At 75.4% G+C, this 102,241-nt stretch carries 89 protein-coding genes (1 of these 89 running past the window's edge); 59 read left to right on the top strand and 30 right to left on the bottom strand.

The features are described 5' to 3' along the window. Nucleotides 1–91: 91 nt before the first annotated feature. Nucleotides 92–991, bottom strand: coding sequence for a universal stress protein (locus ABIE39_RS08015; protein WP_186810484.1), 900 nt, complete (start codon nt 989–991; stop codon nt 92–94). Between the two features lie 212 nt (nt 992–1,203). On the opposite strand from ABIE39_RS08015, the gene ABIE39_RS08010 reads away from it, so the two are divergent. Continuing rightward, nucleotides 1,204–1,932, top strand: coding sequence for a response regulator (locus ABIE39_RS08010; protein WP_354051229.1), 729 nt, complete (start codon nt 1,204–1,206; stop codon nt 1,930–1,932). Between the two features lie 142 nt (nt 1,933–2,074). Beyond that, entirely contained in the window at nt 2,075–2,548 is a 474-nt protein-coding gene (locus ABIE39_RS08005; RefSeq protein ID WP_083384665.1) for a pyridoxamine 5'-phosphate oxidase family protein, read from the top strand. 3 nt (nt 2,549–2,551) lie between these two features. Here ABIE39_RS08005 and ABIE39_RS08000 read toward each other — a convergent pair whose 3' ends face one another. Then, a complete protein-coding gene (locus tag ABIE39_RS08000; RefSeq protein WP_255437349.1) occupies nt 2,552–3,727 on the bottom strand; it encodes a GAF domain-containing sensor histidine kinase in 1,176 nt (391 codons plus the stop codon). A 199-nt stretch (nt 3,728–3,926) separates the two neighbouring features. Here ABIE39_RS08000 and ABIE39_RS07995 point away from each other — a divergent pair, with 199 nt between their 5' ends. Then, entirely contained in the window at nt 3,927–4,730 is an 804-nt protein-coding gene (locus ABIE39_RS07995) for a tetratricopeptide repeat protein (RefSeq protein WP_354051227.1), read from the top strand. A 216-nt stretch (nt 4,731–4,946) separates the two neighbouring features. Here the strand turns inward: ABIE39_RS07995 and ABIE39_RS07990 are convergent, their stop codons facing one another. Together ABIE39_RS07990 and ABIE39_RS07985 are read right to left on the bottom strand one after the other, a co-directional pair. Next, on the bottom strand, nt 4,947–5,519 hold the full coding sequence (locus ABIE39_RS07990; protein WP_085387096.1) for a hypothetical protein: 573 nt from the start codon (nt 5,517–5,519) through the stop codon (nt 4,947–4,949). Between the two features lie 175 nt (nt 5,520–5,694). Beyond that, nucleotides 5,695–6,213 carry a hypothetical protein gene (locus ABIE39_RS07985; RefSeq protein WP_167405748.1) on the bottom strand — a complete coding sequence of 173 codons (519 nt, stop codon included), beginning with the start codon at nt 6,211–6,213 and terminating at the stop codon, nt 5,695–5,697. A gap of 197 nt (nt 6,214–6,410) precedes the next feature. Between ABIE39_RS07985 and ABIE39_RS07980 the strand changes: the two genes are divergently transcribed. The 7 genes from ABIE39_RS07980 to ABIE39_RS07950 all read left to right on the top strand — a co-directional run bounded on the left by ABIE39_RS07980 (nt 6,411) and on the right by ABIE39_RS07950 (nt 17,020). Beyond that, on the top strand, nt 6,411–8,501 hold the full coding sequence (locus ABIE39_RS07980; RefSeq protein WP_354051225.1) for a D-alanyl-D-alanine carboxypeptidase family protein: 2,091 nt from the start codon (nt 6,411–6,413) through the stop codon (nt 8,499–8,501). 241 nt (nt 8,502–8,742) lie between these two features. After that, nucleotides 8,743–10,476, top strand: coding sequence for an ABC-F family ATP-binding cassette domain-containing protein (locus ABIE39_RS07975; RefSeq protein WP_354051223.1), 1,734 nt, complete (start codon nt 8,743–8,745; stop codon nt 10,474–10,476). A 108-nt stretch (nt 10,477–10,584) separates the two neighbouring features. Next, nucleotides 10,585–11,118, top strand: coding sequence for a DUF2087 domain-containing protein (locus ABIE39_RS07970; protein WP_255437348.1), 534 nt, complete (start codon nt 10,585–10,587; stop codon nt 11,116–11,118). 72 nt (nt 11,119–11,190) lie between these two features. Beyond that, nucleotides 11,191–11,724 (top strand): aminoacyl-tRNA deacylase, encoded by a 534-nt coding sequence (locus tag ABIE39_RS07965; protein WP_354051221.1) that lies wholly within the window; start codon nt 11,191–11,193, stop codon nt 11,722–11,724. A gap of 335 nt (nt 11,725–12,059) precedes the next feature. Next, nucleotides 12,060–12,434 carry an STAS domain-containing protein gene (locus ABIE39_RS07960; protein WP_255437347.1) on the top strand — a complete coding sequence of 125 codons (375 nt, stop codon included), beginning with the start codon at nt 12,060–12,062 and terminating at the stop codon, nt 12,432–12,434. Between the two features lie 66 nt (nt 12,435–12,500). After that, nucleotides 12,501–13,775, top strand: a complete 1,275-nt coding sequence (locus ABIE39_RS07955) for an exonuclease SbcCD subunit D (RefSeq protein WP_354051219.1) — start codon at nt 12,501–12,503, stop codon at nt 13,773–13,775. Next, nucleotides 13,775–17,020 carry an AAA family ATPase gene (locus ABIE39_RS07950; protein ID WP_175009734.1) on the top strand — a complete coding sequence of 1,082 codons (3,246 nt, stop codon included), beginning with the start codon at nt 13,775–13,777 and terminating at the stop codon, nt 17,018–17,020. Before ABIE39_RS07955 ends, ABIE39_RS07950 begins: the two co-directional genes overlap by 1 nt. 17 nt (nt 17,021–17,037) lie before the next feature. Here ABIE39_RS07950 and ABIE39_RS07945 read toward each other — a convergent pair whose 3' ends face one another. Further along, entirely contained in the window at nt 17,038–17,745 is a 708-nt protein-coding gene (locus ABIE39_RS07945; protein WP_354051217.1) for a helix-turn-helix domain-containing protein, read from the bottom strand. Nucleotides 17,746–17,829: 84 nt separating this feature from the next. Between ABIE39_RS07945 and ABIE39_RS07940 the strand changes: the two genes are divergently transcribed. Beyond that, nucleotides 17,830–18,258 (top strand): VOC family protein, encoded by a 429-nt coding sequence (locus tag ABIE39_RS07940; protein ID WP_354051215.1) that lies wholly within the window; start codon nt 17,830–17,832, stop codon nt 18,256–18,258. A 251-nt stretch (nt 18,259–18,509) separates the two neighbouring features. After that, on the top strand, nt 18,510–18,674 hold the full coding sequence (locus ABIE39_RS07935) for a hypothetical protein (RefSeq protein WP_157446563.1): 165 nt from the start codon (nt 18,510–18,512) through the stop codon (nt 18,672–18,674). A 72-nt stretch (nt 18,675–18,746) separates the two neighbouring features. Here the strand turns inward: ABIE39_RS07935 and ABIE39_RS07930 are convergent, their stop codons facing one another. The 3 genes from ABIE39_RS07930 to ABIE39_RS07920 form a co-directional block, all read right to left on the bottom strand. Beyond that, nucleotides 18,747–19,562 (bottom strand): uracil-DNA glycosylase, encoded by an 816-nt coding sequence (locus ABIE39_RS07930; RefSeq protein WP_209829018.1) that lies wholly within the window; start codon nt 19,560–19,562, stop codon nt 18,747–18,749. A gap of 128 nt (nt 19,563–19,690) precedes the next feature. Beyond that, complete coding sequence (locus ABIE39_RS07925; RefSeq protein ID WP_354051213.1) at nt 19,691–21,139, bottom strand: multidrug effflux MFS transporter; 1,449 nt, start codon at nt 21,137–21,139, stop codon at nt 19,691–19,693. Between the two features lie 78 nt (nt 21,140–21,217). Further along, complete coding sequence (locus tag ABIE39_RS07920; protein WP_354051211.1) at nt 21,218–23,893, bottom strand: tetratricopeptide repeat protein; 2,676 nt, start codon at nt 23,891–23,893, stop codon at nt 21,218–21,220. 233 nt (nt 23,894–24,126) lie between these two features. On the opposite strand from ABIE39_RS07920, the gene ABIE39_RS07915 reads away from it, so the two are divergent. Both ABIE39_RS07915 and ABIE39_RS07910 read left to right on the top strand, forming a co-directional pair. Continuing rightward, nucleotides 24,127–24,900 carry a DUF1266 domain-containing protein gene (locus tag ABIE39_RS07915; protein ID WP_354051209.1) on the top strand — a complete coding sequence of 258 codons (774 nt, stop codon included), beginning with the start codon at nt 24,127–24,129 and terminating at the stop codon, nt 24,898–24,900. Between the two features lie 33 nt (nt 24,901–24,933). Continuing rightward, nucleotides 24,934–25,074 (top strand): hypothetical protein, encoded by a 141-nt coding sequence (locus tag ABIE39_RS07910; RefSeq protein ID WP_186810483.1) that lies wholly within the window; start codon nt 24,934–24,936, stop codon nt 25,072–25,074. 118 nt (nt 25,075–25,192) lie between these two features. On the opposite strand, the gene ABIE39_RS07905 is transcribed toward ABIE39_RS07910, so the two are convergent. Then, nucleotides 25,193–25,978: an LLM class F420-dependent oxidoreductase gene (locus tag ABIE39_RS07905; RefSeq protein ID WP_354051207.1), complete on the bottom strand. Its 786-nt coding sequence runs from the start codon at nt 25,976–25,978 to the stop codon at nt 25,193–25,195. 117 nt (nt 25,979–26,095) lie between these two features. Between ABIE39_RS07905 and ABIE39_RS07900 the strand changes: the two genes are divergently transcribed. Further along, nucleotides 26,096–26,785, top strand: coding sequence for an LmeA family phospholipid-binding protein (locus tag ABIE39_RS07900; protein WP_209829012.1), 690 nt, complete (start codon nt 26,096–26,098; stop codon nt 26,783–26,785). 42 nt (nt 26,786–26,827) lie between these two features. Then, entirely contained in the window at nt 26,828–28,015 is a 1,188-nt protein-coding gene (locus tag ABIE39_RS07895; RefSeq protein ID WP_209829010.1) for a DNA glycosylase AlkZ-like family protein, read from the top strand. Here the strand turns inward: ABIE39_RS07895 and ABIE39_RS07890 are convergent. After that, nucleotides 27,987–28,859, bottom strand: a complete 873-nt coding sequence (locus ABIE39_RS07890) for a CPBP family glutamic-type intramembrane protease (protein WP_175009724.1) — start codon at nt 28,857–28,859, stop codon at nt 27,987–27,989. The two genes, ABIE39_RS07895 and ABIE39_RS07890, sit on opposite strands and share 29 nt — an antisense overlap. 201 nt (nt 28,860–29,060) lie before the next feature. On the opposite strand from ABIE39_RS07890, the gene ABIE39_RS07885 reads away from it, so the two are divergent. The 6 genes from ABIE39_RS07885 to ABIE39_RS07860 all read left to right on the top strand — a co-directional run bounded on the left by ABIE39_RS07885 (nt 29,061) and on the right by ABIE39_RS07860 (nt 35,506). After that, nucleotides 29,061–30,353, top strand: a complete 1,293-nt coding sequence (locus ABIE39_RS07885; protein WP_175009723.1) for an FAD-binding protein — start codon at nt 29,061–29,063, stop codon at nt 30,351–30,353. A 129-nt stretch (nt 30,354–30,482) separates the two neighbouring features. Next, on the top strand, nt 30,483–32,159 hold the full coding sequence (locus ABIE39_RS07880; protein ID WP_354051204.1) for a sodium-dependent transporter: 1,677 nt from the start codon (nt 30,483–30,485) through the stop codon (nt 32,157–32,159). Continuing rightward, on the top strand, nt 32,156–32,323 hold the full coding sequence (locus tag ABIE39_RS07875) for a methionine/alanine import family NSS transporter small subunit (protein WP_081600093.1): 168 nt from the start codon (nt 32,156–32,158) through the stop codon (nt 32,321–32,323). The genes ABIE39_RS07880 and ABIE39_RS07875 overlap by 4 nt, the downstream gene beginning before the upstream one ends. 265 nt (nt 32,324–32,588) lie before the next feature. Continuing rightward, nucleotides 32,589–33,539, top strand: a complete 951-nt coding sequence (locus tag ABIE39_RS07870; RefSeq protein WP_175009721.1) for a transporter substrate-binding domain-containing protein — start codon at nt 32,589–32,591, stop codon at nt 33,537–33,539. Between the two features lie 144 nt (nt 33,540–33,683). After that, entirely contained in the window at nt 33,684–34,691 is a 1,008-nt protein-coding gene (locus ABIE39_RS07865; protein WP_175009720.1) for an ABC transporter permease subunit, read from the top strand. A 50-nt stretch (nt 34,692–34,741) separates the two neighbouring features. Beyond that, complete coding sequence (locus ABIE39_RS07860) at nt 34,742–35,506, top strand: amino acid ABC transporter ATP-binding protein (RefSeq protein ID WP_354051249.1); 765 nt, start codon at nt 34,742–34,744, stop codon at nt 35,504–35,506. Nucleotides 35,507–35,600: 94 nt separating this feature from the next. Here ABIE39_RS07860 and ABIE39_RS07855 read toward each other — a convergent pair whose 3' ends face one another. Beyond that, complete coding sequence (locus tag ABIE39_RS07855; RefSeq protein ID WP_128082896.1) at nt 35,601–35,813, bottom strand: hypothetical protein; 213 nt, start codon at nt 35,811–35,813, stop codon at nt 35,601–35,603. 82 nt (nt 35,814–35,895) lie between these two features. Next, nucleotides 35,896–36,930 (bottom strand): OmpH family outer membrane protein, encoded by a 1,035-nt coding sequence (locus ABIE39_RS07850; protein ID WP_175009719.1) that lies wholly within the window; start codon nt 36,928–36,930, stop codon nt 35,896–35,898. Nucleotides 36,931–37,216: 286 nt separating this feature from the next. On the opposite strand from ABIE39_RS07850, the gene ABIE39_RS07845 reads away from it, so the two are divergent. Together ABIE39_RS07845 and ABIE39_RS07840 are read left to right on the top strand one after the other, a co-directional pair. After that, nucleotides 37,217–40,963, top strand: coding sequence for a TM0106 family RecB-like putative nuclease (locus ABIE39_RS07845; RefSeq protein WP_354051200.1), 3,747 nt, complete (start codon nt 37,217–37,219; stop codon nt 40,961–40,963). Between the two features lie 194 nt (nt 40,964–41,157). Continuing rightward, on the top strand, nt 41,158–41,910 hold the full coding sequence (locus tag ABIE39_RS07840) for a hypothetical protein (protein WP_354051198.1): 753 nt from the start codon (nt 41,158–41,160) through the stop codon (nt 41,908–41,910). 144 nt (nt 41,911–42,054) lie between these two features. On the opposite strand, the gene cspE is transcribed toward ABIE39_RS07840, so the two are convergent. Then, entirely contained in the window at nt 42,055–42,258 is a 204-nt protein-coding gene (gene cspE / locus ABIE39_RS07835; RefSeq protein WP_009861351.1) for a transcription antiterminator/RNA stability regulator CspE, read from the bottom strand. Between the two features lie 652 nt (nt 42,259–42,910). Here cspE and ABIE39_RS07830 point away from each other — a divergent pair. The 9 genes from ABIE39_RS07830 to ABIE39_RS07790 all read left to right on the top strand — a co-directional run bounded on the left by ABIE39_RS07830 (nt 42,911) and on the right by ABIE39_RS07790 (nt 55,580). Next, nucleotides 42,911–44,164: a branched-chain amino acid ABC transporter substrate-binding protein gene (locus ABIE39_RS07830; RefSeq protein WP_108051345.1), complete on the top strand. Its 1,254-nt coding sequence runs from the start codon at nt 42,911–42,913 to the stop codon at nt 44,162–44,164. Nucleotides 44,165–44,278: 114 nt separating this feature from the next. After that, nucleotides 44,279–45,337 carry a branched-chain amino acid ABC transporter permease gene (locus ABIE39_RS07825; RefSeq protein WP_043657230.1) on the top strand — a complete coding sequence of 353 codons (1,059 nt, stop codon included), beginning with the start codon at nt 44,279–44,281 and terminating at the stop codon, nt 45,335–45,337. Continuing rightward, nucleotides 45,334–46,725 carry a branched-chain amino acid ABC transporter permease gene (locus ABIE39_RS07820; protein WP_209829002.1) on the top strand — a complete coding sequence of 464 codons (1,392 nt, stop codon included), beginning with the start codon at nt 45,334–45,336 and terminating at the stop codon, nt 46,723–46,725. The genes ABIE39_RS07825 and ABIE39_RS07820 overlap by 4 nt, the downstream gene beginning before the upstream one ends. Continuing rightward, complete coding sequence (locus tag ABIE39_RS07815) at nt 46,722–47,786, top strand: ABC transporter ATP-binding protein (protein ID WP_021483128.1); 1,065 nt, start codon at nt 46,722–46,724, stop codon at nt 47,784–47,786. The genes ABIE39_RS07820 and ABIE39_RS07815 overlap by 4 nt, the downstream gene beginning before the upstream one ends. After that, nucleotides 47,773–48,492: an ABC transporter ATP-binding protein gene (locus tag ABIE39_RS07810; protein ID WP_074803624.1), complete on the top strand. Its 720-nt coding sequence runs from the start codon at nt 47,773–47,775 to the stop codon at nt 48,490–48,492. The genes ABIE39_RS07815 and ABIE39_RS07810 overlap by 14 nt, the downstream gene beginning before the upstream one ends. A gap of 61 nt (nt 48,493–48,553) precedes the next feature. Further along, on the top strand, nt 48,554–50,419 hold the full coding sequence (locus tag ABIE39_RS07805; RefSeq protein WP_209829000.1) for an outer membrane protein assembly factor BamB family protein: 1,866 nt from the start codon (nt 48,554–48,556) through the stop codon (nt 50,417–50,419). Nucleotides 50,420–50,440: 21 nt separating this feature from the next. Further along, nucleotides 50,441–52,180 (top strand): outer membrane protein assembly factor BamB family protein, encoded by a 1,740-nt coding sequence (locus ABIE39_RS07800; protein WP_209828998.1) that lies wholly within the window; start codon nt 50,441–50,443, stop codon nt 52,178–52,180. 82 nt (nt 52,181–52,262) lie between these two features. After that, a complete protein-coding gene (locus ABIE39_RS07795) occupies nt 52,263–54,578 on the top strand; it encodes a S9 family peptidase (RefSeq protein WP_354051247.1) in 2,316 nt (771 codons plus the stop codon). Between the two features lie 39 nt (nt 54,579–54,617). Then, nucleotides 54,618–55,580, top strand: coding sequence for a hypothetical protein (locus ABIE39_RS07790; protein WP_354051194.1), 963 nt, complete (start codon nt 54,618–54,620; stop codon nt 55,578–55,580). An 82-nt stretch (nt 55,581–55,662) separates the two neighbouring features. Here ABIE39_RS07790 and ABIE39_RS07785 read toward each other — a convergent pair whose 3' ends face one another. The 3 genes from ABIE39_RS07785 to ABIE39_RS07775 form a co-directional block, all read right to left on the bottom strand. Further along, complete coding sequence (locus ABIE39_RS07785; protein WP_354051193.1) at nt 55,663–56,307, bottom strand: zinc ribbon domain-containing protein; 645 nt, start codon at nt 56,305–56,307, stop codon at nt 55,663–55,665. Nucleotides 56,308–56,448: 141 nt separating this feature from the next. After that, nucleotides 56,449–57,372: a diacylglycerol kinase catalytic domain-containing protein gene (locus tag ABIE39_RS07780; protein WP_354051191.1), complete on the bottom strand. Its 924-nt coding sequence runs from the start codon at nt 57,370–57,372 to the stop codon at nt 56,449–56,451. 2 nt (nt 57,373–57,374) lie between these two features. Next, nucleotides 57,375–58,418: an SPFH domain-containing protein gene (locus ABIE39_RS07775; RefSeq protein WP_354051189.1), complete on the bottom strand. Its 1,044-nt coding sequence runs from the start codon at nt 58,416–58,418 to the stop codon at nt 57,375–57,377. A gap of 96 nt (nt 58,419–58,514) precedes the next feature. Here ABIE39_RS07775 and ABIE39_RS07770 point away from each other — a divergent pair, with 96 nt between their 5' ends. The 4 genes from ABIE39_RS07770 (at nt 58,515) to ABIE39_RS07755 (ending at nt 62,907) form a co-directional block, all read left to right on the top strand. Further along, nucleotides 58,515–59,318, top strand: coding sequence for an NUDIX hydrolase (locus ABIE39_RS07770; RefSeq protein WP_354051187.1), 804 nt, complete (start codon nt 58,515–58,517; stop codon nt 59,316–59,318). 113 nt (nt 59,319–59,431) lie between these two features. Further along, entirely contained in the window at nt 59,432–61,126 is a 1,695-nt protein-coding gene (locus ABIE39_RS07765; RefSeq protein WP_354051185.1) for a hypothetical protein, read from the top strand. Between the two features lie 201 nt (nt 61,127–61,327). Further along, the gene (locus ABIE39_RS07760; RefSeq protein ID WP_209828989.1) at nt 61,328–62,605 is read left to right on the top strand and encodes an inorganic phosphate transporter; all 1,278 of its coding nucleotides are present in this window, start codon (nt 61,328–61,330) and stop codon (nt 62,603–62,605) included. 23 nt (nt 62,606–62,628) lie between these two features. Next, nucleotides 62,629–62,907 (top strand): hypothetical protein, encoded by a 279-nt coding sequence (locus ABIE39_RS07755; protein ID WP_209828987.1) that lies wholly within the window; start codon nt 62,629–62,631, stop codon nt 62,905–62,907. 88 nt (nt 62,908–62,995) lie between these two features. Here the strand turns inward: ABIE39_RS07755 and ABIE39_RS07750 are convergent, their stop codons facing one another. The 3 genes from ABIE39_RS07750 to ABIE39_RS07740 all read right to left on the bottom strand — a co-directional run bounded on the left by ABIE39_RS07750 (nt 62,996) and on the right by ABIE39_RS07740 (nt 65,969). Then, nucleotides 62,996–64,048, bottom strand: a complete 1,053-nt coding sequence (locus ABIE39_RS07750) for a substrate-binding domain-containing protein (protein WP_175009709.1) — start codon at nt 64,046–64,048, stop codon at nt 62,996–62,998. A 17-nt stretch (nt 64,049–64,065) separates the two neighbouring features. After that, nucleotides 64,066–65,280, bottom strand: a complete 1,215-nt coding sequence (locus ABIE39_RS07745) for a glycoside hydrolase family 3 N-terminal domain-containing protein (RefSeq protein ID WP_354051182.1) — start codon at nt 65,278–65,280, stop codon at nt 64,066–64,068. A gap of 260 nt (nt 65,281–65,540) precedes the next feature. Then, a complete protein-coding gene (locus tag ABIE39_RS07740) occupies nt 65,541–65,969 on the bottom strand; it encodes an SRPBCC family protein (protein ID WP_232322684.1) in 429 nt (142 codons plus the stop codon). Nucleotides 65,970–66,052: 83 nt separating this feature from the next. Between ABIE39_RS07740 and ABIE39_RS07735 the strand changes: the two genes are divergently transcribed. Then, nucleotides 66,053–67,003, top strand: coding sequence for a hypothetical protein (locus tag ABIE39_RS07735; protein ID WP_354051180.1), 951 nt, complete (start codon nt 66,053–66,055; stop codon nt 67,001–67,003). A gap of 67 nt (nt 67,004–67,070) precedes the next feature. Here the strand turns inward: ABIE39_RS07735 and ABIE39_RS07730 are convergent, their stop codons facing one another. Further along, complete coding sequence (locus tag ABIE39_RS07730; protein ID WP_108047213.1) at nt 67,071–67,571, bottom strand: nucleoside deaminase; 501 nt, start codon at nt 67,569–67,571, stop codon at nt 67,071–67,073. An 18-nt stretch (nt 67,572–67,589) separates the two neighbouring features. Further along, nucleotides 67,590–68,726, bottom strand: a complete 1,137-nt coding sequence (locus ABIE39_RS07725; protein ID WP_354051178.1) for a threonine aldolase family protein — start codon at nt 68,724–68,726, stop codon at nt 67,590–67,592. Between the two features lie 128 nt (nt 68,727–68,854). On the opposite strand from ABIE39_RS07725, the gene ABIE39_RS07720 reads away from it, so the two are divergent. Next, complete coding sequence (locus ABIE39_RS07720; protein ID WP_354051176.1) at nt 68,855–69,082, top strand: hypothetical protein; 228 nt, start codon at nt 68,855–68,857, stop codon at nt 69,080–69,082. A gap of 65 nt (nt 69,083–69,147) precedes the next feature. Here the strand turns inward: ABIE39_RS07720 and ABIE39_RS07715 are convergent, their stop codons facing one another. Continuing rightward, complete coding sequence (locus ABIE39_RS07715; RefSeq protein WP_175009705.1) at nt 69,148–70,851, bottom strand: alpha-amylase family glycosyl hydrolase; 1,704 nt, start codon at nt 70,849–70,851, stop codon at nt 69,148–69,150. Then, complete coding sequence (locus tag ABIE39_RS07710) at nt 70,848–71,843, bottom strand: TIGR03885 family FMN-dependent LLM class oxidoreductase (RefSeq protein ID WP_354051175.1); 996 nt, start codon at nt 71,841–71,843, stop codon at nt 70,848–70,850. Before ABIE39_RS07710 ends, ABIE39_RS07715 begins: the two co-directional genes overlap by 4 nt. Nucleotides 71,844–71,962: 119 nt before the next feature. On the opposite strand from ABIE39_RS07710, the gene ABIE39_RS07705 reads away from it, so the two are divergent. Further along, nucleotides 71,963–72,430 (top strand): VanZ family protein, encoded by a 468-nt coding sequence (locus ABIE39_RS07705; RefSeq protein WP_354051173.1) that lies wholly within the window; start codon nt 71,963–71,965, stop codon nt 72,428–72,430. 120 nt (nt 72,431–72,550) lie between these two features. Here ABIE39_RS07705 and ABIE39_RS07700 read toward each other — a convergent pair whose 3' ends face one another. Continuing rightward, nucleotides 72,551–74,200 carry a fucose isomerase gene (locus ABIE39_RS07700; protein ID WP_076404331.1) on the bottom strand — a complete coding sequence of 550 codons (1,650 nt, stop codon included), beginning with the start codon at nt 74,198–74,200 and terminating at the stop codon, nt 72,551–72,553. Then, nucleotides 74,197–75,759: an FGGY-family carbohydrate kinase gene (locus ABIE39_RS07695; RefSeq protein ID WP_354051171.1), complete on the bottom strand. Its 1,563-nt coding sequence runs from the start codon at nt 75,757–75,759 to the stop codon at nt 74,197–74,199. Before ABIE39_RS07695 ends, ABIE39_RS07700 begins: the two co-directional genes overlap by 4 nt. A gap of 459 nt (nt 75,760–76,218) precedes the next feature. Between ABIE39_RS07695 and ABIE39_RS07690 the strand changes: the two genes are divergently transcribed. From ABIE39_RS07690 to ABIE39_RS07670, 5 genes are read left to right on the top strand one after another with little or no spacing between them, the layout of a single operon-like run. After that, complete coding sequence (locus ABIE39_RS07690) at nt 76,219–77,556, top strand: ABC transporter substrate-binding protein (RefSeq protein ID WP_354051169.1); 1,338 nt, start codon at nt 76,219–76,221, stop codon at nt 77,554–77,556. 2 nt (nt 77,557–77,558) lie between these two features. After that, entirely contained in the window at nt 77,559–78,527 is a 969-nt protein-coding gene (locus ABIE39_RS07685; RefSeq protein ID WP_175009699.1) for an ABC transporter permease subunit, read from the top strand. Then, nucleotides 78,524–79,450 (top strand): ABC transporter permease subunit, encoded by a 927-nt coding sequence (locus ABIE39_RS07680; protein ID WP_175009698.1) that lies wholly within the window; start codon nt 78,524–78,526, stop codon nt 79,448–79,450. Before ABIE39_RS07685 ends, ABIE39_RS07680 begins: the two co-directional genes overlap by 4 nt. Beyond that, the gene (locus ABIE39_RS07675; RefSeq protein ID WP_354051166.1) at nt 79,447–80,946 is read left to right on the top strand and encodes an FGGY-family carbohydrate kinase; all 1,500 of its coding nucleotides are present in this window, start codon (nt 79,447–79,449) and stop codon (nt 80,944–80,946) included. The genes ABIE39_RS07680 and ABIE39_RS07675 overlap by 4 nt, the downstream gene beginning before the upstream one ends. After that, nucleotides 80,943–81,587 carry a class II aldolase/adducin family protein gene (locus ABIE39_RS07670; RefSeq protein WP_021483183.1) on the top strand — a complete coding sequence of 215 codons (645 nt, stop codon included), beginning with the start codon at nt 80,943–80,945 and terminating at the stop codon, nt 81,585–81,587. The genes ABIE39_RS07675 and ABIE39_RS07670 overlap by 4 nt, the downstream gene beginning before the upstream one ends. 56 nt (nt 81,588–81,643) lie before the next feature. On the opposite strand, the gene ABIE39_RS07665 is transcribed toward ABIE39_RS07670, so the two are convergent. Then, nucleotides 81,644–82,702: a LacI family DNA-binding transcriptional regulator gene (locus ABIE39_RS07665; protein WP_076404334.1), complete on the bottom strand. Its 1,059-nt coding sequence runs from the start codon at nt 82,700–82,702 to the stop codon at nt 81,644–81,646. Between the two features lie 83 nt (nt 82,703–82,785). Here ABIE39_RS07665 and ABIE39_RS07660 point away from each other — a divergent pair, with 83 nt between their 5' ends. Continuing rightward, nucleotides 82,786–83,778, top strand: coding sequence for a ketose-bisphosphate aldolase (locus tag ABIE39_RS07660; RefSeq protein WP_354051164.1), 993 nt, complete (start codon nt 82,786–82,788; stop codon nt 83,776–83,778). Nucleotides 83,779–83,785: 7 nt separating this feature from the next. On the opposite strand, the gene ABIE39_RS07655 is transcribed toward ABIE39_RS07660, so the two are convergent. Next, the gene (locus ABIE39_RS07655) at nt 83,786–84,793 is read right to left on the bottom strand and encodes a LacI family DNA-binding transcriptional regulator (RefSeq protein ID WP_209828968.1); all 1,008 of its coding nucleotides are present in this window, start codon (nt 84,791–84,793) and stop codon (nt 83,786–83,788) included. Between the two features lie 110 nt (nt 84,794–84,903). On the opposite strand from ABIE39_RS07655, the gene ABIE39_RS07650 reads away from it, so the two are divergent. From ABIE39_RS07650 to ABIE39_RS07630, 5 genes are all read left to right on the top strand, one after another. Continuing rightward, nucleotides 84,904–85,566, top strand: coding sequence for a GntR family transcriptional regulator (locus ABIE39_RS07650; RefSeq protein ID WP_255437344.1), 663 nt, complete (start codon nt 84,904–84,906; stop codon nt 85,564–85,566). Between the two features lie 164 nt (nt 85,567–85,730). Continuing rightward, nucleotides 85,731–86,606 (top strand): dihydrodipicolinate synthase family protein, encoded by an 876-nt coding sequence (locus ABIE39_RS07645; RefSeq protein ID WP_209828966.1) that lies wholly within the window; start codon nt 85,731–85,733, stop codon nt 86,604–86,606. Nucleotides 86,607–86,732: 126 nt separating this feature from the next. Beyond that, complete coding sequence (locus ABIE39_RS07640; RefSeq protein ID WP_209828964.1) at nt 86,733–88,172, top strand: MFS transporter; 1,440 nt, start codon at nt 86,733–86,735, stop codon at nt 88,170–88,172. After that, nucleotides 88,169–89,293 carry a sialidase family protein gene (locus tag ABIE39_RS07635; protein WP_354051162.1) on the top strand — a complete coding sequence of 375 codons (1,125 nt, stop codon included), beginning with the start codon at nt 88,169–88,171 and terminating at the stop codon, nt 89,291–89,293. Before ABIE39_RS07640 ends, ABIE39_RS07635 begins: the two co-directional genes overlap by 4 nt. Further along, nucleotides 89,290–90,066: a fumarylacetoacetate hydrolase family protein gene (locus tag ABIE39_RS07630; RefSeq protein WP_354051160.1), complete on the top strand. Its 777-nt coding sequence runs from the start codon at nt 89,290–89,292 to the stop codon at nt 90,064–90,066. Before ABIE39_RS07635 ends, ABIE39_RS07630 begins: the two co-directional genes overlap by 4 nt. Nucleotides 90,067–90,106: 40 nt before the next feature. Here ABIE39_RS07630 and ABIE39_RS07625 read toward each other — a convergent pair whose 3' ends face one another. Further along, nucleotides 90,107–90,547 (bottom strand): YchJ family protein, encoded by a 441-nt coding sequence (locus ABIE39_RS07625; protein WP_209828955.1) that lies wholly within the window; start codon nt 90,545–90,547, stop codon nt 90,107–90,109. Between the two features lie 90 nt (nt 90,548–90,637). Continuing rightward, nucleotides 90,638–92,446, bottom strand: coding sequence for a carbohydrate-binding protein (locus tag ABIE39_RS07620; protein ID WP_354051158.1), 1,809 nt, complete (start codon nt 92,444–92,446; stop codon nt 90,638–90,640). A 111-nt stretch (nt 92,447–92,557) separates the two neighbouring features. Here ABIE39_RS07620 and ABIE39_RS07615 point away from each other — a divergent pair, with 111 nt between their 5' ends. Continuing rightward, the gene (locus ABIE39_RS07615; RefSeq protein WP_209828954.1) at nt 92,558–93,292 is read left to right on the top strand and encodes a DUF305 domain-containing protein; all 735 of its coding nucleotides are present in this window, start codon (nt 92,558–92,560) and stop codon (nt 93,290–93,292) included. 84 nt (nt 93,293–93,376) lie between these two features. Here ABIE39_RS07615 and ABIE39_RS07610 read toward each other — a convergent pair whose 3' ends face one another. After that, nucleotides 93,377–94,357: a glycoside hydrolase family 19 protein gene (locus ABIE39_RS07610; protein WP_175009686.1), complete on the bottom strand. Its 981-nt coding sequence runs from the start codon at nt 94,355–94,357 to the stop codon at nt 93,377–93,379. A 366-nt stretch (nt 94,358–94,723) separates the two neighbouring features. On the opposite strand from ABIE39_RS07610, the gene ABIE39_RS07605 reads away from it, so the two are divergent. The 7 genes from ABIE39_RS07605 to ABIE39_RS07575 all read left to right on the top strand — a co-directional run. Further along, nucleotides 94,724–95,755, top strand: a complete 1,032-nt coding sequence (locus ABIE39_RS07605; RefSeq protein ID WP_167405665.1) for a LacI family DNA-binding transcriptional regulator — start codon at nt 94,724–94,726, stop codon at nt 95,753–95,755. Continuing rightward, nucleotides 95,752–96,711: a carbohydrate ABC transporter permease gene (locus tag ABIE39_RS07600; RefSeq protein WP_206158315.1), complete on the top strand. Its 960-nt coding sequence runs from the start codon at nt 95,752–95,754 to the stop codon at nt 96,709–96,711. Before ABIE39_RS07605 ends, ABIE39_RS07600 begins: the two co-directional genes overlap by 4 nt. Before the next feature lie 3 nt (nt 96,712–96,714). Further along, nucleotides 96,715–97,542 carry a carbohydrate ABC transporter permease gene (locus ABIE39_RS07595; RefSeq protein WP_021481799.1) on the top strand — a complete coding sequence of 276 codons (828 nt, stop codon included), beginning with the start codon at nt 96,715–96,717 and terminating at the stop codon, nt 97,540–97,542. Nucleotides 97,543–97,610: 68 nt separating this feature from the next. After that, nucleotides 97,611–98,900, top strand: coding sequence for an extracellular solute-binding protein (locus tag ABIE39_RS07590; protein ID WP_175009685.1), 1,290 nt, complete (start codon nt 97,611–97,613; stop codon nt 98,898–98,900). A gap of 159 nt (nt 98,901–99,059) precedes the next feature. Next, nucleotides 99,060–100,265 carry an ADP-ribosylglycohydrolase family protein gene (locus ABIE39_RS07585; RefSeq protein ID WP_354051155.1) on the top strand — a complete coding sequence of 402 codons (1,206 nt, stop codon included), beginning with the start codon at nt 99,060–99,062 and terminating at the stop codon, nt 100,263–100,265. Further along, on the top strand, nt 100,262–101,758 hold the full coding sequence (locus tag ABIE39_RS07580; protein WP_175009683.1) for an ADP-ribosylglycohydrolase family protein: 1,497 nt from the start codon (nt 100,262–100,264) through the stop codon (nt 101,756–101,758). The genes ABIE39_RS07585 and ABIE39_RS07580 overlap by 4 nt, the downstream gene beginning before the upstream one ends. Further along, nucleotides 101,755–102,241, top strand: partial view of a PfkB family carbohydrate kinase gene (locus ABIE39_RS07575; protein WP_354051153.1) — the 5' portion only. The gene runs 494 nt beyond the window's last position; 487 of the gene's 981 nt are visible here — the first part of the coding sequence; its start codon is at nt 101,755–101,757; its stop codon lies off the right edge, out of view. The genes ABIE39_RS07580 and ABIE39_RS07575 overlap by 4 nt, the downstream gene beginning before the upstream one ends.

The following is a 102,241-nucleotide window of genomic DNA, read 5'->3' as shown; positions in this document are numbered from 1 at the left end:
TCCGCTCCCACTGTTCGTCCGACAAGACCTGGAACCGACTCACGCCCGTGAGTCTGGCCGCCCGCCTCCACTCAGAGTTGGGAGACACGCCCTAGTCCCGCGCCGCGTGGACGACGGCGACGGGGTGCGTCGCGTGGTGCAGCACCTCCTGGCTCACGGAGCCGAGGAGCATGCCGCGCAGGTCGCCGCGGCCGCGCGACCCGACGACGGTCAGCGCGGCCCCCGCCGCGGCCTCCCGGAGGGCGACGGACGGCTCGCGGTCGACGACGAACGTCTCGACGAGGACGTCGTCGTGCTCCGCGGTGCGCACGCGCCCGAGGGCGGCCTCGACGGTGCGCGACGCCTCGGCGCGCGCGTCGCGCTCGGCGGCGGTGTAGAACGCGGGGTTCTCCTCCCACAGCGGTCCGGTGGGCATCCGCCAGGCGCACACCGCGACGACGCGGGAGCGGGTGCGCGCGGCCTCGTCGAGGGCGAACCGGAGCGCGGCGTCGCCGTGCACGGACCCGTCGACGCCGACCACGACGTCGGTGGTGCGCTCGACGTGCTCGACGGACGGCGGCACGACCACGACCGGCACGGGCGCACGGGCGGCGAGCCGGGTCCCGACGGACCCGAAGAACATCGACCCGACGGACCCGAGCCCGCGCGACCCCACGACGACGAGGTCGGCGTCCTTGGCCTCGTCGAGCAGGGCCTCCGAGGGCGGGCCGGAGCGCAGCAGCGTCCGCACGGGCACCGACGCGTCCACGCGCGCGGCGCGCTCCGCGGCGGCCGAGAGGATGGGGCCGGCGATCTCGCCGAGCTCCTCGACGCTCGGGTAGTACGCGCCGCCGACGAACGGCGTCGCGACGACCGGCACGTACGCGACGTGCAGCACGCGCAGCTCGGCGCCCCGACAGGCCGCCTCGTGCACCGCCCAGTCCAGGGCCTTGCCGCTCGTCGTGCTGCCGTCCACACCGACCAGCACGACCTGCTGCGTCGATCCGCTCACCATGACCACCTCGGTCCTCGATCCCCTTCGTGGCGGTCGTCCCGCCACCTGCCACACCTCCTGGATACCTCCTACGGGCGGTCGGCCGCACCCGGCGACCGCCCCGGACGCGCGGGTCGCACGGCACGACGCACCGGGACGAAGGTCCCGCACCTGCGGCACGACGGGCTCGCGCGCGCGAGAATCGCCTTCCGACCGGCTACGTTGAGGGCATGGGCTCTCCCCACCCGATCCGCGTGTTCCTGCTCGACGACCACGAGGTGGTCCGCCGCGGCGTCGCCGCTCTCCTCGAGGCCGCCGGTGACATCACCGTCGTCGGCGAGGCCGGCACCGCCGCCTCCGCGCTCGCCCGCATCAAGGCGACGCGCCCCGACGTCGCGATCCTCGACGTGCGCCTGCCCGACGGCTCGGGCGTCGAGGTGTGCCGCGAGGTGCGCTCCGAGCTGCCCGAGGTCGGCTGCCTCATGCTCACGTCCTTCGCCGACGACGAGGCGCTGTTCCAGGCCGTCCTCGCCGGGGCGTCGGGGTACGTGCTCAAGCAGATCCACGGGTCCGACCTCGTCGGCGCGGTCCGCACGGTCGCGGCGGGCGGGTCGCTCCTCGACCCGGCCAGCACCGCGCGCGTCCTGGAGCGCCTGCGCCACGCCGCGGAAGAGACGCCGGACCGCCTCGAGGGCCTGTCGCAGCAGGAGCGCCAGATCGTCGCGCTCATCGGCGAGGGTCTGACGAACCGCGAGATCGGCAAGCGCCTCTACCTCGCGGAGAAGACGGTCAAGAACTACGTCTCGCACGTCCTCGCGACGCTCGGCCTGCAGCGCCGCACGCAGGTCGCGGTCCTCGCGACCGAGATGCGCCAGGAGGAGTCGTCCCGCCAGGGCGCCCCGGGAGCGGGCGGCGCGGCCGGGGACCGGCAGCACGGTGGCCCGGCGCAGCGTCCCTGACGGGCCCGGCCCGCAGGACGGGGCGGGGCCCGAGGGCTCGCCCGCGCACGGACCGGGGACCGAAGCCCGCGGACCGGGCGACCGCGCGGCGTCGGGACCTTCGGCACTCCCGGATCTGACACCGCGGCGCGACGATGTGGAGATGGACACAGTCGAGCGGACCGGGACAGGGGCACCGGTGGGGAGCGGGGGGCTCGCGACGGCCGAGCGCCCGCGCGCCTCGGCAGGGCTCGCGGAGCTCACGCCGGAGGAGAGCTACGCGCTCCTCGCGACCGTCCCCGTGGGCAGGATCGTCTACACCGACCACGCGCTGCCGGCGATCCAGCCGGTGAACTTCGTGCTCGACGGCCCGGACGTCGTGTTCCGGACCGCGGAGGGCTCGAAGCTCGCGGTGGCCGCCAGCCGCGCCGTCGTCGCGTTCGAGGTCGACTCGTTCGACGCCGACGCCCGCTCCGGGTGGTCCGTCGTGCTCGTCGGCCGCACGTTCGAGGTGACGGAGCCGGTGGAGCGCGCGCGGCTGCTCGCGCTCCCGCTCGTGACGTTCGTGCCCGGCACGCGCGACCGCGTCATCAAGGTCGTGCCGCGCATCGTCACGGGGCGGCGGATACTGCGCTGACGCTCAACCGAGCGGCACCCACCACTCGAGGCGGGTGCCGCCGTCGGGCAGGGCGGTCGCGGTGCTCGACCCGCCGAGCGCTGCGGCGCGCGCCTGCATGTTCCGCAGGCCGGAGCGCCGGCCGCCGGGCTGGATGCCCACGCCGTCGTCGGTGACCGTGAGGCGCGCCTCGTGCGCGGTCACGGCCAGGTGCACGACGACGCGGCTCGCCCGCGCGTGCCGGGCGACGTTGGTCAGGGCCTCGCCGAGCACGACGACGAGCTGGTCGGCGACCTCGGCCGGCAGGCTCGGGCCGCCGTCGGTCACGCCCGCGCCGGACCCCTCGGACGCCACCTCGACGTCGACCTCGGGCGCGAACCCGAGGACGGTCGTCGCCGCCTCGGCCTGCGCCCGGAACCGGTCCTCGATCGAGGGCGCGTCCGGGTCCGTGGCCGTGTGCAGCGCGAAGATGGTGGAGCGGATCTGCCGGATCGTCTCGTCGAGGTCGGAGACGGTCTCCTCGATGCGCGTGCGCGCGTCCGGATCGCTGACGAGCGGCTGCACGCTCATGAGCGTCATCGCCGACGCGAAGAGGCGCTGGATGACGACGTCGTGCAGGTCGCGCGCGATGCGGTCGCGGTCCTCCAGGACGCCCACCTGCTTCGCGCGGCCGTAGAGCCGCGCGTTCTCGATCGCGACGCCCGCGGCGGCGGCGAGCGCGATCACGGCCGCCTCGTCCTCCGGGGAGAACTCCTCGCACCCGCCCCCGGGGACCTGCTTGTCGGTGAGGTAGAGGTTGCCGAACACCGTGTCGCGCACCCGGACCGGGACGCCGAGGAACGTGTGCATGGGCGGGTGGCCCTCGGGGAACCCCGCCGAGCGGACGTCCTCGGCGATCTCCGGGACGCGGATGGGCGCCGGGTGGTCGATGAGCTCGCCCAGCAGCCCCTCGCCGTGCGGCCAGTGGTCGATCGCGGCGACCTCGTCGTCCGAGAGGCCGAGGGGGATGAACTGCGCGAGACGCTCGCGCCCCGACGCGTCGAGCACCCCGAGCGCGCCGTACCGCGCTCCCGTGAGCTCCATCGCCGCGTCGACGATCCGCCGCAGCACCTGCGGCAGGTCGAGGTCGCTCGTCACCGCCACGACGGCGTCCAGCACACGTTGCCCGGCGCTGCCCGGCAGGTCGGTCGTTCCGCTCACCCGATGCAGTCTCCCAGACGCCGGCGGTCAGGGGGCACCCGGTCCACCCCGGGGGTGTGACGTGGGCGACACCGCCGCGCTACGGTGCGTCCACATCTCGGGACGTCCGACGCCGTCCTGCCGCCGGCCGCACGTCGCCGTCGCGCAGGTCCGGACCACCGAGCCGTCGACGCAGGGGGCCGAAGGGACGCGGTGCCGCATGCCGACCACCGACCAGGGCGCGGACGTCGCCCCGCGCTCCGGAGCGCCCGCCGAGGCCGCGGCGCTCGCCGACCTGCGGTCCGCCGTCGGGCACCTGCACCCCGACGACCCGGCGGAGCTCGTCGCGATCGCGGACGACCTGCGCGCGCTCGGCAGCCCGGCTGCCGCGGTTCCGTTCTACGAGGCGGCCGTCGAGCAGGGCGTGCCCGGGGCGGTGTACCGGCTGGGCGTCGCGCACCACGAGGCGGGCGACGCCGCGGAGGCGTTCCGCTGCTTCGAGCTCGCCGGTCTCGCGGGCGACGCGCTGGGGGCGTTCATGGCGGCGCAGGTCGCGTCGGAGCGCGGGGACCTGCATGCGGCCCGCCGCTGGTACGAGCTGGCGCAGGGCGTCGAGGGCGCGGCCGTGCGGCTCGCCCAGGTGCTCGCCGAGCTGGGGGAGCGCGACGCCGCCGACGGCCTCCTCGCGGCGACGTCGGGCGAGAGCTGGGAGGCGGCGGTCGAGCTCGTGCGCAGCGGCGCCCTGAGCCCGGACGACGCCGTCGCGCTGCTCGAGGGGTGGGCCGGGACGGGCGAGGCGCGCGTCGCCGCGACGCTCGCGGACCTCTACGTGCGTGCGGGGCGCGGGCCCGACGCCGAGGACCTGCTCGAGCAGGCGGCGCTCGCCGGCGAGCCGACCGCGCGCACGAGCCTCGGGGTGCTCCGCCTCCGCGCGGGCCGTGTGGCCGAGGCGATGGCTCTGTGGCGCGAGGCCGCCGCCCAGGGAGACGCCCAGGCGGCGGAGCTGCTGGCCCGCTTCGGCTGACGCCGGGCCGCACGCAGAAAGGCGCCCGGCGGGCGACCGGCTCCGTCGAGCTGTCGGTCGCCCTGCCGGGCGCAGAGGGCGGGACGTGCGGGTGGTCTCCCCACCGCCCGCACGCCCCTCTTCCCCCGGGGAGCGACTCCCTGCAGCGACGGCCTCAGATCGTCGCGCGGTATCGGTCGCCCCGTGGCCCGCCGCACACGGCGGGCGGTCGAACCGTCAGACCAGCCAGGCGTTGCGCTGGACGAACGGGATCTTCTTCCACGTCTTGCCGAGCCCGAGCACGCTGCCCGCCCCGAGGAGGGTGAGAGCGATGATCGTGAGCGACATGGTGATGTGGTCGTCGATGATCGGGTTGGTCACGAGCGGGAGCTCGGCCAGGTACATGAGCAGGAGCAGGAGCGTGCCGCTCACCGCGGCGATCCGCATCCCGATGCCCAGGATCAGGGCGAGCCCGATGCCGAGCAGGCCGACCATGAAGAGCACGTCGATGAACGCGTTCCCTGCGAGGCCGCTGAAGAAGCCCGAGAACGTGCCCTCGAGGTTCGACAGGAAGCCGGTGGTCGGGCTGTTCCCGTTGAGCCACGACCGCTCGGCGGGGGTGGCGAACCCGAGCCCGAACGTCTTGTCGAGGAAGGCCCAGAGGAAGTAGAACCCGATCGTGATCCGCAGGACGCCGAGGACCACCTGGGTGGGCCGCGTGGCGCGCTCCGCGAGGCTGAGGGTCTCCGGCTCGGTGCCTTCGACCGTAGGGAGCGGCGCGTTGGCGTTCCGCTCGATCGTCCCCTTCATCACTGTCCCCTCTCATCGACCCGTCCGGTGCGGTCGGGCTCCTGAGACCAAGCAAACCCCTGTGAAGGAAGGGTGGACGTCAGGCAAAGGTCGCCGGGCCCGGGGACCTAGGTCCCCGGTGCGGACGAGGGCCCGGGGATACCGGGCGCGGTCAGCCCGCGCGCGGCCCGCCCGGTCAGGAGCCCGAGGCGTCCTCGAGGTCGGTGCGGAGCTCGTCGACCCGGGTGCGCAGGCTCTCGATCCCGTCTCGCACCGCGGCGTCGGCGCCGGAGAGCGAGTCGGCGACGTCGCCCAGCTCGGTGGACGCGTCGTCGAGCGCGGCCTCGGCGTCGGCCAGGCGCTGCTCGGCCTGGGCGCGCGTCTCGTCCGTGGCGGACGCCGCCTCGTCCGCCGCGGCGCGGGCCTCGTCGGCGGCCTCCTGCGCGGACGCGACGGCCTCCTCGGCGCGGGCGCGCGTGTCGTCCGGGAGGGTGCCCAGGTCGTCGGTGAGCGACCGGACGTCCTCGCCGATCGTCTCGACCTGGGAGCGCGCGTCGTCGAGGAACTGCTGGACCCCGTCGCCCGTCAGGGTGAATTCCGGCACGCTCACCGAGCCGTCCTCGGCGCACCCGCCCAGCGCGACGGTCGCGGCGACGGCCGCCCCGAGCGCGAGCGCGCGAGACGTTGACCTGCGGTGACGTGTCGGTGAGCTCATGGGGCGATTGTCCACCGCGAACATGAGACGGGGGTGAGAGCCTCGTGGAGGCGGTGTACGGTAGGCGGACGAGGGCACTGTGGCGTGCAGCACACCGATCGTGGGCGCGCGCAGCCGTGACGTCGGGCGCGACGACGCGCACATCCGGCGTGCGGGACCGCAGGTCCGTGGCAGGGCACGAAGCACGGGAGTGAGCGGTGAGCACCACGGCGGAGCACGAGGGCGCGGACGACGCGCCCGTGACGCCCGAGCCCGCGCCCGCCGCCGGTGCGGTGGGCCCGGAGCCGTTCGGACGGCACGCACGCGCCGTCTCGCACGTCCTCATCTCCTCGGCGCTCGCCATCACGCTCGCCGCGGCCCTCTCCGGCAGCGTCCAGCCGCGCCCGGGCGCGTCGTTCTTCCCGCAGGAGGGGGCCACGGCGACCCAGGTCGCGGCGCTCTCGAGCACCCTCGGGGCTGGCCTCGACGAGGACCAGCAGCTCGACGGCGCGATCGAGGTCCTCGCGACGGCCAACGCGCTCGACGACGGCCACGTCTCCCCGCCCGTCGAGCAGGCCCGCGCCGAGCTCGGCATGCTCCTCGCCACCTATCTCGCGCAGCAGGACGCGGCCCGCCGCGTCCCGGCTCCGCTCGTGCCCGACGGCGACCTCGACCTGGACGAGTCGCTCGACGACGCGCAGGTCCCCGAGCTCCCGGAGCCGCTCGGCCCGGGCGCCGGTACAGGCCCGGGCGCCGGCACGGGCACGGGCACAGGCGCCGACGACACCACGACGCGCCCGGACGGCGAGGCCCAGGACCCCCCGACCGACGGTCCGGCGCAGCAGCCCGCGACGGTCGACGCCTCCGGGGACGTCACGGCGGACGCCGTGCGCACCGCGGCGGAGCGGACCGCGCCCTCGCCGAGCCCGACGAGCAGCCCGTCCCCGAGCGCGTCCACCAGCCCTTCGCCGGACGAGACCCCGAGCCCCGGCGGCACGCCGAGCCCGGCACCCGGCGCGAGCACGCCCGTGGACCCGTCCGCCCCCGGCGGCGCAGGGTCCCCGGGCGACGCGGGAGCACCCGGCGACCGGACGCTGCCGGAGGACGAGGTGCCCGCGCCCGACGGGGTCGCCCCCGGCGATCTGGACGGGTCTCAGGACCCGGCCGACGGCTCGGCTGACAGCGGTGACGGCGACCACGCCGAGGACGACGACCACGCGCACGGTGACGTGACGCTCGAGGACGTCCTCGCCTCCGCGACGACGCTCGCCGAGCTGCTCGGCACCGACCTCGTGCCGGTCGGCGTCGTCCCGGCCGCCGGGGCGACGGCGCTCGCGGGCACGACCCTCGCGGAGCGGCTCGCCGAGGTCGTCGAACGGTACGCCGGCTCGACGGCGCAGTACCAGAACGGCCGCATCCCGCCGGAGGCGCTGTGCGCGCTCGACTTCGCGCCGGGCAAGACCCTGCGCTGCGACGCCGCGGAGCAGCTCGAGGCCCTCGCCGCGGAGTTCGAGAAGGAGTTCGGGTACGCGCTGAAGATCACCGACGCGTACCGCCCGTACGACGAGCAGGTGCGCCTCAAGGCGGTGAAGCCGTACCTCGCGGCCGTGCCCGGCACGTCGCAGCACGGGTGGGGCCTCGCGATCGACGTCGGCGGGAACGTGCCGTCGGGGACGTCGCTCGAGTACGTCTGGCTCCGCACGCACGGCCCGGACTACGGCTGGGACAACCCCGCGTGGGCGCGGCCCAACGGGTCCAAGCCGGAGCCGTGGCACTTCGAGTTCTTCGCGGCGGGCAAGATGCCGACGCGGTACACGCCTGCCGAGGGCAGCGCGCCGTCCACGCCGCAGAAGCCGACGGGACCGAGCGCGCCCGCACCGAAGCCGACGACCCCGCCCGCGCCGCGGCCACCGGCACCGGCGCCCACGCCCACGCCCACGGAACCCCCGCCGACGAAGCCCACGGACCCGCCGCCGCCCACGACCGTCGCCGTCCCGGCGAACCTCGTCGGCAAGCAGCAGGCCGCGGTCGAGGCAGCGCTCAAGGGTGCCGGGCTCAAGGTCAGCGTCACGACGAAGACCGACCCCGCCGCAGCCGGGACGGTGCTCTCCGTCGCGCCGGGCTCCGGCACCCAGGTCGCTCCGGGGAGCACGGTCGCGATCGTCGTCTCGTCCGGCCCGGCGCCGGACCCGGAGCCGGAGCCGACCGAGCCCGAGCCGTCGCCCGAGCCGACGGACCCGGCGCCCGAGCCCACGACCGCGCCGACCCAGGCCCCGGCGGCCCCCGGTACGGAGCCGACCGCTCCCTGAGGCGAGGGACGCCGTCGGGCCTGGGGCGGAGCCGCGGTGGTGCTCGGCTCGGCGCCGCCACGGGACCGGTCCCGTGACGGCGCCGAAAAAGCCGTGCGTCTCCAGTCCCGGCGGCGTAGCGTCGGGCGCGATGTGATCCTCACCTGCCCCGGCCGCTCCGTCCCGTCGAGCCCGTCGCCGTGGCCCCCGCCGCCGTCCGCGGCGAGCGCGCGCCACCCGGGCACCTGGTAGGTGATCACCCATGGCACGTCCCACCCCTGTCCTGCGCGCGTCCGACGTCCGCGTGTCCTTCGCGGGCAGCGCTGTCCTGCGCGGCGTCGACCTCGCCGTCGACCCCGGCCACCGCACGGGCCTCGTCGGCGAGAACGGCGTCGGCAAGTCCACGCTCCTGCGGGTGCTCGCGGGCGCGCTCGCGCCCGACGACGGCACGGTCAGCCGGCCCGCGGACCTCGGGTTCCTGCACCAGGAGTTCCCGTACCCGCCGACGACGACGGTCCGCGCGGTCGTCGACGACGCGCTCGTGCGCGTGCGCGGGATCGAGCGCGAGCTCGAGGAGGCGGCGCTCGCCCTCACCGGCGACCCGGGAGGCGAACCCGTCCCCGGTGCCGAGGAGGCGTACGCGCGTGCGCTCGCGCGGGCCGATCTCGCCGACGTCTGGGACGCCGACGCGCGGGCGGCGCGCACGCTCGCGGGTCTCGGGCTCGACGTCGACGGGGTCGCCGGGCGCGAGGTCGGGTCCCTGTCCGGCGGCCAGCGCACCCGGCTCGGCCTCGCCGCCCTCCTCGTGCGCCAGCCCGGCGCGATGCTGCTCGACGAGCCGACGAACCACCTCGACGTCGCCGCGGCGGAGTTCCTCGCCGCGGCGCTGCGGGCCCTCCCGGGCGCCGTCGTGCTCGCGAGCCACGACCGCGTGTTCCTCGACGAGGTGTGCACCGAGATCCTCGACCTCGACCCGGTCGCGGAGCCGCTCCGAGGCGCGGGCGACGCGGCGCGCACCGGGGGAGCGGGGACCCTCTACGGCGGCACGTACGGCGACTACCTCGAGGCCAAGCGCGTCGAGCGCGAGCGCTGGGAGCAGCGCTTCGAGGCGGAGCAGGCCGAGCTCGCGGAGCTGCGGCGCGGCGTCGCGGTGACGGCGCGGGACGTCGCGAAGAACCGTGAGCGGGGCAACCAGGCGAAGATCCTCTACGACTTCAAGGGCGAGCGGGTGCAGGGCCAGGTCGCGCGACGCGTGCGCAACGCGCAGCAGCGGCTCGACGCGCTCGAGCGCGACCAGGTGCGCAAGCCGCCCCCGCCCCTGCGCTTCGCGCCGCCGAGCGGGGGGACCGGCGTCGCCCCGGGCGGCGGCGACGTGGTCGCCTGGGCGCGGGGCGTCGTCGTGCACCGGCCCGGGCGCGGCGGGCCCGGGGCCGCCCCGGGCGAGCGGCCGGACCGGCTCGACATGGCGGCGTCGGGCGTCCCGTCGGTCGAGGTCGCCCGGGGGAGCCGGCTCCTCGTCACCGGGGCCAACGGCGCCGGGAAGTCCACGCTGCTGCACGTGCTCGCGGGCGACCTCGTGCCCGACGCCGGCACCGTGGGCCGGGCGCGCGGGGTCCGGGTGGGGCTGCTCGAGCAGGACGTGCACCTGCACGACGACGACCGCACCCCGCGCGAGCTGCTCGCCCTCGCGCAGGGCGTGGACCCGGCGGACGCGCGCGACGCGGCCGTGGACGCGCACGGCCTCCTCGCGCCGCGCGACCTGGGGCGGCGGCTCGCGGAGCTCTCCGTGGGGCAGCGCCGGCGCGTGGTGCTCGCGATGCTCGTCACGCAGGCGCCCGACGTGCTGCTCCTCGACGAGCCGACGAACCACGTCTCGCTCACGCTCGCGGGCGAGCTCATGGAGGCCGTGGCGGAGTGGCCGGGCGCCGTGGTCGTGGCGTCGCACGACCGGTGGCTGCGGCGTCGCTGGCAGGGCGACGCCGTGCACCTCGACTGACGTCCCCGTCACGCCCGCGGGGTCCCGGCGCGAGGCGGGGCACCGGGGACGCGAGGGGTCCCGGGAACGCGGTGGCCGCGCGCGGCGCGGCGTGCGTAGGGTCGGGCGGTGGACGAAGACCGGACGGGTGCCCCGGTGCCCGACAACGCGTGGAAGCAGGTGGTCGCGTCGCTCGCCGACGCGGGGCGCCTCGAGGTGCTCGCGCGCGTCGTGCGCGAGGGCCCCGCGGAGGCCGTGCTGTCGGCCGACGAGCGCCGTCGGCTCGCGCCGCTCCTGGCCGCGGGCGTCGTCGTGCGGGAGGAGACGGGGTTCCTGCGGGCGGCGCCCGAGCGGTTCGCGGAGCTGCTCACGACCGTCCCCACGCCGCGCCCCACGGGGCCCGACCGCTTCCTCACGGACGGACGCCTGCTGCGCATGCCGAAGCGGCTGCGCGACCGCGAGCTCGTCGTGCGGTACCTCGCGGCGCAGGTGCTCCCGCTGGAGGACCCCGTCACCGAGCTCACCCTGACCAGGCGGCTCGCGGCGCGCGCGGCGGACCCCGTGTCGCTGCGGCGCGCGATGGTCGACGCGGGCCTCGTGCACCGCACGCGCGACGGCGCGGAGTACTGGCGCACCGTCGTGACGGAGTTCGACGACGTCTGAGACGACGTCCGACGGGCGGCGGTCCCGCTACGGCAGCCCGTGCGTCGGGGGCGAGGGCTAGGGTCGGTTCTCATGAGCAGCGAGCGCGCCGTGGCGGCGCTGGAGGCGTCGGGCATCGACTTCACCCTCACCCGGCACGGCCGGGTGGGGTCGCTGGAGGAGGCGGCCGCCGCGCGCGGCGTGGACCCGGCGCGCGTCCTCAAGACGATCGTGGTGCGGCGCGCGGAGGACGACTACCTGTTCGTGCTCGTCCCGGGCGACCGGCAGATCTCGTGGCCCAAGCTGCGCGCGCTGCTCGGGGTGTCGCGCCTCTCCATGCCGGACAAGGAGGTCGCGCGCGACGTCACGGGGTACGAGCGCGGCACGATCACGCCGCTCGGCGCCACGCACGCGTGGCCCGTCGTGGCGGACGTGCGCGTGGTCGCCGTGCGCGGCGAGGACGAGGTGGACGTCGCGGGCGACCTGGCCGCCCCGGAGGCCCCGGGCGGCGGGGACCACCTCGTCTCGATCGGGGCGGGCGAGCACGGCGTGGCCGCGACGGTCGACGGGCAGGCCCTCGTGGCGGCCCTCGGGGCCCAGGTCGCCGACGTCACGGACCCGCTGTAGCCGGTCCCGCGGCGAGCCCCGCGACGGCGTCCGGGGCGCGTGCGCTCGCGGTGCGCGCGGGCACGCGGAGGTGCGCGCGGCCGCCCGCGCCGTCCGGGTTGTGTGGGTTCGGAGGAAGGTCGCGGACGACCGCCGCGCGGGCTGGTGTGCGCCCCGCGCCGGGTGCAGACTCTGGGGTGCTCCGGTCACGGTCGCCGGTCCGAGCAGCCGCCCGACGGCGACGGCGAGCGGCCGGACGGAGCCGATGAGGTGCGCAGGGAACAGGTCACCTCCCCCGGACGTTGTCCGGAGGGGCGGCCGACAGCAGGCAGGACGACTCGAGAGAAGCGGGAACCGTGGACACAGGCAGCGCGATCGACCGGACGAGCGGGATCGTCTACGCCCCGGCGGACGGCGGCGTGGTCGTGACGATGTGGGGAGAGGTCGACGCGGCGCTGCGCGACCGTGCGAGCGAGGCCATGTCGTACGTGCTCGACACCCGCGGACGCGTCGTCGTGGACGTCGCCGACGTCACCTTCATCGACTCCTCGGGCATCGCGTTCATCATCCAGCTCTACATGCTGGGCGAGGAGGACGGCCGCGAGGTCGTGCTGCGGGACCCGTCCCCGAGCATCGTCGAGCTGCTCGACATGATCGGCATGGGCGGGCGCATCCCCGTCGAGCGCAGCGGCGCGTCGACCGGCCCGATCCAGGTCGTCAGCGCCGTCTGACACCCGCGCGCCCGCCCGCCGCCCCGGGTCCCCGGGGGTGTGGGAACCGGCCGGTACGGTGCGGGCATGCGCATCCTGCACACCTCCGACTGGCACCTCGGGCGCACGCTGCACGGGGTCGACCTGCTGGAGCACCAGGCCGCGCACCTCGACCACCTCGTCGAGCTGACCCGCTCCGAGGCGGTCGACGCGGTCGTCGTCGCGGGCGACGTCTACGACCGCGCGATCCCGCCGGTGGACGCCGTCTCCCTCCTCTCGGAGGCGGTGACGCGGCTCGCCGAGCACGCGCACGTGGTCGTCACGCCGGGCAACCACGACTCCGCAGTCCGGCTGGGGTTCGGCGACCGTCTCCTGCGCCCGGGCGTCCACGTGCGGGCGCGCCTGGCCGACGTCGGCGCTCCCGTCGTCCTGGGGCCGCGCCCGGGTGCGGCGGGCGGCGACGGCTCCCCGCTGCTCGTCTACGCGCTCCCGTACCTCGACCCGGACACGGCCCGGCACGTCCTGGCGGACGCCGGGGACACGCCGGACGCTCCGGGCACCGAGGGGGTGGGCGGCGCCCCGACGGGTGGCCCGGGTCCGCTCGCACGGTCCCACGAGGCCGTCATGGGGGCGGCCCTGCGCCGGGTGGCCGCCGACCTCGCGCGGCGCCGCGCCGCGGACCCGGAGGTGCGGGCGGTCGTCGTCGGGCACGCGTTCGTCGTGGGTGGGCTCGCGTCGGACTCCGAGCGCGACATCCGTGTGGGCGGCGTGGACGCCGTCCCGGCCGCCGCGTTCGCGGGCCGCGGGGCGGACTACGTGGCGCTCGGCCACCTGCACGGGCCGCAGCGCGTCACCGTCCCGGACGTCGGCGGCGTGTCGACCGTCGCCCGCTACTCGGGCTCGCCCCTCGCGTTCTCCTTCTCGGAGCTGCACCAGCGCAAGTCCACCGCGCTCGTCGACGTCGGTCGGCTCCGCACGGACGCGGACGCGGCGGTCGAGCTGGTCCCCGCCCCTGTGCCCCGCCGCCTCGCCGAGGTGACCGGATCGCTCGACGAGCTGCTCGGGGAGGCGGGCGAGCCGCACGTCGACGACTGGCTGCGCGTCGTGGTGACGGACGCGGTCCGGCCCGCCGAGCTCTACGCCCGCGTCCGGTCCCGGTTCCCGCACGCGCTCCAGGTGACGCACCGCCCCCCGCGCGTCGCGGAGCGCGAGGTCGTGGCCGCCGTCGGGCCGGGGCACGACCCGCTGGACGTCGCCCGCGACTTCGTCGAGCACGTCTCCGGGCACGCGCCCAGCGAGGCCGAGGTCGTCGTGCTGCGCGAGGCGTTCGAGCTCGCCCTCGCCGAGGAGCGCAGCGCCTGATGCACCTGCACTCCCTCACCTTCCAGGCGATCGGGCCGTTCGCGGGCCGTCACCACGTCGACCTCGCGGCGCTCGGCGCGTCCGGGATCTACCTCCTCGAGGGGCCGACGGGCGCCGGCAAGTCCACGATCATCGACGCGATCGTGTTCGCGCTCTACGGGAAGGTCGCCTCGGACGCCGCGAGCGACGACCGCCTCCGCTCCGCGTTCGCGGGACCGGACGTCGAGTCGTACGTCGACCTCGTGCTCGAGGTCCCGGCAGGGGTGTTCCGGGTCCGGCGCACGCCCGAGTACCGCCGGCCCAAGAAGCGCGGCACCGGCACCACGACCCAGCAGGCCTCCGTCCGGCTCTGGCGGCTCGCGGAGGTGCCACCCACCGACGCACCGGGCGCGGTCGAGGACGCCGCGGGGGAGCTCCTCTCCGCGCGGCTCGACGAGGCGGGGGACGAGATCCGCCGGCTCGTCGGGCTCGACCGGCGCCAGCTCGTCCAGACGGTCGTGCTGCCGCAGGGCGAGTTCGCGACGTTCCTGCGCGCGAAGCCCGAGGACCGTGCCGTGCTGCTGCAGAAGGTGTTCGGCACGGAGCTCTACCAGCGCGCGGCGGCGCGCCTGGCCGAGCTCGCGCGCGCGGCGCGCTCGCGCACGGACGTCGCGCGGCAGGGCGTCGTGGGGGCGGTGGAGCGGTTCGCGGGAGCCGCCGGGCTCGCGTCCGACGACGCACGACGGCTGCGCGAGGCCGCGGACGACGACGACCGGCTGCGGCGGGCCGACGAGGACGACGTCGCCCGGGCGCTCGCCGGGGCGTCGGTCGCGCTCGAGGTGGACGAGCCGTCGGTCTCGTTCGCGGTCCCGGCCGCGGAGGCGGCGGTCCTGCCGGAGGTGGACGAGCCGCCGGCCCCGACCGGCTCGGAGGCGGTGCCGGGCGTGCACGCGCTCGCCGTCGCGCACGTCGCGCGCCTCGACGCCGAGGCCACGGCGCTGGCGGAGCGCGCGGCGGGTGCCGACGCGACGCTCGCCGCCGCGCGCGAGCAGTTCGAGGGTGAGCGCGCGCGCCACGACGCGCTCGAGCGGCGTGCCCGGCTGCGGCTCGAGGCGGCCCGGCTCGACGAGGCGGAGCCCGCGGTGGCCGAGGACCGCCGTCGGGCGGACGCGGCGGCGCGCGCCGCGGTCGTCGCCCCGGCGGCCCAGGGCCTCGCGCGGGCCGAGCAGACCCTGCGCGCCGCGCTCGACCGGCTCGCGCTCGCGCGCACCGGGGCGCCCGCCGTCCTCGCGGACGCCGACCCGTCGACGCTCGAGGCGCTGCGTGCCGACGTCGCGACGGCGGCCGTGCGCGTCACGCGGCTCGTCCCGGTGGGCGAGTCGCTGCCCGGGCGCGAGCGCGAGCTCGCCGACGGCCGCAAGGAGATCGCGCGGGCGACGGAGGAGCGCGGTCGCGTGCTGGCCGAGCTCGACGGGCGCCCAACGCGCCGGGACGCGGTGCGAGCGCGCCTCGCGTCCCTCGCGGAGGCCGCGGGCGCGCTCGGGGTGCTGCGCGAGCGCGCGGACCGCGCCCGTGCGGTCGAGGAGGCGGCACGCCAGGCGGCGGCGCTCGAGACCGAGGTGGCCGACGCGCACGCCGAGCGGTCACGGGTCGCGGCTCGCGCGCACGAGGCGCTGGAGCGTGAGACCCGGCTCCGGTCCGCGCGCATCGCGGGTCTCGCCGGAGAGCTGGCCGCGGGGCTCGCGGCAGGGGAGCCGTGCCCCGTGTGCGGTGGGGCCGAGCACCCGCACCCGGCGCCGCTCGCCGAGGACCACCCGACGGCCGAGGACGTCGAGCGCGCCGAGCGGGAGTGCGCGGACGCCGAGCGCCTGCTGCGCGACGTCGCGGCCCGTGCCGAGGTGCTCGCCGAGCGCTGCGCGGCCCGCCGTCGGGACGCCGACGGCCTGACCCCGCAGTCGGCCGCCGAGCAGGTCGCGCAGGCGGAGGAGCTCGTGGCCGCCGCGCGCGGCGCGGAGCACGAGCGGGCCGAGGCCGAGCGGGAGCTCGAGGAGCTCGACGCGCAGACGCGCGCGCTGCAGGCCCGGGCGGCGGAGCTCGCCGAGGCGGTCGCGGGCACGACCGCGCGGCTCGAGGAGGTCGAGGCGGCGCTCGCGCGCGACCGCGCCGAGATCCGCACGGAGCTCGACGCGGCCGGTCCGCTCGTGGAGCTCGTGGACCTTCCCGACCCGCTCGCCGACGAGGGCGGCGCGCGCAACCCCGTCGCCGTCCTCGCGGCCGCGCTGGAGGACCGGGTGCGCACGATCGACGCCCTCGCGGACGCCGGCAGCGCGGTTGCCGCGGCACAGCGGTCGGCCGAGGAACGCGCGGCCGAGGTCGCCGCGCTCGTCGCCCGGTCGGGGTTCGCGGACGCGGCCGAGGCGCTCGCCGCCGTGCTCGACGACGCCGAGCGGCACGCGCTCGCCCGGCGCGTCGCGGAGCACGACGCCGCGCGCACCGCGACGGCGACCGGCCTCGCGGACCCGGCGCTCGCCGACCTGCCCGAGGCCGCGCGGGCCGACGTCGCGGCCGCGCGCGCCGCCGTCGCCGAGGCAGAGGCCGTGGCCGGTGCCGCGGCGCGGCAGCACGAGCTCGTCGCCCGGCGGGCCGAGGCGGCCAGGACGGCGGCCGAGGCCGTCGGGGCGGCGGTCGACGGCTGGACCGTGGCACGGGACGCGGCGGGGCCGGTCGCGCGCATGGCGGCGCTCGCGTCGGGCACGGGGGACAACGCGCACGCGCTCTCGCTCGCGACGTTCGTGCTCGTGCAACGGTTCGAGGACGTGGTCGCGGCGGCGAACGAGCGCCTCGCCGAGATGTCGTCGGGCCGGTACGAGCTGGTGCGCAGCGCGACGCGCGAGGACGTGCGGGCGCACAAGCGAGGCCTCGCGATGAAGGTCCTCGACCACGTGACCGAGCGCGAGCGTGATCCCCGCACGCTCTCCGGCGGGGAGACGTTCTACGTGTCGCTGTGCCTCGCCCTCGGGCTCGCGGACGTCGTCACGGCCGAGGCGGGCGGCATCGAGCTCGGGACGCTGTTCGTCGACGAGGGCTTCGGAAGCCTGGACCCCGAGACGCTGGAGGCCGTCCTCGCGGCGCTCGGCCGGCTCCGGGCGGGCGGGCGCGTCGTGGGCGTCGTCTCCCACGTCGAGGCGCTCAAGCAGTCCGTCGCCGAGCGCGTCGAGGTCCGTCGCCTCCCCGGAGGCGGCAGCACGCTCACCGTGCGCGCCTGACGGGGCCGTGCCGTCCGTCAGGACCGAGGGCGAGGCTCCGGGGACGGTGCGCACACACGGTCGACGAGCTCGGTCACGGCCGCGCGCACGGGCCCGGGCGCCGCGCCCGCGTCGAGCGCGAGGGCGGCGCGGTCGAACGCCGCGGACAGCAGCAGCGTCAGCGCGTCGAGACGCTGCTCGTCCGGGCTGTGGCTCGCGCTGCCCCCGCTGGGGTGGGCGCCGAGCGCCGCGCCGAGCCCTTCGCGCAGCGTGCGGCGCGCGTGTCGGGCGTCGAGCGCGTCGGCCTCCGCGGGGCCGAGCACGGCGGGCGCGTCGACGAGGAGGAGCCGCGTCCGGCCGGGTTCACCCATCGCGTCGAGGTAGGCGCGCGCGCCCTCGACGAGCATCGCGCGGGCGTCCGGGGCGTCCGGGGCGTCCGGGGCGTCCGGGGCGTCCGGGGCGTCCGATCGCTCCGGGGCTGCCTTGCCAGGGTCCGGCGCGGCGGTGCACGCCTCGATCTCCCGTGCGACCGCCTCCGCCTCGGCCTCGGCGACGGCGCGGAAGAGGTCCTGCTTGTCGGCGTAGTGGTGGTACAGCGCGCCGCGGGTGACGTTGGCGGCGGCGGCGATCTGCGGCGTCGAGGTCGCGGCGTAGCCGGCGCGCACGAAGAGGTCGCGCGCGGACGCGACGAGGGCGGCACGGGTCGCGTGGGTGCGTTCGGCGTTGGTCCGGCGTCGCTCTTGCATACCGACAGACTGTAGGCCATTCTCAATACATACAGCCTGTTTGTTTCTGCGACCGTCCCGGTCGCCGTCCGCGAGGAGAAGACCGTGCACATCACGAGCTGGTACCCGGTGCTCATGACCGACGACGTCGCCGGGACCGTCGCGTTCTACCGCGACCACCTGGACTTCCGGCCGCTCTTCACGAGCGACTGGTACGTCCACCTCCAGTCCGCGCACGACCCGTCGGTGAACCTCGCCGTGCTCGACGGCGACCACGAGACGATCCCGGAGAGCGGCCGAGGTCGTGCGGGCGGGCTCCTGCTCAATCTCGAGGTCGAGGACGTCGACACCGTGCACGCCCGTCTCGTCGCCGCCGGCCTGCCGATCCTGCGCTCGTTGCGCGACGAGGCGTTCGGGCAGCGGCACTTCATCACGGCCGACCCGAACGGGGTGCTCGTGGACGTCATCACCCCGATCCCGCCGACGGGGGAGTTCGTCGAGCAGTACGAGGAGTCCGCCCGCCCGACGGCGTAGCGGGCGCGCTCCCGCGAGGCTTGCCCACGGCCCACGGCCCACGGCCCACGGCCCACGGCCCACGGCCCACGGCCCACGGCCCACGGCTCGCGCCTCGGCGCTCGGGGTCCGGACCGGCCGGGGCCGGATGTCACGAACTCGCCCCGCATCCTTCTCTCCTCGGGGAGCAGAGCGACGTCCGCGGGCGTCGCGCCGTCCCGGAACGGCCGCGACCGGCGGTGTCGACCGGGAGCCGTCGAAGGAGAGCAGCAATGTCAGCAGCATCGTCCCCGCTCGAGCGCGAGCTGCGGCGCATGGAGGTCATCGCGCGCCGGGAGCAGCTCCGGCTCGTCGGCCGCGTCGCCCCGCGCGTGGCGGAGCGCCGCCGCTGGGCCGACGCACCGCGCCGCCAGTCCCCGGCCACCGCCGCCCGCTAGCCTACGGCGGTCGGGGCGCGCGACCCGTAGCGTCCGGCGGCTCGCCACCGTGCGCGGTGGGGCCCGCGCACGTCAGGCCGGCGCGCCGAGGCCCGCGAGCTCGCGCGCTCGCAGCAGCACGTCGTCGAGCATCTGCGGCGTGAGCCGGCCGGTGAACGTGTTCTGCTGGCTCACGTGGAAGCACCCGAGCAGGGTGAGGGTCTGCTCCGGGTGCGGGGGGCCGCCGTCGGGCACGAGGCCGGGGAGCGACGCCTCCGGGCTGGGGCGAGGGACGGCCCGGCGCAGCGTCACCTTCGCGCCGTGCGCGAACCGGGGCCGCGGACGCGGGACGGCCCAGCCCTGCTCGGCGAGCGTCGAGAGCAGCGCCTGCCACCCGAACCCGCCCAGCACGACGGCGACGCGCACCGAGGAACCCAGCAGCTCGACCTCACGCGCGAGGTACGGGCCGCAGCGGCGCCGTTCCTCCGGGGTCGGTTTGTTGTCCGGCGGCGCGCACCGCACCGGTGCGGTGACGCGGATCCCGGTGAGGCGGAGGCCGTCGTCGGCGGAGACCGACGTCGCCTGGTTGGCGAGGCCCGTGCGGTGCATGGCGGCGAAGAGGAAGTCGCCGCTGCGGTCGCCCGTGAACATGCGGCCGGTGCGGTTGGCCCCGTGCGCGGCGGGCGCGAGCCCGACGACGACGATCCCCGCGCGCTCGTCACCGAACCCGGGGACGGGGCGGGCCCAGTAGTCGTCGTCGCGGAACGACGCCCGCTTGACGTCGGCGACGTGCTCGCGCCACGCCACGAGTCGCGGGCACGCCCGGCACTCGACGAGGTGGGCGTCCAGCGCCGCGAGCGTCGGCGCCGTCCGGGCCGCGAGCGGGTAGTCGGGGTCGTCGGGCGTCACCCGCCCATCCTGCCCGTGCCCCCCACCTCTCCGCGCCCCCGCCCGCCGAGCACGGGGTCCGCGACCGGAATCGGAGCGATCCGGTCGCCGACCCCGTGCTCGGCGGGCGGCAGGGGCGGGGTCGGCCGTCAGGCCCGGCGGTTCGTCGGCGCCGTCGCGCCGGCGAGCGCCGTGGCGTCGTGGGGCTCGACGGCGGCCGGGACGGTGGCCTCGGCGGGCGCGTCCGGGAGTTCCGTGGCCGGGGAGGGGACAGCGACGGCGGGGTCGGGAGCGCCGAGGGAGCCCGCGGCGTCGGCCGGGAGCGGCGCGCCGAACGTGTGCCGCAGGCCGAGCAGCACCGCGCCCGCGACCACGACGACGCCGAACATCACCGCGGCCATCGTCACCGGCGGAGACCCGCCGAGCAGGCCCGTCACGGGCGCGACGACCGCCCCGACGCCGAACTGGAACGCGCCGATGAGCGCCGCGGCGCTGCCGGCGCGGTGCGCGTTGCGCTCGAGCGCGATGGCCGGCACGGACGGCATGACGAAGCCCGCGGTGCCGAGCGTGAGCACGATGAGCGGGACGAGCCACGCGAGCCCGCCACCGGCGAGCGCGGCGACGAGCAGCCCGCCCGAGAGGACGAACCCGGCCGCGACCGCACCCTGGAGGATGCGCTCGGGCGTGACGCGCCCGACGAGCGCGCCGTTGATCTGGCTGCCCGCCGTCACGGAGACCGCGCCCACGCCGAAGACGATCGCGTACTGCTGCGCGGACATCCCGTAGAAGTCCTGGAACACGAACGTCGACGCGGAGATGTACGTGAACATCGCGGCCATGTAGAAGCCGGCGATGAGCGCGAGGCCGATGAACGACCAGTCCCCGAGGAGCGAGCCGTACGAGCGCAGCGCGGCGACGGTCCCGCCGCTGCGGCGACGTTCGACGGGCAGCGTCTCGCGCAGCCGCAGGAGCACGAGCACGAAGAGCACGGCGCCCACGGCGGCGAGCGCGACGAACATGCCGCGCCACGACCCGAGCCGCAGGAACTGCGCGCCGATGGTCGGCGCGAGGATGGGCGCGACGCCCACGACCAGCATGAGCCGCGCGATGACCTTGCCGATCTGGTAGCCCTCGAACGAGTCGCGCACGATCGCCATGGACAGCACCATCCCGGCGGCTGCGGAGAGGCCCTGCACGAACCGGAGCCCCGTGAGCGCGGCGACCGAACCGGCGAAGACGATCCCGGCCGACGCCGCGACGTACACCGCGAGCGACACCAGGAGGGGAGCGCGGCGCCCGACCGCGTCGGAGACCGACCCGATGAGGAGCTGCCCGAGGGCGAGGCCGGCGAGCGTCGCGGTGAGCGTGAGCTGGACGCGGGACTCGGTCGTGCCGAGCTCGTCGACGATGCGCGGGAACGCGGAGAGGTAGAGGTCGATCGTCAGCGGCCCGATCGCGGTGAGCGCGGAGAGCAGCAGGACGAGCCCCGCGCTGACGCGCCCGGGTCGGGAGGGAGCGGCGAAGCTCGTGGAGCCGGTGCCCGACGGGGCGGCGACGGGCGCGGTCGGCACCGAGGTCGCGGGGGGAGTGGAGGCCATGACAGCGGCAACCCCGCAGGGGGTCCCGCATGTTCCCGGACGCCGTACGCGATCGGATGCTGAGACGACGGAGCGGTCTCAGCCGGTGCCGCGCGCCTCGCCGTCATGCTCGCGGTCGCGGTCGCGGTCGCGGTCGCGGTCACGGTCACGGTCACGGTCACGGTCGCCGTCGCCGTCGCCGCCGCCGAGCCCGTGCCTCGCGGCTGCGAGACCGCGCCGCGCACGGGCTTCCTCGGCGACGTCGTCGAGCTCGACGGCGAGCACCTGGGCCGCATGGTGCAGGCTCGCCGCGCGGGCGGCGTCGCCCGCGGCGAGCACGGCCTCCCCGAGCGCGTTCAGCGCCTCCGTCTCGACGAGACGTGCGCGCACGCGGCGCGCCAGGTCGACGGCGGCCTCGCCCACGGACACCGCCTCGGCGACGGAGCCCGCGGCGAGCAGCGCGGTCGCGAGGGCGCTGCGGGCCTCCGCCTCCGCGTCGGGGTCGCCGAGCCCGACGGCCGCGTCGACCGCGGCACGCAGCTCCAGGACCCCGGCCCCCGCCGCGTCGCAGCGTGCGAGGAGCCGACCCACGTGCACCCGTGCCCGTGTCGCCAGCCCCGCGTCCCCCAGGGAGACCGCGCTCGCGAGCGCGTCGCGGTGGAGCGCGAGCGCGCGGTCGAGCGCGCCCTCCGCCTCCGAGAGGATCGCCGCGTTGCTCGACACGATCGCGACGTTCAGGGCGTCGCCGACCCGCCGCGACAGCGTGAGCGCCCGGTCGTAGCCGGCGCGCGCGTCGTCGTGCCGGCCGAGGATGCGGTGCACGTCCGCGAGGTTCCCGACGGCGCGGCCCTCGCTCACCGGGTCGCCCGCGGTCCGCGCCCCGGCGGCGGCGTCGCGGTACGCGGTCTCGGCCTCGTCGAACCGCCCGAGGCGCTTGTACACGTTGCCGACGCGGTTGAGCGTCTGGCCGGGGCGGGGGTCGTCGCCGCGCTCGAGCGAGCGGACGAGCTGGGCGAGCGCCTCGTCGTACCGGCCGAGCCTCTCGAGCGCGCGCCCGAGGTCGCGCCCGGCCTGGGACCGCCCGGAGGGCCGCCCGTGCTCGACCGCCGCCGTGTGCACCGCGACCGCGTCGTTCCAGCGCCCCGCCGAGTCGAGGTACGGCGCGAGCAGGGCGGAGAGGTCGGTCACCGGGTCGGCGAGCTCGTGCTCCGCGGCGAGCGCCGACGTCGCGACGAGCAGGGCGCGGTGCGCGTCGAGCCACGCGACGGCGGCGTCCGCCGTGCGGCCGGGATGCGCGTCGCCCGCCCCTCCGCCCGCCGCTGTGCCCGCCGCTGTGCCGGTCTCTGTGCTCGTCCCGACGCCCGGCCCGGCCGCGTCGTGGTGGGGCGACGTCGCGTGCACGGCCGGCCGGGCGTCGTCGAGCAGGCGCGCGGCGAGCCGCCCGACGGCGGACGCCCGCGCCGAGAACGGGTCGTCCGTCCGGGCGAGGTCGGCGGCGAGGGTGCGCACGGCGTCGGGCACGACGACCTCCCCGCGCGACCCGGCCGCGACGAGGTGCCAGCGGCCCAGGGCGGCGAGCGCGTCGCGGCTCTCGCTCGTCGAGACGCCGAGGAGCACGGGGACCTCGTCCGCGTCGAGCGGTACCGGGACGAGGGCGAGCAGGCGCAGGGCGCGGGCGTGGTCGGCGGGCAGACGGCGGTGCACGGCGGCGAGCGCGGGGTGGAGGGCCGGCCCCGGGAGGTCCTCGACCCGGCGGACGTGGTCGGCGAGCGACCAGCCGGGTCGCGCGCGGACGTCGTCGGCGATCTGCGCCAGCGCCGCAGGGAGCCCTCCGGACGCGCGCACGAGGCGGGCGGTGGCCTCGGGCTCCGCGGCGGTGCGGTCCTGGCCGACGCGCGCCGCGAGCAGCGCGCGGGCGTCGTCCGCGCCGAGGGGCGCGAGGGTCGTGGCGGCCTCCCCGGGCAGCCCGACGACGCGGTGCGCCGCCACCACCACGCGCGCGGTAGCGGGCAGGTGCCCGACGACGTCGGCGGCCTGGGCGGGATCGGTCACGTCGTCGAGGACGATCGTCGCGCGGCGCCCGTCGAGCGCGGTCGCGAGCGCGGCGGCGAGCGCAGGGAGGTCGCGCGCCTGCGCGTCGGGCGGGGGTGCGCCGAGCGCCTGGAGCAGCGCGTCGAGCACGACGGCGGCCGGGCGCGGGCCGTCCGCCTCCCCGTGCAGGTCGACGAGCGCGACGACGTCGGCCGGGACCTCGCGGGCCGCGGCGAGCGCGACGCTCGTCGTGCCCGACCCGGGCAGGCCCGTGACCGTCACGACGCGCGGTCGCTCCCGCGAGGACTCCTGGGGCGGGGCGGTGAGCGCCGCCGCGAGCCGCGCGACCTCGTCGGCCCGACCGACGAGCGGCCCGTCGGGCACGATCGGTCCCAGCCGGACGCTCGGCGGGAGAGCGGGCTCCGGAGCGGCCGCGGGGACGGTCGCCGTCCGGTACGCGGCACGCCACGCCGCGGGCCGGCGGTCGCCGAGGACGTGCGCGACGTCCGCGAGCAGGTCGACGTCGAGCCGCGAGCGGCCCTCCCGGAAGACGTCGTAGACGGTGACGCGCCCCGGGCGCGCCTCCGCGACGGGGACGCCCCGGGCGGTGCGGAGCGCGCCGACGCGCCGCGCGATCTCGGTGTACGAGGGATCGCCGGCCCACGCCCGCAGCGCGCGCAACCGCGCGGCGAGCTCGTCCACCGACCCTGCGCCCACGGGGGACGGCGGCGGGTCGGGGGGCACGGCGCCAGGCTAGCGACGGCCGCCCGCCGCTGCGCGGCGTGCTCGCCCGGCGACGTGACCGTGGCGTGCGGGGCCGCCGGGCGACGAGCCCGGGCGGGTCAGACGAGCGTCCGGCCGTTCGGGATCGTTCGGGATGCGTGCCGCGGGCGCGCGGCGTCGCCAGGCTCTCCGCAGGCCGCGACGTCCGCGGCGCGAGGGTCCGCGCGGGGCGCGGCGGGACGAAGGAGCGACCGGTGGGGCTGTTCGACAAGCTCAAGGAGATGTTCTCGACGACGGCGGACCTCTACGCGAAGGAGGACGCCCCGCCGCTCACGCCGGCGCAGCAGCGCGGGCTCGCGCTCGGTGCGGTCTACGCCGTCGAGGGCGTGCTGCCGATCAACGCGCTGACCGTGGAGGCCGACGCGCGCACGGCCGCGAAGCCGCTCGCGGCCGGGTGGGACGTGCGGGGCGCGGACGACGTCGAGCGCACGTACGAGTTCCTCCTCACCCAGGGGCACCGGGGCTACTACGCGATCGCGATGCCGAAGGTCGAGGAGCTGTACTCGGGCCGTCTGAGCCGTCGCGACGCGAAGGGCGCGGCGGACCAGCACGTCGCCCAGGCACGGCAGGAGGCGACGGCGCGGGGCCTCGACCCCGAGCGCGCGGTGACGTTCTACCAGGGGTGGAGCGCGTCGGCGCAGACGGGCGGGCACGGCGAGCTGGCCGACCCGCTGCCGCCGTCGATCGCGGCGTGGGACGCGGCGCGGGTCGTGCACGTCAGCCGCCTCGCGGTCGACGCCGGGTTCGTCACCCCGGAGCGGGCGTGGGCCGCGATCGAGGAGGCCGTCGCGATGTCGCGCCCCGCGTACGCGTCGTGGGAGCAGTTCGGCGACGGGTTCCTCGCGGGGCGCGCGTTCTGGTCCGCGGGCAACCGCACCCCGGTCGACCAGGACCTGCCCGACTTCAAGCGCGCCGTCCGACGGCTGCTCGACACCGAGTCGTCGCCCTGGCGCACGCTGTCGTACTGACCGCGGGGGACGAGAACGACGGGAGGGCGGACGGTGCACCGGTCGCCGTGGTGGTGGCGCGCAGGGCTCCTGATCGTCGTGGTCGGCGTCGGCGTGGCGGTCGTCGCGGCCGACGACGGCCTGCGCTCGGAGGTCCACGCGGCCCTGTCGAACCTGGCGCGAGCCCTGTTCTGACCGCACCGCCCCGCCGAGCACGGGGTTGCTGTCGTCCTGGGCGTCAGAACGACGGCAACCCCGTGCTCGGCACCGTGGTCGGCGTCGGCGTCGGCGCCTGGGGCAGCGCCCGCCGGGGTCAGTCCCGGGCGTCGCGCCAGGCGACCCACTCGCGCACGAGCGACAGGTCGTAGTCCGGCCCGCTCGTGCCGACGGTGAACAGGGTCGCGCCCGCGGCGACGAGCGCGTCCGCGGACTCCGCCGGCGGCCGGGACACGGCGACCGACCGCTCGACGAGCGCGGCGGTGTCGCGTCCCACGGCCTCGCCGTGCTCGTCGAGGATCCCGCTCTTGCGCGCGAGCGTCTCCGCGTCGCCGAACGAGTGCCAGACGTCCGCGTGCTCCGCGACGACGCGCAGCGTCTTGCGCTCCCCGCCTCCGCCGACGAGCACCGGGATGTCCCGGGTCGGCGCGGGGTTCGACGCCGCCCAGCGGGCCTTGATGCGCGGGAGCGCGTCGGCGAGGTCGGCGATGCGCCCGCCCGCGGTGCCGAACTCGTACCCGAACCGGTCGTAGTCCTTCTCGAACCAGCCCGCGCCGATCCCGAGGATCAGACGACCGCCGCTGATGTGGTCGACCGTCCGCGCCATGTCGGCGAGGAGGTCCGGGTTGCGGTAGCTGTTGCACGTGACGAGGGCGCCGATCTCGACGCGCTCGGTCTGCTCGGCCCACGCCCCGAGCATGGTCCAGCACTCGAAGTGCTTGCCGTCGGGGTCGCCCGTGAGCGGGAAGAAGTGGTCCCAGTTGAAGATGACGTCGACGCCCAGGTCCTCCGCGCGCAGCACGGCGTCGCGGATCTGGGCGTAGTCGGCGTGCTGCGGCTGGAGCTGGACGCCGATGCGGAAGGGGTGCCGAGGAGAGGTCATGCTCGGAATCTACGTCCGGGCCGAGCACGACGACACCCCGCGTTGAGCACGATCTTGCCGGCGCCACGAGCGTCAGTACGACGGCAAGGTCGTGGTCGGCGGACCTAGGGTGGGCGCATGAAGCGACTGGTGGGCCTGCTCGTGACGCTCGTGGTGCTGGTGGCGGTCGCCGTCGTGGCGGACCGGGTGGCGGTGGGGGCCGCCGAGCGCGGTGCGGTCACGGCGTTCGAGCAGCAGGCCGACGACGTGTCCGGCGCCCAGATCGACATCACCGGCTTCCCGTTCCTCACGCAGCTCGTGCGCGGGTCGCTGACGCACGTCACGGGCTCCGCGGACTCCGCGTCGTTCGGCGGCTACGCGATCTCCGACCTCCAGGTCGAGGCCGACGGTGTGAGCACGTCGGAGCCGTACCGGATCGCGTCCGGGACGGCGTCGGGCGTCATCGCGGCGGAGTCGTTGCAGCAGGTCGTCGCCGAGCAGAGCGGTCTCGACGTCGACGTCGCGGCGACCAGCGGCGTGCTGTCCCTGGGCTTCGAGGTCCTGGGCACCACGATCACGGTCGACGTGACGCCGCGCGTGTCCGGCCCGGCCGAGCTCGCGGTCGACGTCGTCGCGGTCCGCACCGGCCTCGGCACGGTCTCGGTCGACGACCTGCCGTCCGGGCTCTCGGGCGCGCTGTCCGACCTGCGCGTCCCGCTCGACCTGCCCGACGGCGTCGCGCTCGACTCGGTGTCCGCGGTCGAGGGGGGCGTGCGCGTGGCCGTGACGGGGACCGACGTCGCCGCCGCGGACCTGGTGGCCTCGTGACCCGGGCCGGGTGACCGGCGTGACCGGAGCGGGGTGGGTGCCATGAGCGCCGAGGCCGTCGACGGACGTCGCGTCCTCGCGGCGCGCCTCGCCGCGCACCGGCTCCGCGCGCCCGACCTGCCCGACGTGCCGACCGCCGTCGGACATCTCGTCGCGGTGCAGGGCCAGGAGTTCCACCCCGCGCTGTGGGGCCTCACGCGGCGGCTGCGGCCGGACGCGCGGCCGGGCGCGGCGGGGGCGGTCGCCGCGTGCGACCGCGGTGAGGTGCTGCGCACGCACGTGCTGCGGCCCACGTGGCACCTCGTCCGGCCCGACGACGCGCGCTGGCTCCTCGAGCTCAGCGCGCCCCGCGTGCACCAGGCGAATGGGACGCTGTACCGGCAGGTGGGGACCGCGGGGCACGGGCCGGAGACCGACCTCGTCGTCGCGGCCGTGCAGGAGCGCCCCCGCACGCGCCGCGAGCTGGCCGCGCTGCTCGCCGCCCACGGCCGCCCGCTGGAGGGCATCGCGCTCGGCTACGTGCTCATGCGCGCCGAGCTCGACCGGCTGCTGGTCAGCGGACCCCTCGACGGCAAGCAGCAGACGTACGCCGCGTTCGACGACCGCGTCCCGCCCGGCTACGGGCCGCTCGGCGAGCGGTTCGACCGGGACGCCGCGCTCGTCGAGCTGCTGCGCCGCTACCTCGCGAGCCGCGCGTACGCGACGGTCAAGGACGTCGCGCAGTGGTCGGGCTTCACGCTCACCGACGTGCGGCGCGCGCTCGACCTCCTCGACGGCGAGGTCGTGGCGGTGCCCGGGGCGGGGGCTCTCGAAGGGCTGACGCTCTGGCGGCTCGCCGACCCCGGGGAGCGCGTGCTCGACCCCGCGCCGTTCGTCGGTGCGCTCGCGCCCGACGGCGACCCGTCCCGACCGGTCGTCGACCTGCTGCAGAGCTACGACGAGCTGTTCGTGTCCTCCGGCGAGACGCGCGGGGTCGTCGTGGCCGACGGCGTCGACCTCGGCGACCGGCTCGGGTCCTTCATCCACGCCGTCGCGGTCGACGGCGTCGTCGTCGGGCGGTGGCGCTGGGTCGTCGGGACGCGCGACGTCGTCGTCGAGCCGCAGTGGCGCCGCGCGCCGTCGTCCGCGGAGGAGGCGGCGCTCGCCTTCCAGGCGGACGCGGTCCGCGTGCACTGGGGGCGAGGTGCTGCGGCGCCCAGGATCAGTGCCGGGGCACGCCCGGGCGCGTGACGAGGTGCACGAGCACGGCCGTCAGCACGATCACCCCGACGTAGACCGCCATCGCGACCGGTGACGTGACGGCGAGGAAGGTCAGGGCGGTGTTGCCGACGAGGTGCAGCACGACGGCCGCCGGGACCCCGCCGCGCAAGCGCTCGCTGACCAGCCAGTACGCGCTCGAGAGCGGGATCATCGCGAGCAGGAACAGCGCTGCCTCGACGCTCGCGAGCCCGAGCGACGACTGCCAGGTGCCCGTGAGCGCGAAGAGCGGCAGGTGCCACACCGCCCACACGGCGCCGAGCACGGCGGAGGTCGCGAGCGGCGAGAGCTGACGGCGCAGGCGCGGTTGCGCGTAGCCGCGCCACCCGAGCTCCTCCGACAGCGGCCCCGCGCACAGCGAGACGAGGCTGAACAGGAGCGGGCCGCCGGCCGCGACGACGGCCGCCGCACCGGCCGACAGGTCCGCCGTCGGGCCGCCGAGGGACGGGACGACGAGCGCGGCGACGACCGCGGGCGCGGCACCGAGCCCGACGGCGGCCGGGAACCAGCGCCCGGCGGCGCCCCAGCGTGCGGCGCGCGGGCTGCGGCGACCGGTCCCGGCGAGGACGATCGCCGCGAGCGTCGGCCCGAAGCCACCGAACGCGTAGAGCGCGAAGACGAGCGTTTCGGTCACGTCGCCACCGAGCAGCCACGCGGCGCCCCACGGGGCCCAGGACAGCCCGAACGTGAGCGCCCAGAACGCCGTGAGCCCGCCGCGCACGGGCTGCGCCGCGTCGTCGGGGGCGTCCCGGACCAGGACGGGGGACAGGTGCCGGGACCGCGCCGTCGCGGGCCGAGGTCGTGCGCTCGTCGTCATGCCTCGATCCCACCGTTCCGCCGGGCTCCGCGGACCCCGGCCCACCCCCGTCCCCGAAGGGGGACACCCCCCGGGTCACCCCCGGTCCTGGCCCTGCCGGGCACGGGATCGGCGACCGGACCGGCAGGGCCACCCCGTGCTCGACGGGGTGGGTGGGGGTGGAGCCGGGGTGGTCGGGCGAAGGGGTGGCAGGGTGGGGGCGTGACGAACACCGACGCTCCGCGTCTCGCCAACTGGGCCGGGAACCTCACCTACGCGTCCGCCGGGGTCGCGCACCCCGCGCACCCGGAGGAGCTCGCCGACGTCGTGCGGCGGTCGGCGCGGGTCAAGGCCCTGGGGTCGCGGCACTCGTTCGGGGACGTCGCGGACACGACGGGCACGCACGTCGTCCTCGACCGGTACGACGACGGCCGCGCCCCCGTGGAGATCGACCCGGCATCGGGCGTGGTGTCGGTCGCGGCGGGACTGCGGTACGGCGACGTGACGCGGCACGTCCAGGCGGCGGGCCGGGCGCTCGCGAACCTCGCGTCGCTCCCGCACATCTCGGTCGCGGGGTCGGTCGCGACGGCGACCCACGGCTCGGGCGACGCGGTCGGCTCGCTGGCGAGCGCCGTCGTCGGGCTGGAGCTCGTCACGGGCGACGGCGAGCGCCGGACGCTGCGGCGCGGTGACGCGGACCTTCCCGGCGCGGTCGTCGCGCTGGGGGCGCTGGGCGTCGTGACGCGCGTCGAGCTGGAGACGGTCCCGACGTTCGACGTCCGTCAGGACGTGCACGTCGGGCTGCCGTGGGACGCGGTGACGGCGCACTACGACGAGATCACCGCGTCGGCGTACTCGGTGAGCCTCTTCACGGACTGGGGGCCCGACGGCGTCCAGCAGGTCTGGCGCAAGTCCCGCCTCGCGCCGGGGGAGCGAGGCGTGACGCGGACGGACTTCTTCGGGGCGACGCCCGCGACGACGATGCTGCACCCCCTGCCCGGCATCGACCCCGTGCACTGCACGCCCCAGCTCGGGGAGCCCGGCCCCTGGAACGAGCGGCTGCCGCACTTCCGGCTCGACTTCACGCCGAGCAACGGCGCCGAGCTGCAGTCGGAGTACCTCGTGCCGCGCGGCCGGGCCCAGGAGGCGTTCGCCGCGATGCGCGACCTCGGCCCGCGCGTCACCCCGCTGCTCCAGGTGGGGGAGATCCGCACGGTCGCGCCCGACCCCGAGCCGCTGTGGCTCAGCCCGTTCGACGGCCCGGCCGTCGGCGTGCACCTCACGTGGAAGCCCCTGCCCGACGACGTCGCGCGCGTCCTGCCCGACGTCGAGGCCGCGCTCCTCCCGCTCGGCGCGCGCCCGCACTGGGGCAAGCTCTCGCACGCGCTCGTCCACGACCCGGGCTCGGTCGCGGTGCTCTACCCGCGCGCCGACGACTTCGGCGCGCTCGCGCAGCGGTACGACCCGGAGGGCCGCTTCCTCGGCGGGTACGTCGAGCGTCTGCTCGCGGGCTGAGCGCCGCGCCCCGGCTCGCACGGTGCCCGACCGCTCGTTACGGTCGTCCGAGCACCGAGAGGCTCGCCGCCGCGCCGACCCGCGCGGCGCCCGCGCGGGCACGGCACGACAGAGGTACCGAGGAGAACTGTGGCAGCGACCGGCACGGCGGGCGGGGAGCCCGCGACGCAGAAGCCGCGCGAGGAGTGGACCGGGCAGGTCGGCTTCATCATCGCGGCCATCGGCTCGGCGGTCGGGCTGGGGAACATCTGGCGGTTCCCCGGCGTGGCGTACGAGAACGGGGGCGGGGCGTTCCTCGTGCCGTACCTCGTCGCCCTGCTCACCGCGGGCATCCCCATCCTGTTCCTCGACTACGCGGTCGGGCACCGCTTCCGCGGCTCCGCCCCGACGGCGTTCCGGCGGATCGCGCGGTGGCTCGAGGGCCTGGGCTGGTTCCAGGTGATGATCTGCTTCGTCATCGCGCTCTACTACACCGCGGTCATCGCGTGGGCCGTGAGCTTCTTCGTGTTCTCGTTCGACCTGCGGTGGGGCGACGACCCGGCCGCGTTCTTCACGGGCGACTACCTGCGGCTCGCCGACCCGGGGGTCAGCCTCGAGTTCGTGCCGGCGGTGCTCGTGCCGCTGGTCGCGGTCTGGGTCGTGACGATCGTCGTCCTCGCGCTCGGCGTCGCGAAGGGCGTGCAGCGCGCGAACACGGTGTTCCTGCCGCTGCTCGTCGTGGCGTTCGCGGTGCTCGTGGTGCGCTCGCTGTTCCTCGAGGGCGCGGCGGACGGGCTGAACGCGCTGTTCACCCCGGACTGGGCGGCGCTCGGCGACCCCAACGTGTGGATCGCCGCGTACAGCCAGATCTTCTTCTCGCTGTCGATCGCGTTCGGGATCATGGTCACGTACGCGTCCTACCGTCGACGCCGGTCCAACCTCACGACCCCGGGGCTCGTCGTCGCGTTCTCCAACTCCTCGTTCGAGATCCTCGCCGGCATCGGCGTCTTCGCGACGCTCGGGTTCCTCGCGCACGAGCAGGGGGTCGGCGTGGGGGAGCTCGAGGGCATCAGCGGGCCGATCCTCTCGTTCGTCACGTTCCCCGCGATCGTGTCGCAGATGCCGGGCGGGCCGATCTTCGGCGCGCTGTTCTTCGGGTCCCTCGCCATGGCGGGGTTCACGTCGCTCCTGTCGATCCTCCAGGTCGTGTCCGCGGGGTTCCAGGAGAAGTTCGGCTGGACGCCGCGCCAGGCGTCCGTGCGCCTCGGCGTCGTGAGCGCGATCATCTCCGTGCTGCTCTTCTCGACCACGACCGGGCTCGTCGCCCTCGACACCGCCGACCAGTGGGCCAACAACGTCGGCATCGTGGGGTCGGCCGTGCTCATGTCCGTGCTCCTGCTGTGGGTGCTGCGGCGCGGGCCCGAGCTGCGCTACCACCTCAACGCCGTCTCGACGTTCCGCCTCGGTTCCTGGTGGCAGGTGCTCGTCGCGGTCCTGGCCCCGCTCGTACTGGGCTACATGCTCGTGTCGCGGATCGTCACGCTCGTCGTCGACGGCTACGAGGGGTACCCCGCCTGGTACCTCGCGCTCGTCGGGTGGGGCGCGATCGCGTTCATGGTGCTCGCCGCGCTGGTGCTCACCGCGCTGCGCTGGCGCCGCAGCCCCGACGACTTCGTCCCCTGGCCGCCGTACCCGCCGGGTGACGCCGTGGCGGGCCCGGGACGTGCGCCGTCGGGCCGCGGGACGACGGGCCGTGCGACGGCAGGCAGCAACCGCGCCGGCCGTACGACGACCACGACCGGTCCCGACGGGGAGGAGACCCGATGACCACCTCGGCCGTGATCCTGCTCGTGCTCGCCATCGTCGTCGTGTGGGGCGGGCTGCTCGTCGCGATCCTGCGGCTGCGCGCCCAGCCCGAGCGTGCGGACTATCCGCCGGGGGACGAGGACGACCACCGCGAGGACGAGGCGCCCGTCGAGCGCGACACATAGCCGACGCCGGCCCGCGCCGTCGCGCGACCGCGCGCCGGGCGACGCGGCGGGCGGGTGCGGTTCGTCACGGTTCGGCGTCGATGTCCCCGCCGGTTTGGTGAGCGGGGCCGAACGGCCCCACACTCGTGCGCAGGTGCCGCGCACCGCCGGGTCCTCTGTTCCCCGTACGTTCCTCTGCCCTCACGGGCCGGGTGCTGACGTAACACGACGGAGACGATCGGTGTCTACGCTGCCCCTGCCCGGCCCCACACCGATCGGAGACACCATGCGTACGACCTCGCGGAAGCTCCCCCTCACCGGTCTCGTCGCGCTCGCCGCGACGAGCACCCTCCTGCTCGCCGCGTGCACCGACGCGTCCCAGACCGGGACGGACGGCAGCGCCTCGGGTTCCGGTGACGAGACGTCGGCGGCGCCGTCGTTCGACCCGTCGACGATCGAGGTCGACGACGCGGCCGCCGCGCTCCTGCCCGAGGACGTCGCCTCCGCGGGGACGCTCGTCGTCGGCTCGAACACCGAGTACGCGCCCGCCGAGTTCATCGACGCCGACGGCAAGACCCCGATCGGGTTCGACATCGACGTCATCAAGGCGGTCGGCGCGACGCTCGGGCTCGACGTCGAGGTCCAGTCGGCCGACTTCCCCGCGATCATCCCCGCGCTCGGCACCAAGTACGACGCGGGCATCTCCTCGTTCACCATCACCGAGGAGCGCATGCAGGAGGCGAACATGATCGCCTTCCTCAACGCGGGCTCCGCCTACGCGGTCGCGTCGGGCAACCCGGACGACATCGACCCCGAGAGCCTGTGCGGGGTGACCGTCGCCGTGCAGACGGGCACGGTCCAGGACGAGGACATCGCCGTCCAGAGCCAGGCGTGCACCGACGCCGGCGAGGAGAAGATCGACATCCTCCAGTACGACTCGCAGTCCGACGCCACGACGAACGTCGCGGGCGGCAAGGCGCAGGTCCTGTACGCCGACTCGCCGGTCATCGGCTACGCCGTCGAGCAGACGGGCGGCCAGCTCGAGCAGCTCGGCGACGTGTTCGACAGCGCGCCGCAGGGCGTCGTCGTCGCGAAGGACGACACCGAGCTCGCCGCCGCGATCCAGGCGGCGCTGCAGTCCCTCATGGACAGCGGCCAGCTCGAGGAGATCCTCGGGGCGTGGGGCAGCGGCGACGCGGCCCTGGAGACCGCCGAGCTCAACCCGTCCGTCGGCTGACGACCCTCTCGCCAGCCCCGTCCGTCCCGCCGTCCCGCGGGCGCCCACCCGGCGCCCGCGGCCGGCGGGCGGGAACGACCGCGCGGACGACGACGACCGTGCGGCCCGGCTCGCCCCCCGAGCCCCGACCCCCCGAGGTGCACCATGACGACCGGTAGCTCCCCCCGCGGCGCCGCCGCCGGACCGGGCGACGACCCGGTCCCCGACCGCATCCACGCCGTCCCCGTCCCCCGGCCCGGCCGATGGGTCTCCGCCGCCCTGCTGCTCGTGCTCGCCGCGATGGCGGCCAACGCCCTGCTGACGAACGAGAAGTTCCGGTGGGACGTCGTCTGGCTGTACTTCCGCGACGTGACGGTCGTGCGCGGCGTCGGCTGGACGCTCGTGCTGACCTTCGGCTCGATGCTCATCGCGATCGTCCTCGCCGTGCTCCTCGCGATCATGCGGCGCTCGGACAACCCCGTCATGCGGTCGGTGAGCTGGGGCTACATCTGGTTCTTCCGCGGCACCCCGATCTACACGCAGCTCGTGTTCTGGGGCCTCATCTCGGTGCTCTACCCGCGCCTGAGCCTCGGCATCCCGTTCGGGCCGGAGTTCTTCGAGTTCCGCACGGCGGACCTGTTCACCGCGTTCGTGTGCGCGCTCATCGGGCTCTCGCTCAACGAGGCGGCGTACCTCGCGGAGATCGTGCGCGCTGGCCTGGGGTCGGTCGACCCGGGCCAGACCGAGGCCGCGAAGGCGCTCGGCATGAAGGACGGCAAGATCCTCACGCGCATCGTGCTGCCGCAGGCCATGCGCGTCATCGTGCCGCCCACGGGGAACGAGACGATCTCCATGCTCAAGACGACGTCGCTCGTCCTCGCGGTGCCGTTCACGCTCGACCTGCAGTACTCGACGAACGCGATCGGCAACCGCCTGTTCCTGCCGATCCCGCTGCTCATGGTCGCCGCCATCTGGTACCTGCTCATCACGAGCGTCCTCATGGTCGGCCAGCACTACGTCGAGCGGTACTACGGCCGCGGGTTCGGCACCCAGACCCCGACCCGGCGCCGCGGGCGCGGCCCGGGCGGCCGCGGGCGGAAGCCGAGCCGGCAGGACCTCATCGCCGCGTCCGGCACGACCAAGGACGACCCCTTCCTGGAGGTGACCCCGTGAGCGGGACGCACGGCACGCCGTCGGGCACGACGACCACGGACGCCACGCCGATGGTGCAGGTCGAGGGCCTGCACAAGATGTTCGGCGACCTGCACGTCCTCAAGGGCGTGGACCTCGAGGTCCCGCGGGGCTCGGTGTGCGTCGTGCTCGGGCCGTCGGGCTCGGGCAAGTCGACGCTGCTGCGCTGCGTCAACGAGCTCGAGGAGATCACGGGCGGCCGCGTCCGGGTCGACGGCGAGCTCATGGGCTACCGCGAGGTCACCAAGGACGGCCGCGCGCGCCTGCACCGCCTGCACCCGAAGGTCGTGGCGCGGCAGCGTTCGCGCATCGGCATGGTGTTCCAGCGGTTCAACCTGTTCCCGCACATGACGGCGCTCGAGAACGTCGCTGAGGCGCCCGTCCAGGTGCGCGGGCTGAGCAAGGCGCAGGCGCGTGCGCGCGCGTCGGAGCTCCTGGACCGCGTGGGGCTCGCGGACCGCGCCGACCACTACCCGGCGCAGCTCTCCGGCGGCCAGCAGCAGCGCGTGGCCATCGCGCGGGCGCTCGCCATGGATCCCGAGCTCATGCTGTTCGACGAGCCGACGTCGGCCCTCGACCCCGAGCTCGTCGGCGAGGTGCTGGCCGTCATGCGCGACCTCGCGCGGTCCGGCATGACGATGATGGTCGTGACGCACGAGATCGGGTTCGCGCGCGAGGTCGCCGACACCGTCGTCTTCATGGACGAGGGCGTCATCGTCGAGCAGGGGACCCCGGAGCAGGTGCTCGGGGACCCGCAGCACGAGCGCACGCGGTCGTTCCTCGCCCACGTGCTGTAGGCGGCGTCGTCCCGGCGCGGGACGCGAGATCGGCCCGGGCGTCCGAGGTCGGCCCTCCGTGGGTCGACCGGGGGCGGTCGGGTCGATCCGGCGCTCAGCCGGCGCGGCGGCGGCGCGGGAGCGCGGGAGCGCCGTGCGCCGGCGCGAGACGGGGCGAGAGCCCCGTGGGCCGGGCGACCGTGACCATCTCCCCGCTGAGCGCCCGGCCGAGGTGCACGAGCGGCAGCATGTTCTCGTGCTCGACCACGAGGGCGTCGTAGATCGGGGTCTCGCTGTCGGGGGTGGGGGAGGAAGATCGCGTCAGCACGCCTCCCACTGTCGGTGAGGGACGTGTGTTCCGCGACCGGAAGCGGTGACGTGTCCGTGAGGCGTTCGTGGAGACCGCCGGGTCACCAGCCCCAGCCGCCCCAGTCCCAGCCGCCCCCGCCGCCGTCCCCGTCGCCGCCGTCGTTCCCGTTCCCGCCGCCGTTCCCGGGACCGTTCCCGGGACCGTTTCCCGGACGGTCCTCCTGCTCGCGCTCGTCCTGCTCCTTCTGACGGTCGTCGAGCTCCTGCGAGCGCTTCGACGCGTCCTCCTCGGCCTTCGCCACGGCCTCCTCGCGCTCCGTGAGCTGGGCCGTCGCGGCGTCGAGCTCGGCGCGCTGCGACTCGAGGTCGGCCCGCTCGGACTCGAGCTGCTCGCGCTCCGCCGCGACCTCGCTCTGCACGCGCTGCGCCTCGGCCTGCTCGCGCTGCGCCTCGCCCTGCGCCGAGAGCGTGAGGCCGATGCCCACGAGCAGCCCGACCGCGACGCCCGCGAGACCGACCGCCGTCGGGACGACCCACCGCCGCCCCCGGTCCGGCGCGTGGTCGCCGTCGTCGTCGGCCGCGGGCAGGGCGAGCGGCCCCACGGGGACGACGCCGGAGCGCCCGGCCCGGGCGGCGACCGCCGGAGCCGCGGCTGCCGTGGCGACGGGCGTCGCGCGGCCGACCGGGACAGGCGTCGGGCGCGCGGCCGGGACGGGGCCGGACGACGTCGGACGCGCGGCCGGGCCGTCGAGCATCCCGCCGAGCGCGGGGAGGATCATCGTCGAGCTCGCCACGGGGTGGTCGTCCACGGCGCCCGGGACCGGCGGGCGTGCCGGGACGGCGGCCGCGACGCGCGTCGCGTCGGCGTCGGGGCCGACCACCGGGGTGGCGCCCGACGAGCGGGCGCGCAGCGACCGGCGGGTCGGCGTGCCGGCCCCGGCGGGCAGCGGCTCGGTGGTGCGCAGGACGGGCGCCTCCGGGGGCGGCACGGGCCCGGGGGCCGGGGCGGCGTCGTCCGCCCAGAACACCCACCCGGGCGGGGGCGGCGGCCAGGACGGGTCCGGGTGCCACTCGGTCGTCGGGGTGAAGCCCTCGGGCACGGGCCACCCCGGCGGCGGCACGAAGCGTACGGCCATGGGTCCTCCTTCGGTGGCGCCCGCCGCGCGGGGGCGGGACGCCGGGAGCCGCGGGGCTCCCGGTCCGGCGTGGACGTGCCGCGGCGACGTCCGACGACGACGTCCGGGCGGGACGTCCGACGGGAACAGTAGGGGAGCCCTGCCCGTCGGCACGAATCGCCCCATCCCGGGCACGGGCAGGCCCAGGGGCGGCGCGGACGCGTGGGTGGCCGCTGGTAGAACGGACGCAGACCGACGGACGGTCGGCGGCGACGGCCGTCGGCGGCCGTCCGAACCGGAGGTGTGCGTGTTCCTCGTCGACGAGCCGGTGCTGCGGGCCGCGACCGTGGCCGACCGGCCCGGTGCCCGCGTGGCCCCACCCCGCGAGCAGGCGCTCGTGCTGTCGGCGAGCGACCTCGTCGTGGCCGCCGACTGCGAGTACCGGCTCCTGGTCCGGCTCGACGAGCAGCTCGGGCGCGCACCCCGCCGCGACGCGGGCGAGGACGTGATGCTCGCCCGCACCGCCGAGCTCGGCGCCCGGCACGAGCGCGAGGTGCTCGCGGGCTACGAGGCCGAGCACGGCCCGTTCGACCCGACGACGGGCCGCGGCGTCGTGCACGTCGAGCCGCCGCGCGGCACGTCGTGGGACGAGCTCGTCGCCGCCCAGGCGCGCACGCTCGCCGCGGTCGAGGCGGGGGCGGACGTCGTGCACCAGGCCGCCTTCTTCGACGGCGCGTTCCACGGGCGGGCCGACTTCCTCGTGCGCACGGGCACGGACGACGCGGGCGCTGCGCGCTACGCCGTCGTGGACGCCAAGCTCGCGCGCCGCGCGAAGGTCCCCGCGCTGCTCCAGCTCGCCGCGTACGCCGACCAGCTCGTCGGCGCGGGCGTCCCGGTGGACCCGGAGGTCTCGCTCGTGCTCGGCACGCGCGAGCGCACGTCGCACCGCCTGGCCGACCTGCTGCCCGTCTACCGGGACCGGCGCGAGCGGCTCGTGCGGCTCACGGCCGAGCACGTCGCGCGCGAGGGCCGCGCCCCGTGGGACGACCCGGCGGTCCGCGCGTGCGGGCGCTGCGCCGACTGCCGTGCCCAGGTGGAGGCGCGCCGGGACGTGCTCCTCGTGGGCGGCGTGTACGAGTCGCAGCGCGCGGCCCTGCACGCGGCGGGGATCCTCACGATCGACGAGCTCGCCGCCGCGACCGACGAGACGCCGGTCCCGGCGGGGATGAGCCGGTCGAGCTTCGCGCGCGTGCGGCGGCAGGCCGCGCTCCAGCTCGGCACCGGCCCGTCCGACGGCACGGTCGTGTGGGCCGACGCGTCCGGGCCGCACGAGCTGTCGTGGCGCATCGACGACCCGGCGCCGGTGCTCGCCCTGCCGGAGCCGAGCCCCGGCGACCTCTTCTTCGACTTCGAGGGGGACCCGCTGTGGACGGACGCGGGCGGCACGAGCTGGGGGATCGACTACCTGTTCGGGTGGGTCGAGCGCCCGGCGACGCCCGAGGACCGGCCGCCGTTCCACGCCCTGTGGGCGCACGACCTCGCGGCGGAGCGTGACGCGCTCGTCGCGTTCGTCGACCACGTCAACGCGCGCCGCCGCGTCCACCCCGACCTGCACGTCTACCACTACGCCGACTACGAGCGCGCGCACCTGCTCGCGATCGCCGCGCGGCACGGCGTCTACGAGGAGGAGGTCGACGACCTCCTGCGCGACGGCGTCCTCGTCGACCTGTACGCCGTCGTGCGGCAGGCGCTGCACGTGTCCGACCGCTCGCGGTCCATCAAGAAGCTCGAGCCGCTCTACATGGGCGACGAGCTGCGCACCGGCGACGTGACCACGGGCGCCGCGTCCGTCGTCGCGTACGCCGAGTACACCGCCCTGCGCGACGCAGGCCGCAGCGAGGAGGCGGCCGAGCTCCTCCAGGGGATCGCGGACTACAACCGGTACGACTGCGTGTCGACGCTGCGCCTCGCCGCGTGGCTGCGCGAGGCGGCCGCGGCGGTGGCCGGGGCAGCGGAGCGAGACACCGGCTCCGCGGCCGCGACGACCGATACGGCGGCCGCGAGCGTCGCGGCTGCCACCACCGGCGCGGCTGCCGCGCCCGGCGCGGGCGAGCGGGAGCGGTCGTCCGCGGTGCTGCTGGAGGAGGAGATCCGGCAGGCCGTCGGCGAGGACCGCGCGCGGCGCACGGCGGACGAGCAGGCGCTCGCGATGTACGGGGCGGCGGCCGGCTACCACCGGCGCGAGGCCAAGCCGTTCTGGCACGAGCACTACTCTCGGCTCGCGCTCCCGCCGGACGAGTGGCTGGGGCGGCGGAACGCGTTCCTCGTCGAGCAGGCGGAGGTCGTCTCGGGGTGGGAGGTCGAGCCGGGCCGGCGCACGTGGTCCCGGCGCCTCGAGCTCGTCGGGCGGCTGCCCGAGGGCAGCGACCTGCGCGTGGGCGTCGCCCCGTTCGTGCTCTACGACCCTCCCTTGCCGCCGTGCGCCCGGACGGCGGTCGACGGCGTGCGGGGCTGGCTCGGCGGCGGGGCGATCCTCGACGTCGGGCGCCGCGCGACGCCGGCGGGCGAGCGCGACGTGCTCGTCGTGCGCGAGCAGCTCCCGACGAGCGCGGAGCCGTTCGACGCGACCCCGGTCGCGCTCACCCCGTCGCCCGGGCCCGGCACGAAGCCGCTCGAGGCCGCGACCGAGGAGGCCGCGCGCCGCGCCCTCGCCACGTGGCGGGCCACGGGCTCGCTCCCGCAGGACGCCGCGACCGACGTGCTCCTGCGGCGCCCGCCCCGCCTCGTGCCGCCCGCCGCAGCCCGCGCAGCCGACGGCGTCGACGCCGACAGAGCGGCGGTCGGTGCGCTGCCTCCGGCCGAGGAGGACGTCGTCGACGCGGTGACGGCCGCCGTCGAGCGCCTCGACGGCTCGTACCTCGCGGTGCAGGGACCGCCCGGGACGGGCAAGACGTACGTCGGGGCGCGGGTCGTGGCACGGCTCGTCGCGCAGGGGTGGCGCGTCGGGGTCGTGGCGCAGTCCCACGCCGTGGTCGAGAACCTGCTGCGCGCGGTCGTGCTCGGCGCAGGCGTGCCGCGCGAGCTCGTCGCGAAGAAGCTCGCGGCGGACGGTCCGTCGTCGCGCGCCGTGTACGCCGAGCTCGACGGCGCCCACCTCGCCGCGTTCGCGACCGAGCCGGGTCCGCGCGTCGTCGGGGGCACCGCGTGGGACTTCTCCGCCGAACGGCTGCCCGCGGGCACGCTCGACCTGCTCGTCGTCGACGAGGCGGGCCAGTTCTCGCTCGCGAGCACGGTCGCGGTCGCGCGGTCGGCCCGCCGGCTGCTGCTGCTCGGCGACCCGCAGCAGCTCCCGCAGGTCAGCCAGGGCCGCCACCCCGAGCCGGTCGACCGCTCGGCCCTCGCCTGGCTCGCCGACGGCCACGGGGTCCTGCCGCCCGAGCGCGGCTACTTCCTCGCCACCACGTGGCGCATGCACCCGGACCTCGCCGCCGCGGTCTCGACGCTCTCCTACGAGGACCGGCTGCGGGCGCACCCGAGCGCCGCGGCCCGCCGCCTCGACGGCGTCGCCCCCGGCGTGCGGCAGGTGCTCGTGGAGCACGCGGGCAGCACCGTGCGCTCCACGGAAGAGGCCGCCGAGGTCGTGCGCCAGGTCGCGGACGTCCTCGGCCGGTCCTGGACCACGACGGTCGACGGCGTCGCGCACGAGCGTCCGCTGGGGCAGGGCGACGTGCTCGTCGTCGCCCCGTACAACGCGCAGGTGTGGGCGGTGCGCGACGCCCTCCGCGACGCGGGCTACCCGGACGTCGAGGTCGGGACGGTCGACCGGTTCCAGGGCAAGGAGGCGCCGGTCGTCATCCTCACGCTCGCGGCGTCGTCCGGGCACGAGGCGTCGCGCGGGCTCGGGTTCCTGCTCTCGCGGAACCGCCTCAACGTCGCGGTGTCGCGTGCGCAGTGGAGCGCGGTCGTCGTGCGCTCGCCCGGTCTCACCGAGGCGCTGCCCCGGTCGGCGCGCGGTCTGGAGGAGCTCGGCGCGTTCCTGGCCCTCACGTCCTGACAGGCGACGCCCCGGTGTCGGGGCCGCCGGGACCGCCCACCGGAACGACCGCCGGGACGACCGCCGGGACGACCGCCGGGACGGTCGCCGGAACCGCGGGCCGGTGCGCGTCGTTGGTCGGGGAGTGAGCCGTACCCGGCCACGACCCCGGCGCGAGCGCACGGCGCAGCGCCCCCACTCCCGGAGGACGACCCATGGGATTCCTGGACCGGCTCCTCGGCCGCGAGCCGCGAGACCACGGCGGCGCGCCGCAGCACACGGGCCCCTACGGCGCCCAACCCCCGACGCAGCCCGCGAACCCCTACCCGACCCAGTACCCGGCCCAGCAGCCCGCGTACGGCAGCGCCCCGCAGGACGCCCGGCCGGCGGCCGGGCAGCGCACGCCGGACCAGGTCGCGATCGACCGGTACCGCTACCTGCTCCGCACCGCGCCGCCGGACGCCGTCGAGCAGGCGCACGCCGAGGCCTTCGCCCGGCTCACGCCCGAGCAGCGCCGACAGGTGCTCGCCGAGCTCGGCGAGCAGGTCCCGGCGGGAGAGCGGGCGACGTCGGACGCCCCGCAGGACCTCGCGCGCATGGCGACGCGGGCGGAGATGCGGCAGCCCGGGACGCTGGAGCGCACCTTCGCGGGCCGGGGCCAGGCGGGCCCCGGCTTCGGCGCGATGGTCGGCTCCAGCCTGCTCGGCACGATCGCGGGCGTCGTCATCGGGTCCGCCGTCGCGAACGCCCTCTTCGGGCCCGCGTTCGCGGACCCGAGCCAGCCCGTGGCCGAGGACACGGCAGCGGGCGCCGGCGAGGACCCGGGCGCCGCCGAGGGCGGCGCGGACGGCGGTGCCGTCGAGGCGTCGGGCGGGGACCCCGCGGGCGGTGCCGACGGCGGCGGGTTCGACGGCGGGGGCTTCGACGGCGGCGGGTTCGACGACTTCGGCGGCTTCGGCGAGTTCTGAGAGCGGCTCCGCGCCCGGTGGCATCTGGCGCAGCGACCGACGCCGCCGCGGCTCCCCGAAACGCACGAGTGCCCCCGACCGGACGGTCGGGGGCACTCGGTGAACGATCGATCGGTGCGGCGAGCCGCTACCGAGGAGATCGGGTCAGACCGGGCGGATGTTCTCCGCCTGCGGGCCCTTCGGGCCCTGCGTCACGTCGAACTCGACGCGCTGGTTCTCCTCCAGCGTGCGGAAGCCCTGCGACTGGATCGCGGAGTAGTGCGCGAACACGTCGGCGGAGCCGTCCTCGGGGGCGATGAAGCCGTAGCCCTTCTCGCTGTTGAACCACTTCACGGTTCCGGTAGCCATTGTTACTCCTTCAAGAGTGTGGAAACACCCCCCGCGGGCGCAGGGGAGTACATCACGGTGTTCGTCGTCAACTCTTGGGTAACAAGGTCCGCCGGGCACCCGCCGGGTGGCGGTCACGTCGACGCGAGGACAAGCGAGGCACTGCAATCTCGGAGACAACCGTACATGGTAGGCCCCCTCTTGGCCATGGGTTGCCGAGAGCTGTCGTGCAGACGCTCGCGGCGGCCACGACGGCGGGCGCAGGGAGCGCGCCCGGAGGCGCCCGGACGTTCCCCGGGAGGCCCCCGCGAGGTGCGAGGAGAGCGCCGCCGAGGAGGGCGTCGAGGGCTCGGAACGGGACGTTCGTACCGTTCACGGAACGAAACGAGACCCTTGCGTTACGAGTCGGTAACAACTCCCTGCGTCTCACGAAACCCGATCCGCCTACGTTCACGTCACCCAGGAACGCGGAGGCGCCCCCTCCCGCGGATCCGTGGGTCCGGAGCCCTCCGAGATGCCGCGGAGGGCTCCGGACGGCGCGGCCGCGGGGAGGTTTCGTCCCCGGGTGACCTGTGTCACTATTCAGCACGCAATTCAGTGTTGAATTCAGCGATCGACCGCGGAGAGAGGCGGCTTGGCTGCCTCCGCGGGGATCAGGACCACGGAGGTTGGCATGCATCGCACAGCACGACGGGCGAGCGGGGGTGCCGCCCTGCTCCTCGCGGCCACCCTCGTCCTCACCGCCTGCGGTCCCCAGTCCCAGGGCGGCGGCGACGAGACGACCGGGACGTCGACCGAGACTGACGACGGCGGCGGCTCGGCCGACCTGAGCATCGTCCCGTCGGTCCAGATCGACATCGACGGTGCCGAGGTCGAGGCGACCGCGGCCGGCAACCCGGTGGACCCCGCCGGTGACGGCAGCGCCGAGTGCGCCGACGGCACCTCGATCGCGGTGGCCGGAGCCCTCACGGGCCCGAACGCCGCGCTCGGCCTCAACATCCAGTACGGCGCCCAGGTCGCGGTGGACGCGTTCAACGAGGCGAACCCGGGCTGCCAGGTCACGCTGAAGCCGTTCGACACCGAGGGCGACCCGCAGAAGGCGACCCAGGTCGCCCCGCAGATCGTCGGCGACGCGAGCGTGCTCGGCCTGCTCGGCCCGGCGTTCTCGGGCGAGACGGCCGCCACGGGCGACGTGTTCAACCAGGCCGGCCTGCTGTCGCTCACGGCGTCGGCGACCAACCCCGACCTCACGAAGAACGGCTGGACGAACTTCTTCCGCGGTCTCGCCAACGACGCCGTCCAGGGCCCGTCGGTCGCGAAGTACCTCGTCAACACGAAGGACTTCGGCAGCGTCTGCGTCGTCTCCGACAACTCGGACTACGGCATCGGCCTCGCCCAGCAGATCACCGAGGGCCTGGGCGACGCGGCGAACGAGGACTGCGCCGCCGAGGTCAAGACCGGCGACAAGGACTTCTCGGCCGCCGTGCAGATCATCTCCGGCGCCGACGCGGACGCCGTCTTCTACGCCGGCTACTACGCGGAGGCCGCGCCGTTCGTGCAGGGCCTGCGCGACGGCGGCGTCGACATCCCGTTCGTCTCGGCGGACGGCACGAACGACCCGCAGTTCGTCTCGCAGGCGGGCGCCGCGTCGAAGGGCGCGATCCTCTCCTGCCCGTGCGGCCCGGCCCCGGACGACTTCGCGGCCACCTACGAGGAGACGAACGGCCAGGCGCCGGGCGTGTACTCGGTCGAGGGCTACGACCTCGCGACGATCATGCTCACGGGCATCGCCTCCGGCGTGACCGACCGTGCGGGCCTGATCGACTACGTGGCGAACTACTCCGGTGAGGGCCTGGCCCGCGCCTACGAGTGGGACGACACGGGCGAGCTCGCCTCGGCGCTCATCTGGATCTACGAGGTCCAGTAGTCCGACGACGACGGGCGCCCCGCCCCGACGTCCCCGCCCCGCGCGGGGACCGGTCGGCGGGGCGCCCGTCGTGGACCACGACCTCGTACCCCAGAGAACGAACCAGGGAGCGTCATGCCCGCTCTTGCTGACGCGCTGATGCACAGCGCGACCGCCGGCCCCCTCGTCCACCAGTCCCTCATCGACTTCAACATCGCGGGCCTCGCCCGGAACTTCTGGGGCCTCACCATCGAGGGCCTCACCTACGGCGCGATCTACGCGCTCGTCGCCGTCGGCTACACGCTCGTCTACGGCGTGCTGCGGCTCATCAACTTCGCCCACTCCGAGGTCTTCATGCTCGGCATGTTCGGGCAGTACGCGACGCTCATGCTCCTCGGCTTCTACCCGAGCGGGAACGCGTACGACAAGGGCATCGCCCTGACGGTGCTCTACCTCGGCATCGCGATGCTCGGCGGGATGCTCGTCGCGGGCGGTGCCGCCGTCGGGCTGGAACGCGTGGCGTACCGGCCGCTGCGACGGCGCGGCGCACCGGCGCTCGTCTTCCTCATCACCGCGATCGGGATGTCGTTCATCATCCAGGAGTTCGTGCACTTCGTGCTGCCGAAGCTCACGGGCGGCACGCTCGGCGGCGTCAACGCGCAGCAGCCGATCCGGCTCGTCCAGCCCGAGGTGCAGTTCACGATCGGCGGCGCGCCGGTCACGAACATCACGCTCGTCATCATCCTGTCCGCGCTCGTCCTCGCGCTCGCGACCGACATGTTCATCAACCGGACCAAGTTCGGCCGCGGCATCCGCGCCGTCGCGCAGGACCCGGTGACCGCGACCCTCATGGGCGTCTCGCGCGAGCGCGTCATCATGCTGACGTTCCTCATCGGCGGCATCCTCGCCGGCGCGGCCGCGCTGCTCTACACGCTGCGCGTGCCGAACGGGATCATCTACTCCGGCGGCTTCATCCTTGGCATCAAGGCGTTCTGCGCCGCGGTGCTGGGTGGCATCGGCAACCTGCGCGGCGCGCTGCTCGGAGGTCTGCTGCTCGGCGTCATGGAGAACTACGGCCAGGTCGTGTTCGGCACGGAGTGGCGCGACGTGGTCGCGTTCGCGCTCCTCATCATCGTCCTGATGTTCCGCCCGACGGGCATCCTCGGGGAGTCGCTGGGGAGGGCCCGCGCATGAGCACCTCGACACCCGCACCTTCACCCGGCCCCGCGCCCGACGGCGGTCGCCCCACCGCGATGCCGCCCGCCGGCCGCGTCGCGACGAAGGACCGGCCGCACAGCGGCGTCGGCGACCGGCTGCGCCTGTGGTGGGACGCCCAGGCCCGGCCCACCCAGTGGGCGATCGGCGTGCCGTTCCTGCTCTTCCTGGCGCTCGTGCCGATCCTCAACATCCCGGTGCTCACCACGGTGGGCACCAACTTCGGCGGCGTCATGGCGCAGTTCGGCATGATCGCTCTCATCGCCATCGGCCTCAACGTGGTCGTCGGCCAGGCGGGCCTCCTCGACCTGGGCTACGTCGGCTTCTACGCCATCGGCGCGTACACGGTCGCGATCCTCACGAGCCCCGACAGCCCGTGGAACCAGACCGACGAGTGGCTGTCGAAGGACTGGGCGTGGCTCGCGGCGCTGCCGATCGCGGTCGCGATCACATCGTTGTCCGGGCTGATCCTCGGCTCGCCGACGCTGCGCCTGCGCGGCGACTACCTCGCCATCGTCACGCTCGGCTTCGGCGAGATCGTCCGCCTCCTCGCGGACAACCTCGACGAGCTGACGGGCGGCGGCCAGGGTCTGCGCGGCGTCGCCTACCCCCGGGTGGGCGTCACGGAGGAGCTGCCCAACGGCGTCTTCTCCGCGGGCAACGCCGCGGGCACGCTCAACTCGGGCGTGTGGTGGTACTGGCTGAGCCTCGTGTTCATCGTCATCTCGCTGCTGCTCGTGGGGAACCTGGAGCGCTCGCGCGTCGGGCGCGCCTGGGTCGCGATCCGCGAGGACGAGGACGCGGCCGAGATCATGGGCGTCCCGACGTTCCGCTTCAAGCTGTGGGCGTTCGTCATCGGGGCGTCGATCGGCGGCGTCGCGGGCGCGCTCTACGCGGGGCAGGTCCAGTTCGTCATCCCGACGAACTTCAACGTCATCAACTCCGTGCTCTTCCTGTGCGCCGTCGTGCTCGGCGGCCAGGGGAACAAGCTCGGGGTGATCCTCGGCGCGTTCATCATCGTGTACCTGCCGAACTTCTTCCTCGGCCGCACGGAGCTGTTCGGCATCCCGATCAACGGCAACGAGATCGCGAGCTACCGGTACCTGTTCTTCGGGATCGCGCTGGTCGTGCTCATGATCTTCCGCCCGCAGGGGCTCCTCCCCGTCCGGCAGAAGCTCCTCGCCTACGGGCGCGAGCTCTACGTCGCCGCGCGCCGCGCGGCGCAGGCCGTCACGCGCGGCGGGTCCGACGACGGCGCCCGGCCGGGCTCCCCGGCCGTCGCGACGGCGTCGGGCGGCTCCCGCGCGACGGGCACGACGACCGGGACCGGCGCAGACGGCACGACGACCGGGGAGGAGACCCGATGAGCACCCACGACCCCGGCGGCATCGGCGCGGGCGGCGAGCACGGCGACGAGCACCTCGCGTCGTCGGGCCGCGCCGACTCGTCGCGTGCCGACCTGTACATGCCCGGAGCCGTCCTCGAGGAGCCGGCGGTCGTCGACGTCGCGGACGTGCGCCCCGAGCTCGCGAACCCCGAGCTCGTCGACGCGATGGTCGCGCCGGACCGCACGGTCCACGCGCGCGTCGGCGAGCCGCTGCTCCAGATGCAGAACGTCACGGTCCAGTTCGGCGGCCTCGTGGCGCTCGACGACGTGACGTTCGACATCCGGCGCGGCGAGATCCTCGGGCTCATCGGCCCGAACGGCGCGGGCAAGACGACCGCGTTCAACGCGATGACGGGCGTCTACCGGCCCACCCAGGGGCAGGTCGTCTTCGACGGCTCCCCGGTGGGCAAGCTCAAGCGCTACCGGATCACGCAGCGCGGCATCGCCCGCACGTTCCAGAACATCCGCCTGTTCAACGAGATGACCGCGCTGGAGAACGTCGTCGTCGGGTCGGACGCGCGGCACCGCACGTCGGTCCCCGGGGCGCTGCTGCGCACACCGCGGCACCGGCGCGAGGAGCGGGACGCGATCGACCGTGCGCTCGCGCTGCTCGAGTTCGTCGGCGTCGGCGGGCGCGCGACGGAGAAGGCGCGCAACCTCTCGTACGGCGACCAGCGCCGGCTCGAGATCGCGCGGGCGCTGGCGACCGAGCCGAAGCTGCTGTGCCTCGACGAGCCGGCGGCGGGCTTCAACCCGGCGGAGAAGGAGTCCCTCATGGACCTCATCCGCCACATCCGCGACGACGGGTACACCGTCCTGCTCATCGAGCACGACATGCGCCTCGTGCGCGGGGTGACCGACCGGATCGTCGTGCTCGAGTTCGGGCGCGTCATCGCGGACGGCACGCCGGACGAGGTCACGAACGACCCCAAGGTCGTCGCGGCGTACCTCGGCGTCCCGGACGAGGAGCTGGCCGGCCCGGACGGCGTCGGGCCCGCGGCCCCCACCACCGAAGGAGGCAGCGGCCATGCCCCTGCTTGAGCTGCAGGACATGACGGTCGCCTACGGGCGGATCGAGGCCGTGCGCGGCATCTCGATCACCGTCGACGAGGGTGAGCTCGTCACCCTCATCGGGGCCAACGGCGCCGGGAAGACCACGACGATGCGCGCCATCTCGGGCATCCGCCCGGTGGCGCGCGGCAAGGTGCTCTTCGACGGCAAGGACATCACGAAGATGAAGGCGCACCTGCGCGTGCTCGAGGGCATCGTGCAGGCGCCCGAGGGTCGCGGCATCTTCCCGGGCATGACGGTCGTCGAGAACCTGGAGATGGGTGCGTACGCGCGCACGTTCGCGTCGAAGGCCGAGCACGACGAGACGGTCGAGCGCGTCTTCGACCTCTTCCCGCGGCTCGCGGAGCGCAAGGAGCAGGTGGGCGGCACCATGTCGGGCGGCGAGCAGCAGATGCTCGCGATCGGGCGCGCGCTCATGGCCCGGCCGCGCCTCCTGCTCCTCGACGAGCCGTCGATGGGCCTCGCGCCCATGGTCATCCAGCAGATCTTCCGCATCGTGTCGGAGATCAACGCGCAGGGGACGACGGTGCTGCTCGTCGAGCAGAACGCCCAGCAGGCGCTGTCCCGCTCGCACCGCGCGTACGTGCTCGAGACGGGCGAGGTCGTGCGCAGCGGCGGCGGCCGGGAGCTGCTCGCGGACTCGAGCATCAAGGAGGCGTACCTCGGGGTCGCGTGACGGGCGGACCCGCCCGTGCCAGGCGGGTCCGCCGCCCGACGGGCTGCCCTAGGCTGGCCGCGTGCCGCTCCGACGACGTGACGCCCGGGACCGACTGACCTTCGAGCTGGTCGAGTCCGAGGACGTCGACGGGGACGACGAGCTCGGCGCGGACGGCCCGGGCGCGGACCCGTCGGGCGCGTCGGGCGGTGCTCGGTGGATGCCGTCCGGTGCGCCGCGGGGCCCGATGTCGGGCACGACGCCGGTCGTCCGAGCGTCGTTCGAGGCCCCGGACGACCCGGCAGGGCCAGGCGGACCGCACGGGAGCGAGCCGGCCGGGAGCAGCCCGGCCGAGGAAGGCTCGCCCGAGGACGGATCGCCCGAGGTCCGGCCCGCCGAGGGCGGGCCGACCGAGCGTGGGGCGGCCCGCCGCGGCCGACGCGCGATCGTCGTCGCCGCGGCCGGTGTCGCCCTCGTGCTCGGCGGGATGCTCGCGGTCGACGCGTGGCAGGGGCGGGCCGACGTGGAGCGGCTGCGGGCCGCGCCCGGCGGCCTGGAGCCGCTGCCGGACGCGCCCGTCGAGCGCTGGTCGGCCGACGTCGAGGTCACCGGCGGGCTCGCGTTCCTGCCCGGGGTGGTCGTCACGGTCGAGGACGGGACCGCCGTGGGGCGGTCGCTCGACGAGGGGGTGGAGCGCTGGCGCGCCGACGTCGGCGCCCACGCGTCGTGCGGCGGCCAGCTGCTGTGGTCGCTGCCCTTCGGTGAGCCCGCCTCGACGCTCGTGTGCGTGGCGCCGGTGCCGGACGCCGTCGGCCCCGGCGGCGTGACCGACCTGCCGCTCGACCCCGCGACCGGCCGCGTCCTCGCGTCGGGCTGGGCGGTCACGGTGCTCGCCGCCGACGGCGAGGTGCTCGGGCGTCGCGACACGACGTCCGCCGGCGGCGCGCCGATCCCCGGGACGGGCGGCGTGCTCCTCCGGGCCCAGCGCGTCGGCGAGGTCCCCGCGGGCGACGGCGCCGTCGTCGAGCAGGACGTGGCCACCGGGGAGGTCGCCGACCTCCCCCTGGGGCGCCCCGCCGTCGTCCGCGTCGAGGACGCGCTCACGGGGGACGCGCGGTGGGAGGCCGACGTGCCGTTCGTCGCGGGGGCCGGGCAGTGCATCGGCTGGACCGAGGTGGACGGGACGGAGACGATCCGGGCGGAGCTCGAGAACCTGTGGACCGCGATCGAGCCGCGCCTCGTGCGCGTCGAGGGCTGCGGCGTCACGGGATGGTTCACGCCGGACGGCGAGCGCCTCGACGACCCCGACAACCCCCTGGACTCGGTGGTGGCGCTCCCGGACGGGACGTACTACCGCGACCCGACGGGGTACGGCTCCGCCTGGGGCTCGTCGTCGGCCGCTCGGAACGACGCGGCGCCCGCCGTCCTCGGGGCCGACGGCGCCGTGCGCTGGGAGCCGCCCGGCCCGGTCCTCGTGCCCCGCTCGACCGACGGCTCGGACGCGCCGCTCCTCGCCCGGTACGAGGGGGAGCTCGTCGCGCTCGACGGGGACGGCCGCGAGCGGTGGCGCTCGTCCGAGGTGGTGGCGCCCGAGACGGTGCTCGTCGCCACGCACGACACGGTGGTCGTGTCCGGGGGGTCCAGCACGGGCTGGATGACCGGGCTCGACGCGACGACGGGGCGGGTGCGCTGGTCCCTCGACCGCGAGACGGTCGAGGCCGCGGCCGGCGGGAGCGTCGGCTGGACGGAGACCGCCTACACGGACGGGCGGCGAGCGATCCTGCTCGCCTACCAGGACGACGGCAGGACGGACCTTCTCGCTCTCGACCTCGCCGACGGGCACGTCGCGTGGTCTGCCGAGGGCGGGTCGGACGACGGTTCCTGGCCCGTCCCTCTCCAGGGCCGGCTCCTGCGGGTCGGGCCGTCGGAGGTCGTCCGGCTCGGTTGACGACCGGCCTACGCTGAGGGAGTGCCGCTCCGACGGGGAGACGGCGGTGACGACCGCCGGACGTTCGAGCTCGTCGACACGGTCGGGGCCGACGACGACCTCGACCTCCTCGACGCGCCGCACCCGGTGCTGCTCGCCGGCCCGCACGCCGTGCCGCGCGGCACGACCCTCCCACCGCCCCCCGGAGCGCCGCCCCCCGGAGCGCCGCCGCCCGAGGCGTCGGGTCCGGGGGCGCTCCCGGCCGGGGCTCCGCCCGGACGCTCAGGGGCGCCGCCGCGCGCGCCCGGCCGCCGCCGTCGGGTCGTGGCCGCCGCGGTCGCGACGGGCGTGGTCGTGCTCGTCGTCGGCGGGATGCTCGTCGTCGACGCCGTGACCGGCCGGGACGCGCAGGAGCGGCTGGAGACGGCGCGCGGCGCGGTCCGCGTGCTCGACGCGGCCCCGACCGAGCGCTGGCGCGCTCCCGCCGCCGCGGACCGCGGGACGGCCTTCCTCCCCGGCCTCCTCGTCACGGTGGACGGCGACGAGGCGGTCGCGCTCGACCTCGACAGCGGCGCCGAGGCGTGGCGCGTGCCGGTCGGCGGCGACGAGGCCGTGTGCGGGTCGTGGAGCCCGTGGGAGCGGTCGGGGGTGCCGTCACGCACGGTGGTGTGCGTCGCCGGGTCGGGGGTCACGCCGTCCTGGGACGACGTCAGCCCCCCGCCCCGGCCGGGTGCGGGCACCGCGACCGTCACGGTGATCGACGGCCGCGGGCGGGTCGTGGGGCAGCGGCAGACGGAGATCGCGGGGGCGCTGCTCGTCCCCGGCCCGGACGGCGGCCTCGTGCGCGCCGAGCGCGTGGGCGAGCCGGGCGAGCCGCGCGGCGCGCCGGTCGCCGTCGACCCCGGCGCGGGCGAGTCCGTCGACGGCGTCGCCGGACGGGACGTCGTCGTGACGGTCGAGGACGCCGCGACGGGGACGGTGCGCTGGCGGCACGAGCTGCCGTTCCAGGACGTCCCGTGGTCGTGCACGTCGTGGGACGCCGAGACCGGGGGCGAGGAGGTCGACCCGGAGCGGCTGCTGCTCGTCGCGACGGAGACCCTGGTCGACGTGGGCGGCTGCGGCGTCGCAGCGTCGTTCCTGCCGGACGGCGAGCGCCTCGACGACCCGGACGTCCCGACCGACGGCGTCGTCCCGCTCGCGGGCGGGCGGTTCCTCCTGGACGCGGACCGGCAGGGGTCGGACGGCGCCCTGCGCGCCGACCGCGTGCTCGACCCGGACGGGACGCCGCTCCTCGACGTGCCCGGCGAGGTGCTCGACCCCCAGGCGACCGACGACCCCGCTCCGGGCGTGCTCCTCGTGCGCGACGGCATCGCCCTGCGCGCCTACGACGAGCACGGCGCGCGCCTGTGGACGTTCGACGGCGCGCGCGTGCCGGAGGCCGTGTACGTCGTCGCGGAGGGCACGGCCGTCGTCGGGACGGCCAGCACGGTCCTGGGGCTGGACGCGCTGTCGGGCGAGCAGACGTGGTCGCGGTTCGTGGACGATCTCGCGGGCGAGCGCGGCCACGGCGTCGTGGTGACGCAGGCGTTCACCGACGGGCGGTGCGCCTTCCTCGTGCTGGTCGACCCCGCGACGGGGGCGAGCTCGCGCGTCGTGGCGCTCGAGCTGTCGTCGGGCGCGGTCCTGTGGTCCGAGGACCTCGACGGCGGCTGGGGCGGGCTCCTCCCGGCGCAGGGCCGGCTCCTGCGCTGGGACGGGCGGTCGGTCGCCCTCCTCGGCTGACGCTCCCGGACGCCGGTGCGCTGGTGCCGCCGGGCCGCGGCACTACCCTGGCGAGATGCCCGACGACCGCACGCAGCCCGCCATGCCGTCCGCTCCCGAGCCCGAGGCGGCCGAGGCGCCGCAGGCGCCCGTCGCGCCCCGCCGCCCGTCGCCGCGGACGCACCACGGCGAGACGGTCGACGACGACTACGAGTGGCTGCGGGACAAGGAGTCGCCCGAGGTCGTCGCGCACCTCGAGGCCGAGAACGCGTACACCGAGGCGCGCCTCGCGCACCTCGAGCCGCTGCGCGAGCGCATCTTCGAGGAGATCCGGGCGCGCACGCTCGAGACGGACCTGTCCGTCCCGGTGCGCCAGGGCGCGTACTGGTACTACGCGCGCACGGTCGAGGGGTCGCAGTACCCGATCCGGGCCCGCGCGCCGATCGACGCGAGCCTCGGCAGCGACGCGCCGTCGGCCTGGGTGCCGCCCGTGCTGGAGCCGGGCGTGCCGGTGCCGGGCGAGCAGGTGCTCCTCGACGACAACGTCGAGGCCGAGGGCCACGAGTTCTTCTCGCTCGGTTCGTTCGACGTCTCGGTCGACGGGGCGCGGCTCGCGTACGCGGTCGACGTCGTCGGCGACGAGCGGTTCACGCTGCGGATCCGCGACCTGGAGTCCGGCACCGACCTCGTGGACGAGGTCCCGGGCACGTTCCCGGGCGCCGTCTTCTCCCCGGACGGCCGGTACGTGTTCTACCCGACGGTCGACGACGCGTGGCGGCCCTGGCGCGTGTGGCGCCACGAGGTGGGCACGCCCGCGACGCAGGACGTCGTCGTCTTCGAGGAGCCGGACGAGCGGTTCTGGGTCGGGGTCGGCGTCTCGCGCTCGCAGCGGTTCGTGCAGATCGACGTGGGCTCGAAGATCACGTCCGAGACGTGGCTGATCGACGCCGACGACCCGACGGGCGAGGCGCGCGTGGTCTGGCCGCGCCGCGAGGGCGTCGAGTACACGGTCGAGCACGCCGTCCTCCCGAGCACGTGGTTCCCGACCGCCGACCCCGTGCTCGGCGGGGCGGGGGAGGGGCGGGACGTCCTGCTCGTCCTGCACAACGACGGTGCGGAGAACTTCGAGCTCGTCGTCACCGGCCTCCCCGGCGTCGCCGGCGTCGGTGTCTCGGCCGGGCCGGGCGACGCGACCGTCGTCGTGCCGCACGACCCTGCGACACGGCTCGAGGGCGTGGACGCGTTCGCCGGGCACCTCGTCGTCTCCTACCGGCGCGACGCGCTGTCGCGGGTCGGCGTGATCGACCTCGCGAGCCCCGAGCCGCCGCGGCCCGCGGGCCTGCCCACCCCGATCCGCACGGGCGACACCCCGGCGCCCACCGCCGACCTCTGGCACGTGCACGAGGTCGAGTTCGACGAGCCGCTGTACACCGCGGCGCTGGGCGCCAACCCGGAGTGGGACCAGCCGAACGTCCGGCTGGGGTACACGAGCTTCGTCACGCCGTCGACCGTGTACGACCTGCGGGTCGAGACCGACGAGCTCACGCTGCTCAAGCAGCAGCCCGTGCTCGGCGGGTACGACGCCGCGGACTACGTGCAGCGCCGCGAGTGGGCCACGGCCGAGGACGGCACCCAGGTGCCGGTGTCGCTCGTGTGGCGGCGGGACGCCGTCGGGCTCGACGCGACGGGCACGGGCGCCGAGCCGGCGCCGCTCCTGCTGTACGGCTACGGGTCGTACGAGATCAGCATCGACCCGGGGTTCTCGATCTCCCGCCTGTCGCTGCTCGACCGGGGGGTCGTGTTCGCCGTCGCGCACGTCCGCGGCGGCGGCGAGATGGGGCGCCGCTGGTACGACGAGGGCAAGACGCTCGCCAAGCGCACCACGTTCACGGACTTCGTCGCGGTCGCGCGGCACCTCGTCGACGCGGGCTGGACGAGCCCGGAGCGGCTCGTCGCGCAGGGCGGCTCGGCGGGCGGCCTGCTCATGGGCGCGGTGACGAACCTCGCGCCCGAGCTCTTCGCGGGCGTGCTCGCGCAGGTGCCGTTCGTCGACGCGCTCACCTCGATCCTCGACCCGTCGCTCCCGCTCACGGTCGTCGAGTGGGACGAGTGGGGCGACCCGCTGCACGACCCCGACGTCTACCGGTACATGCGCACGTACACGCCGTACGAGAACGTGCCCGACGACGCGTCGCACTACCCGCGGATCCTCGCCGTGACGTCGTTCCACGACACGCGCGTGCTCTACGTCGAGCCCGCGAAGTGGGTCGCGCGGCTGCGCGCCGCGGGGGCGCCCGCGCTGCTGAAGATCGAGATGCACGCCGGGCACGGCGGGGTCTCGGGCCGCTACGAGGGCTGGCGCGAGGTCGCGTACGAGGACGCGTGGGTGCTCGACGTGCTCGGGCTGGCCGACCGGTGACGTGCGCGCAGGCGTGAGGCCGCGGGCGGAGGGGGAGCGATGACCGACGAGACCGTGCCGCCCGACCCGCGGACGGCGCGCGACGCGACGCCGCCCGGGAGGGCCGCGCTGCTGCTGCGCCCGGTCGGGTACCTCGCCGTCGGGCTCGCGGGGACGGCGGTCGCGCTCGCCCTCCTCGGCCTGTACCTCGCGCCCGCGGCGTACGGCCTGCTCGCGCCGCCGCAGGACCAGGAGCCCTGGGCCGAGCTCGTCGCGTCGCCGGGTGCCGTGCTCGGGCGGCTCGCGGTCCTCGCGCCGGTCGCCGTGGCGCTCGCCGGCCCGGTCGCGTGGTACCTGTCGTGCGCCGTCTGGCCGCTCGCCGCGCTGTCGTTCGTGCACGCCGGGCGGGCGCTGCGACCGTCGTCCCGGGGCGACCGGCTGTCGTTCACGAGCCGGGTCGCGCCGGGCACGACCCTCGGGCCGCCCGTGCCCGGGCCGCTCCCCGTGCCCCTCCAGCCGCAGCGGCGCTCGCGGCTCACGGACCCGCTCGTGCGCCTCGCCGTCTGCGGCTGGCACCCCGACCGCCGCGAGGCCGGGGCCGCGGTCCCGGCCGGTGTCGCGTGGGTGCTCGCGAGCGCGGGGGCGTCGACGGCGCTGCCGCCCGGCTGGCGGGTCGCGCTGCTGGTGGCCGCGGTGCCGTTCGCCGCGTGGTCCGTGGTGGCCCTGCGGCGCCGGTGGGACTGGCGGTTCCACCGCGAGCGCGCGCGCGCGGCGCGGCGCGAGCGGTGGCTCGAGCGCCACGCCGACGGGTACGTGATGCGCGACGGCCCGCGCGTCGTCCGGTCTCGCCCGCAGTCGGCCGAGCACCGGGCGCGCGTCGAGGCGGAGAGCGCCGAGGCGCGCGCCGCGCAGGACCGCCTCACGAGCCTGACGAGCGACGCGATCGGCGAGCGCCGCGAGGCGGTGCTCCGCGCCCGCCGCCGGCGCGAGCAAGACCAGAACGACCCCCGACACGGAGACTGACCCCGTACCAGGCCGCGAGCATGGGGTGACTGCCCGTCCGAGGTCCCGGACGGGCGGTGGCCGCATGCTCGGCGGCTGGGGGTCAGACGGTCTGGGGGCTGCCGCACTCCGCGCAGAAGCGCGCGCCCGCGGCGTTCGAGGTGCCGCACTCGCGGCACGCGGCGACCTGCGCCAGGCGCTCGCCGCACTCGGGGCAGAACTTGCCGCCGTCGACCTTCGCGGCGCACGACGGGCACCGCGTCACGGCGGCCGTCCGGAGGTCCGCGCCGCCGACGAGGTCGGTCGTGCGGAGCTGCTCCTGGACCTGGTACCGGCGGGCCTCGGCCTGGAGCTGGGCGAGCTCCTCCACCTGCTTGGGCGAGCAGCGCACGCACTGCCCGACGACGTCGTTCCAGCAGACCTCGTGGCACATCCAGTCGCCGCACCCGTGGCACTGGCGGAACGCGTCGCGCACCTCGCCGACGGCGGCGTCGAGCGCCTTGTCCTTCGCCTGCGAGTTGGTCTGGCGGTCCGCGGCCCACGACCCCGCCGCGTAGGAGAGGTCGGCGACCTTGCCCCCGAAGAACCGGCCCGCCGCCTGGACGAGGCTGCTGCCCTTCGCGACGACGTCCGTCCGGTAGGCGGAGCGGTAGCCGTTGCCGCAGCGCTCGCACCGGAACTCGAACTGGTAGCCCCCGGCGTTCGACAGGTCGCGGACGTTGTCGGTGAAGGCGATGGGCGTGCTCATGGCGGGGACCTCGGTGGGCTCGTGGGGTCGGCGTCCCCGCAGGCCAGGCCCGCGGGAGGGGGGAGTCATGGGGATCCCGTGACCGCTGCGATGCTACCCATCGACCCTCGTGGTCCCGACGGATCACCCGGGTGAAATCGGTCAGGGGCGCACGAGGCGGAGCGGGGCGTCGGCGGTGCGGACGGTGACCGTCTGGCCCCACGAGGCGACGAGGCGGTCGTCCTCCACGCCGTCGCCGAACACGACGAGCCGGTCCGAGGCGACGGTGAGCGCGACGTCGGCCCCCTCCTCGACGACGCCCTCGGTGAGCGAGACACCCGTCGCGGGTGACGGCCACGCCTCGCGGACGAACCAGCCGAGCCGGTGCTCGGTGCGCCCCGGGGCACGCCGCCCGCCGCGGTCGTGCGCGAGCGACGCCCACCAGCCCGTCGCGCCCGTGCCCGTCGCGACGAGCACGCCCGACGACGACTGGCGCTCCTCGCCCGCCCCGCAGCGCAGCGTGTAGCGCGCGCTCTGGTGGCTGGGGTGCCCGACGAACACCTCGTTGAGCGCGGTGAGGTGCTGGCCGTCGTCGAGGTCGGCGCGGACCATGGTCAGGGCGTCGACGGGCAGCACCGCCACCCGGTCGGGCGCGCCGCCCGGCGCCTCGGCGTCGCTCCCGAGCCCGCGCAGGAGGGTCGTCGCCGCCGCGACCTGGTGCCGCACGAGCACGCCCACGTTCACGCCGGGCTCCGGGTCGACGCCGAGGACCGGCTGGCCGTGCAGGTACTTCGCGACGTTCGCGACGAGGCCGTCCTGCCCCACGACCACCACCACGTCCTCGGGCGCGACGAGGAACCGCGACAGGTCCGCGCGCTCGACGTCGACGCGCGCCCAGCCCGCGGGCAGCGCGGCCACGACGGCGTCGCGCGCGGCGGTGAGGGCGTCGTGCCGCGCCTGCACCTCGGCCAGCGACCGGCCGCGCGACCGGAGGAAGAACTCCGCCTGGCCGCGCGTCCCGTGCCGGTCCAGCAGGTCGTCGAGCTCGGTGCGCCGGTGCACGACGACGGCACGTCGCCGGAGCATCGTCAGGCCGCCTTCCCGGGCGCCGCGGCGGGCGACCCGCCGTCGGGGCCGAGCCCGCGGGCCAGGGTCGACAGCACCCCGGTGAGCAGGTCGGGCGTGATGGTGAGGTTCTGCACGTCGGGCAACGACCCGGCCGCCTCGCGCAGCGCGAGCGCGAGGAGCGTGCCCTGCCCGGCGCTCGCGTACACGTCCATGCGAGCCTGCTCGGCGGCGGCCTCGGCCGCGCCGACGACGCGCACCTGCTCCGCCTTGGCGTCGGTCGCGAGCTGGGCGCGCTCGGCGGTCGCCCGGGCGTCGACGAGGGCCGCAGCCGCCTTCTCCTCGGCCTCGCGCCGCGCGTTCGCGCCCTCCTGGGCGACGAGGCGCTCGCGCCGGGTCGCGAGCTCGATCTTGCTCGCGAGCTCGTTCTCCGCGATCGCCCGCTCGCGCTCGACGGCGAGGGCCCGGCGCTCGTAGGTCGCGCGGTCGGCCTCGGCCTGCACGTGCTCGCGCGCGGGCGTCTGGAGCGCGCGCTCGACGTCCTTCTCCGGCCGCACGGCGAGCACCTGGACGCCGATGACGACGATGCCCGTCGTGGTGAGGCGCGGGTCGGTGGTCAGCGCCTCGGCGAGGACGTCGCGCACGCGCGGCACGCCGCTCGTCAGGGCGTCGGCGAGGGGCATCGCGGCGAGCGCGTCGGTGGCCCGGCTCTGCGCGAGGCGCCCGACGATGCTCGTCACCTGGTCGCGCCCGGCGGTGCTCGTCTCGCCGCTGCCCGGGTCGACCGCGAAGTCGAGGCGCTGCGAGACGGTCACCGGGTCGGCGAACCGGTACGTCACGCCGGCCTGCACGGTGACGTCCTGGTGGTCGGCGGTCACGGCGTGGAAGAAGACGGGGAGCTCCTGGTCGTCGACGGGGACCTCGGAGAGGACCGACGTCGTGGGCCGGAACCAGAACGCCTGGCCGACGCCCTCGTGGGCGACGCGCCCACGGTGCAGGTGCACGACGTGCCCGGTGGGGCTCCCGAGGAAGTGCCGCGTCCACGGGTAGGTGCGGATGGTGGCCATGGTCGTCTCCGATCTGTTTTCGTCAACCTGACGATAACGAGCGTAGGTCGCGGACGGGTTCTCGTCAACCTGACGCGAATGTGCGACGATGGGCCCATGAGCGCACCCGCCGCACCGGCCCCCGACGTCCCGCCCGGCGCGGCCCTGCTGCCCGTCACGGTCGACGTCGTCGCGCTCACGGTGCGCGATGACGCGCTGCACGTGCTCCTCGTCGAGCGCGGTGTCGAGCCCTTCCGCGGCGCGCTCGCGCTCCCGGGCGGGTTCGTGCTGCCGGGCGAGCGGCTCTCCCGGGCGGCTCGCCGCGAGCTCGCGGAGGAGACGGGCGTCCGTCCGCCCGGGCACCTGGAGCAGCTCCGCACGTACGGCCCGCTCGACCGCGACCCGCGCGGCCCGGTCCTCTCGGTCGCGTACCTCCTGCTCGCGCCCGAGTTCGGCGTCGTGCACGCCGGGTCCGACGCCGGGGGAGCCGCCTGGCACCCCGTCGAGCCCCTGCTCGAGGACGGGCCGGGGCCCGGCCTCGCGTTCGACCACGCGCGGATCCTCGCCGACGGCGTCGAGCGGGCTCGCGCCAAGCTCGAGTACTCCGCGCTCGCGACGGCGTTCTGCCCGCCCGAGTTCACCGTCGCCGACCTGCGGCGCGTCTACGAGGCCGTCTGGGGCGTGCGGCTCGACCCCCGGAACTTCTCCCGCAAGGCCACGACGACCGCGGGGTTCCTCGAGGACACGGGCCGCACGACGTCGGGCGGGACCGGGCGACCCGCGGCGCTCTACCGGGCGGCGCGCCCGGCGCCGGGCCCGCTCCCGGGCACCGCGCCCGACCTGGGCGCGCCCGACCCGGACGACGCCCCCGCGAGCGTGCCCGCGGTGCTCGACCCGCCCCTCATGCGCCCGCGTCGCTGACGGCGCGGCTGCGCCCCGCGCCATCGGCCCACCCCGGTGCCCCGCACCGACGGGCCCACGCCGGGGGAGTTCTCCCCCTCGACAGCGCCGACCCGCTGAGTACGCTCGCGCGCATGTCGACGTACAGCTCCTGGCGCAGCGACCAGGGCAACATGCGAGCCCTGTCCGACGAGCTTGCCGCCCAGGCCGCGATGGCGCGGTCCCGCGAGGCGTCGCTCCACCGGCGCCTGCGGTCGCTCGAGGGCGACCTGTCGAGCCGCGTCGAGGTGCTGACGCGCCTCGTCAACGCGCTCATCGAGCTCGGCGAGGTCCGCGAGGAGCTCGCGCTCTTCACGCCCGCGCGCCGCGCCCGCGACGCGGCGCGCGCCCTGACGAGCGCCGTCGTCACGGGGGAGGGCGACGTGTCGCACCTGCGGCGCTCCCCGGACCTCGTCGACGTGCCCGGCTACTGGCTCGTGCCCGCCGCGCTCGCGGTCGCCGAGCTCCCCGCCGGGCGGCTCGACCGCGAGGCGGCCGAGGAGGCCCTGCTGCGCGACCGCCGTCGTGCCGCGACGTACCTCGTCGCGGTGTGCGCGCTCGTCGGGCAGCCGGGGCTCGCGCGCGAGTGGACGGCGTGGGTGCTCGACGCGCCCGCCCTGCCGGCCGCGGGCTGGGGCAGCGCCGACGGCGCCCCCGAGCCGTCGCCCGGCGCGGGCGAGGCGCCGGACGAGGTGGGCGTCACCGGGGCCGAGCGTGCGCTGTGGGTCGCGGCCGCGGCCGGCCACCTCGGCGGCGACGGGGTGGAGGTCGTGCGCCGCGCCCTCGCGGAGCGGGTCGCGCTGCTCGACGACGACGCGCGCGGCCGCTGGCGCGCCCGGCTCCTGGAGGAGGCGCCGTCCCTGCCCGCGCGGCCCTCCGAGGGCGAGGCCTGGGGCAGTCCCGAGGCCGCGGGCGGGACGGCCGGCACACGCCGTCGGGCCGCCGCTCCTGACGCGCTCCCGCTCCTGCGGTCGTGGACGGCGTGGTCGCGCGCGCTCGTGGCGGGGGAGGTCGCGGTGCCCGCGCCGACCCCCGGGCCCCTCCCGCCCGGGACCCCCGAGGCGCCCGGCGCGGCGCTGCTCCGCGTCGTCGCGTCGCTCGTGGACGAGGGAGCGCCCGTGGAGCGCGGGCTCCTGGACCGGGCGGCGCTGCTCGACGAGCGCGTCGGCCGCGCGCCCCGCGAGGACGGGCCGGGGTGGGACGCCCCGGCGGGGACGCTCGTCGACCTGCTCGTCGACGACGCCCGCGGGACCGACCCCGGGCGCGCGGCGCTCGCGGGCCCTCTCGTCGCCGAGGAGCTGCGGGCCGCGACCCACGCGCGGGCCGCGGAGCTCGCGGCGGCTCCCGTGCCGTCGCGCGAGCTGCGCCTCGGGGGCCGCACCGTGACGGTCACGCCGACCGAGGACGGCGCGGCACCCGCCGCGACGGCCCGTGCCGAGCTCCTCGCGCGACCCGTGGACGGGGTCTCCTGGGGCGTCGTCGGCGGGACGGGCGCGGTCGCCCTGCTCGGGGTCGTGCTCGGGATCGCCGCCTCGCCGGCGTGGTTCACGGTGGCCGTCGTCGCGGCCGGTCTTGCCGCCTGGCAGTGGTTCGCCGGGGAGCGCCGCGCGCGCGACCAGCGTGCCGACGCGCAGTCCCGCGCGCAGCGGTTCGACGCCGACCTCGCCGAGGCGCGCACCGCCGTGGCCGCGTCCGCGGAGCGCGCGCGGACGCAGCGCGAGGCCGTCGCGACCGTCGTCGAGGACCTCGACGACACCCTCGCCGAGCTCGCCGCCCGCACCCCCGTCTGACGCGGTCGGACGGCCGCGCCGCACCCGTCCGCCGTGACCGCGCCAGGGTCCGTCCGCCCCTCGCTCCCGGGCCGTCCGCCCCGGGTGCCGGCGGGCCTCTCCGGCGTTCGAACGGGGGCTTCGAACGCCGGATGAACTGTCGGTGAACAGTGGCGGAAGAATCCACAGGATGGTCGAGCGCGCGGCGGTCGTGACCGCACCATGGACGACGTGACCGAGACGCTCCTGCTGGTGCTCGTCGTCGTGACCGCACTGGCCTTCGACTTCACCAACGGCTTCCACGACACGGGCAACGCGATGGCCACGTCCATCGCCACCAAGGCCCTCAAGCCCAAGACCGCCGTCGCCCTCTCCGCCGTCCTCAACATGGTCGGGGCGTTCCTCTCCCTGGCCGTCGCGGCGACCATCGCGAAGGGTCTGGTCGACGCGAACGTCATCACCCTCGAGGTCGTCCTCGCAGGGCTGGTGGGCGGCATCACCTGGAACCTCCTGACCTGGTTGCTCGGCATCCCGTCGAGCTCGTCGCACGCCCTCATCGGCGGCGTCGTGGGCTCCGTGCTCGCGGCCGTCGGCACGCAGGGCGTCATCTGGAGCGGCGTCGCCGCGAAGGTGCTCATCCCCGCGCTGCTCGCCCCGCTCATCGCGGTCGGCGTCGCGAGCGTCGGCACGTGGGCGGTGGCCCGCCTCACGCGGGACGTCCCCGAGGACGTCTCCACGCGGGCGTTCCGCTGGGGCCAGGTCGGCTCCGCGTCGCTCGTCTCGCTCGCGCACGGCACCAACGACGCGCAGAAGTCGATGGGCATCATCCTGCTCGCGCTCATCGCGGCGGGCGCCGTCCCGGCCGACTCGAGCGTGCCGTTCTGGGTCATCCTGTCGTGCGCGTTCTTCATGGCCCTCGGCACCTACCTGGGCGGCTGGCGGATCATCCGCACGCTCGGCAAGGGCCTCGTCGAGATCGACACCCGCCAGGGCATGGCGGCCGAGACGTCGTCCGCCGCGGTCATCCTCATGTCGGGCCTCTTCGGCTACTCGCTCTCGACGACGCACGTCGCCACCGGCTCGATCCTGGGCTCCGGCGTCGGGATGCCCGGCGCGAAGGTCCGCTGGGGCGTGGCGGGACGCATGCTCGCCGCGTGGGGCCTCACGCTCCCGGCCGCCGGCCTCGTCGGCGCGGCCTGCTACGGCATCCAGCACGGCATCGGGGGCGCCGCCGGGACGGTCGTCGTGTTCGCGATCCTCGTCGGCTCGTCGCTGGCCATCTGGATCGCGTCGCGCCGCAAGCCCGTCGACCACACGAACGTCAACGACGCCTGGGAGGAGGGCGCGGTGGACGCCGGCCTCGAGTCCGAGGTCGTCGAGGCGCGCGAGGCCGCGCTCGAGCGCCGCCTCGACGTCGCCGACCCGTTCACCGACGCCGCGCCCGCCCCGGCGCCCGCCACCCCGACCACGCCCGCCTCGCGCCAGCGCGCGGGCGTCTGACCGGCAGCCCGGAGGAGAGAACCGTGTTCGTCGAGATCGACTCGCTGCTCAAGGTCGTCGTCGCCGGCCTCGTCGTCGGCGCGGGCCTGCCCGCCCTGTTCGCCCTGGGGGTCCGGCTCGCCGCCGGGCGCGCCGTGCCCGTCGAGGTCGGCACCCCGGACGGCCGCTTCACGTCCGACGGCCGGACCGTGCGCGTCGAGCGCGCGACCCGTCCCCGCCAGGTCGGCGCGATCGTGTGCTTCGCCGTCGTGGTCGCCGCGATCGCCGTCGGGATCGCGTTCGTCGCGGGCGGGGGCCACTGACCCGGGACGCCGCCCCCAGCTGAGTGCGTGAGAGAGTCGCGGTCGGGACGTCCGGCCGCGACTCTTTCCTGCACTCAGCGGGAGGGGGTCAGGCGGAGTCGCGGACCACGAGGTGCGGCTCGAACAGGACCGAGCGCGCCTCGGCCTCCGGGTCGTCGATCGCGGCGAGCAGGAGACGCGCCATCTCCGCCGCCATCTCCTCGACCGGCTGCCGGACCGTCGTGAGCGGCGGGTGCGCCTGGCGCGCGACCGTCGAGTCGTCGAACCCGACCACGGCCACGTCCTGCGGGACGCGGCGGCCCGCCTCCTGCAGGACGAGCGACGCGCCGTCGGCCATGAGGTCGCTCGCGCCGAACACGCCGTCGACGTCCGGGCGCGCAGCGAGCAGCGCGCGCGCCGCGGCCTCCCCGCCCGCGCGGGTGAAGTCGCCCTCCACGACGACGGGCTCCGCGAGCCCGGCGGCCCGCACGGCCGCGAGGAACCCGTCGCGGCGTCCTCGCGCGAACGGCACGTCCGACGGCCCGGCGACGGTCGCGAGGCGCGTGCGGCCGTCCGCGATCAGACGCTCGGCGGCGATCCGGCCGCCGGCGGCCTGGTCGAGGTCGACCCAGCTCACGCCGGCCGCCTCGTCGACCCCGTCGAGGTGCGTCGACAGCACGACCGGGACCGTGAGCGCCGCGAACCGGGCCGGCAGAGGGTCGCTCGCGCTCGACGTGATGAGCAGGACGCCGTCCACGTGCCCCTGCCGCACGTAGCGCACGACCTGGTCGTGCGCGGGCGGGTCCGCGGGCAGGATCGCGAGGTGGATGTCGCGCGGGCGCAGCACCTGCTGCGCCCCCGCCGTCACGCGCCCGATGTACGGGTCGGTGAAGAGCCGCTCGAGGAACGGGCTGGGGGAGCGCTGCTCCGACGGCTCGGACACGACGAGCGCGACCGACCCCGTGCGGCGCGTGACGAGCGTCCGGGCGGCGAGGTTGGGGACGTAGCCCGTCTCGTCGATCGCCTTCTCGACGACCGCCACGATCGCCGGGTCCACCGTCGGCACGCCGTTGATCACGCGCGACACCGTGGCGCGGGAGACGCCCGCGACGGCCGCGACGGCCTCGAGCGTCGGGCGGGGAGCGGGGCGACGGGCAGCCATGCGGTCAGTTATACCGCTCAGCGCAGCCGCTCCTTCGCCGCGAGCACGCGCAGCACGGCCGCGTCGACCTGGGCGGCGAACGCGTCGTCGCTCGACGCCCGCTCGACGACGGCCGCCACCATCGGCTCGACGACGCTCGGGTCCGCGGACGCGAGCACCATGTCGCCGCCCGCGGCGATCGTCAGGACGGCACGGTCGGCGGGGGACCAGGCCTGCACCTGCTGTGCCGCGGACACGTCGTCGGTGACGACGACGCCCTCGAACCCGAGGTCGCCCCGCAGCATCCCGTCCACGACGACGGGCGAGAAGGCCGCGGGGAGCGTCCCGTCGATCTGCGGGTAGACGGCCGTCGAGGTCATGACGAACGCCGCGCCCGCACCGATGCCCGACGCGAAGACGGCGACCGACGCGTCGTCGCGCGTCGTCACGTCGTCGGTGACCCCGGCGTCGGTGTCGGTGTTCTCGGTGACGCGGCCGAGCCCGGGGAAGTGCTTGATCGCCACGTCCACGCCGGACGCCTCCATCCCGGCGCTGAACGCGTTCGCGTGGGAGGTCACCGTCTCGGGCGTCGAGCCGTAGTTGCGCTGGAACGACCCGATCGGCGGGTTCTGCGCGGCCGTCCCCTCGGGCACGAGGTCCATCACGGGCGCCAGGTTGAGGTTCACACCCGCCGCGGCGAGCTCGGCGCCCCACGTGGTCGCGTCCGCCTGGAGCGTCGCCGGGTCGAGGCGGGCCTGGTCGGTCGCCGCCGGGACCTGCGAGAACCCGGGCCCGCGCAGCACCTGGACCTTCCCGCCCTCCTGGTCGGTCGCGACGAACAGCGGGGTGCCGTTCGTCGTCTCCGGGGAGACGAGCGCCGTGAAGCCCGCGACGAGGTCCGCCGTCGGGCCGGTGCCCGCCTGCGAGCGGCCCGCGAGGAACACGTTGCCCACGTGCAGGCGCGAGACCGCGTCGTAGCTCACCTGCTGCGGGTCCCTCACGTCGACCCCGACCATGAAGAGCTGCCCCACCTTCTGCTCGAGCGTCCACCCGGCGAGGGGGTCCGCGGGCGGGGTGGACGGCGTCGGCGACGTGCCCGACGGCGACGGGTCGGCCGGGGTGGACGGCGAGCCCGTCGGCGAGGTCTGCGGCGCAGGGGCAGGCCGCGTGAGGTACCACGCGACGGCCGCCACGGCGGCGAGCGCGGTCACGACGGCCACGACGATCCAGGTGGTCCGGGCACGAGCGGTCACAGGTGACACCTCCGACGCCACGGTAGCCCGGCGGCGGTGGAGGGGGCGTCGTCCCGGGCGCCCCGGCGGCCCCCGGAGGGGTATGACCGGCTGACGAACACCGCGTCGTCGGCCGGCGGCCTCGCGATCACGGGCGGGGACGTCGTCGCCGTCGCACCGCCTGACGCGCGGGGCGTCGTCGGGCCGGTGCCGGACGGCCGACGGGCCGGTCACCTCCTCGCGGGGGGTGACCGGCCCGTCGTCGTGCGGGGCGGGACGCGTCAGTCGTGGCCCGCGAGCGTCGCGAGCGCCTTCGTCCACAGGGCGTGCGCGCGCTCCGCGCGCTCGGCCGTCTCGATGTTGCGCTCGACGACGCGCACGAGCGTCCCGGAGTCGTCGGGCTCGAGCGTGATCGCGATGTCGTGGTAGCTCTGCGGCACGTCGGGCAGGCCCATGGTGGGCGAGAAGTGCGTGAAGTGCAGCAGGCGCGGGCGCTCGACGGCCACGACGGTGCCCCAGTCGGCGAACTCACGGCCCATGTAGTGGCCCTCGAACGTCACGGGGCTCCCGGGCCGGAAGTCGGTCTCGATGTTCATGCCGAGCATCCAGCGGGCGCTCGGGTGCATGAGCTCGGCCCAGACGACCTGCGGGGGGCGGGCGACGTGGGTCTCGACGGTCGTGCTGTGCTCGGTCAGGGTGTGGTCGTTCACGGGGGTCTCCGGGGGCTGGGGGCTGGCTCCTGGGCCCGACCGTAGACCCTCCGAGGGGCACCGGCAGCCGGTAGGTTCGGCGCGTGACCCGACTCGTGCTCGTCCACGGCCGCGACAACCAGGGGCTCGACGCCGAGCAGCTCGACCGCACGTGGACCGAGGTCCTGGACGCGGGTCTCGCGGCGGCGGGCTCGGGCGTCGTCGTGCGCGACGCGGACACGGCGTTCGTCTACTACGGCGACACGCTCGCCGCGCTCGTCGGCGGTGCCGCGACGCCGCCGCCGGTCACCGTGCACGCGGTCGGTGAGCCGCGCGGCGGGGACGCCCTTCTGTCCGCGGCCGAGGCCGCGGAGGAGGCCGCGTTCGTGGCGGCCGTCGCCGAGGAGGTGCTGCGCGCCGCGGGCGCGACGGTGCCGGCGCGCCCGGAGGGCGCCGGGCCGGGCGCCTTCGGGGGAGACGTCGGCGCGTGGCTGAACCTGCTGCTGTCCGCGCTCGACCGGTCCGTGCCGGGCCTGAGCGGCGCCGTCGTCGTGCTGCTCGCGCGCGACGTCTGGGCGTACCTGCACGACGACGCCGTCCGCACGACGATCGACGACGCGCTCGCCGCCGCGATCCCCACGGACGGGCCCGCCGTCGTCGTCGCGCACTCGCTCGGGTCGGTCCTCGCCTACGCCGTGCTGCGCGAGCATCCCGACGCCGAGCGCTGGGACGTGCCGCTCCTGCTCACGCTCGGGTCGCCGCTCGCCGTCCGCGCGATCCGGGACGTCCTGGCCGCGCGCGCCCCGCTGCGCGTGCCGGCCCCGGTGCGGCGGTGGGTCGCGGTGCGCGACCCCCGGGACGCGCTCGCGCTGCACGGCCTCGGGCCCGCGGCGTTCCCGCTCGACCCGGTGTCGCCGGGGATCGAGGAGCTCGTCGTCGCGAACGCCGCGCCGGGTCACCACGCGGCGGCCGTCCTGCTCGACGGCGGCCGGCCCGCCGGGTACCTAGCCGTCCCGGAGGTCGCGCGCACCGTCGCGGACGCGCTCGACGCCTGAAGGCGTCGTCCCCGCGGGCGGGGGCCCGGGTGCCCGACGCCGGGCAGGTCCCGTCAGGCGACGCCGGTCAGGAGACGCCGTGCAGGCGCGCGTGCAGCGCGCGGACCTCCACCTCGAGCTCGTACGCGGGACCGCGCACCGCGATCCCCGGCGCCACGTCGCCGATCGCGAGCGGACGCACCGGTCCCGGTGCGACGCCCCACTCCTCCAGCCACCCCACGAGCTGCGTCGTGCTCGCGGCGTAGACGACCGGGCCGAGGCCGACCCACGCGTGCGCCGCGCTGCACATCGCGCAGTGCTCGCCGGACGTGTAGACGACCGCGTCGCGCCGCTCCTCGGGGGTGAGGTGCGCGGCGGCCCAGCGGGCGATCTCGAGCTCGGGGTGCCGGGTGGCGTCGCCGTCCTTGACGCGGTTGCGGTCCTCGAACCGCACGACCCCGTCGCGGTCGACGAGGAGGGAGCCGAACGGCTCGTCGCCGTCGTCCAGCGCCTCACGGGCCAGCTCGACGCACCGGCGCAGGTGCACGAGGTCGTCGGCTGTCGGCTGGGGCAGGCTCTGGTCGCTCATGGCGTCATCCTCGCCCGGTCACGACGCGACCGCGAGGGCGGCCCGCACGTCCGCGACGAACCCGTCCACGTCGCCCGGGGTCGTGTCCCACGCGCACATCCACCGCACCTCGACGCGGTCGGGCGTCTCGCCCGACCCCCAGTCGTAGAACCGGTGCCGCTCGCGCAGGCGCGCGACCGCCGTGCGCGGGAGCGTCGCGAACACCGCGTTGACGAGCGTGGGCTGGGTGAAGGCGAGGCCCGACGCCGGGCCCGGGGCGGCGCCGTCGGGCCCGACGGCGACCGGCACGACGGCGTCCGCGAGCCCCGCGCGCAGCCGCGCGGCCATCGCGTTCGCGTGCCGGGCGTTGCGCAGCCACAGCTCGTCGGCGTCGGCGACCTCGTCGACCTCGGCGACGACGTCGCCGACGGGCTCGAAGAGCGCGAGGAGCTGCGCGGAGACGTAGCGCATCTTCGACGCGAGCTGCATCGTCGACTTGCGCACGAACTCGACGCCGTCGACCGCGGACGGGTCGAGCACGACGACCGCCTCGCCGAGCGCGAGCCCGTTCTTGGTGCCGCCGAACGACAGCACGTCCACGCCCGCGTCGGTCGTCAGGGCGCGCAGCGGGACGCCGAGCGCCGCGGCGGCGTTCGCGAGGCGCGACCCGTCGAGGTGCACCCGCATGCCGCGCGCGTGCGCGGCGTCGGCCACGGCGCGGATCTCGTCCGCCGTGTAGAGCGTGCCGAGCTCGGTGGACTGCGTGAGCGACACGACGAGCGGCTGCGCGCGGTGCGGGTCGCCGAGGTCGCCCGCGAACCGCTCGACGGCGGCGGGCGTGAGCTTCCCGTCGGGCGCCGGCACCGTGAGCACCTTGACCCCGCCCACCCGCTCGGGAGCGCCGTTCTCGTCGGTGTTGAGGTGCGCGTGCTCCGACGCCACGACGGCGCCCCAGCGGGGGAGCGTCGCCATGAGCGCGACGACGTTCGCGCCCGTCCCCGTGAGCACGGGGTACGCGGTGGCGTCGGGCCCGAACCGCGCGCGCACCGCGTCCTGGAGGCGCGCGGTCCACGGGTCCTCGCCGTACGAGATCTCGTGCCCGGCGCTCGCGGCGGCGAGCGCGGCGAGGACGTCGGGGTGGGCGGGGGAGTAGTTGTCCGAGGCGAACGAGGTCACGTGCCCAGCGTAGGTCGGCGGGGCGGCCCGGCCGCGAGCGAGCGGGCCGGGGCGCGCCTAGCGTCGAGGAGGGACGCGGTGCGCGTCCTCAGGACCGCGCGCAGCGCGTGAAGCACGGAGGTGCAGCGATGACCACGAACCCCGACCAGCCCGGCACGGGTCCGGGCTCCCCGGCGGAGCCGACGGTGGAGCCGCCCAAGTCGCCCGGGCCGCCCCCGGACCCCTCGGCGCCGCCGCACGACCCGAGCCACGCCGACCCGGTCCCCGGCGGGCCGGCCGACCCGTCGCCCGACGTCCCCGTCCGGCCGTCGTCCCCGGGTCGGCCCGTCGGTCCCGACGAGCCGACCCACGGCTGACGACCTGGGCCGACACCGGCCGGCAGCCGACCGACCGCCCCCGCGCACGCCCCGGCCGCGCCGGCTCAGAGGAGCCGGCGCGACCCGGGCGGCGTGACGCGCAGCCAGCGGAACCCGTAGCCGTCGAGGCGCACCTCGGCGCTGCCGTCGGGTGCGGGCTCGACGTCGTCCGCGTCGAGGACGTCGACGAGCCGCGCCTCGTCGGGAAGGCCCCCCAGCGGCACCCGTACGACGACCGGGTCCGGCGACAGGTTGTGCAGCGTCACCATGGAGGCGTCCTGCCAGGTGGTGCGCAGCGCCAGCACGGACGGCTCGGGCGAGTCGAGCACCTCCGTGTCGCCCCAGCCCAGCTCGGGGCACTCGCGGTAGCGGTGCGCGAGCATCCGCACGAACGTGAGCAGCGACTCCGGGTCCCGGCGCTGGTCGGCGACGTTGACGTGCTCGGGCGCGTAGCCGTCGCCCGGCAGCGGTGCCGCGAGCCGGCGCGCGGGGGCGCGGGAGAACCCGCCGTTCGGCCCGGAGGTCCACTGCATGGGCGTCCGCACGGCGAGGCGCCCCGGCACGTCGAGGTTCTCGCCCATGCCGATCTCCTCGCCGTAGAACAGCACCGGCGTGCCCGGCAGCGAGAAGAGCAGCGAGTACACCATCCGCAGCCGGCGCGGGTCGCCACCCAGCATCGGGGGCAGCCGCCGTCGCAGGCCGCGCCCGTAGAGCTGCATGTCCTCCTCGGGCCCGAACGCCGCGAACACCTCGGCGCGCTCGTCGTCCGTGAGCTTGTCGAGCGTGAGCTCGTCGTGGTTGCGCACGAACGTGGCCCACTGGGTGTCGCGGGGGATGGGCGGGCGCGCGGCGAGCGACCCGGCGAGCGGGGTCGCGTCGTGGCGGGCGAGCGACAGGTACAGCGCCTGCATCGCGTTGAAGTCGAACTGCAGCGTCAGCTCGTTGCTCGTCACCCCGCCGGGGTCGCCGTCGGTCGGGTCGCCGTCCCCGAAGTACCTCGCCTGCTCCTCGTAGGGCAGGTTGACCTCGCCCATGAGGATCGCGTCGCCCGACCGCCGCCCGACGAACGCGCGCAGCACGCGCAGCAGGTCGTGGGGGTCGTCGATCTCGTCGCCCGGGGTCGCGGCCGCGTCGGTCAGCGCGTACGGGACGGCGTCGACGCGGAAGCCCGAGATGCCGAGCTCCAGCCAGAACCCGATCGTCTTGGCGATCGCGTCCCGCACGTGCGGGTTCGCGGTGTTGAGGTCGGGCTGGTGCCGGTAGAAGCGGTGCCGGTACCACTCGCCCGAGGCCTCGTCGAGCGTCCAGATGCCGTCCTCCTGGTCGGGGAACACGACCTGGTCCTTGGTCGACGGCGGCTCGTCGGACCGCCACACGTAGTAGTCCCGGAACGGGGACGACGTCGACCGCCGCGCCGAGCGGAACCACGGGTGGCGGTCGGACGTGTGGTTGACGACGAGGTCCACGATCACGCGGATGCCCCGGTCGCGCGCGGTCCGCACGAGCTCGACGACGTCGCCCAGGTCGCCCAGGCGCGGGTCGACGCCGAGGAAGTCGGTGATGTCGTAGCCGTCGTCGCGGTCGGCCGTCGGGTAGAACGGCATGAGCCACAGGCACGTCACCCCGAGGTCGGCGAGGTGGTCGATCCGCTGGACCAGGCCGGGGAAGTCGCCGATCCCGTCGTCGTCCCAGTCCATGAAGGTCTCGACGTCGAGGCAGTAGACGACCGCGTTCTTCCACCACAGGTCGCCGGTGTCGCGGATCCTCATGCCGCACCGCCGTCCGTCGTGGCGGCGGCGCACGCCTCGCGCAGCCGGGGCAGGAGGGTCTCGCCCGCGGCGTCGAGGAACGCGTCCTGCTGCTGTCCCACGTGGTGCAGGTACACCTCGTCGAACCCGCACGCGACCATCTCGGCGACGCGGTCCGCGAGCCGCTGGGGGTCGTGCTCGACGAGCACCGTGCCGCGCACCTCCTCCGGGCGCACGAGCTCCGCGACCGCGTCGTACTGCTCGGGAGTCTCGAGGTGCCAGCTGACGCTGGGCGGCAGGAGGTTCGAGCGCCACTGGTCGTGCGCGACGGCGAACGCCGCCTCGTCGTCGGTGCCCCACGCGACGTGCACCTGCAGCGCGAGCGGCCCGCGGCCTCCCGCGTCGCGGTACTCGCCGACGACCTGGCGCAGCGACTCGACGGGCTGGTTCACGGTGACGAGGCCGTCGGCCCAGTCGGCGTGGCGGCGCGCCGTGGCGGGGGTGACGGCCGGACCGACGAGCCGCGGCGCGACGTCGGGCAGCGACCACACGCGTGCCCGGTCCACCGTGACGTGCCCGTGGTGCGTGACCTCCTCGCCCGCGAGGAGGGCCCGGATGACGTCGACGCACTCGCGCAGCCGGGCGTCGCGCTCGGCCTTCGTGGGCCAGCGGTCGCCCGTGACGTGCTCGTTCATCGCCTCGCCCGAGCCGAGCGCGGCCCAGAACCGGCCCGGGAACATCGCGCCGAGCGTCGCGATCGCCTGCGCCACGATCGCCGGGTGGTAGCGCTGGCCGGGGGCGGTGACGACGCCGAACGGCAGGGAGGTCGTCGCGAGCGCTGCGCCGAGCCACGACCACGCGAACCCGGACTCGCCCTGGCGCTCGCTCCAGGGGGCCAGGTGGTCGGAGCACATGGCGGCGTCGAAGCCGACCTGCTCGGCGCGGCGGGCCGCGGCGAGGAGGGGGCCGGGCGGGATCTGCTCGTGGGAGGCGTGGAAGCCGACGGTGACCATGGCGCCCAGTGAACCGACCCTCGCCGTCCCACGCTCGGCGAGGAGGGGGAACGGTGGAGGCTCCGTGGCCGCGCCGCGGGGCCCGGCGCGTCCGGGACCCGCGCCCGTACGCTGACGGGATGCGCCTGCTGACCTGGACGTTCGCCGCCTATCTCGCCGCCGTCCTGGTCGTGACGCTCTGGCCGTCGCCGCAGTCGACCGACGCGCCCGGCTGGGCGACGTCCACCCTCGGCTTCCTCCAGGGTCTCGGGATCCCGATCACGCTGCCGGTGCTCGAGGCGCTCGCCAACGTCGTGATGTTCGGGCCGTTCGGCGTGCTCGGCGTGCCCCTCCTGCGGGGCGCGGCAGCCCGCCGGGGCCGCGCCGTCCCGGGCGTGTGGCGCGCCGTCGGGCTCGTGACGCTCGCGGGCTGCGCCCTCTCGGTCGCGATCGAGCTCACCCAGAACCTCCTGCCCGGCCGTGTCCCGACGGTCCAGGACGTCGTCCTGAACACGGCCGGCGCGCTCCTGGGTGCCGTGCTCGTGGCCGCGGTGGTGCGCGGGATGGCGCGCCGGCGGCCCGCCCGTGCCCCGAGGCCGGCCCGCTGACGGCGCGGGGCCGGGCACGAGACCAGGCAAGAGACCGGGCAAGAGACCGGACGGGCCGCCCCGCCGCGGCCGGGGGACGAGCGCGGCGGAGCGACCCGCCCGGGGTCGCGGGAGCGGGGGTCAGCGCGTGAGCGCCGTGTCCCCGCACAGGTGGACGGGCATGCCGAGCGCGGCGAAGAACGCGGCCTTCGCCTCGAGCGCGCGGTCGGCCGTCGCGGCGTCGGGCGCGTACGCGACGTTGAGGTGGTTCGCCTTGTGGCGGGCCATGAACTGGTCACGGCTCACGCCGTGCAGCACGGCGTGCATGATCGGCCACTCGGGGTTCGTCGCCTCCTTGCGCCGGCGGGTCTCCTCCGCGGGCAGGGAGACGGCCGAGGCCCGACCGAGGTCGACCTGCAGCACGCCGTCGGCGATGTAGACGCGCGACCAGACGATCTCGCCCGCCTTGGACACGCCGTTGATCGTCGACCCGCCGGCCGGGAAGAACACCGGGTCCTGGCGCCAGCCCTCGGCACCCGCGTACCCGCCCTCGAGGTGCGAGGCGGGCACGGAGCCCGAGATCTCGAAGACCCACACGAAGCGGCCGTCGTGCTCCTCGCCCCAGCGCACGTCGTGCAGGGTCGTCGCCGGGTCGAGGCCCATCGCGGTCCACACCCGGTTCGTCACGAGCGCGTCGACGGCGACGCCCTCGTCCGCCTCGTTGAAGTGCGGGAACGCCTGGCCGTCCCACAGCACCCGACGGCCGTCGCGCGAGCGGACCGGCGGCCGCTGGACGTTGTTGAGGAGGCCCTCCGCGAGGTCCGACGCCGGGCAGATGTCCTTGAGCCCCTGCTGGTACTGGATGCCGACGGCGTCGAGCCCGAAGTCGTCGGCGATCCGCAGCGCGGCGATGTACATCTTGTGCTGCCAGCGCAGCTGGGCGGGGGTGAGCTCCGTCGCCTCGTCGGTGCCGAGCCGGAACGTCATGCCCGCGTCCTCGAGCCAGCGCTGGACCGCGTCCGCCTCGTCGTCGCCGACCCGCTGCATCTCGGCCCAGAGCGCCGACTGCGACAGCCGCTCCTTGTAGATGCCCAGGCCGTTGAGCAGCTCGTCGTCGAAGATCGCGTTGTACATGCCCATGCAGCCCTCGTCGAAGACGCCGATGATCGCCTTCTCGCGCAGGAGCTGGGCGGCGAGCGCCTCGCCGAGCTGCTTCTCGGCGCTGTCCGGGAGCTCCGGGAGCGCGTGGACGTGCGAGTCGTCGTGCTCGATCGTGCCCGTCGTGACCCACGACCGGATCGCGTCCTGGAACCAGGCGTCGCTCCCGTCGACCGTCCACACGGTCGAGTAGGGGCGGCCCATCTTCGTCAGGCCCGCGTTGAGGCCGAGCAGCCCGACGAGCCCCGGCCAGTCGCCCGCGAAGTTGGCGGCCGTGAGCACGGGGCCGCGGTGCGTGCGCAGCCCGGCCAGCACGTGGTGGCTGTACTGCCACACGGCCTCCGCGACGACGAGCGGCGCGTCGGGCGGGATCGTCGCGAACACCTCGAGCCCCATGCGCTGGGAGCTGATGAACCCGTGCCCGGTCTCGGGGTCCACGTCGTTGGCGCGCACGACCTTCCAGCCGTTCGCGGCGAACGCGTCGGTGAGGACGCGCTCGAGCTCCACCTGCGTGGGCCAGCCCGCGACGTTCGCGGACTCGCGCAGGTCGCCCGACGCGACGAGGTAGACCGTGCGCTCGGGGGCCTGGGGCTCCGGCGCGAGCGTGGGGACGGCGTAGGTGCTGCTGGTCATGCGGGTGCTCCTTCGAGGGCAGTGCGGTCGGGGGCGGTCGGCGCGGTCCGGCGGGCGAGCGCGTGCACGACGTCGCGCGTCGCCGGGTAGAGGTCGCGGTACAGGCCGTAGAGCTCGTCGTAGACGCCGCGCACCGCGGGGTCCGGCCGCACGACCCGCGCGGGCGGGTTCCACGCCGCGACGTCCAGGAGGTGCCCCTGCTCGTGCACCAGCCCGGCGGCGAGCATCGCGGCGCCGTAGCTCGCGCCGATGGTGCTCGTGGGGACGACCTGGGGCAGCCCGGTCACGTCGGAGACGACCTGCGTCCAGAGGTCGCTCTGGGTGCCGCCGCCGACGGCGACCACGCGGGAGACGTCGGCGCCCGCCGCGCGCAGGGTCTCGACGTTGTGCCGCACGCCGAACGCGGTGGCTTCGAGCGCCGCGCGGTAGAGGTCGCCGCGCGTGTGCGAGAGCGTGAGGCCGGCGAGGACGCCGCGCGCGTCGGGGTCCTGGAGGGGGGTGCGCTCGCCGGCGAGGTAGGGGAGCAGGAGGAGCCCGTGGGCGCCGGGCCCGCTGGCCGCGGCCTCGGCGAGCAGCTCGGGGTAGTCCGCGCCGGTCAGGTCCCGCAGCCACGACGTGACGGCGCCCGACGTCGCCATGCCGCCGGCGAGGTTGTGGGTGCCGGGGTAGGCGCCGACGGTGCCCCACATCGTCTCGCTGCGCAGCGGCTCGGCGACCGTGGCGACGAGGAACATCGTCGTGCCGTACATGAGCATGAGGTCGCCGACGTGCGTCGCGTCGACGCTCACGGCCTCCGACCAGGCGTCGATGGTGCCGGTGACGACGGGCGTGCCGGCGGCCACCCCGGCGAGGCGCTCGCGGGTGACCCCCGCCGCCTCGCCGGGCCACCGCAGCGCGGGCAGCTCGAGGCCGGGTGCGACGAGCGCGGCCCACTCGCCGATCCAGTCGTGGTCGCGCGGGTCGTACAGGGGCGTCGACTGCGACGCCGAGTGGTGGTCGAGCACGTACGCGCCGGTGAGGCGGAACGCGAGGTACGACGCCGGCATGAACAGGCGACGGGCGTGCGCCCAGGCCTCGGGCTCGTGCGCGCGCACCCAGGCGATCTTGGGTCCGGCGGCCTGCGACGACAGCGCCGAGCCGCACCGGTCGAGGACGGTCGTGCGCCCGAGGGCGTCGTCGAGCTCGGCGATCTGCTGCGTCGCCCGGGTGTCGACGCCGTAGAGGATCGCCGGGCGGACCGGGGTCCCTCGCTCGTCGGTCAGCAGCACGCACGGGCCCATGCCGGAGAGCCCGACGGCGGCGACCTCGAGGTCGGCCGGGACGTCGGGGCCGCGGACGGCACCGGGGGCGAGGTCGGCCGTGAGCTCGGTGACGACGTCGACGAGCTCGTCCCACCAGACCCGGGCGTCCATCTCGACGTGGCCGGGCCGCGGCCGGTCGACGGCGTGCGTGCGCGTGGTCGAGCGCAGGATCGCGCCGTCCGGACCGACGAGCACGCCCTTGGTGCTCGACGTCCCGACGTCGACGCCGACGAGGCCGGGGGTGGTGGGAGAGGGCATGCCGACCAGCATGACAGAAATCGATTACAGACACAACGGCCGCCACGACCTGCGGCGTTACCGCGGTCCGTCTCAACAGGCGAGACGATTCGGAGCGTCACGGAACTGTGACCTCCGGCCCGACGGGGCGGCGCGGAGCGGCCCGACGGCACGCCCGGGTCCCGGACAGCCGAGCCGGGACGCGTTGTCAGGGCAGGTCGGTCGGCTCGCCCCACGGGCCGCTGCCGCGAGACCGCGCGGCGGGGCCCGGACCGCGTGTCGGACAACGGACATCCCGCTGTCGGCTCGGTGCCGTGGCGCGCTGTCGGCGTCCGCCGGACCGGGTCGCGGCGACGGGACAGGACACGGACGACACGGGGCGCCGTCGACCCCCGCACCCCGGCGCGACCCGTTGACGGTCCCCGCGGGGAGACCTTCGATGAGGCCCTCGCATCCAACGACGGAGAGAGGACGGACGCGATGAAGCTTCCCCGAACTGCGCGGCGCGGCATCCAGGCCGGCGTCGCGCTCACGATCGTCACGTCGCTCGCGGCGTGCGCCGGCAGCGCCGACCCCGAGCAGTCGGGCCAGGGGGGCGAGGGCGGGACGACGGTGACGTTCCGCTCCTGGAGCCCGATCGAGCAGACCACGCGCCAGATGATCGACGCCTTCACCACCGCGAACCCCGACGTCACGATCGACTCGACGATCTTCAACTACCCCGAGTACGTCGTGGACCTGCAGACCCGCGCGAGCTCGGGCACCATGCCCGACATCGTCGGCCTGCAGCCCGGCGCGCTGACCCAGCAGTACCGGGAGAACCTCATGCCGCTCGAGGAGTGCGCGGCCGACACGTGGGGTGACGACTGGGAGTCGAAGTTCTTCCCGATCGGCCTCGAGCAGGCGCGGATGGGCAACCCCGAGGGGGACGACAGCTACTACGCGCTGCCGCTCCTCGTGCAGACCGTGAACCTCTGGGCCAACTCCGAGCTCCTCGACGAGGCGGGCGTCGAGCCCCCGGCCACGTGGGCAGACCTCGAGAGCGCCGTCGACGCGCTCGACGGCGGCTCGGCCGCGCCCTTCCTGCTGCCCGCGAAGGACTCGTGGCTGCGCAACGTCGTCTTCCTCCAGATCGCCAACAACGTCGAGCCGGGTCTCGTCTACCAGGCGGAGTCGGGCGAGGCGTCGTGGACCGACCCGGGGATCGTCGAGGCGTTCACGTACTGGCAGAAGCTGTTCACCGACGGGATCGCCCAGCAGGGCGCCCTCGCGCTCGACGCCTACCCGAACGGCGTCAACCAGTTCGAGGCGGGCAACGCCGCGATGATCCCCCTCGGGGCGTGGTGGATCCAGCAGTCCGACCCCTCGCGCGCCGACATCCCGCCCCTCTCGCAGGGCATGGAGGGCTACGAGCCGTTCCTGTTCCCGACGATCCCCGGCGGGGCGCCCGAGCCGCAGCTCGTCGGCGGCATCGACGTCGCGCTCGGCATCTCGAAGGACGCGAAGAACCCCGATCTCGCGTGCCAGGTCCTCACCGACTGGATCGCCGGGGACGGCGCCCAGGTGCTCATCAACACGTTCAACGACCTGCCCGCCGTGCAGGGCCTCGACCCCGAGGAGTTCACGAGCGACAAGCAGCAGGAGATGTGGACGACGTTCACCGAGGACTGGATGCCCGAGGTGCAGTACTCGCGCTACTTCGAGTCGCCGGACATCGACACGGCCGTCGCGGACGCGCTGTCCGCGGTGGCCGCCGGACAGTCGACCCCCGAGGAGGCCGCGGCGAAGGTCCAGGCGGTCCAGGACGGGCTGGGCTGACGATGGCAGCCCTCGTCTCCGGGCGACCCGCGGCGGCGACGCCGCGGGTCGCCGGGCCGCGCACGACGACGTCGACGGGACGCAGCACGCGTCGCCGCCAGCAGCTCGTCGCGCTCGGCTTCATCGCGCCCGCGCTCCTGCTCTTCGCGGTGTTCGTCGTCTACCCGATCGTGTTCAACGTCCAGGCGAGCACGCTCGACTGGGACGGCGTCAACGCCGGGACGCCGGTCGGCGTCCAGAACTACGCGGCCCTCGCCCAGGACCCGGTCTTCCACATCACGCTGCGCAACTCGCTGCTGTGGATCCTCCTGACGATCGTGCCGCAGGCGGTCATCGGCTTCACGCTCGCCTGGCTGCTCAACACCCGGCTGCGGGGACGCACGGTGTACCGCGCGATCTTCTTCCTGCCCGCCGTCCTGTCGCCCGTCGTCGTGGGCATCGTCTGGCAGCGCCTGCTCGACCCGTTCAACGGCGTGCTCGCCCAGCTCGGCCGGGCGACCGGCCTCGAGGTCCTCACGCGCCCCTACCTGTCCGACCCGTCGACGGCGATCGTCACGGTGATCGTCGTCAACGTGTGGATGTGGTCGGGCTTCTCGATGCTGTTCTACCTCGCCGGCCTCCAGCTCCTCGACCACTCGGTCCTCGAGGCGGCTCGCATCGACGGGGCGAGCGGCTGGGCGCTCGTGCGGCGCATCGTGCTGCCGCTCCTCAAGCCGACCCACCTCTCGCTCGTCCTGCTCGGGATCATCGGCTCGCTCAAGACCTTCGAGCTCGTGTGGGTGCTCACCGAGGGCGGCCCCAACCACGCGTCGGAGCTCATGCCCACGTACATGTTCAAGGAAGCGTTCCAGCTCCAGTCGTTCGGCTACGGCGCGACGATCTCGGTCGTCCTGCTCGTCCTCGCGATCGGCTCGTCCGTCGCGATGCTGCGCACGTTCGGGGCGGGGTTCATCACGGGGGAGAAGTCATGACGGCGCTCAGCTCCGGCACCGACCGCGCGCGGCGTGCGGTCGACGGCACCACGACGCCGCCCGCCGCTCCCGTCCGCCGTCGGCGCGGACACGGCCGCAGCAAGGACGTCGAAGCGCCGCCACGGTGGTCGCACTGGGTGCTCGGCCCCCTCGCGGCGCTGTGGATGGTCCCCGTGGTGATGGTGGTCGGCATCTCGCTGCTGCCCACGTCGAACCCGTCGACGACGGCGCTCGGCCTGCTCCCCGAGGAGCCGACGCTGCGCAACTACGTGACGATCTTCGAGACCAACCCGATCCTCCAGCACCTGCTCAACAGCCTGCTCGTGTCGGTCCCGTCGATCCTCCTCGTCGTCCTCCTCGGCTCGATGACGGCGTTCGCCCTCGCCCGCCTGCGCGTGCCGTTCCGAGGCGTCGTGTTCGTCGGGCTGCTGCTCGCGCTCGTGCTGCCCATGGCGAGCATCGTCGTGGCGGTCTTCAAGATCCTCCAGGCGATCGGCCTCTACGACTCGCTGCTCGGGCTCGTCCTCGCCTACACGGCGCTCGGCCTGCCGTTCGCCGTGATCATGATCCGCACCACCTACCTCGCGATCCCCGACGAGACGTACGAGGCCGCGCTCGTCGACGGCGCGTCCGCGTGGACGATCTTCTGGCGCATCTACTTCCCGCTCGGCAAGGCGGCCGCCGCGGTCGTCGTCATCTGGCAGCTGATGATGACGTGGAACGACTTCCTCCTGCCGCTCGTCGCGATCAGCGACAACGACCTCAAGCCCCTGACGCTCGTCCCCCTCGCGTACCGCGGGATCTACCTGAGCCAGCCCGGCGCGCTGTTCGCCGTGCTCGTGCTCATCTCCGTGCCCATCGTCGTCGTCTACCTGTTCATCCAGCGGTACCTGGTGAACGGTCTCGCGGGGTCGGTCAAGTGAGCTACCTCGGCATCGACCTCGGGACCACGGGGACGCGCGTCGGCGTGTACGACGAGGGAGGCAACGAGCTCGTCGCGCGCTCGCGCCGCACGACGGTGGTGCGCCCCGCGCCGGGCCGCGCGCACGTCGACGCGGAGGCCGTGCTCGACGGCGTCGAGGCGCTCGTGCGCGACGTCGTCGCCGAGCCCGCGGTGGCCGCGGACCCGGTGGAGGCCGTGTCCTTCTCGACGCTCGGGGAGGCCGTCGTGCCCGTGGACCGCGCGGGCCGCGCGCTCGGTCCCGCACCCCTGAGCATGGACGGTCGCGGCGCGGGGTCGGCGGACCGGCTCCGCGAGCTGCTCGGCGGCGAGGCCGTCCAGGAGATCACGGGCCAGCCGCTGCACCCGATGTTCTCCGTCCACAAGGTGCGCGGGCTCCTGCCCGACGGCGGGCTGCCCGCCGCGGTGCGCACCATGGACGACTTCGTCGCGACGCGGCTCGGCGCGGCGCCGGCCGTGGACCTGACGATGGCGTCCCGCACGGGGGCGTTCGACGTCCGGACCCGCACCTGGTCCGACGAGGTGCTCGGCGCGCTCGACGTGCCCGCCGCGCTCCTGTCCCCGGTGGTCGCCGCGGGCGACGTGATCGGCGCGGTCTCCGCGGACGCCGCCGCCCGGACAGGGCTGCGCGCCGGGACGCCCGTCGTCGCGGGCGTGCACGACCAGGCCGCGGCCTTCCTCGGCGGGGGCGGACGGCCCGGCCAGCGGGCCGTGTTCTCGTTCGGGTCGAGCGACTGCCTCACCGTGGGCACGCGCGCCCGGCCGGAGCGGCTCGGCGGGACCGGGCTCGCGACCTACCCCGTGGGGGCGGACCTGTGGGTCACGCTCGCGGGCACGGCGGCGGGCGGCTTCGCGCTCGACTGGTTCTCGTCGATCGTCCACCACGACCGGATCGACCCGTGGGCGTCGCTCTACGAGGTCGGTGCCGTCGACCCGCCCCCGCTCCTGGTCGCGCCCTACCTCGCCGGGTCGGGCACGCTCGACAACGACCCCGCCGCGCGGGGCGCGCTCCTCGGCCTGACCCTCGAGACGACGACGGCACAGATCGCGCGCGCGCTCGTCGAGGCGTGCGGGTTCGAGCTCGCGAAGATCCGGGCGGCGCTCGCGGAGCGCGGGGTGGAGCCGGTGGACGTGCACGCCGTCGGCGGCGGGTCGGCCAACCTCGGTGCCCTCCAGGCCCGGTCCGACGCGGCCGGGGTCCCGCTGCGCGCCGTCGTGCGCGAGGCGGCGGGACGAGGTGCCGCGCTCCTCGCCGCGCTCGGTGCCGGCACCTTCGCGAGCGTGCTCGACCTGCCCGCCCCCGCCGTCGTGCACGAGGCGAGCCCCGACCCGCGGCACGCCGCGTGGTACGCGCGGCAGCGCGCGACGTTCGACTCGCTGCACCAGCTCCTCACCCCCGTCAGCACGTCCCTCGCCGTCGAGACCGTCGACGGCACCGCACTCAAGGAGATCGCATGACCACGCTGGACACGTTCGACCTGCAGGCCGCGCGCGAGGACGTCCTCGCGTACTGCCTGGAGTCCGTGAAGCTCGGGCTCAACTTCAACACGCAGGGCAACATCAGCCTGCGCATCCCGGGCACGTCGACGTTCCTCATCACCCCGACCGACCTCGAGTACGACCGCATGACGCCGGACGACCTCGTGGTCGTGGACGAGGACGCGAACGTCGTCGAGGGGCGGCTCCAGCCGTCGTCGGAGGTGACGGTGCACCTTGCCGTCTACGCCGCGCGCCCCGACGTCCAGGCGATCGTCCACACCGAGCCCACGTACGCGAACGTGTTCGGCGTGCTGGGCGAGCCGATCCGCGGCGCGCTCGTCAACATGGTCATCTACACCAAGGGCGACGTGCCCGTCATGCCGTTCGCGCTGAGCAACTCGACCGAGTTCGGCCGGGACATGGCGCGCTACCTCGAGGACCGCAACGCCGTCGTCTGGGCCAACCACGGCCTGCTCACGGTCGGCCCGAACCTGCGCGACGCGTTCAAGACGAGCGTCGCGGTGGAGAGCGCGGCGAAGGTGCTCTCCGCGGCGCGCGCCGTGACGGACGACCCGATCGTCCTCGACTACGCCTCGCTGGGCATCACGCACACGCTGTGACCGCACCTGGCGCGCAGCGACCCGGTCCGGTCGGGCGCACCGCCCGGCCGGGCCGCCTAGCCGAGGACGTTGCGCGCCGGGTCGATCGGCACGCACCCGCAGGTCGTGCCGTAGGCGATGTCGTAGTCCATGTCGAGCAGGCGCGGCGGCAGCGACGGGTTGTTCATGCGCTCCGTGAGGAGCTGGACCGTCCGGGCGGCGAGCGTCGCCGCGGGGGCGACGGCGTTCGTGGGCACGAGGCCCGTCGTCCCGACGCCGGGCACGTTGTCGAACGTCGTCAGCACGACGTCGGACGGCACCTTGAGGCCGAGGCGCTGCGCCGCGGTGAGCACGCCCCAGAACATGAGGCTGTTGGTCGCCAGCACGCCGAACGGCGGCTCGAGCGTCCGGAAGAGCGAGTACGCGGCGGTCGCCGCCTCCTCCGACGTCGTGAGGCCCGCAAGGACGTGGTTCTCCGTCCCCGTCCGGCTGACGACGCGCTGGAACGCGGTGTGCCGGTTGCGCAGCGTCGAGACCGCGAGGTCGCCCGCGACCAGGCACACGCGCTGCACGCGGTGCTGCTCGATCATGTGCAGCGTGAGCTGCTCGGCCGCGTGCCGCGCGTCCGGCAGCACGTGGTCGACGAGGCCGCGCACGGACGGCACCGTGCGGTCGACGACGACGGTCGGCACCGACTGCGCGAACTCCACGAGGCCCGGGGCGCCGGTCGGGAAGATCACCATGCCGTCGACGTCGAGCCGACGGAACGCGGTGAGGATCGCCTCCTCCGTGTGCAGGTCGTCGTCCGAGTCCGCCGACAGCAGCGTGGGGCTCACGTTGGCGAGCCGCTCCTGGAGCGCGCGGCTGACGGCTGCGAAGTAGTCGTTGCGCACGTCCGGGAAGACCAGCCCCACCACGCCCGTGCGCCGCTTGCGGCCGCGCGGGCGGGACTCGCCCTCCAGCCCGAGCTCGGCGATCGCGTCCTCCACGAGGCGCCGCGTAGCAGCCGCGACGTGCGGCTCGTCGTTGACGACGCGCGACACCGTCTTGATGGACACCCCCGCGCGCGCAGCGATGTCGGCGAGCCGCACGGACCGGCCACCCGCTCCCGCGGTCCGGTCGTCGTCCTGCGTCACGTCGCCTCCGCCCGTCGCTCGCCCGCACCCGCCGCCGTCCGCCCGGGCGGCACGCTCCCGACGACACGACAGGAAGGTCAGCCATGACCCTCGTCACGAACCGTACCCTGCTCGACGCCGCCGCCCGGGGCGGCTACGGCGTCGGCGCCTTCAACGTCGCGGACCTCGCGATGGCGACGGCGGTGCTCGACGCCGCGCGCGCCACGGAGAGCCCCGTCATCGTCGAGACGCTGGCCGGGTCCCACCCGTACGCCTCGGACGCGCTGTGGTGGTCCGCCCTGCGCACGGCGATCGCGGCGTACCCCGACGTCCCGGTCGCGCTGCACCTCGACCACGGACCCGACGAGGCGACGTGCGCGCGCGCCGTGGCGGCAGGGTTCACGAGCGTCATGATCGACGGCTCGCTCGGGCCCGACGGCCGCCCTGCCGCGTTCGAGGACAACGTCGCGGTCACCCGGCGCGTCGTCGAGCACGCGCACGCGCACGGCGTGTCCGTGGAGGGCGAGCTGGGGACGATCGGCGGCTCGAAGGACGGGCGCAGCCACGCGGAGATCGTCCTCGCCGACCCGGAGCAGGCCGAGGAGTTCGTGCGCCGCACCGGGGTGGACGCGCTCGCCGTGGCGATCGGGACCTCGCACGGCGCCTACAAGTTCACGAGCCCGCCCGACGGCTCGGTGCTCCACATGGACCTCGTCGAGCGCATCGCGCGGCGCGTGCCGGGGACGCACCTCGTGATGCACGGCTCGTCGGGGCTCCCGGCCGACCTCCGGGCGACGATCAACACGCACGGCGGCGACCTGCCGGAGTCGTGGGGCGTCCCCGACGCCGAGAAGGCCCGGGCGGCGAGCCTCGGCGTGCGCAAGATCAACCAGGGCATGGACCACTACATGGCGTTCACGGCGGGCGTCCGCGTCGCGCTCGCCGCGTCGCCCGGCGACGTGGACCCGGCGGGCTACCTCGCGCTCGGCCGGGAGTGGGCGCAGCGGCTCGTCGAGGAGCGCATGGTGCTGTTCGGTCAGGCCGGCCGCGCGTCCGACGTGCTGCCCGCCGCCGCGGGCGCCCCGGCGGCGGGCTGAGACCGGCTCACGGCCCGGCGGGCGTGCCCTGGACGACGTGGCGCGCCGGGTCGTCGGCACCGGACAGCCGGTCGAGCAGGATCCGCGCGGCCGTCGTGCCGAGCGCCCGGGGGTCGAGCGGGACGAGCGCGACGTCGGACGTGCGCGACGTCGCGAAGGGCAGGTCGCCCACGATGCCGACCCCGACGGCGGGTCCGTCGTCGTCGCCGCGGGCCCGTGCGTCCGCGGCCGACGCCGCGGGCCGGCCGTGCGCCTCGGCGAGCGCCCGGAGCACGCCGACGCCGACGAGGTTGTTGGTGGCGAGGATCGCGTCCGGCGGGTCGGACCGGGCGAGCAGGTCGACGGCCGCCCCGTGGCCGCCGTCGACGCGGAAGTTCGCGTGCACGAGCAGCCCGTCGGGGGAGAGCCCTGCCTCGGCGAGCGCCTCGCGCCACCCCTCCGCGCGCTCGACCGCCGTGCTCGTGCCGCGCGGCCCGGTGACGCACGCGACCCGGCGGAAGCCGCGGTCGACGAGCTCCACGGCGGCGCGGCGCCCGAGCGCGACGTTGTCGAACACGACCTGGTCCACGTCCTGGCCCACCCGGCGGTCGATCACGACGACGGCCCGACGGCGGGCGCGCAGGGCGGCGGTCTCGGGCGCGTCGGTGGCCGGGGCCAGGACGACGCCCGCCATGTTCTCGCGCTCGGCGACCGCGAGGTAGCGCTCCTCCTTGGCGGGGTCGTCGTCGGTGTTGCACAGGACGACGGAGTAGCCCGCCTGCTGCGCGACGTCCTCGACGCCGCGCGCGACGGCCGTGAAGAACGGGTTCTCGACGTCCGGCAGGACGAGCGCGACGACGTCGCTCGACCGGCGCCGCAAGGACCGCGCCGTGCGGTCCGGGGCGTAGCCGAGGTCCTCGACCGCCGCGCGGACGGCGGCCGCGAGCTCCGGCCGGACGGTCTTGCCGTTGAGGACCCGGGAGACGGTGGCCGTGGACACGCCGGCGTGCCGGGCGACGTCGACGATGCGGGTCATGCCCGCGAGCGTAGCCCGGCGCCCGGGTCCCTCCCGCGCGCCTGCGGCACAATGGTCCGGTCATGGGGCCGGCCGCCGGCCCCGTCGGGTGTGGGGACGAAGGGGCGAGGGTGTCGGTCGACACGGTGCGTGCGGGGTCGCTGGGGGATCGTCTCGCCCACGTCCTGAGGGTCGCCATCGTCCGGGGGGAGCTGGCGCCGGGGGAGCGGCTCGTCGAGGAGGGCGTGGCGCGGCAGTACGACGTGTCGCGCGGGCCCGTCCGCGACGCGCTGCGGGTCCTCGCGGCCGAGCACCTCGTCGAGTCCGAGCGCCGGGGGTACGTCGTGCGCGGCGTGGGTGCCGACGACGTCGACGAGCTGTACGACGTGCGCAGCGCCCTGGAGGCGGTCGCCGTGCGCGCGGCGGCGGAGCACGCCGACGAGGTCGACTGGTCCGCGAGCGAGGCGGCTCTCGCCGGGATGCGCGAGGCGGCGGACGCCGGCGACTGGTACACGTACGCCGCCCACGACCTCGCGTTCCACTCCACGCTGTACGCCGCCGTGCCGAACCGCCGCCTGCGCACGCTGTGGGAGCAGATCGAGCCCACGTTCGCGGTCATGCTCCAGGAGACGAACAAGCAGGACGTCGACCTGCACCCGTCGTGCGCCGACCACGAGCGGCTGCTCGACGCGATCCGGACGCCGCGCCTCGACGAGGCGCTGGCCTACCTCGACGAGCACCTCGCCGGCTCGCGCCGCCGCATGAAGGACGCGCTGCAGCAGCCGCGCCGCTGAGCCCGCTCCCGCACGCCCCGGTCTGCCTCGGCAGGCCGGGGCGTCGTCGTGTCGCGGGAGCGTCTTCTCGTTGACGGTTGACTGTTAACAGTAAACGGTGCCATGCTGACGGCGGCGCGAAGCAGCGCCCGCGCAGCGACGCGAGAGACCGAAGGAGACGTGCCATGACCACGGCACCGGAGATCATCACCCCGCCCGTCACGACCTACGACGCGTCGGGTGCGCTCGACCTCGGGGCGCTGCGCGTGCTGCTCGCCCACGTGGAGCCGGAGGTCGACGGGGTGTTCGCCGTGGGGACGACGGGTGAGTTCCCGGCCCTCGACGCCGCCGAGCGCGCCGCGCTCGTGCGGACCGCCGCCGACGTGCTCGGCCCGGACCGGACGATCGCGCACGTCGGTGCCGCCTCCGTGCACGAGGCGCTCGGCCACCTGCGCGCGGCCGAGGACGCCGGCGTCCGGCGCTTCGCCGCCATCACGCCCTACTACCTCACGGCGAGCGACGAGGGCGTCGTGCGCTACTACGCCACGCTGCGAGCCGCGACGGACGGCGAGCTCTACGCCTACGTCTTCCCGGACGTCGCGTGCTCGGACGTCTCGCCCGAGCTCCTCGCCGTGCTCGCCGAGCTCGGTCTCGACGGCGTCAAGACGTCCGGTGCCGCCTCGGCCCGGGTCGACGCGTACCGTTCCGCAGCACCGCGGCTCGCGCTCTGGTCGGGGAACGACGCCGACCTCCCGCACGTCGTCGCGGCCGGCGGGCGCGGGACCGTGTCCGGCGTCTCCGGCGTCGCGCCGCGCGCGTTCGCGGACCTGCGGGCGGCGCTCGCCGCGGACGACGCGGCCGCCGTCGTGCGGGCGCAGGCGGTCGTCCAGCGGCTCGTCGCCGCTCTCGGGCCCAGCATCTCCCGCCTCAAGTACGGCCTCGACGTCCAGGGGCTGCCCGGCGGGACGACGCGCATGCCGGTCGACCCGCCGTCCGACGCCGTGAAGGCGGAGATCCGCGCGGCCCTCGCCGCGGCCGGGCAGGAGCTCGCGGCCGCCTGACGCACGCTCCGACCGCTCGACCCGCGGCACCCCGGACGGGTGCCGCGGGAGGGGCCCGGGCCCTCGCCGCTGAGACCCGGAGCCCCCACACTGAGATCAGCGGAACCCCGCACCGAAGGAACAACGATGTCCGTCACCGCACCCGCGGCCCCGCTCACGAGCAGGCGGTACGCCTGGAAGGTCACGCTCTCGAGCTTCGTCGGCAACACGCTCGAGTACTACGACTTCCTCGTCTACGGCACCGCTGCCGCGATCGTCTTCCCCGCCGTGTTCTTCCCGTCCGAGAGCTCGTTCGTCGCCACGCTGTCGTCCCTCGGCACGTTCGCCGTCGGGTTCCTGGCCCGCCCGCTGGGCGGCATGTTCTTCGGCCGACGCGGCGACAAGCAGGGGCGCAAGTCCACGCTCGTCCTCACGCTCGCGATCATGGGGACCGGGACCCTGCTCATCGGCTTCCTCCCGTCCTACGACTCGATCGGCCTCCTCGCGCCGGCCCTGCTCGTCGTGCTGCGGCTCGTCCAGGGCTTCGCCGTCGGCGGCGAGTGGGGCGGGTCGATGATCATCGTGCTCGAGTCCACCAACCCGCGGCACCGCGGCTTCTACACGTCGTGGCCGAACACCGGCGGCTTCTCCGCGCAGATCCTCATCACCCTCGTGTTCGCCTGGGTGTACACGCTCGACGACGCGCAGCTCCAGTCGTGGGGCTGGCGCGTGCCGTTCTGGCTCTCCGCCGTCGTGCTCGCCGTCGGCCTGTGGATGCGCCGCTCGCTCGAGGAGACGCCGGTCTTCACCGAAGCCGTCGCCGGGCTCGAGAAGGAGGGCCGCAACCGCTCGCTCACCGTCGAGAACCTCGAGGCCAGCCAGGCCGCCATCCGTGAGCGCCAGGAGCGCGACGTCGCCGCGGCCGCCGAGCCCGCGTCGCAGGCGCCCACGCGCGGGCCGCTCGCGAGCGTCTTCCTCGAGGACTGGCGCAACCTGCTGCGCATCGTCGGCCTGCGCTTCGCCGAGGCCCTGCCGTACTTCCTGCTCACGGTCTTCGTGCTCAGCTACGGCCCGCAGCACCTCGGGATCGAGAAGGAGAGCCTCAACACCGCGATCCTCATCATGGCGGTCCTCGCGTTCCCCGCCCACGGGATCTTCTCCTGGATCTCCGACAAGATCGGTCGCCGGCCGGTCTACTTCTTCGGGGCCCTCGTCGTGTTCGTCATGGCCTTCCCGTTCTTCGGGCTGCTCAACACGGGCAGCTTCGTGCTCATCGTGCTCGGGTACGTCCTGATGCTGAACCTCGGGCACAACGCCATCAACTCCATCCAGCCGGCCTTCTTCGCCGAGCTCTTCCCGGCGGACCGCCGCTACTCCGGCGCGGCCACCGGGCGCGAGATCGCGTCGATCGTCGCGGGCGGCCTGACGCCGTTCATCGCGACCGCGCTCGCGGGCGAGGACGGGTCGCGCTGGCAGCTCGTCGCGCTGTACGTCATGGTCGGCGCGCTCATCACGATGCTCACCGTGTGGAAGACGCCGGAAACCTTCCGCCGTGACCTCAACGTCGTCGGCGAGACCGTCCGGTGACGACGTCCGTGGAGCGCCTGCTCGTGTCGGGCGACGGCGAGGCGTGGGCCCAGTGCCACGCGTCCACCGTCGCCCGCACGGGCGGTCGCACGCTCGTGGCCTGGTTCGCCGGCACCCGGGAGGGCACGCCGGACAACGCGATCTGGCTCGTCGCCGAGGAGGACGGCGTCTGGGGCGAGCCCCAGGTCGTGCTCGGCGAGGACGACGACGTCGCGTGGTGGAACCCCGTGCTCGCCGTCGCTCCTGACGGGCGGCTCTGGCTCTTCGCCCACCGGGGCGAGCGGATCTCGCGCTGGGTGACCTGGTACTGCACGTCCACGGACCACGGCCGGACGTGGACGGCACCGCGCGAGCTCGTCCCCGGGGACACGAGCGGGGGCCGGGGGCCGGTGAAGAACCCGCCCGTCGTCACGCCGCGCGGCGCGTGGCTCGCCCCGTCCTCGGTCGAGAGCGGGGGAGCCGACCCCGCCTGGGGGGCGCGGTTCGACCGCTCCGAGGACGCCGGGGCGAGCTGGACGCTCGCGGACGTCCCGATCGACCGGTCGCGGCTGCGCGGCGCCGGGGTCATCCAGCCGGCGCTCTGGTCGGGGCGGTCGGGTCTCGTCGCCGTCTGCCGGTCGAGCGAGGGCCTCGTCTACCGGACGACGTCCGCCGACGACGGCCGCACGTGGGCTGCCGCCGCGGCCACGCGCCTGCCGAACAACAACTCGGGTCTCACGGCCGTCCGGCTGCCCAGCGGGCGGGTCGCCCTCGTGCACAACCCGGTCGGCGAGGAGTGGGGCGCGCGGTGCCCGCTGAGCGTCTCGGTCTCGGACGACGACGGGCTGACCTGGCACCGGGTGCTGGACCTCGAGGACGGGACCGAGGCGCCCGCCACGCTCCCGGGCGTCCCCGTGCCCGCGCTGCGGGAGGTCGGCCCGCCGAGCGGGTTCGCCGCCGGCGACACGGGGATCGTCACGGACGGACGCGGCGAGTACTCCTACCCGTCGGCGACGGCCGAGGGCGAGACGCTGCTCGTCGCCTACACCTGGCAGCGCCGGGGCATCGTCCTCGCGCGCGTGCCGTTGCGGCTCGTGGACCGGCCGGTCGCCGCGGCGGCCGACCGGGCCGGGTCGTCGTGAGGATCGCGCGGATCCGCACCGCGCACGGCCCGCGGGCCGCCGTGCTCGACGGCGACGCCTGGGACGTGCTCGTCGCGGACGTCCCCGAGCCCGCGACGGGTCGCGACGGCCGCCCGGCGCTGCCCGCGCCGAGCGGTGTGCGGGTCCGTGCCGACGACCCCGGCCTCGACGGCGCCCTGCTCGCGCCGTGCCGCCCGCGCGTGGTCGTCGGGATGGCGCACAACAGCGGGCCCGAGGGTCGGGCGCTGCCCCCGCAGGCGTTCCTCAAGTCGGCGCGGACCGTCGTCGGGCCGGGGGCGGTCGTCCGGCACGACCGCGCGCTGGGGCGCCTGGTGGCGGAGGCGGAGGCCGCGGTCGTCGTGGGCCGTCCGTGCCACCGCCTGCGGCCCGACGACGTCCCCGGCGCGATCCTCGGCTGCACCGTCGCCGACGACCTCACGGCAGACGACCAGGTGCCGCTCGACGCGATGATGACGCGCGCGAAGAACGGCACCGGGTTCACGCCGCTCGGCCCGTGGATCGACACCGCCGCCACGCTCGACGACGCCGCGCTCGTCGTCGCGGTGGACGGGGTGGAGCGGGCGCGGTCCACGACCGCGGGGCTCTCCTACGACGTCGTCGACCAGCTCGTGTTCCTCACGCGCCACCTCGAGCTCGGGCCGGGCGACGTCGTGCTCACGGGCGCGCACCGGTCCGCCGTGCCCGTCGAGGGCGGGGTGGAGGTCGCGCTCCAGGTCGGCGGGGTCGGCACGCTGCGCCACCGCGTCGCCTGAGCCGCCGGAGGCACGCGGCGGGCGGGGCGCGGCGGCGCCGTCAGGCGACCGTGCCGTCGACGTAGGACCAGCGGTCGTCCTCCCGGACGAACCGGCTGACCTCGTGGAGCCGGCCGCGGTCGGCCGGGTCGGTGCGCGAGCGGTGGTGCGCGACGAACTCCACGACCCCGGTCGTGTCGAACGGGCCGCCCGCCTCGGTGCGCACGACGTCGAGGCGGCGCCACTCGACGTCGTCGTCGAGGTCGAGGTCGGCGGGCCGGGTGGAGGGGTGCCAGGTCGCGCGCAGGTATTCGGCGTCGCCGACGGCGAACGCGCTGTAGCGCGAGCGCATGAGCGCCTCGGCGGTCGGTGCGTGCGGGCCCGGGGCGGCGCCGTCCGGGCCGGGGCGCAGCCCGGCGTGGTACCGGCCGCAGCACGACCCGTAGGTGTCGCCGGAGAGGCACGGGCAGCGTGCGTCGTCGTCGAGGGGGTTCCCGGTCATGCGGCCGCATCCTACGGGGGACGTGCGGGCGCGGGCCGCGCACGACGGCGCCCGCCCACCGACCGGTGAGCGGGCGCCGTCGCGCGTGCGTCAGTCCTGCGGGTCCCAGGGGCCCCAGCGGTCGCCGGGCGCCTGGTTCCGCGTCCACCACTTCGCGGTGTACGTCGTGCCCTCGTAGGTCACGCTGTCGCCCTTGACGTAGACGCGGCTCGGCTTCCACGCGCCGACCCCGGCGGAGTCGACCCCGGCGATCTCCTCCCACGGGCCCCACGCGTCGGCACCGGGCGTCTGGCCCTTCGTCCACCACTGCGCGCGCCACACGGCGCCGCCGTAGGTGACCGTGGTGCCGCCCGCGTACGCGGTGCCCTTCGACCAGGCCGGCGGCTCGGTGTACGTCGGCTGGGCCTGCGGGTTGAACTCGTCCGTCACGACCGACCTCGCGGCGTTCGTCACCGGGTCGTCGAGCAGCAGGACGTCGAGGCCCTGCTGGATGTCGTTCGAGATGATCGCGCCGTTGTACCAGTAGGCCGACCACGAGCCGCCGAGGATCAGCCGCTCCGCGGACAGCGGGCCGCGGTCGAACCACGCGATCTCGACGGGGGTCGCCGAGTCCGTGAAGTCCCACACCGAGATGCCGCCCTGGTACCAGGCCTGGACCATGATGTCGCGACCCGGGACGGGGATGAGCGAGCCGTTGTGCGCGACGCAGTTCTCCGTCGCGGCCTGCTCGCGCTCGATCTTGTAGTAGCTCTTGAACACGAGCTCGCCGCCCACGATGTCGTAGATGGCGTCCGCGCCCTTCTCGGGCCCGACGGTCGGGTTGCACGTCGGCGCCCCGCCCCCGCCGAGCTCGTCCGTGAAGACGACCTTGGTGCCGGCGTTGTTGAACGTCGCCGAGTGCCAGAACGCGAAGTTCGTCGTGTCCCGGACGACCTCGGTCACCACCGGGTGCGCGCGGTCGGAGATGTCGAGCAGGATGCCGTCGCCCATGCACGCGCCCGCCGCGAGGTCCTTCGACGGGTAGGTCGTGATGTCGTGGCAGCCCGACGTCGTGCTCGAGCCGTTCCCGCCCGGGTTGCCGCCGTCCGGGAAGAGGACGGGCGTCGAGACGAGCTCCGCCGCGGCGGGGTCGTCGAGCGGGATCTGCACGACGGAGATGAGGTCGTGCGGCGGCTGGCAGTCGGGGAACGCCGCGTTCGGGCTGTACGACGAGACGTAGACGAACAGCTCCTCGCCGTCCTGCGACGGCGCGAGCGAGTGCGTGTGGGAGCCGCACTGCGTCTCGACCGACGCCACGTACTGCGGCGAGGTCGGCTCGGAGATGTCGAAGACCTTGATGCCCTCCCACGAGTCCTTGACCGTGGCGCTCTGGGCCACGTTCTCGCACGAGTCGTTGCTGCGCGAGGAGTCGGTGCTGAGGACGAGCAGGTCGCCGTAGACCGAGATGTCGTTCTGGGACCCGGGGCAGACGACCTGCGCGACCTGCTGCGGGGCGGTCGGGTTCGCGACGTCGTACACGGTGAAGCCGCCGTAGTTCCCGGCGAACGCGTACCGGCCCTGGAACGCGAGGTCGGTGCTGTACTGGCCCTCGGGCGTGAAGTCGCCGTTCTTCGGGATGTTGGCGACGTGCGTGAGGTTGGGGCTGCCGGCCGTCTCCCCGGGTGCCAGGACGTCGGTGGCCTGGGCGAGGGGGGCGAGGCGCTGTGCGGGGAGGTCTGCGAGCGAGGCGGCGGCCTGGTCGGTGAGTGCCGCCACCGCCTCGGGGGAGCCGTCGGACGGCTCCGCGGCGGCGGTCGTGGCGACCGCGAGGGTGGAGACGGCGAGGGTCGCCGCCAGGGACGAGGCGAGCAGGACCCGGCTCCGGTGCCGGTGCGTCTGCCGGTGCGTTCTTCGATGCACGAGGGAAACACCTCCTTGGTAGGGTGCTGCAAATTCTGGCGGGCAAATGTGATCTGGACCACTCAAACCGGGCGGTTCGCGATGATCTTTTACACGGAGGGAACAGGGTAGGTGCAGATTTTTCCCAGCCGTAACACAGCGCCCCGCACCGTCACGCGTGCCCTGACCTGCGGCGTCGCCGCGACCGGTCTCGCGCTCGGGTCCGTGCTCGGGCTGGCGGCGTGCACGCCCGACCCGCAGCCGACCTCGACGCCGTCGAGCGTCGTCGTGCAGCCCGGGCGGCCGGGGGAGGACGCGACGACCGTCGCCCCCGACGACTACGCGGGGGCGCCCGACGAGGGCTCGTGGAACCAGGCCGACGCCGCGTTCGTCACGGGCATGATCGAGCACCACCTCCAGGCGCTCGAGATCGCCGCGCTCGCACCCGACCGCGCCGGGTCCGACGCCGTGCGGTCGTTCGCGGAGCGGGTCACCGCCGCGCAGGGCCCCGAGGTGCACGCGCTCGCGTCGTGGCTGCAGGCCCGCGGCCTCGCCGTGCCCGAGGGCGCGCAGGACGCGGGCGGGACCGGCCCGCGCGCGCCCGACGGTGCGGGCCACGACCACGGCGACGGTACCGCCGGGATGCTCTCGGACGAGCAGCTCGCGGCGCTCGAGGCCGCGAGCGGGCCGGAGTTCGACCGCCTGTTCCTCGAGGGGATGATCCAGCACCACGAGGGCGCGCTCGCGATGGTCGACGTCGTGCTCGTCGAGGGGGAGGACCTCTTCGCGAACGAGATGGCGGCCGAGACGGCGGCCGGCCAGGGCGGCGAGATCGACCGCATGCGGGGCCTCCTCGCGCAGCTCTGACCCGTCCGGCCCGGCACGCGGCACCACGCACGACGGCGGCCCGCCCCGGGGTGGGACGGGCCGCCGTCGGGCGTGCGGGACGGGTCAGCAGGACAGGTTGTTGCCCGTCGTCGTGCCGAGGATCTGGGCGAACCGCTGGAACGCGGCGATGCGCGACTGCACCTGCGCCGGGTTCCCGCCGTTGCACTCCATCGTGCCGTTGATCGAGCGGATGGACTCGCCGAAGCCGGCGCCCGACACGATCGCCTGGTGCCCGGACATCGAGCCCGCGCCCGACTGCGTGTTCCAGAACCACAGACCGGTCTTCCACGCGACGGCGGAGCTCTGCTCGACGAGGTACGGGTTGTTGAGCAGGTCGATGCCGAGCGCGTCGCCCGCGGCCTTGTAGTTGTAGTTCCAGCTCAGCTGGATCGGGCCCTTGCCGTAGTAGGCGGACTGGCCCGCCGGGCAGCCGTACGGCTTCGAGGTGTCGCAGTAGTGCGGGTAGTTCGCGGTGTTGATCTCCTTGACGTACACGAGGCCGCCGGTCTCGTGGTTGACGTTGGCGAGGAACGCCGCGGCCTCGCGCTTGGCGACCTCGGTGCCGCCCGTCGTCGCGAAGCCCGGGTAGGCGGACAGCGCGTCGACGAGGCCCTGGTACGTGTAGAACGGGTTCCGGTGGGGGAACATCTGGTTGAACTGCGCCTCGGAGACGACGAACCCGGTCGGGTTGCCCGGGTTCCCGGGGTTGCCGGGGTTCGTGCCGCCGCCGCAGGCGCCCTGGCTGCGCCAGACGCCCCACTCGCCGGTGGTGCCGGGCGTGTCGCCCTGGGTCCACCAGCCGGCCTTCCAGTTCTGGCCGCCGTGGGAGACGACCGCGCCGCCCGTGTAGACGGCGCTCGCGCTCCAGGGGGCCGCGCACGTCGCGGCCTGCGCCTGCTGCGCCGGGCCCGCGACGGACCACGAGAGCGCTCCCGCGAGCGCGAGGACGAGGCTGAGGAGCAGGGCGAGAGGGCGGGAGATCGGCCGGGCGGCGGCCGTCGTGGGCGCCGCGGGGGAGGACGACGCCGGGGCTCGCGTGTGCATCGGTGCACCTTTCGTCGGTGGTCGGGTCGGTTCGAGCCTGACCGGGGCCCCGCGTCGTGGACAACCCCCCTACGCGGAACCCCGTACCCGTGGGAGCCCGAGCCAGAGCCGAGGTCTGCCGAGGTAGAGCCGAGGTCCCGCGAGGTAGAGCCGGGGTGGTGACCAGGGCTCTACCTCGCGGGACCAGGGCTCTACCTCGGGGCACCGGAGCTCTACCTCGGCGCGGGGGTGTGCGGCGGGGGTTGACGTCCGGGCTCGGCGGGTGCGAGAGTGTCCGCCAACCCGGAAACGTTTCCAGGACTGTCGAGGTCGTCAGCCTGGAAACGTTTCCAGAACGACGGTCCTTCGACGACGAGGTGGACGACAGTGACGTCATCACGCGCCACGCTGATCCAGGTGGCACAACGGGCCGGGGTCTCCCTGGCCTCGACCTCCCGTGCGCTGCACGGGACGGGCGCGAGCCCTGCGATGGTCGAGCGCGTGCGCGCCGCGGCCACCGAGCTGGGCTACAGCCCGGACGCCATCGGGCGCTCGCTGCGCCTCAAGAAGACGTTCCAGGTGGCGTTCGCCGTCGCGGACATCGGCAACCCCGTCTACGTCGAGATGATGACGGCGATCCACGAGGTCCTCGCCCCGCACGGCTACCGCGTCGTCGTCATGACGACGGGGGACACCACGCGGTCCACCGTCGAGCTCGTGCGCAGCCTGTCGAGCGGCTTCGTCGACGCCATGATCCTCAGCCCGCTGCGCACCGACGACGAGCTCGTCGAGGAGATCCGCGAGGCGCCCGTGCCCGTCGTCGTCATCGGCCGCACCCTGGCCGACCGCGGCATCGACTCCGTGTCCACGGACTCCGCGGGCGGGATCGGCGAGGCGGTGCGGCACCTGCTCGGCCTCGGCCGCCGCCGGATCGCGTTCCTCAACGGGCCCCTCGACACGACCCCCGGTGAGGCGCGCCAGCGCGGCTTCGACGCCGCGACGCGCGCCGCCGACTTCGACGCCGAGCGGGTCGAGGTCGCGCCCGCCCTGGACTTCACCGTCGCCGCGGGCCTCGCGACGACGCGCGCGCTGCTCGACGCCACGGACGGCGACGCCCGGCCGGACGCGATCGTCGCGGCCAACGACCTCCTCGCCATCGGCGCCATCCGGGCCGTGCGCGAGCGCGGCCTGTCGGTCCCCGAGGACGTCGCGGTGACCGGCATGGACGACACGGAGATCGGCCGCGTGTTCCAGCCCAGCCTGACGAGCGTCTCGCTCGGCTCGACGGAGCGTGGGCGCGTCGCCGCGCAGCTCGTCGTGGACCTCGTCGACGGCGACGCGGAGCCCGGCCGGCACACCGCCGTCGGGCCGCGGCTCGTCGTGCGCGAGTCGACCGCACCCGGGGGTGGTTCCCGGTGAGCGCACCGACCCTCGCGGGCGACCCCCGCCGCGCGGCCCTCCGCCCCGACCGCGGCCCGGTGCGCCGGACCGGTGGCATGGCCCGCGCCAAGCGGCGCGAGGCGATCGCGCTCGTCATGCCGTCGCTCCTGCCGATCCTCGTGCTCAGCGTCGCGCCGCTCGTCATGGGCGTCGCGCTCGCGTTCACCGACGCGCGGCTCGTGCGCCAGCCGGACTACCAGTTCGTGGGCGTCGACAACTTCGTGCGCCTCGCGGACAACTCGTTCTTCTGGGACTCGTTCCGGATCGGCATGATCTGGGCCGTCTCGGTGACGCTGCTCCAGCTCGTCGCGGCCATGGGCCTCGCGCTCCTGCTCAACTCGGGGCTCCGGCTCCAGGGGCTGACGCGGGTCCTCGCACTCATCCCGTGGGCCATGCCGCCGGTCGTCGTGGCGATCATGTGGCAGATGATCTACTCGCCCAACGCGGGCCCGCTCAACGCGTTCCTCGGCGCGCTGGGCCTGCCGGACGACATCAACTGGCTCGCGGACTTCTCGACCGCGCTGCCCGCGGTGATCGTCGTCGGGGTGTGGGTCGGCATGCCGCAGACCACCGTGACGCTGCTCGCCGGGCTCCAGCAGATCCCGGACGAGCTCCACGAGGCCGCGGCCATGGACGGCGCGGGCGCGTGGCGCCGCTTCACCGCGGTGACGCTCCCGAGCCTGCGCCCGATCATCACCTCGATCACGTCGCTGAACTTCATCTGGAACTTCAACTCGTTCTCGCTGGTCTACGTGCTCACCGAGGGCGGCCCGGGCGGCCGGACCATGCTCCCGATGCTCTTCACGTACCTCGAGGCGTTCAAGAACCGGAACATCGGCTACGCCGCCGCGATGGGCGTCGTGCTCGTCGTCGTGGTCGTCCTCCTGCTCGCGATCTACCTGCGGTCGCAGTTCCGCTCCGAGAAGGAGAGCTGACCCGTGCGCGCACTCGTCCGCCCCGCCCAGTACGCGGCCCTGGGGTTCTACATCCTGTTCCTCGGCTTCCCGCTGCTCTGGCTGATCTCGGCCTCGCTCAAGTCCTCGGGCGAGCTCAACTCGCTCACCGTGAGCCTGATCCCGCAGGACTGGCACTGGGAGAACTACTCCCAGGCGCTGGCCCGCCAGGGCCTCGTCCGCTCGGCGTGGAACAGCGCGATCGTCGCGGTCGTCTCGACGCTGCTCGTCATCGTCATCGCGCTGCCGGCGTCGTACGTGCTCGCCCGGCTGCGGGGCAAGATCCGCGCGGCGGGCGTCGGCTGGATCCTCGTGAGCCAGGTGTTCCCGGTGATCCTCATCATCCTGCCGCTGTTCCTCATCCTGCGGACCATCGGGCTCACGGACTCGCTCGTCGGCCTGACGCTCGTCCACACCACGTACACGCTGCCGTTCGCGCTGTGGATGATGCAGGGCTACGTCAGCGCCATCCCGGTGGACCTCGAGGAGGCGGGCTCCATGGACGGCGCGAGCCGGCTCACGGTCCTGCGCACCATCGTCTTCCCGCTGCTCATGCCCGGCATCGTCGCGACCGCGATGTTCAGCTTCGTCTCCTCGTGGAACGAGTTCTTCTTCGCGCTCGTGCTGCTCCAGTCGCCCGAGAACTACACGCTGCCCATCACGCTGAAGATGTTCATCGGCGGCGAGGGCAAGGTGGCGCTCGGCCCCCTCGCCGCGGGCTCCGTGCTCGCGGCCATCCCCAGCATCGTCTTCTTCTCGATCATGCAGAAGAAGCTCACCGGCGGCCTGCTCTCCGGCGCGGTGAAGGGCTGACCGTGACCCCTTCGACCGGTCTCGCCCCCAGGCTCTCTCGACCCCACCCCCACCCGAAAGGTAGAACCATGAAGACTCGTGGTGCGTCCATCGCCGCATGCCTCACGATCACGACCCTGCTCGTCGCGTCCTGCTCCAGCGGGGGCGGCAGCGGGGACGACGGCACCGACGGCGGCACGGTGACGCTGAAGTTCCAGTCGCTGTCCGACCAGCCCGCCGCGATCGAGGCGACCGAGAAGATCGTCGCCGACTGGAACGACGCGAACCCCGACGTCCAGGTCGAGATCGTGCCCGCCGGCTGGGACGGCATCTACGACAAGCTCATCACCCAGTTCAACGGCGGCGCCGCGCCGGACATCATCCACTACGAGGCCGCGAGCATCGTGCCGTTCGCGGTCGACGGGTACCTCGCGGACCTCTCGGAGTACATGTCCGACGAGCGCCGCGAGGACATCCCCGAGGGCATCCTCGACGCGGTGACGGTCGACGACCAGGTCATCGCGTACCCGACCGAGCTGCAGTCGTACATGGTCTTCGCCAACAAGACGATGCTCGACGCGGCCGGCGTCGAGATCCCCACGGGCGAGACGATGACGTGGGACGAGCTGCGCCAGATCGCGCAGGCCACGACGAAGGACGGCGCGTACGGGCTCGGGTGGGGGCTCGCGAGCCCGACGGCCGCGTTCATGGCGATGGCCCCCGGCTTCGGCGGCGAGTACTTCGAGGGCACCGGCGCGGACGCGAGCATCACCGTCGGCGAGGGCGAGATGGCCCTGCCGGAGCTCGTCGACACGATGGCGCACACCGACAACACGGTGCTGCCGGTGACCCTCACGCAGTCCGGGTCGGAGACGCTCGCGTCGTTCTACGCGGGCGACGTCGCGATGACGATCCAGGGCTCGTTCCAGGCCGCGAACATCGCGAACGACGCGCCCGAGGGCTTCGACTGGGTCGTGCTGCCTCCGCTCGAGGGCCCCGACGGCGCCGAGCAGGCCGCGAACCCGCAGACGCTCTCGGTCAACATCGACTCCGAGCACGTCGAGGAGTCCGCGGAGTTCATCGAGTTCTTCACGCAGACGGAGAACCTCGCCGCGCTCAACGAGGCGGACGCGCTCATCCCCGCGACGACGTCGGCCCAGGAGGCCATGGCGGAGTCGCTCGGCGACGAGAACGGCTGGTCGACGATCCTCTCCTCCGGCCAGTACCTCACCTCGGCGCCCTACCTGTTCGTCGACGCGTACGCGCAGTGGAAGGACACCGTCGCGACGCCCGCGTACCAGAAGTTCCTCGCCCAGGAGATCGACGCCGACCAGCTCGCGACCGAGCTCGAGTCGGGCTGGGCCGAGATCACCAAGTAGCACTCTCGGTCGCTCGCCGCGGCTCCGCGACACCGGGTCGCGGCGAGCACCGAGCAGCAGCGGCCGGGCGGCCGCGCACGCGACCGCCCGGCCGGGAACCGCGACCCGCACGGGTCGCACCGGCGCGACGCGCCGAGACGGATCGACAGGGAGTGGATCGTGACCTGGCTGGACGACCGAGCGGTGGCAGTGATCACCGGAGCGGCGGTGGGGGACGCGCTGGGAGGCGCCACGGAGGGCTGGACGCCCGAGCAGATCGAGGAGCGCCACGGCGGCCGCGTGACGGGGATCGTGGAGCCCTGGTACCCGAACTGGCAGGACGCGCGTCCGATCGCGCCCTACCACAAGGGCGACGGGCACATCACCGACGACACCCTCATGACGCGCGCGCTCGTGGAGGTGTACGCGAAGCGCCGCGAGCACCTCGACGCGTACGCGATGGCCGAGGACCTCGTGCCCCTCATGATCGGCGAGCCGCGCTGGATCCCCGAGCTCGAGTCCACGGCCCTCCTGCTCCAGCGCGTGTTCCTCGCGGAGAAGTGGATCGTCGCGCGCCTGCACTACGGGCACGTCGACCCGCGCGAGGCCGGCGTCGGGAACGTCGTCAACTGCGGTGCCGCGATGTACGTCGCGCCCGTCGGCCTCGCGAACGCGGGCGACCCGCGCGGCGCGTACGCCGAGGCGATCGACCTCACCGGGGCGCACCAGTCGAGCTACGGCCGCGAGGCCGCGGGCGTGTTCGCGGCCATGGTCGCCGCGTCCGTCGCGCCGGGGGCCACGGTCGACGACGTCGTGCACGCCGCGCTCGACGTCGCGCACGACGGCACGGCCGCCGCGCTCCAGGCCGTCGTCGAGGCGTTCGACGGCTGGACGACGGCGCCCACCACGGACGAGGAGGAGCGCGCCCTCGCGCGGCTGGTCCGCGACACGGTCGCGCCGTTCGACTCCGTCGGCCCCGCGTACCGGCAGATGTCGATGGACGCGCGACGCCCGTCGCGCACCAAGTCCATCGAGGAGCTGCCCGCGGCGCTCGGCTTCGTGCTCGGGCACCGCGGCGACTTCCGTGGCGCGGTCCTCGGCGCCGTGAACTACGGGCGCGACGCCGACTCGATCGCCGTGATGGCCGGTGCGGTGTGCGCGGGCCTCGGCGGGACCGCCGTCGTGCCGGACGAGTGGCTCGACGCGATCGAGGAGGCGAGCCGCATGGACGTCCGGGAGACCGGGCGGCTCATGGCGTCCGCCGCGCAGGACATCCTGCGGGCCGACCGCGAGCGCGCGACCGCCCGCCTGCGCGCGCTCGCCGAGCTCGGCAGCGCGCCCGTCGACGGCGCGGCCCTCGCCGCGCAGGCGGGTGAGCGGGCGTGAGGCTGACCTGGGCCCAGCCCGAGGACCTGCTCGCGCACGAGCTCGTCCAGGCCGCGGCGGAGGGCAAGGACCCCGCGGCGCTCGCGGACGTGCGCGAGCGCTGGACCGCTGCGGGCGGCGACCCCGTCCCCGCGGTGAGCGGGGCCGGCCCGGTCCCCGCGACCCCGGAGCTGCGCGCGCTCGCACGCGACCTGCTCGTGGAGCTCGACGCGCTGCCCGCGGCGCCCGCGCCGCACGAGCCCGACGACTGGGACGCGATCCTCGCCACGCTCCCGGCGGCGCCCGGCCTGCCCACCCGCCCGGGCGCCGTCGGGTCCTCCGGCGGCATCGCGGCCGGTGCGTCGACCGGGACCGCCGCCGCCGACGCCGCGTACGCGGACCGCGTGCTCGGCGCGTGGACCGGGCGCGCGGCGGGCTGCCTGCTCGGCAAGCCCGTGGAGAAGATCCCGCGCGCCGGGATCGAGGAGATCCTGCGCGCCACGGGCCGGTGGCCCCTCGACCGCTGGTTCACCGCCGTCGGGCTGCCCGACGACGTCGCCGCGCGCTGGCCGTGGAACCGGCGCAGCGCCCCGACGTCGCTCGAGGAGAACATCGACGGGATGCCCGAGGACGACGACCTCAACTACCCGATCCTCGCGCTCGCCCTGCTGGAGCGGCACGGGCGCGGCTTCACGACGGACGACGTCGCGCAGCTCTGGCTCGACGCGCTGCCCGCGGGCCGGGTGTTCACGGCCGAGCGCGCCGCGTACCGCAACATCCTCGACGCGCGGCCGGTGCCGGAGACGGCGACGCACCACAACCCGTTCCGGGAGTGGATCGGCGCGCTCATCCGCACGGACGTGCTCGGCTGGGTCTCGCCCGGCGACGTGCGCGAGGCCGCGCGCCTCGCGTGGACGGACGCGCGCCTGAGCCACACGCGCAACGGCGTGTACGGGGCGATGTGGGCGGCCGCGCTCGCGTCGGCGGCGATGGTCTGCGAGACGGTGGACGAGGTGCTCGACGCCGCGGACGCCGTCGTGCCGCCGGGCAGCCGTCTGGCCGCCGCGATCCGGCTCGGCCGCGACGCGGGCCGCGACGGCGACGCGTCCGAGGCGGGCGTGCGCGCCGGGCTCGACACGATCCACGCCGCGTACGGCGACCTGCACTGGGTGCACGTGCTCGACAACGCCGCGGTGATCGCCTACGCGCTCACCGCGGGGCGCGGCGCGGACGGCCGCGGCGACTTCGGCGCGAGCGTCGCGATCGCCGTCACCGCGGGCTGGGACACCGACTCCGCGGGGGCGACGGTCGGCGGCGTGGTGGGTGCGCTGCAGGGCGTCGACGGCATCGGTCAGCGGTGGACACGTCCGCTCGACGGCCACATCGCGACCTCGCTGCCCGGCGGCGAGCAGAGGATCGTGGACCTCGCGGCGCGGACGGTCGCGCTCGCGACGGTCCCGGTCGTGGTGGCCGGGGGAGCCGTGCAGGGTCCCACGGAGGAGGCACAGGCATGAGCAGGACGGCGGACGGGGAGCAGGGCGCCACGGTCCCGGGCGGGTCGGGACGGGTCGTGGTCGTCGGGTCGGCGAACGTCGACCTCGTCGTCGACGTGCCGCGCCACCCCGGCGGCGGCGAGACCATCCTCGGCGGCGAGCTGCGGCGCAACCCCGGCGGCAAGGGCGCGAACCAGGCGGTCGGCGCGGCGCGTGCGGGCGGTGCCGGCACGACGTTCGTCGGCGCGCTCGGGCACGACGACGCGGCCGACCTGCTGCTCGCGTCGCTCGACCGCGGCGGGGTGCGGACCGACCTCGTCGAGCGCGTGGACGCCGCGACGGGCACCGCGCTCATCACCGTCTCGCCCGACGGCGAGAACGCGATCGTCGTCGCGCCCGGCGCGAACTCGCACGTGACCGTCGGCGCGGCACAGGCGGAGCGGATCGCCGCGGCGGACGTCGTGCTCGCGCAGCTCGAGATCCCGCTCGACGTCGTGCGCGCCG

Source organism: Cellulosimicrobium sp. 4261 (genome assembly GCF_040546915.1).
Classification (GTDB): Bacteria; Actinomycetota; Actinomycetes; order Actinomycetales; family Cellulomonadaceae; genus Cellulosimicrobium; species Cellulosimicrobium cinnabarinum.
Note: the sequence above shows the minus strand (reverse complement) of the source record. Positions and strands in the feature narration are given on the sequence as shown.

Excerpts from the sequence above, each read along its gene's own strand:
- ABIE39_RS07695 (WP_354051171.1), bottom strand. The coding sequence starts at position 75,759 with ATGCCCTCTCCCACCACCCCCGGCCTCGTCGGCGTCGACGTCGGGACG.
- ABIE39_RS07780 (WP_354051191.1), bottom strand. The coding sequence starts at position 57,372 with ATGCTCCGGCGACGTGCCGTCGTCGTGCACCGGCGCACCGAGCTCGAC.
- ABIE39_RS07900 (WP_209829012.1), top strand. The coding sequence starts at position 26,096 with ATGAAGCGACTGGTGGGCCTGCTCGTGACGCTCGTGGTGCTGGTGGCG.
- ABIE39_RS07645 (WP_209828966.1), top strand. The coding sequence starts at position 85,731 with ATGACCACGGCACCGGAGATCATCACCCCGCCCGTCACGACCTACGAC.
- ABIE39_RS07685 (WP_175009699.1), top strand. The coding sequence starts at position 77,559 with ATGGCAGCCCTCGTCTCCGGGCGACCCGCGGCGGCGACGCCGCGGGTC.
- ABIE39_RS07935 (WP_157446563.1), top strand. The coding sequence starts at position 18,510 with ATGTCAGCAGCATCGTCCCCGCTCGAGCGCGAGCTGCGGCGCATGGAG.
- ABIE39_RS07750 (WP_175009709.1), bottom strand. The coding sequence starts at position 64,048 with ATGGCTGCCCGTCGCCCCGCTCCCCGCCCGACGCTCGAGGCCGTCGCG.
- ABIE39_RS07830 (WP_108051345.1), top strand. The coding sequence starts at position 42,911 with ATGCATCGCACAGCACGACGGGCGAGCGGGGGTGCCGCCCTGCTCCTC.
- ABIE39_RS07925 (WP_354051213.1), bottom strand. The coding sequence starts at position 21,139 with ATGGCCTCCACTCCCCCCGCGACCTCGGTGCCGACCGCGCCCGTCGCC.
- ABIE39_RS07950 (WP_175009734.1), top strand. The coding sequence starts at position 13,775 with ATGCACCTGCACTCCCTCACCTTCCAGGCGATCGGGCCGTTCGCGGGC.
- ABIE39_RS07770 (WP_354051187.1), top strand. The coding sequence starts at position 58,515 with ATGAGCGCACCCGCCGCACCGGCCCCCGACGTCCCGCCCGGCGCGGCC.
- ABIE39_RS07875 (WP_081600093.1), top strand. The coding sequence starts at position 32,156 with ATGACCACCTCGGCCGTGATCCTGCTCGTGCTCGCCATCGTCGTCGTG.
- ABIE39_RS07715 (WP_175009705.1), bottom strand. The coding sequence starts at position 70,851 with ATGAGGATCCGCGACACCGGCGACCTGTGGTGGAAGAACGCGGTCGTC.
- ABIE39_RS07655 (WP_209828968.1), bottom strand. The coding sequence starts at position 84,793 with ATGACCCGCATCGTCGACGTCGCCCGGCACGCCGGCGTGTCCACGGCC.
- ABIE39_RS07795 (WP_354051247.1), top strand. The coding sequence starts at position 52,263 with ATGCCGTCCGCTCCCGAGCCCGAGGCGGCCGAGGCGCCGCAGGCGCCC.
- ABIE39_RS07785 (WP_354051193.1), bottom strand. The coding sequence starts at position 56,307 with ATGAGCACGCCCATCGCCTTCACCGACAACGTCCGCGACCTGTCGAAC.
- ABIE39_RS07905 (WP_354051207.1), bottom strand. The coding sequence starts at position 25,978 with ATGACCTCTCCTCGGCACCCCTTCCGCATCGGCGTCCAGCTCCAGCCG.
- ABIE39_RS07840 (WP_354051198.1), top strand. The coding sequence starts at position 41,158 with ATGGGATTCCTGGACCGGCTCCTCGGCCGCGAGCCGCGAGACCACGGC.
- ABIE39_RS07590 (WP_175009685.1), top strand. The coding sequence starts at position 97,611 with ATGAAGACTCGTGGTGCGTCCATCGCCGCATGCCTCACGATCACGACC.
- ABIE39_RS07870 (WP_175009721.1), top strand. The coding sequence starts at position 32,589 with ATGCGTACGACCTCGCGGAAGCTCCCCCTCACCGGTCTCGTCGCGCTC.
- cspE (WP_009861351.1), bottom strand. The coding sequence starts at position 42,258 with ATGGCTACCGGAACCGTGAAGTGGTTCAACAGCGAGAAGGGCTACGGC.
- ABIE39_RS07895 (WP_209829010.1), top strand. The coding sequence starts at position 26,828 with ATGAGCGCCGAGGCCGTCGACGGACGTCGCGTCCTCGCGGCGCGCCTC.
- ABIE39_RS07865 (WP_175009720.1), top strand. The coding sequence starts at position 33,684 with ATGACGACCGGTAGCTCCCCCCGCGGCGCCGCCGCCGGACCGGGCGAC.
- ABIE39_RS07730 (WP_108047213.1), bottom strand. The coding sequence starts at position 67,571 with ATGAGCGACCAGAGCCTGCCCCAGCCGACAGCCGACGACCTCGTGCAC.
- ABIE39_RS08010 (WP_354051229.1), top strand. The coding sequence starts at position 1,204 with ATGGGCTCTCCCCACCCGATCCGCGTGTTCCTGCTCGACGACCACGAG.
- ABIE39_RS07965 (WP_354051221.1), top strand. The coding sequence starts at position 11,191 with ATGAGCAGCGAGCGCGCCGTGGCGGCGCTGGAGGCGTCGGGCATCGAC.
- ABIE39_RS08005 (WP_083384665.1), top strand. The coding sequence starts at position 2,075 with ATGGACACAGTCGAGCGGACCGGGACAGGGGCACCGGTGGGGAGCGGG.
- ABIE39_RS07670 (WP_021483183.1), top strand. The coding sequence starts at position 80,943 with ATGACCACGCTGGACACGTTCGACCTGCAGGCCGCGCGCGAGGACGTC.
- ABIE39_RS07625 (WP_209828955.1), bottom strand. The coding sequence starts at position 90,547 with ATGACCGGGAACCCCCTCGACGACGACGCACGCTGCCCGTGCCTCTCC.
- ABIE39_RS07760 (WP_209828989.1), top strand. The coding sequence starts at position 61,328 with ATGGACGACGTGACCGAGACGCTCCTGCTGGTGCTCGTCGTCGTGACC.
- ABIE39_RS07640 (WP_209828964.1), top strand. The coding sequence starts at position 86,733 with ATGTCCGTCACCGCACCCGCGGCCCCGCTCACGAGCAGGCGGTACGCC.
- ABIE39_RS07975 (WP_354051223.1), top strand. The coding sequence starts at position 8,743 with ATGGCACGTCCCACCCCTGTCCTGCGCGCGTCCGACGTCCGCGTGTCC.
- ABIE39_RS07945 (WP_354051217.1), bottom strand. The coding sequence starts at position 17,745 with ATGCAAGAGCGACGCCGGACCAACGCCGAACGCACCCACGCGACCCGT.
- ABIE39_RS07610 (WP_175009686.1), bottom strand. The coding sequence starts at position 94,357 with ATGCACACGCGAGCCCCGGCGTCGTCCTCCCCCGCGGCGCCCACGACG.
- ABIE39_RS07660 (WP_354051164.1), top strand. The coding sequence starts at position 82,786 with ATGACCCTCGTCACGAACCGTACCCTGCTCGACGCCGCCGCCCGGGGC.
- ABIE39_RS07850 (WP_175009719.1), bottom strand. The coding sequence starts at position 36,930 with ATGGCCGTACGCTTCGTGCCGCCGCCGGGGTGGCCCGTGCCCGAGGGC.
- ABIE39_RS07705 (WP_354051173.1), top strand. The coding sequence starts at position 71,963 with ATGCGCCTGCTGACCTGGACGTTCGCCGCCTATCTCGCCGCCGTCCTG.
- ABIE39_RS07990 (WP_085387096.1), bottom strand. The coding sequence starts at position 5,519 with ATGAAGGGGACGATCGAGCGGAACGCCAACGCGCCGCTCCCTACGGTC.
- ABIE39_RS07815 (WP_021483128.1), top strand. The coding sequence starts at position 46,722 with ATGAGCACCCACGACCCCGGCGGCATCGGCGCGGGCGGCGAGCACGGC.
- ABIE39_RS07700 (WP_076404331.1), bottom strand. The coding sequence starts at position 74,200 with ATGACCAGCAGCACCTACGCCGTCCCCACGCTCGCGCCGGAGCCCCAG.
- ABIE39_RS07825 (WP_043657230.1), top strand. The coding sequence starts at position 44,279 with ATGCCCGCTCTTGCTGACGCGCTGATGCACAGCGCGACCGCCGGCCCC.
- ABIE39_RS07820 (WP_209829002.1), top strand. The coding sequence starts at position 45,334 with ATGAGCACCTCGACACCCGCACCTTCACCCGGCCCCGCGCCCGACGGC.
- ABIE39_RS07765 (WP_354051185.1), top strand. The coding sequence starts at position 59,432 with ATGTCGACGTACAGCTCCTGGCGCAGCGACCAGGGCAACATGCGAGCC.
- ABIE39_RS07710 (WP_354051175.1), bottom strand. The coding sequence starts at position 71,843 with ATGGTCACCGTCGGCTTCCACGCCTCCCACGAGCAGATCCCGCCCGGC.
- ABIE39_RS07790 (WP_354051194.1), top strand. The coding sequence starts at position 54,618 with ATGACCGACGAGACCGTGCCGCCCGACCCGCGGACGGCGCGCGACGCG.
- ABIE39_RS07860 (WP_354051249.1), top strand. The coding sequence starts at position 34,742 with ATGGTGCAGGTCGAGGGCCTGCACAAGATGTTCGGCGACCTGCACGTC.
- ABIE39_RS07775 (WP_354051189.1), bottom strand. The coding sequence starts at position 58,418 with ATGGCCACCATCCGCACCTACCCGTGGACGCGGCACTTCCTCGGGAGC.
- ABIE39_RS07810 (WP_074803624.1), top strand. The coding sequence starts at position 47,773 with ATGCCCCTGCTTGAGCTGCAGGACATGACGGTCGCCTACGGGCGGATC.
- ABIE39_RS07690 (WP_354051169.1), top strand. The coding sequence starts at position 76,219 with ATGAAGCTTCCCCGAACTGCGCGGCGCGGCATCCAGGCCGGCGTCGCG.
- ABIE39_RS07985 (WP_167405748.1), bottom strand. The coding sequence starts at position 6,213 with ATGAGCTCACCGACACGTCACCGCAGGTCAACGTCTCGCGCGCTCGCG.
- ABIE39_RS07890 (WP_175009724.1), bottom strand. The coding sequence starts at position 28,859 with ATGACGACGAGCGCACGACCTCGGCCCGCGACGGCGCGGTCCCGGCAC.
- ABIE39_RS07720 (WP_354051176.1), top strand. The coding sequence starts at position 68,855 with ATGACCACGAACCCCGACCAGCCCGGCACGGGTCCGGGCTCCCCGGCG.
- ABIE39_RS07955 (WP_354051219.1), top strand. The coding sequence starts at position 12,501 with ATGCGCATCCTGCACACCTCCGACTGGCACCTCGGGCGCACGCTGCAC.
- ABIE39_RS07680 (WP_175009698.1), top strand. The coding sequence starts at position 78,524 with ATGACGGCGCTCAGCTCCGGCACCGACCGCGCGCGGCGTGCGGTCGAC.
- ABIE39_RS07995 (WP_354051227.1), top strand. The coding sequence starts at position 3,927 with ATGCCGACCACCGACCAGGGCGCGGACGTCGCCCCGCGCTCCGGAGCG.